The sequence below is a fragment of the Streptomyces sp. WZ-12 genome, assembly GCF_028898845.1.
Lineage (GTDB): Bacteria > Actinomycetota > Actinomycetes > Streptomycetales > Streptomycetaceae > Streptomyces.
In genome coordinates this window covers 630,056-741,765 of sequence record NZ_CP118574.1, presented here as the reverse complement: position 1 = coordinate 741,765, position 111,710 = coordinate 630,056, and the positions used below count along the sequence as shown (strand labels likewise).

Annotated in this window: 109 protein-coding genes and 7 pseudogenes (2 of these 116 running past the window's edge); 54 read left to right on the top strand and 62 right to left on the bottom strand. The window is 68.6% G+C overall.

Annotated elements, in window-relative coordinates; translation table 11 throughout:
* Both PV796_RS02800 and PV796_RS02795 read right to left on the bottom strand, forming a co-directional pair.
* Positions 1-1,371, bottom strand: the 5' portion of a protein-coding gene (locus PV796_RS02800; RefSeq protein ID WP_274911197.1) for an alkaline phosphatase family protein. It extends 135 nt beyond the left edge of the window; only the first 1,371 of its 1,506 coding nucleotides appear in the window; it begins with the start codon at positions 1,369-1,371; the stop codon falls past the left edge of the window.
* Between the two features lie 101 nt (positions 1,372-1,472).
* Positions 1,473-2,291 (bottom strand): alpha/beta fold hydrolase, encoded by an 819-nt coding sequence (locus PV796_RS02795; protein ID WP_274911196.1) that lies wholly within the window; start codon positions 2,289-2,291, stop codon positions 1,473-1,475.
* A gap of 961 nt (positions 2,292-3,252) precedes the next feature.
* On the opposite strand from PV796_RS02795, the gene PV796_RS02790 reads away from it, so the two are divergent.
* On the top strand, positions 3,253-3,993 hold the full coding sequence (locus PV796_RS02790) for a lytic transglycosylase domain-containing protein (protein ID WP_274911195.1): 741 nt from the start codon (positions 3,253-3,255) through the stop codon (positions 3,991-3,993).
* A gap of 353 nt (positions 3,994-4,346) precedes the next feature.
* On the opposite strand, the gene PV796_RS02785 is transcribed toward PV796_RS02790, so the two are convergent.
* Positions 4,347-5,276 carry an NADP-dependent oxidoreductase gene (locus PV796_RS02785; RefSeq protein WP_274911194.1) on the bottom strand — a complete coding sequence of 310 codons (930 nt, stop codon included), beginning with the start codon at positions 5,274-5,276 and terminating at the stop codon, positions 4,347-4,349.
* An 86-nt stretch (positions 5,277-5,362) separates the two neighbouring features.
* On the opposite strand from PV796_RS02785, the gene PV796_RS02780 reads away from it, so the two are divergent.
* Positions 5,363-5,743: a winged helix-turn-helix transcriptional regulator gene (locus PV796_RS02780; protein WP_274911193.1), complete on the top strand. Its 381-nt coding sequence runs from the start codon at positions 5,363-5,365 to the stop codon at positions 5,741-5,743.
* Positions 5,744-6,124: 381 nt separating this feature from the next.
* Positions 6,125-7,471, top strand: coding sequence for an erythromycin esterase family protein (locus tag PV796_RS02775; RefSeq protein WP_274911192.1), 1,347 nt, complete (start codon positions 6,125-6,127; stop codon positions 7,469-7,471).
* A gap of 455 nt (positions 7,472-7,926) precedes the next feature.
* On the opposite strand, the gene PV796_RS02770 is transcribed toward PV796_RS02775, so the two are convergent.
* On the bottom strand, positions 7,927-8,700 hold the full coding sequence (locus PV796_RS02770) for a response regulator transcription factor (protein ID WP_274911191.1): 774 nt from the start codon (positions 8,698-8,700) through the stop codon (positions 7,927-7,929).
* Positions 8,697-10,001, bottom strand: a complete 1,305-nt coding sequence (locus tag PV796_RS02765; protein ID WP_274911190.1) for a sensor histidine kinase — start codon at positions 9,999-10,001, stop codon at positions 8,697-8,699. The genes PV796_RS02770 and PV796_RS02765 overlap by 4 nt, the downstream gene beginning before the upstream one ends.
* Before the next feature lie 207 nt (positions 10,002-10,208).
* Here PV796_RS02765 and PV796_RS02760 point away from each other — a divergent pair, with 207 nt between their 5' ends.
* Together PV796_RS02760 and PV796_RS02755 are read left to right on the top strand one after the other, a co-directional pair.
* Positions 10,209-10,544 (top strand): DUF4190 domain-containing protein, encoded by a 336-nt coding sequence (locus tag PV796_RS02760; RefSeq protein WP_274911189.1) that lies wholly within the window; start codon positions 10,209-10,211, stop codon positions 10,542-10,544.
* 237 nt (positions 10,545-10,781) lie between these two features.
* Complete coding sequence (locus PV796_RS02755) at positions 10,782-12,125, top strand: alpha/beta hydrolase (protein ID WP_342456880.1); 1,344 nt, start codon at positions 10,782-10,784, stop codon at positions 12,123-12,125.
* Between the two features lie 126 nt (positions 12,126-12,251).
* On the opposite strand, the gene car is transcribed toward PV796_RS02755, so the two are convergent.
* The 4 genes from car to PV796_RS02735 form a co-directional block, all read right to left on the bottom strand.
* Positions 12,252-15,782: a carboxylic acid reductase gene (gene car, locus PV796_RS02750; RefSeq protein WP_274911187.1), complete on the bottom strand. Its 3,531-nt coding sequence runs from the start codon at positions 15,780-15,782 to the stop codon at positions 12,252-12,254.
* A 95-nt stretch (positions 15,783-15,877) separates the two neighbouring features.
* Positions 15,878-16,039, bottom strand: a complete 162-nt coding sequence (locus PV796_RS02745) for a hypothetical protein (protein ID WP_274911186.1) — start codon at positions 16,037-16,039, stop codon at positions 15,878-15,880.
* A complete protein-coding gene (locus PV796_RS02740) occupies positions 16,036-16,746 on the bottom strand; it encodes a FadR/GntR family transcriptional regulator (RefSeq protein WP_274911184.1) in 711 nt (236 codons plus the stop codon). The genes PV796_RS02745 and PV796_RS02740 overlap by 4 nt, the downstream gene beginning before the upstream one ends.
* Positions 16,747-16,989: 243 nt before the next feature.
* Positions 16,990-17,115, bottom strand: coding sequence for a hypothetical protein (locus tag PV796_RS02735; protein WP_274911182.1), 126 nt, complete (start codon positions 17,113-17,115; stop codon positions 16,990-16,992).
* A gap of 328 nt (positions 17,116-17,443) precedes the next feature.
* On the opposite strand from PV796_RS02735, the gene PV796_RS02730 reads away from it, so the two are divergent.
* From PV796_RS02730 to PV796_RS02700, 7 genes are all read left to right on the top strand, one after another.
* On the top strand, positions 17,444-17,686 hold the full coding sequence (locus tag PV796_RS02730) for a 1-deoxy-D-xylulose-5-phosphate synthase N-terminal domain-containing protein (RefSeq protein ID WP_342456950.1): 243 nt from the start codon (positions 17,444-17,446) through the stop codon (positions 17,684-17,686).
* Positions 17,683-19,122 carry a tryptophanase gene (locus PV796_RS02725; protein ID WP_274911180.1) on the top strand — a complete coding sequence of 480 codons (1,440 nt, stop codon included), beginning with the start codon at positions 17,683-17,685 and terminating at the stop codon, positions 19,120-19,122. The genes PV796_RS02730 and PV796_RS02725 overlap by 4 nt, the downstream gene beginning before the upstream one ends.
* A gap of 76 nt (positions 19,123-19,198) precedes the next feature.
* Positions 19,199-20,242, top strand: a complete 1,044-nt coding sequence (locus PV796_RS02720) for a methyltransferase (RefSeq protein WP_274911178.1) — start codon at positions 19,199-19,201, stop codon at positions 20,240-20,242.
* A gap of 77 nt (positions 20,243-20,319) precedes the next feature.
* Positions 20,320-23,421, top strand: coding sequence for an amino acid adenylation domain-containing protein (locus PV796_RS02715; protein ID WP_274911176.1), 3,102 nt, complete (start codon positions 20,320-20,322; stop codon positions 23,419-23,421).
* Positions 23,418-24,170, top strand: a complete 753-nt coding sequence (locus PV796_RS02710; protein ID WP_274911175.1) for an alpha/beta fold hydrolase — start codon at positions 23,418-23,420, stop codon at positions 24,168-24,170. The genes PV796_RS02715 and PV796_RS02710 overlap by 4 nt, the downstream gene beginning before the upstream one ends.
* A 70-nt stretch (positions 24,171-24,240) precedes the next feature.
* Positions 24,241-25,263: a methyltransferase gene (locus PV796_RS02705; RefSeq protein ID WP_274911174.1), complete on the top strand. Its 1,023-nt coding sequence runs from the start codon at positions 24,241-24,243 to the stop codon at positions 25,261-25,263.
* A 472-nt stretch (positions 25,264-25,735) separates the two neighbouring features.
* Positions 25,736-26,266, top strand: a complete 531-nt coding sequence (locus PV796_RS02700; protein ID WP_274911173.1) for a hypothetical protein — start codon at positions 25,736-25,738, stop codon at positions 26,264-26,266.
* Between the two features lie 483 nt (positions 26,267-26,749).
* On the opposite strand, the gene PV796_RS02695 is transcribed toward PV796_RS02700, so the two are convergent.
* A complete protein-coding gene (locus PV796_RS02695) occupies positions 26,750-27,130 on the bottom strand; it encodes a YybH family protein (RefSeq protein ID WP_274911172.1) in 381 nt (126 codons plus the stop codon).
* Positions 27,131-27,148: 18 nt separating this feature from the next.
* Positions 27,149-27,931: an alpha/beta fold hydrolase gene (locus tag PV796_RS02690; RefSeq protein ID WP_274911171.1), complete on the bottom strand. Its 783-nt coding sequence runs from the start codon at positions 27,929-27,931 to the stop codon at positions 27,149-27,151.
* Positions 27,932-28,049: 118 nt separating this feature from the next.
* Here PV796_RS02690 and PV796_RS02685 point away from each other — a divergent pair, with 118 nt between their 5' ends.
* Together PV796_RS02685 and PV796_RS02680 are read left to right on the top strand one after the other, a co-directional pair.
* A complete protein-coding gene (locus tag PV796_RS02685) occupies positions 28,050-29,006 on the top strand; it encodes an AraC-like ligand-binding domain-containing protein (RefSeq protein ID WP_274911170.1) in 957 nt (318 codons plus the stop codon).
* 163 nt (positions 29,007-29,169) lie between these two features.
* Positions 29,170-29,754: a nuclear transport factor 2 family protein gene (locus tag PV796_RS02680; protein ID WP_274911169.1), complete on the top strand. Its 585-nt coding sequence runs from the start codon at positions 29,170-29,172 to the stop codon at positions 29,752-29,754.
* A 276-nt stretch (positions 29,755-30,030) separates the two neighbouring features.
* On the opposite strand, the gene PV796_RS02675 is transcribed toward PV796_RS02680, so the two are convergent.
* Entirely contained in the window at positions 30,031-30,441 is a 411-nt protein-coding gene (locus tag PV796_RS02675) for a DUF6463 family protein (protein ID WP_274911168.1), read from the bottom strand.
* 182 nt (positions 30,442-30,623) lie between these two features.
* On the opposite strand from PV796_RS02675, the gene PV796_RS02670 reads away from it, so the two are divergent.
* Positions 30,624-31,211, top strand: coding sequence for a TetR/AcrR family transcriptional regulator (locus PV796_RS02670; protein ID WP_274911167.1), 588 nt, complete (start codon positions 30,624-30,626; stop codon positions 31,209-31,211).
* Between the two features lie 451 nt (positions 31,212-31,662).
* Here PV796_RS02670 and PV796_RS02665 read toward each other — a convergent pair whose 3' ends face one another.
* A complete protein-coding gene (locus PV796_RS02665; protein ID WP_274911166.1) occupies positions 31,663-33,144 on the bottom strand; it encodes an aldehyde dehydrogenase in 1,482 nt (493 codons plus the stop codon).
* A gap of 73 nt (positions 33,145-33,217) precedes the next feature.
* On the bottom strand, positions 33,218-33,802 hold the full coding sequence (locus PV796_RS02660) for a flavodoxin family protein (RefSeq protein ID WP_274911165.1): 585 nt from the start codon (positions 33,800-33,802) through the stop codon (positions 33,218-33,220).
* A gap of 278 nt (positions 33,803-34,080) precedes the next feature.
* Between PV796_RS02660 and PV796_RS02655 the strand changes: the two genes are divergently transcribed.
* Positions 34,081-34,785, top strand: a complete 705-nt coding sequence (locus PV796_RS02655; RefSeq protein WP_274911164.1) for a TetR/AcrR family transcriptional regulator — start codon at positions 34,081-34,083, stop codon at positions 34,783-34,785.
* A 219-nt stretch (positions 34,786-35,004) separates the two neighbouring features.
* On the opposite strand, the gene PV796_RS02650 is transcribed toward PV796_RS02655, so the two are convergent.
* From PV796_RS02650 to PV796_RS02640, 3 genes are all read right to left on the bottom strand, one after another.
* The gene (locus tag PV796_RS02650) at positions 35,005-35,484 is read right to left on the bottom strand and encodes a hypothetical protein (RefSeq protein WP_274911163.1); all 480 of its coding nucleotides are present in this window, start codon (positions 35,482-35,484) and stop codon (positions 35,005-35,007) included.
* Between the two features lie 77 nt (positions 35,485-35,561).
* Entirely contained in the window at positions 35,562-36,947 is a 1,386-nt protein-coding gene (locus PV796_RS02645; protein WP_274911162.1) for a Dyp-type peroxidase, read from the bottom strand.
* A 58-nt stretch (positions 36,948-37,005) separates the two neighbouring features.
* A complete protein-coding gene (locus PV796_RS02640; RefSeq protein WP_274911160.1) occupies positions 37,006-38,160 on the bottom strand; it encodes a catalase family protein in 1,155 nt (384 codons plus the stop codon).
* Between the two features lie 316 nt (positions 38,161-38,476).
* Between PV796_RS02640 and PV796_RS02635 the strand changes: the two genes are divergently transcribed.
* Positions 38,477-39,154 (top strand): GAP family protein, encoded by a 678-nt coding sequence (locus PV796_RS02635; RefSeq protein WP_274911158.1) that lies wholly within the window; start codon positions 38,477-38,479, stop codon positions 39,152-39,154.
* 290 nt (positions 39,155-39,444) lie between these two features.
* Here PV796_RS02635 and PV796_RS02630 read toward each other — a convergent pair whose 3' ends face one another.
* The 3 genes from PV796_RS02630 to PV796_RS02620 form a co-directional block, all read right to left on the bottom strand.
* Positions 39,445-40,071 carry a TetR/AcrR family transcriptional regulator gene (locus PV796_RS02630; RefSeq protein WP_274911156.1) on the bottom strand — a complete coding sequence of 209 codons (627 nt, stop codon included), beginning with the start codon at positions 40,069-40,071 and terminating at the stop codon, positions 39,445-39,447.
* A gap of 120 nt (positions 40,072-40,191) precedes the next feature.
* Positions 40,192-41,868 (bottom strand): carboxylesterase/lipase family protein, encoded by a 1,677-nt coding sequence (locus PV796_RS02625; RefSeq protein ID WP_274911155.1) that lies wholly within the window; start codon positions 41,866-41,868, stop codon positions 40,192-40,194.
* A gap of 58 nt (positions 41,869-41,926) precedes the next feature.
* Positions 41,927-42,892 (bottom strand): amidohydrolase family protein, encoded by a 966-nt coding sequence (locus PV796_RS02620; RefSeq protein WP_274911154.1) that lies wholly within the window; start codon positions 42,890-42,892, stop codon positions 41,927-41,929.
* A gap of 230 nt (positions 42,893-43,122) precedes the next feature.
* Here PV796_RS02620 and PV796_RS02615 point away from each other — a divergent pair, with 230 nt between their 5' ends.
* Positions 43,123-43,422, top strand: a complete 300-nt coding sequence (locus tag PV796_RS02615) for a hypothetical protein (protein WP_274911153.1) — start codon at positions 43,123-43,125, stop codon at positions 43,420-43,422.
* A gap of 13 nt (positions 43,423-43,435) precedes the next feature.
* On the opposite strand, the gene PV796_RS02610 is transcribed toward PV796_RS02615, so the two are convergent.
* Positions 43,436-44,845, bottom strand: a complete 1,410-nt coding sequence (locus PV796_RS02610; RefSeq protein ID WP_274911152.1) for a hypothetical protein — start codon at positions 44,843-44,845, stop codon at positions 43,436-43,438.
* Between the two features lie 526 nt (positions 44,846-45,371).
* On the opposite strand from PV796_RS02610, the gene PV796_RS02605 reads away from it, so the two are divergent.
* Positions 45,372-45,566, top strand: coding sequence for a LuxR C-terminal-related transcriptional regulator (locus PV796_RS02605; protein WP_376561835.1), 195 nt, complete (start codon positions 45,372-45,374; stop codon positions 45,564-45,566).
* 412 nt (positions 45,567-45,978) lie between these two features.
* Here the strand turns inward: PV796_RS02605 and PV796_RS02600 are convergent, their stop codons facing one another.
* A complete protein-coding gene (locus PV796_RS02600; protein WP_274911151.1) occupies positions 45,979-46,947 on the bottom strand; it encodes a LysR family transcriptional regulator in 969 nt (322 codons plus the stop codon).
* A 92-nt stretch (positions 46,948-47,039) separates the two neighbouring features.
* Between PV796_RS02600 and PV796_RS02595 the strand changes: the two genes are divergently transcribed.
* Together PV796_RS02595 and PV796_RS02590 are read left to right on the top strand one after the other, a co-directional pair.
* Positions 47,040-47,885 (top strand): alpha/beta hydrolase, encoded by an 846-nt coding sequence (locus PV796_RS02595; protein ID WP_274911150.1) that lies wholly within the window; start codon positions 47,040-47,042, stop codon positions 47,883-47,885.
* A 317-nt stretch (positions 47,886-48,202) separates the two neighbouring features.
* Positions 48,203-48,652: a hypothetical protein gene (locus tag PV796_RS02590; RefSeq protein ID WP_274911148.1), complete on the top strand. Its 450-nt coding sequence runs from the start codon at positions 48,203-48,205 to the stop codon at positions 48,650-48,652.
* 671 nt (positions 48,653-49,323) lie between these two features.
* Here PV796_RS02590 and PV796_RS02585 read toward each other — a convergent pair.
* The 3 genes from PV796_RS02585 to PV796_RS02580 form a co-directional block, all read right to left on the bottom strand.
* Positions 49,324-49,488, bottom strand: a complete 165-nt coding sequence (locus PV796_RS02585) for a hypothetical protein (RefSeq protein WP_274911147.1) — start codon at positions 49,486-49,488, stop codon at positions 49,324-49,326.
* A gap of 248 nt (positions 49,489-49,736) precedes the next feature.
* Entirely contained in the window at positions 49,737-50,213 is a 477-nt protein-coding gene (locus PV796_RS42240) for a hypothetical protein (RefSeq protein WP_446750668.1), read from the bottom strand.
* A 45-nt stretch (positions 50,214-50,258) separates the two neighbouring features.
* The gene (locus PV796_RS02580) at positions 50,259-50,642 is read right to left on the bottom strand and encodes a winged helix-turn-helix transcriptional regulator (protein WP_274918828.1); all 384 of its coding nucleotides are present in this window, start codon (positions 50,640-50,642) and stop codon (positions 50,259-50,261) included.
* A gap of 101 nt (positions 50,643-50,743) precedes the next feature.
* Here PV796_RS02580 and PV796_RS02575 point away from each other — a divergent pair, with 101 nt between their 5' ends.
* Together PV796_RS02575 and PV796_RS02570 are read left to right on the top strand one after the other, a co-directional pair.
* The gene (locus tag PV796_RS02575; protein ID WP_274911145.1) at positions 50,744-51,145 is read left to right on the top strand and encodes a RidA family protein; all 402 of its coding nucleotides are present in this window, start codon (positions 50,744-50,746) and stop codon (positions 51,143-51,145) included.
* A 509-nt stretch (positions 51,146-51,654) separates the two neighbouring features.
* A pseudogene (locus PV796_RS02570) lies at positions 51,655-51,825 on the top strand (transposase); the annotation flags it as partial.
* Positions 51,826-51,905: 80 nt separating this feature from the next.
* On the opposite strand, the gene PV796_RS02565 reads toward PV796_RS02570, so the two are convergent.
* The 3 genes and pseudogenes from PV796_RS02565 to PV796_RS42235 form a co-directional block, all read right to left on the bottom strand.
* Positions 51,906-52,055 carry a hypothetical protein gene (locus tag PV796_RS02565; protein ID WP_274911144.1) on the bottom strand — a complete coding sequence of 50 codons (150 nt, stop codon included), beginning with the start codon at positions 52,053-52,055 and terminating at the stop codon, positions 51,906-51,908.
* An 11-nt stretch (positions 52,056-52,066) separates the two neighbouring features.
* The gene (locus PV796_RS02560; protein ID WP_342456879.1) at positions 52,067-53,437 is read right to left on the bottom strand and encodes an FAD-dependent oxidoreductase; all 1,371 of its coding nucleotides are present in this window, start codon (positions 53,435-53,437) and stop codon (positions 52,067-52,069) included.
* A gap of 350 nt (positions 53,438-53,787) precedes the next feature.
* Positions 53,788-53,949: pseudogene (locus PV796_RS42235) on the bottom strand (IS256 family transposase); the annotation flags it as partial.
* A 476-nt stretch (positions 53,950-54,425) separates the two neighbouring features.
* Here PV796_RS42235 and PV796_RS02555 point away from each other — a divergent pair.
* On the top strand, positions 54,426-55,175 hold the full coding sequence (locus PV796_RS02555) for a transposase (RefSeq protein ID WP_274911141.1): 750 nt from the start codon (positions 54,426-54,428) through the stop codon (positions 55,173-55,175).
* Here PV796_RS02555 and PV796_RS02550 read toward each other — a convergent pair.
* Both PV796_RS02550 and PV796_RS02545 read right to left on the bottom strand, forming a co-directional pair.
* A complete protein-coding gene (locus PV796_RS02550; protein ID WP_274911140.1) occupies positions 55,153-55,389 on the bottom strand; it encodes a hypothetical protein in 237 nt (78 codons plus the stop codon). The genes PV796_RS02555 and PV796_RS02550 overlap by 23 nt on opposite strands.
* Positions 55,386-55,613 (bottom strand): hypothetical protein, encoded by a 228-nt coding sequence (locus PV796_RS02545; protein WP_274911139.1) that lies wholly within the window; start codon positions 55,611-55,613, stop codon positions 55,386-55,388. The genes PV796_RS02550 and PV796_RS02545 overlap by 4 nt, the downstream gene beginning before the upstream one ends.
* Before the next feature lie 5 nt (positions 55,614-55,618).
* Here PV796_RS02545 and PV796_RS02540 point away from each other — a divergent pair, with 5 nt between their 5' ends.
* Positions 55,619-56,107, top strand: a complete 489-nt coding sequence (locus PV796_RS02540; RefSeq protein ID WP_274911138.1) for a hypothetical protein — start codon at positions 55,619-55,621, stop codon at positions 56,105-56,107.
* A gap of 45 nt (positions 56,108-56,152) precedes the next feature.
* Positions 56,153-56,302 carry an AAA family ATPase gene (locus PV796_RS02535; RefSeq protein WP_274911137.1) on the top strand — a complete coding sequence of 50 codons (150 nt, stop codon included), beginning with the start codon at positions 56,153-56,155 and terminating at the stop codon, positions 56,300-56,302.
* A 618-nt stretch (positions 56,303-56,920) separates the two neighbouring features.
* On the opposite strand, the gene PV796_RS02530 is transcribed toward PV796_RS02535, so the two are convergent.
* Positions 56,921-57,574 carry a ScbR family autoregulator-binding transcription factor gene (locus tag PV796_RS02530; protein ID WP_274911136.1) on the bottom strand — a complete coding sequence of 218 codons (654 nt, stop codon included), beginning with the start codon at positions 57,572-57,574 and terminating at the stop codon, positions 56,921-56,923.
* Positions 57,575-58,063: 489 nt separating this feature from the next.
* Between PV796_RS02530 and PV796_RS02525 the strand changes: the two genes are divergently transcribed.
* A complete protein-coding gene (locus tag PV796_RS02525; protein WP_274911135.1) occupies positions 58,064-59,017 on the top strand; it encodes a ScbA/BarX family gamma-butyrolactone biosynthesis protein in 954 nt (317 codons plus the stop codon).
* Positions 59,018-59,148: 131 nt separating this feature from the next.
* Positions 59,149-59,913 (top strand): SDR family oxidoreductase, encoded by a 765-nt coding sequence (locus PV796_RS02520; protein ID WP_274911133.1) that lies wholly within the window; start codon positions 59,149-59,151, stop codon positions 59,911-59,913.
* 74 nt (positions 59,914-59,987) lie between these two features.
* On the opposite strand, the gene PV796_RS02515 is transcribed toward PV796_RS02520, so the two are convergent.
* Positions 59,988-60,839 (bottom strand): RCC1 domain-containing protein, encoded by an 852-nt coding sequence (locus PV796_RS02515; RefSeq protein ID WP_274911132.1) that lies wholly within the window; start codon positions 60,837-60,839, stop codon positions 59,988-59,990.
* 350 nt (positions 60,840-61,189) lie between these two features.
* Here PV796_RS02515 and istA point away from each other — a divergent pair, with 350 nt between their 5' ends.
* Positions 61,190-62,734: an IS21 family transposase gene (gene istA / locus PV796_RS02510; RefSeq protein WP_274919657.1), complete on the top strand. Its 1,545-nt coding sequence runs from the start codon at positions 61,190-61,192 to the stop codon at positions 62,732-62,734.
* Positions 62,735-62,809: 75 nt separating this feature from the next.
* On the top strand, positions 62,810-63,652 hold the full coding sequence (gene istB, locus PV796_RS02505; protein ID WP_274911130.1) for an IS21-like element helper ATPase IstB: 843 nt from the start codon (positions 62,810-62,812) through the stop codon (positions 63,650-63,652).
* Between the two features lie 22 nt (positions 63,653-63,674).
* Here the strand turns inward: istB and PV796_RS02500 are convergent, their stop codons facing one another.
* Both PV796_RS02500 and PV796_RS02495 read right to left on the bottom strand, forming a co-directional pair.
* A complete protein-coding gene (locus PV796_RS02500; RefSeq protein WP_274911129.1) occupies positions 63,675-64,514 on the bottom strand; it encodes an IS5 family transposase in 840 nt (279 codons plus the stop codon).
* A 75-nt stretch (positions 64,515-64,589) separates the two neighbouring features.
* Positions 64,590-65,531 (bottom strand): annotated as a pseudogene (locus PV796_RS02495) (TIGR01777 family oxidoreductase).
* 693 nt (positions 65,532-66,224) lie between these two features.
* Between PV796_RS02495 and PV796_RS02490 the strand changes: the two are divergent.
* Positions 66,225-67,634 carry a hypothetical protein gene (locus PV796_RS02490; RefSeq protein WP_274911128.1) on the top strand — a complete coding sequence of 470 codons (1,410 nt, stop codon included), beginning with the start codon at positions 66,225-66,227 and terminating at the stop codon, positions 67,632-67,634.
* Between the two features lie 241 nt (positions 67,635-67,875).
* Here PV796_RS02490 and PV796_RS02485 read toward each other — a convergent pair whose 3' ends face one another.
* The 4 genes from PV796_RS02485 to PV796_RS02470 all read right to left on the bottom strand — a co-directional run bounded on the left by PV796_RS02485 (position 67,876) and on the right by PV796_RS02470 (position 72,007).
* Positions 67,876-68,457, bottom strand: a complete 582-nt coding sequence (locus PV796_RS02485) for a TetR/AcrR family transcriptional regulator (RefSeq protein ID WP_274911126.1) — start codon at positions 68,455-68,457, stop codon at positions 67,876-67,878.
* Between the two features lie 65 nt (positions 68,458-68,522).
* Positions 68,523-69,413, bottom strand: coding sequence for an SDR family NAD(P)-dependent oxidoreductase (locus PV796_RS02480; RefSeq protein ID WP_274911125.1), 891 nt, complete (start codon positions 69,411-69,413; stop codon positions 68,523-68,525).
* Between the two features lie 289 nt (positions 69,414-69,702).
* Complete coding sequence (locus PV796_RS02475) at positions 69,703-70,854, bottom strand: serine hydrolase domain-containing protein (protein ID WP_274911124.1); 1,152 nt, start codon at positions 70,852-70,854, stop codon at positions 69,703-69,705.
* 304 nt (positions 70,855-71,158) lie between these two features.
* Complete coding sequence (locus PV796_RS02470) at positions 71,159-72,007, bottom strand: helix-turn-helix domain-containing protein (RefSeq protein ID WP_274911123.1); 849 nt, start codon at positions 72,005-72,007, stop codon at positions 71,159-71,161.
* Between the two features lie 146 nt (positions 72,008-72,153).
* Between PV796_RS02470 and PV796_RS02465 the strand changes: the two genes are divergently transcribed.
* Positions 72,154-72,897 (top strand): SDR family oxidoreductase, encoded by a 744-nt coding sequence (locus tag PV796_RS02465; protein ID WP_274911122.1) that lies wholly within the window; start codon positions 72,154-72,156, stop codon positions 72,895-72,897.
* An 11-nt stretch (positions 72,898-72,908) separates the two neighbouring features.
* Positions 72,909-73,289 carry a nuclear transport factor 2 family protein gene (locus tag PV796_RS02460; protein WP_274911120.1) on the top strand — a complete coding sequence of 127 codons (381 nt, stop codon included), beginning with the start codon at positions 72,909-72,911 and terminating at the stop codon, positions 73,287-73,289.
* 50 nt (positions 73,290-73,339) lie between these two features.
* On the opposite strand, the gene PV796_RS02455 is transcribed toward PV796_RS02460, so the two are convergent.
* Positions 73,340-74,770, bottom strand: a complete 1,431-nt coding sequence (locus tag PV796_RS02455) for a CoA transferase (RefSeq protein WP_274911119.1) — start codon at positions 74,768-74,770, stop codon at positions 73,340-73,342.
* 457 nt (positions 74,771-75,227) lie between these two features.
* Between PV796_RS02455 and PV796_RS02450 the strand changes: the two genes are divergently transcribed.
* Complete coding sequence (locus PV796_RS02450; protein WP_274911118.1) at positions 75,228-76,934, top strand: CocE/NonD family hydrolase; 1,707 nt, start codon at positions 75,228-75,230, stop codon at positions 76,932-76,934.
* A gap of 9 nt (positions 76,935-76,943) precedes the next feature.
* Here the strand turns inward: PV796_RS02450 and PV796_RS02445 are convergent, their stop codons facing one another.
* Together PV796_RS02445 and PV796_RS02440 are read right to left on the bottom strand one after the other, a co-directional pair.
* Positions 76,944-77,996 (bottom strand): helix-turn-helix domain-containing protein, encoded by a 1,053-nt coding sequence (locus PV796_RS02445; RefSeq protein WP_274911117.1) that lies wholly within the window; start codon positions 77,994-77,996, stop codon positions 76,944-76,946.
* 240 nt (positions 77,997-78,236) lie between these two features.
* The gene (locus tag PV796_RS02440) at positions 78,237-79,403 is read right to left on the bottom strand and encodes a hypothetical protein (RefSeq protein WP_274911116.1); all 1,167 of its coding nucleotides are present in this window, start codon (positions 79,401-79,403) and stop codon (positions 78,237-78,239) included.
* Positions 79,404-79,460: 57 nt separating this feature from the next.
* On the opposite strand from PV796_RS02440, the gene PV796_RS02435 reads away from it, so the two are divergent.
* Together PV796_RS02435 and PV796_RS02430 are read left to right on the top strand one after the other, a co-directional pair.
* On the top strand, positions 79,461-80,057 hold the full coding sequence (locus PV796_RS02435) for a TetR/AcrR family transcriptional regulator (protein WP_274911115.1): 597 nt from the start codon (positions 79,461-79,463) through the stop codon (positions 80,055-80,057).
* A 256-nt stretch (positions 80,058-80,313) separates the two neighbouring features.
* A complete protein-coding gene (locus PV796_RS02430) occupies positions 80,314-81,639 on the top strand; it encodes an aspartate aminotransferase family protein (RefSeq protein WP_274911114.1) in 1,326 nt (441 codons plus the stop codon).
* Between the two features lie 150 nt (positions 81,640-81,789).
* Here PV796_RS02430 and PV796_RS02425 read toward each other — a convergent pair whose 3' ends face one another.
* The 8 genes and pseudogenes from PV796_RS02425 to PV796_RS02390 all read right to left on the bottom strand — a co-directional run.
* Positions 81,790-82,680: an alpha/beta fold hydrolase gene (locus PV796_RS02425; RefSeq protein ID WP_274911113.1), complete on the bottom strand. Its 891-nt coding sequence runs from the start codon at positions 82,678-82,680 to the stop codon at positions 81,790-81,792.
* 133 nt (positions 82,681-82,813) lie between these two features.
* The gene (locus PV796_RS02420; protein ID WP_274911112.1) at positions 82,814-83,515 is read right to left on the bottom strand and encodes a GntR family transcriptional regulator; all 702 of its coding nucleotides are present in this window, start codon (positions 83,513-83,515) and stop codon (positions 82,814-82,816) included.
* A gap of 223 nt (positions 83,516-83,738) precedes the next feature.
* Positions 83,739-84,140 carry a nuclear transport factor 2 family protein gene (locus PV796_RS02415; protein ID WP_274911111.1) on the bottom strand — a complete coding sequence of 134 codons (402 nt, stop codon included), beginning with the start codon at positions 84,138-84,140 and terminating at the stop codon, positions 83,739-83,741.
* Between the two features lie 77 nt (positions 84,141-84,217).
* Positions 84,218-85,081: a fumarylacetoacetate hydrolase family protein gene (locus tag PV796_RS02410; protein WP_274911109.1), complete on the bottom strand. Its 864-nt coding sequence runs from the start codon at positions 85,079-85,081 to the stop codon at positions 84,218-84,220.
* A gap of 32 nt (positions 85,082-85,113) precedes the next feature.
* Entirely contained in the window at positions 85,114-86,046 is a 933-nt protein-coding gene (locus PV796_RS02405; protein ID WP_274911108.1) for a VOC family protein, read from the bottom strand.
* Positions 86,047-86,156: 110 nt separating this feature from the next.
* Entirely contained in the window at positions 86,157-86,546 is a 390-nt protein-coding gene (locus PV796_RS02400; RefSeq protein WP_274911107.1) for a lipocalin-like domain-containing protein, read from the bottom strand.
* Positions 86,547-86,602: 56 nt separating this feature from the next.
* Complete coding sequence (locus PV796_RS02395; protein WP_274911106.1) at positions 86,603-87,454, bottom strand: sugar phosphate isomerase/epimerase family protein; 852 nt, start codon at positions 87,452-87,454, stop codon at positions 86,603-86,605.
* Positions 87,455-87,636: 182 nt separating this feature from the next.
* A pseudogene (locus PV796_RS02390) lies at positions 87,637-87,780 on the bottom strand (IS5/IS1182 family transposase); the annotation flags it as partial.
* Positions 87,781-87,951: 171 nt separating this feature from the next.
* Here PV796_RS02390 and PV796_RS02385 point away from each other — a divergent pair.
* Together PV796_RS02385 and PV796_RS02380 are read left to right on the top strand one after the other, a co-directional pair.
* Positions 87,952-88,299 (top strand): PadR family transcriptional regulator, encoded by a 348-nt coding sequence (locus PV796_RS02385; RefSeq protein ID WP_274911105.1) that lies wholly within the window; start codon positions 87,952-87,954, stop codon positions 88,297-88,299.
* A 2-nt stretch (positions 88,300-88,301) separates the two neighbouring features.
* The gene (locus PV796_RS02380; protein WP_274911104.1) at positions 88,302-88,991 is read left to right on the top strand and encodes a hypothetical protein; all 690 of its coding nucleotides are present in this window, start codon (positions 88,302-88,304) and stop codon (positions 88,989-88,991) included.
* A 307-nt stretch (positions 88,992-89,298) separates the two neighbouring features.
* On the opposite strand, the gene PV796_RS02375 is transcribed toward PV796_RS02380, so the two are convergent.
* Both PV796_RS02375 and PV796_RS02370 read right to left on the bottom strand, forming a co-directional pair.
* A complete protein-coding gene (locus PV796_RS02375; RefSeq protein ID WP_274911103.1) occupies positions 89,299-90,081 on the bottom strand; it encodes an IS5 family transposase in 783 nt (260 codons plus the stop codon).
* A gap of 34 nt (positions 90,082-90,115) precedes the next feature.
* Positions 90,116-90,814 (bottom strand): alpha/beta hydrolase, encoded by a 699-nt coding sequence (locus tag PV796_RS02370; protein WP_274911101.1) that lies wholly within the window; start codon positions 90,812-90,814, stop codon positions 90,116-90,118.
* Positions 90,815-90,875: 61 nt separating this feature from the next.
* On the opposite strand from PV796_RS02370, the gene PV796_RS02365 reads away from it, so the two are divergent.
* Together PV796_RS02365 and PV796_RS42230 are read left to right on the top strand one after the other, a co-directional pair.
* Positions 90,876-91,271: a winged helix-turn-helix transcriptional regulator gene (locus PV796_RS02365; RefSeq protein WP_274918826.1), complete on the top strand. Its 396-nt coding sequence runs from the start codon at positions 90,876-90,878 to the stop codon at positions 91,269-91,271.
* A 766-nt stretch (positions 91,272-92,037) separates the two neighbouring features.
* A protein-coding gene (locus PV796_RS42230) for an IS630 family transposase (RefSeq protein ID WP_446750553.1) occupies positions 92,038-93,116 on the top strand; the annotation gives its coding sequence in 2 pieces (ribosomal slippage) (positions 92,038-92,539 and positions 92,539-93,116; 1,080 coding nt in all).
* Between the two features lie 242 nt (positions 93,117-93,358).
* Here PV796_RS42230 and PV796_RS02350 read toward each other — a convergent pair.
* From PV796_RS02350 to PV796_RS02340, 3 genes and pseudogenes are all read right to left on the bottom strand, one after another.
* Entirely contained in the window at positions 93,359-93,481 is a 123-nt protein-coding gene (locus tag PV796_RS02350; protein ID WP_274919400.1) for a hypothetical protein, read from the bottom strand.
* Positions 93,482-93,586: 105 nt separating this feature from the next.
* Positions 93,587-93,634, bottom strand: a pseudogene (locus PV796_RS42225) (hypothetical protein); the annotation flags it as partial.
* Positions 93,635-93,707: 73 nt separating this feature from the next.
* Positions 93,708-94,256 (bottom strand): annotated as a pseudogene (locus PV796_RS02340) (transposase); the annotation flags it as partial.
* 237 nt (positions 94,257-94,493) lie between these two features.
* Here PV796_RS02340 and PV796_RS02335 point away from each other — a divergent pair.
* Complete coding sequence (locus PV796_RS02335; protein WP_274911099.1) at positions 94,494-95,450, top strand: serine hydrolase domain-containing protein; 957 nt, start codon at positions 94,494-94,496, stop codon at positions 95,448-95,450.
* Between the two features lie 244 nt (positions 95,451-95,694).
* Here the strand turns inward: PV796_RS02335 and PV796_RS02330 are convergent, their stop codons facing one another.
* The 3 genes from PV796_RS02330 to PV796_RS02320 all read right to left on the bottom strand — a co-directional run bounded on the left by PV796_RS02330 (position 95,695) and on the right by PV796_RS02320 (position 98,506).
* On the bottom strand, positions 95,695-96,108 hold the full coding sequence (locus PV796_RS02330; protein ID WP_274911098.1) for a hypothetical protein: 414 nt from the start codon (positions 96,106-96,108) through the stop codon (positions 95,695-95,697).
* 381 nt (positions 96,109-96,489) lie between these two features.
* Entirely contained in the window at positions 96,490-97,383 is an 894-nt protein-coding gene (locus PV796_RS02325) for an LLM class flavin-dependent oxidoreductase (RefSeq protein WP_274911097.1), read from the bottom strand.
* Positions 97,384-97,561: 178 nt separating this feature from the next.
* Entirely contained in the window at positions 97,562-98,506 is a 945-nt protein-coding gene (locus PV796_RS02320) for an alpha/beta hydrolase family protein (protein ID WP_274911096.1), read from the bottom strand.
* A 278-nt stretch (positions 98,507-98,784) separates the two neighbouring features.
* Here PV796_RS02320 and PV796_RS02315 point away from each other — a divergent pair, with 278 nt between their 5' ends.
* Positions 98,785-99,375 (top strand): TetR/AcrR family transcriptional regulator, encoded by a 591-nt coding sequence (locus PV796_RS02315; protein ID WP_274911094.1) that lies wholly within the window; start codon positions 98,785-98,787, stop codon positions 99,373-99,375.
* Between the two features lie 97 nt (positions 99,376-99,472).
* Positions 99,473-100,381, top strand: coding sequence for a cyclase family protein (locus PV796_RS02310; RefSeq protein ID WP_274911093.1), 909 nt, complete (start codon positions 99,473-99,475; stop codon positions 100,379-100,381).
* A gap of 163 nt (positions 100,382-100,544) precedes the next feature.
* Here PV796_RS02310 and PV796_RS02305 read toward each other — a convergent pair whose 3' ends face one another.
* Both PV796_RS02305 and PV796_RS02300 read right to left on the bottom strand, forming a co-directional pair.
* The gene (locus PV796_RS02305) at positions 100,545-101,072 is read right to left on the bottom strand and encodes a nuclear transport factor 2 family protein (RefSeq protein ID WP_274911091.1); all 528 of its coding nucleotides are present in this window, start codon (positions 101,070-101,072) and stop codon (positions 100,545-100,547) included.
* 126 nt (positions 101,073-101,198) lie between these two features.
* Positions 101,199-101,603, bottom strand: coding sequence for a nuclear transport factor 2 family protein (locus PV796_RS02300; protein ID WP_274911089.1), 405 nt, complete (start codon positions 101,601-101,603; stop codon positions 101,199-101,201).
* 101 nt (positions 101,604-101,704) lie between these two features.
* Between PV796_RS02300 and PV796_RS02295 the strand changes: the two genes are divergently transcribed.
* From PV796_RS02295 to PV796_RS02280, 4 genes are all read left to right on the top strand, one after another.
* Positions 101,705-102,310 (top strand): TetR/AcrR family transcriptional regulator, encoded by a 606-nt coding sequence (locus PV796_RS02295; RefSeq protein ID WP_274911088.1) that lies wholly within the window; start codon positions 101,705-101,707, stop codon positions 102,308-102,310.
* Positions 102,311-102,779: 469 nt separating this feature from the next.
* Positions 102,780-103,103, top strand: coding sequence for a helix-turn-helix domain-containing protein (locus tag PV796_RS02290; RefSeq protein ID WP_274911087.1), 324 nt, complete (start codon positions 102,780-102,782; stop codon positions 103,101-103,103).
* Entirely contained in the window at positions 103,088-103,855 is a 768-nt protein-coding gene (locus PV796_RS02285; protein ID WP_274918823.1) for an IS630 family transposase, read from the top strand. The genes PV796_RS02290 and PV796_RS02285 overlap by 16 nt, the downstream gene beginning before the upstream one ends.
* On the top strand, positions 103,845-104,387 hold the full coding sequence (locus PV796_RS02280) for a plasmid pRiA4b ORF-3 family protein (protein WP_274911086.1): 543 nt from the start codon (positions 103,845-103,847) through the stop codon (positions 104,385-104,387). Before PV796_RS02285 ends, PV796_RS02280 begins: the two co-directional genes overlap by 11 nt.
* Before the next feature lie 101 nt (positions 104,388-104,488).
* Here PV796_RS02280 and PV796_RS02275 read toward each other — a convergent pair whose 3' ends face one another.
* Complete coding sequence (locus tag PV796_RS02275; protein ID WP_274911085.1) at positions 104,489-104,854, bottom strand: VOC family protein; 366 nt, start codon at positions 104,852-104,854, stop codon at positions 104,489-104,491.
* A 96-nt stretch (positions 104,855-104,950) separates the two neighbouring features.
* Between PV796_RS02275 and PV796_RS02270 the strand changes: the two genes are divergently transcribed.
* Positions 104,951-105,916, top strand: coding sequence for a helix-turn-helix transcriptional regulator (locus tag PV796_RS02270; protein WP_274911084.1), 966 nt, complete (start codon positions 104,951-104,953; stop codon positions 105,914-105,916).
* A gap of 133 nt (positions 105,917-106,049) precedes the next feature.
* On the top strand, positions 106,050-106,427 hold the full coding sequence (locus PV796_RS02265; protein ID WP_274911083.1) for a nuclear transport factor 2 family protein: 378 nt from the start codon (positions 106,050-106,052) through the stop codon (positions 106,425-106,427).
* Positions 106,428-106,874: 447 nt separating this feature from the next.
* Here the strand turns inward: PV796_RS02265 and PV796_RS02260 are convergent, their stop codons facing one another.
* On the bottom strand, positions 106,875-107,009 hold the full coding sequence (locus PV796_RS02260) for a hypothetical protein (RefSeq protein WP_274911082.1): 135 nt from the start codon (positions 107,007-107,009) through the stop codon (positions 106,875-106,877).
* An 82-nt stretch (positions 107,010-107,091) separates the two neighbouring features.
* Positions 107,092-107,559: a MarR family winged helix-turn-helix transcriptional regulator gene (locus PV796_RS02255; protein WP_274911081.1), complete on the bottom strand. Its 468-nt coding sequence runs from the start codon at positions 107,557-107,559 to the stop codon at positions 107,092-107,094.
* Between the two features lie 78 nt (positions 107,560-107,637).
* On the opposite strand from PV796_RS02255, the pseudogene PV796_RS02250 reads away from it, so the two are divergent.
* The 5 genes and pseudogenes from PV796_RS02250 to PV796_RS02230 all read left to right on the top strand — a co-directional run.
* Positions 107,638-107,844: pseudogene (locus PV796_RS02250) on the top strand (VOC family protein); the annotation flags it as partial.
* A 63-nt stretch (positions 107,845-107,907) separates the two neighbouring features.
* Positions 107,908-108,792, top strand: coding sequence for an IS982 family transposase (locus PV796_RS02245; protein WP_274910934.1), 885 nt, complete (start codon positions 107,908-107,910; stop codon positions 108,790-108,792).
* Positions 108,782-108,979, top strand: a complete 198-nt coding sequence (locus PV796_RS02240; RefSeq protein WP_274911080.1) for a VOC family protein — start codon at positions 108,782-108,784, stop codon at positions 108,977-108,979. Before PV796_RS02245 ends, PV796_RS02240 begins: the two co-directional genes overlap by 11 nt.
* 2 nt (positions 108,980-108,981) lie before the next feature.
* A complete protein-coding gene (locus tag PV796_RS02235) occupies positions 108,982-109,929 on the top strand; it encodes a DNA-3-methyladenine glycosylase family protein (RefSeq protein WP_274911078.1) in 948 nt (315 codons plus the stop codon).
* Between the two features lie 328 nt (positions 109,930-110,257).
* On the top strand, positions 110,258-111,710 hold the 5' portion of the coding sequence (locus tag PV796_RS02230) for a glycoside hydrolase family 15 protein (RefSeq protein ID WP_274911077.1). The gene runs 377 nt beyond the window's last position; the window shows 1,453 of its 1,830 coding nt (coding positions 1-1,453); the start codon lies at positions 110,258-110,260; its stop codon lies off the right edge, out of view.

Here is a 111,710-nt window from a genome sequence, read left to right as displayed (position 1 = left end):
GGGCAGTTCAGGGAAGGACGGATCGGGGTGGCCGAGGCGCAATGCCGACGTCATGTCTCCTACGGTTTCGCGGCGCCAGGTGCTGATGTTGGGTTCGTGCACGCCGAACCGCCGTTCCAGGAATTTCAGCATGGATGTGTGGTCGAAGACCTCGCTGCACACCCAACCGCCGCGGCTCCACGGCGAGATCACCAGGGCCGGGACGCGGAAGCCGAGTCCGATGGGGCCGGCGATGCCCGACGTGTTATCCGGAAGCGGGGAGACGGTGACCCACTCTCCGGGGGTCCGCTCAGGGGCGGTTGGTGGTGGCACGTGGTCGAAGCGGCCGTCGTTCTCGTCGTAAGTGATGATCAAGACGGTCTTGGCCCACACGTCCGGGCGTGAGCCCAGTGCGTCGAGGATGGTGTACATGTACGTGGCGCCAGCCGCGGGCAAGTTGGGGGGCTCTTCGGATGCCTCCGGCAGGCCGTAGACCGAGGGAAGGTACTGCGAGTCCAGCCAAGTGACCGACGGCAGCTCGTCGTTGCGGATGATGTCGGCCACCTGGGACGGCGAGCGGGGCACCATGGCGTTCTCGTACAGGGGATCCCCCGGCCGGGCGTGCTGGAACGCCGTGAACCAGCCGAGGTCGGTGTCCTGCGGGTTGGCGGTGTAGTAGCGCCAGCTGATTCCGGCGGCCTGTAGTCGCTCGGGGTAGGTGGTCCATCGGAATCCGGTGGAGTGGTTGTCCACCACCGGGCCGCCGTGCTTGCCGTCCGGGTCGATGGTGCCGCTGATCGCCATGACGCGGTTGGGGTGCGTCGGGCCGAGCACGGAGCAGAAGTAGTTGTCGCAGACTGTGAAGGCGTCGGCCAGCGCGTAGTGGAACGGCAGGTCATCGCGCGTGTAATAGCCCATGGTGAAGGGGCCGTTGGCCGGGCCGTCCGCGGCGCGGTGCGTGGGCACCCAGTTGTCCATCCGGCCGTGGTTCCAGGACAGGTGCTGGGACTGCCAGGTGTGGCTGGTGCTGTGGGCCCTCGCGGCGCTGGTGGTTCTGGTGTCGTGGTGGAACGGCAGGAGATAGCCGTCGGGGTGCTGCGGGTCCGGCTGGTGGAACACCGAGCGCCCCGTGGGCAGGGTGACGGCGTCCGGGTCCTCGAAGCCCCGGACACCCTGGAGCGTGCCGAAGTAGTGGTCGAACGACCGGTTCTCCTGCATCAGGAAGATCACGTGCTCGACCTGGTCCAGCGAGTGCAGGGCACGTTCGGGCTCCGTGAGCGCCCTGCGCATCGACACGGGCAGTGCTGACACCGCTGCCGCCCCGGTCATCGCCGAAGCCGAGCTTTTCAGGATGCCGCGCCGGGTAACGCCGTGGGCCGGGTCTTCGGGCATGGCCTCACTCCTTTCGAAGGAAGACAGCGCAGCTCCGCGTTGTCGGTCTTGTACGGATCGGCGAGGCAGTCGCCCCCTCGAACCGCCGGGCGCGATCACGATCACGGCGGTGGGGTCCCACTGTCGACCTCGTGCCAGAAGGCGTGGACCCGCGCGTTGAACCCGTCCGAGGACTCCTGGAGCGGTTGGTGGGCTTCCCCCGCCAGCACTTCGAAGCAGGAGCCCGGGATGGCACCGGCCACGAGCCTCCCGAGCCGTGGCGGTGTGGCGATGTCCTGTTCGCCGGCCAGTACGAGGGTCGGTGCGGTGATGCCGGGCAGCCGATCCAGCGCGTCATGCTGCTGGAACGATTCCAGTTGACGGCGGAAGGCCGCCGCGGACTGCGGGTACGGGAAGGCGAGCGACTCCTCGATGAGGCGCTGCACCGTGCCGTCGGCGTGGGCACGCGGCGAGTAGATCCACAAGAAGAACGCCTCCAGCATGGCGCGTTCGTCGGGTGCCTCCGTCACCAGCCAGTGCCAGGAGCGGGTCATGGCGGTGAAGTAGGCGTCCGCCCGTGCCCAGGTCCCCATGAGAACGAGGCTGCGGACGGCTGCCGGGTGACGTAGCGCCAGCTCCTGCGCAATCGCGCTACCGCCCGAGAACCCGGCGACATGTGCGCTGTCGACCCGGAACCCTCGGAGCAGCTCCGCAGCGTCGTCGGCCATCGTGGCCACGGACATGGGCCCGTCCGGCAGCGGTGTCCGCCCCGCTCCTCTGTTGTCGAAGGCGATGACCCGATACCGGTCCGACAGCCCGTCGAGCTGCGCCTGCCACGCCTCTGCGGGATCGCCCAACCCCGCGATCAGCAACACCGCGGGCCCTTCGCCGCGACTCTCGGTCCAGATCGTGGTTCCGTTGGCTTCGACGTACTCGCCCATGGAATGCATCTCCCGACCCGCCGCCTGCTGCGCCGGTCCGCGAGACACTACCCACGGCGCCCGCCACTCCGAACCTCTCAGGGTCACCCACGGCCCCCATCAACGGTGGCGGGCCGGTGCCGCCCCGCTCCACCACGCCGAACTGCGCCGCCTGGGGCGGCTGGTGAAGCACGAACGCGCGACCCGGGGCGCGACCCGGGGCAAGCACCGTTCGCTGCCCCGGCTCGACAATCAGGCCGATCGGCCTCCGACCTGACCGGCCACGACGGCCACGTCGACGCGGCCGGCACGAAGTCCTCACCGTCGAGGAGCGAGGAGGGCCCGCACGGACAACGCCTGTCCGTGACGTGGACGGCCGCAGCCCGGTTCGGCGGGCCGGTCAGTGGATCCTCGGGCGCGATCGGTGCTGGGTGCCGGCCTATGCGCGACTGCTCGGATCGGGTTGCCGAGGCCACCCGCGCCCGGATCCGGGCGGTCGCCGACCTTGCCGAAGACGCTGTCGCAGTACTGCCAGAACTTCGCGTGCCATTCGCGGCCCAGCAGCGGGCACCAGTCCCTGAAGCTGTGGGGGTGGCATTCGAGCCACTGCCCCCTTCTTTCTGGCCTGCGGCGAGCTGGGCGTGGGCACGCAGCGCGGTGGGATGGGTCTGGGTCCGGGCCTGGGCGGGTGCGGTGAACGGGCCCACCGTGAAGATCGCGGTGAGGAGGGTCGCGGTCACACGTTGTATGGTCATGGGCCTTCCCTGGTGGTGTTGACGGAACCGCTCCCCGGCGCTGCCCCTCAGGGCGCCGTTTCGACGGGGAGCGGTGCAACGTCGAGCCGACGGGCTGGTGCGCTGGCGGCTGTATCGCGGCGGTCGGCCGCCGGTTCCTCGTGTGACGATCCCCATAGCGGCTCGTTTGATTGCGTGATCTTGCAACTACCCTGGAGCTCAATGCGTCCCAATCGGCGGGGCACCGGATGAATCGACCGGACGGACTGGGCAACGTGCAAGAACAACAAGCCGGAGCGACGGACAGCGGCCGGGCGTGGCGATCGGGGCAGCAGCCTGCCCGTCCCTCCTGGGGAGGTTCGTCGCCCGCCACGACATACCGCGCTTCTCCGACAGGGGGAGGAACCAGGCGCTCCAGGCGCCGAGGGTGTCTGGGGAGCCTGGTCCTCGGAGTCACGCTCATAGTCGCCGCCGTCCTCGGCGTCGTCTGGTGGCTGACCAGGCCGCCGGCACTGCCCACCATTCCCCAGCAGTACCTGGCGACCGTTGAGTCGGCCGCCAAGACCTGCCCGGAGCTGAGCGTCCCGATGCTGGCCGCACAACTCGACACGGAGAGCCGCTGGAACCCGCAGGCGGACTCCGGCCAAGCCCAGGGCATCGCGCAGTTCCACCCGTCGACCTGGGCGGAGTGGGGCAAGGACCACACCGGCGACGGCAAGGCCGACGTGTGGAACCCGACCGACGCCATCCCGACCCAGGGCGCCTACATGTGCCACCTGTTCAGGGTGGTCAAGGACGTCCCCGGCGACCCCACCAAGCTCGCGCTCGCCGCGTACAACGCGGGCCCCGGCGCGGTGCTCAAGGCCCGGGGCATCCCGCGGATCCCCGAGACGCAGAACTACGTCAACCGGATCGAAGGGTTGATCCCGAAGTACACCCAGACCTATACCAAGCAGATCAGCGCGTCGCCCAGCCCTCCGGGCAGCTAACGACCACACGGTTAGTTAGTGCCAAGCGAAGCAGCGGGATTGGTCATGATGCCGAGCGAGGTGAACCAGGCGTCGCCCACGCCTTCCGGGGACAGGCCAAGGGATAGCCGTTCGAGCAGCGTAACCAGGACGGTACCGAGCGTTGCCGTGTCCTCGGCGGTGCGCGGGAGGCGGCGTACGAAGCGGATCCCGAGCGCCGTCCGGCTTCATCCGGGGCGGCGGTCGCCCGCTCCACGCCGCTTCCTGCGGTGCACCGGCTCGGTTCGTTGAGGCGAAAGGCGGGAGCCGGCTCGTGGGGGCGTAAGGGGACGTCTCGGTGGGGCCTCCCGCTCGCGTGAGGCCCCACGACGGGATCAGACGGTGAGGACGAGCTTGCCCTGGAGGTGACCGCGGTCGAGCAGCCGGTGCGCGTCGGCGACCTGCTCGAACGGGAACGTCTCCTGCACGTGGACCCGGAGCTTGCCCTGTTCGACGAGTGCGACGAGACCTCGCAGGGCGACCGGATCGGGATCGACCGCGATGCCACTGAAACGCTTGCCGGCCGACTCGTAGGTGGCGGCGAGCTCCGCATCCTGCATGGCGACCGCCGTCACCAAGTGACCGCCTGGGCGGAGCACTTCGAGGGAGCGCTCGGCGGTGTCGCCGCCGAGCGTGTCGAGCACGACGTCGATGTCGCGGACCGTCTCGGTGAAGTCGACCGCCGTGTAGTCGATCACCTCGTCGGCACCGAACCCCTCGACGAACCTCCGCTTGCGCCCGCTGGCGGTCGCGATCACGTGCGCGCCGAGCGCCTTCGCGATCTGGATCGCGACGTGGCCGACCCCGCCACCACCGCCGTGGACCAGGACGCGGTCGCCCTCGGTCACGCCGCCGAGGTCGACGAGGCCCTGCCACGCCGTCAGCCCGACAATCGGCAGCGCCGACGCCTCGACGTGCGAGAGCGAGGCCGGCTTGCGTGCCAGGTGCAGCGCCGGCGCCGACACGACCTCGGCGTACGCGTGCGCCGCCCGCGGGAACAGCGGCATCCCGAACACCTCGTCGCCGGGCCTGAACCGCCATGTCTGCGGCCCCTGTTCGACCACGCCGCTGATGTCCCAGCCGAGGACGAACGGCGGCCGACCGACCAGCGGGAACTCGCCGGCGCGCAGGCGCGCCTCCAGCGGGTTCAGCCCGATCGCCTTGACGCGGACGAGAACCTCGGTCGGAAGGGGCTGGGGTTCGGGCGCGTCCACGATGGTGAGCACCTCGGGACCGCCGAGCGTGTGCTGGGTGATGACTCGCATGACTCTCCTGCTGAGGAAGGGGAAAACCCAGGCTATGAACCTGATAGGAACCAGCAAGTGCCATAGGCGCAGGTAACTTTGGCGCCATGAGCGGTTTCGTTCCCGGTGATCTCTTCCTCTCCGACTGTCCGGCGCGTCTGGCGGTCGAGCTGATCGCCGACAAGTGGACGGTGGTCGTGCTCTACGGCCTCAGCAAGGGCCCGGTGCGCCATGGCGAGTTGATCGAGCTGATCGGCGGCATCTCCCGCAAGATGCTCACCCAGACGCTTCGGCGGCTCCAGGCGCACGGACTCATCAGCCGCCACGCCTACGCCGAGGTGCCGCCCCGCGTCGAGTACGAACTCACCCCGCTCGGGGCGACGCTGATCGAACCGATCCACATGCTGACCGAGTGGGCAAGGGCCAACGGCGACGCCGTGCTTGATGCGCTCGACGCCGATCCCGAGCCGGTTGCCCATAGCGACTGAGGCCCCCGCCAAGGACAGCCCCTCCTGATCCACTCCTTCCGGTACCGCCACCCAGCACCCCCAGTGCGATCACCCGCACGACCAGGTTCACCGAGACTGAAGGCCAAACGACTGGCTTCGCTGAGTAGTCGCCTCGATTGGACGAGAGCGGCCAACTGTGAACAGCGGCTGCCGATCTCTCAGCTTCGGGATGTTCACGAGTTCCCACAGCGTTGGCGCTGCCCCGTCTGCTTGCTCGGGTCCGGAGTGCCGGACCCCGAAGCTCGGCAGTGGGGTTATCCCCATGGGAAGTGTCAGGTCGGCCCCAGAGCGCCCAAGCCGCCTTGGGCGTGATCATCTTCTCAACCGCGCTGGACATCACGTGAGTTGAGGAGAGATCACATGATTGAAAATCGGAAGCTGCTGGTGGCTGGGGCTCTCGCCCTGGCCGCGACGCTGGCCCCCGCAGGAGCCGCGTACGCGGCAGCGCCGGTGGTGACCACATCGGCCGAAGCGCCGTCCCCGGTCCGCGCGCTGGACCGGATCGCCCATCCGCTGCGATCGACGGATCCGGGCACCGGCACGGCCGACCTGCGCTCACTCGGGGCGATGGTCGGCGACGCCAAGGTGGTCGGCGTGGGCGAGGCCACCCACGGCTCGCACGAGTTCTTCGCCCTGAAGGACCGGCTCTTCCGCTACCTCGTCGAACAGAAGGGATTCACCACCTTCACTCTGGAGATGAGCTGGTCGGCGGGTCTGCGGATCGACGACTACCTCCAGCACGGCGACGGTAACCGCGACGCGCGGCAGGTCGTGCACGAGGCGATGGCCGACTCCCCCTGGGACCGCGAGGAGTTCGTGGCCCTCGTCCACTGGATGCGCCACTACAACCTCCAACATCCGTACCAGCCGGTCCACTTCACTGGCGACGACGTCAGCGCACCCAGGCTCGACGCCCGCGTCCTCGACACGGTCACCGACTACGTCCGACGGACCCACCCGGAGTCGCTGCCGCGTCTGACCGAGCTCTTCAGCGGCCTGGGCTCGCTCGACGACGCCATCACTTACCTGAACCGGCCGCTCGCGGAACGCCAGCGGAACGCGGCCAAGGCGCGACAAGCGCTGGAGCTGGTGGAGCAACAGGGGTCGGCGGGTGGCAAGGACGCGGAGTTCGCCGTACAGAACGCCCGCAACATCGCCCAGACCTACACCTTCCTGACCCTCAATCCCAACGACCAGGAATCGTTGACCGCCATGCAGCGCTACCGTGACCAGCTGATGGCCGAGAACACGGCATGGTGGGAGCGGTACACCGGCGGCAAGGTCCTGCTGTCGGCCCACGACGACCACGTCGGCTACGTGGCGTCAGATCCCACGACCTACCCGAAGACCCAGGGTTCGTTCCTCCACGACACCCTGGGTGCGGACTACCTCGCCATCGGCAGCACCTTCGACCGGGGCTCCTTCCTCTCCAAGGACCAGCCGCTCGGAGGCGATTGGAAGAAGTTCACGGTCGACCCGGCCGGCCCCGGCACGAACGAGTACACACTCGACCAGGTGCGGTACCCCGACTACTACGCCGACCTGCGCAAGGCCCCAGCTGAGGCCCGCAACTGGCTGGACACCTCGCGCCCGACGTACAACGTCGGCACGCAGTTCCCGAACGACAAGACACCCGAGATCGCCGTCGGCAAAGCCTACGACGTCCTGATCCACCTCCACGCCGTCCGAGAGGCGAGGAAGCTGTAGCACCCAGAAGCCAGTCAGTCAGCCGGCCAGCCGGCCAGTCAGCCGGCTCGGCCGTCGGCTCCAGCCGCCTGGCTGCCCCGCCGCGCAGTCCCTCGCCGCGGTCGGATGTACTGCTCGCCCTTCGGTATCGGGTGCAGACCTTGAAAGGGGGCCCTGTTGGGGCGTTCCGCCGGGTTTATCGCGTGGTGGTGCAAGGGTGTGCGTGGAGTTGGGGTTTGGGGCCGAGGCCCGTCATGTGAAGGGGGATCGGCCGCCATGCGCACGGATTCCCAAGGGACTTGCCATGGGACCTGCCGTGATCTTCGGCAACTGCCCGTCGCTGCTTCCCAGGCAAGACCAAGCGCAGGCCGCGTCAGCCGGGCAGCCCAGGCACCACCAGGCCGAACGAACTCCCACTCGGCACAGCAACGTCGCCCTGATGCGTCGAGATCAGTATCGCCGATGGGGAGGTTGCGTCAGCCGGTGAACCCCGGTACCACCAGGCCGGATTCGTACGCGATCACTACCGCGTGGGTCCGGTTCTGCGCGCCGAGCTTGGTCAGCACGTTCCCGACGTGTGTCTTGACCGTTTCCAGGCTCACCCTGAAGGACTCCGCGATCTCCGGGTTGGACAGGCCGGTGGCCATGAGGCGCAGCACCTCCTCCTCCCGCCCTGTGAGCGCCGCCCGCGGCAGCGCCTCGGCGGAGCCGAGCGGGCGGGCGGTGACCATCTGGCGCAGGGCCGCCGGGAAGAGGATGGCCTCGCCCGCCGCGACCACGCGCACCGCCTCCGCGATCTTGGGGACCGGGAGTCGCTTGAGTACGAAGCCGCTGGCCCCGGCGCTGAGCGCGGCGGTGACGTAGCCGTCGTTCTCGAAGGTGGTGATCACCACGACCTTCGGCGGGGTGGTCGATCCGGCGAGGAGCTGCCGGGTGGCCTCGATGCCGTTGAGGCGCGGCATCCGCACATCCATCAGGACCACGTCCGGTCGCAACCGCCGTGCCTGCTCGACCGCTTCGACGCCGTCGGCGGCCTCCCCGACCACCGTGATCCCCGGCCGGGCCGCGAGGAGCATGTGCAGACCGCTGCGGGTCACCTCGTCGTCATCCGCGATCAGGAGCGTGACCGGGGTGCCGGGGGTGCCGGGGGTGCCGGGGGTGCCGGGGGTGCTGGCGGTGGCGCCGGTCGTGACGGCCGCGGCCGCGTCGGGGCTGGTCGTGACCGTTGCGCTCACGTCTGGGCCGATCATGGCGACAAGCGTACTGGCAGCCGGACCGCGAGCCGCCAGTGCTCCGGCCCGTCCGGCCCGGCCTCGATCTCGCCGTGCAACAGCCGCACGCGCTCGGCGAGTCCGGGCAGGCCGTGCCCGGACGTCGGGAAGGCAGCCGGGCCGACACCGTTGTCCGCACCCGCCCCGGACCCGGCGCCGGTCCGGTTGACCACGCTGAGCTCCAGGCCGTCGGGTGCGGCCGCCACGCGGACCTGGATCGGGCCGCCCGCCCCGTGCCGCAACGCGTTCGTCAGTCCCTCCTGCACGATCCGGTACGCCGCCCGGGAGAGCGTCCCGTGCACCCGCCCCCACTCGCCCGAGAACTCCGGCTCCACCACCGAGCCCGCGCGCCGCAATCGGTCGAGCAACTCGGGCAGGTCGGCCAGGGTCCGCGTCGGCGCCGCCTGCGCCTTCTCCTCGCGCAGCACGCCAAGGACGTAGTCCAGGTCCTCAAGGGCGGTCCGGGCCGACTCCTCGATGCCGCGCAGAGCGGCCCGTGCCGCCGCCGGGTCGGCGGTCAGCACCTCGCCGGCCACCGCCGCCTGGATCGTGGCCGCCGTCAGGGTGTGCCCGATCGAGTCGTGCAACTCGTGGGCGAGCCGGTTGCGTTCGGCCAGCTGTCGCTCCCGCTCGGCCGCCAGCGCGAGCCGCTCCGCCGGTGACGGACCGAGCAGTCTGGGCGCAAGCCACCGCAGGGCCTTCGTCATCAGTGCGCACAGCACCGCCGCAAGCAGCGCACAGCCGAGCGCCACCGCCCAGCGAGACCAGCCGTCCGCCACCCGCACCGTCCAGCCGGACAGACTCACCGCCGCCTCGGCGCCGAGCGGGATGGTCAGGGCCGCGAGGAGCAGCAGACCGCCGATCAGCGCCCCCGTCCACCCCAGCGCCATGTGCAGCAGCAGCCAGACCGGAGTGCGCCAACGGTCCACTGTGGACGGCGCATTGGGGGGCCAGGAGTCAGAAGTCGGTGCGGTGTCCGTTGCGTTCGCACGCCGAGGGCGACCGGACGCCGGGTCCGGCAGCGGCACCCCCAGCAGGCGTCGCGCGGACGCGATCAGCATCCGCCGCGTGGCGCGGACCAGTCCGACCGCACCGATCAGCACCGTCCATCCGAGCAGGGTCAGAACGACCCGCACCCCGTAGGGACCGGACGGCCATGCCAGTACCGGCAGCGCCGCGCACAGCAGCAGTGGAAGGCTCGCCACCGCGCCGCACAAGGCGAACAGCGCACCCGAATACGTGGAGCCGCGCAGCAGCGGCCGAATTATTCCCCTGATCATGATCGGGCCATTATCACCGGACGATTCACCGGCGGCCTCCCCCGATCGAGGGAGCGCGATCTCCCGCCTTACCGCGATGTGCACCCAAGGCTCTGCAAACCATGATCGTGGCCTGCCCAATTGAGGGAAGGACGGCGGATGAACACGCAAGCAACGGGGATGACATCGCATCCTGCGGCACCGGTTGGGACCGCGCGGAACGGGCCGGTGTCGGCGCCGGCACCGACCGCCAAGAACGGCCTGGCCGTGGCAGCCGTGGTTGTGGGCAGCACCGGCCTGCTCACGTCGGTGGTCGTCATCGGCGGCCCGCTCGGGGTGATCGGCCTGATCCTGGGCATCGCCGCCCTGATGACGGCCAGGCGAACCGGCGCCGGCCGGGGCAAGGCCGTCACCGCCGTGGTGGCGTCATCGCTCGCGCTCGTGATGTCCGGCCTGGCCGCCGTCTTCTTCATCTGGTACGCGAACAAGACGCAGGAGTGCTACCGGCCCGACAGCCTCCAGCAGTACACGCAGTGCGTTCACCGGCACCTCTCCGGAAAGTGACCAACTGCCCCTCCCCGTAAGGACGAACACTTCATCGTGCGCAACAGAAAAACAGCACCCCATTTCGCGGTCGGGCTCGCGGCGGCATCTCTCCTGACGCTGACGCCCGCGATTTCCTCCGCCGCATCCGATGCTCCTGTCGCCAAGGACCCTCTGCGGCAATACACGCAGCAGAAACTCCGGTGGCAGCGGTGCAATACGGCGAACCCAGCAACTTTTCAGTGCGCGACAGTCAAAGTGCCGCTGGACTACAGCGACCTCGACGGCAAGAAGCTCGACCTCGCGATATCCCGGCTGAAGGCGAGCAGCACGAAGCAACGCCGTGGCGTTCTGCTGCTCAACCCGGGCGGCCCTGGCGGGCCGGGCCTGGACCTGCCCGTCGCCCCGGAGCTCCGCCTCCCCGGGGACGTGAAGAGCCGGTACGACCTCATCGGGTTCGACCCGAGGGGCATCGGGCAGAGCTCTCCCCTGAGCTGCGGCCTGACCGAGGACGAGCAGAACTTTGAACACCCTTACAAGGCCGGGACGTTCGCGAAGGACGTGACGTGGGCGCGCACGGTCGCCGACAAGTGCCGGGCCCGAAACGGTGACGCGCTGCCGCACTTCACCACCCGCAACACCGCCCGCGACATGGACGTCATCCGGGCCGCGCTCGGCGAGAGGAAGATCTCCTACCTGGGTTACTCCTACGGCACCTATCTCGGCGCCGTCTACACGCAGATGTTCCCCCGGCGAACCGACCGGTTCGTGCTGGACAGCGCGGCCGACCCCACGCGTTTCGGGCGCGGCACCTTCCAGGCGATGGCGGAGGGGGCCGAGGCCGCCTTCACGCGGTGGAGCGAGTGGACCGCTCAGCGGCACACGGCGTACCGCCTGGGCAACACCCCGGCCGAGGTCCGCAGGACCTTCTGGGACCTGGTCGCCCGGGCCAACCGCAAGCCCCTCACCGACTCCGACGGCAGGCTCCTCACCGGCGACGCCCTCCGTGTCGAGGAACGCCCCACGTTCTTCCACGTCCGGAAAGCCGCCGAAAGGATCGCCGAGCTGAAGAAGGCGGCCGAGGGCGGAAGATCGGCCGCGTCCGGCACGCCGGGACGGCGCCGGGACGCCGTGCCGCCGGCCTCCGTCCGTGGTGTTCCCTCGGACAACGAAGCCGCGGGCATGTGGGCGGTCATGTGTACCAACGCCCTTGCGTGGCCGCGTGACCCGGGGCAGTACCGCCGCGACGCGATCCGCGACGGAGCCCGGTATCCGCTGTACGGCGACGTCGCCTCCACCATCATGCCGTGTGCCTTCTGGACGGCCGGCAGCGAGCCCGAAACGAGGGTGAACAACGGCGTCAGCCTGCTGATCCTGCAGAACGCATGGGACCCGCAGACACCCCTGCCCTCCGGCCAGGCCATGCACCGGGCCCTGCACGGCTCCCGGATGGTCACGGCCGCCGGAAGCGAGGGACACGGTGTCTACGGCATCGACGGCACCAGCACCTGCGCGAAGAAGAACGCCACGGCCTACCTCACCACCGGCAAACTCCCGCCCAAGGACCTGACCTGCCCGGCGTCGACGGAGCAGAAGACGTAATCCCGTCCCGTCGAGAACGCGCCCGCCCTGTCGGTCGCCTTCGACGGGTCTTCCGGGTGGTCTGACCGACTCTCCCGGCCGTCGCGGAGCCGGTGGTGGTGGGCCCCGCGGCGGTCACGGGTTGTGTCATATCAGGCGGTGCGCCCGGAGATCGGCCACGTACTTGGTGATCAGGTCCGGTGACAGACGGGGGATGTCGTTCTCGTCGTCGAGGGCTGCGGCCCGTACCGCCGCGCGGAACCGGTCCGCCGGTAGGGCGGATCCGGCGAGTGGCTGTTCCGGCTCGGCGAAGGCGTGCAGCAGCGGGAGCAGCGAATGGTGCTTCTGCCGGTCGGGGAGGCCGCGCAGGGCGGTCTCGAAGCGGTCGATCCACTCGGCGTGGTCCTGGACGCGCGTCAGGGGATGTCCGGCTGTCATCAGCCAGTCGACGAACGTGTCGAGTGAGATGCCGTCGTCGTGCGGGTTGACCACGTTGTAGGTCCGGTAGCCCTCTCGTGCGTCGTCACCGAGCGCGGTGATGGCCCGCGCGGTGAAGTCCACCGGGAGTGCGTCGAAGTGTCCGCGGCCGTTGCCGGTGCCCCGGGCGTAGAAGCTGCCCGGTGCGATGCCCGTCGTCAGCAGGCTCAGCACGAGGCGGGTGAAGACGTCCGGGAGGTTGAACTGACCGCGGTAGCGCGGGTGGGCGAGGATCATGTTCGAGCGGAAGACGGTGACCGGCAGACCGAACGTGTCGTGCGCCTCGCGCAGCAGCACCTCGCCGGCCCATTTGCTGGCCGCGTAACCGTCGGCGTAATCACCGTCGAGGTCGCGTGCCCCGCAGGCGGTGCGGATGTCCGCCGACTCGTCGGCCGCTGCCGCGTTCCCGAAGACGACGGCGACCGTCGACAGGTAGGTGAACTGCTTGATCCGGGAGGTGGCCGCGAGCCTGATCAGTTCGGCCGTGCCCAGCACGTTGGGGCCGAACAACTGGCCGTAGGGCAGGACATGGTTGACCAGTGCCGCCGGGTGGACGATCAGGTCCACGGTGTCGGCCAGCCGTTGCCAGGTCTCCTCGTCGAGCCCGAGGCGGGGTTCCCCGATGTCGCCGGCGACCACCTGGAGATGCTGGGCGGCGGACGTGCGGTAGCGCTCCGTGAGTTCGGGGTCGCCGCTGTCGAAGGCCGCGTCGAGCCGTGCCCGGGCTGACTCGGCGGAGGAGCCGCGGACCACGCACACCAGTGTGCCGCCGCGCTCCGCCGCGCGCTCCAACCACTCCAGGCACAGGAAGCGGCCCAGGTAGCCGTTGGCGCCGGTCAGCAGGATGGTCCGGGCCTCGGGCAGCGGACCGGCCGGCCTTTCGGCCTGCTCGATGGTCCGCGCGTCGAGGAACGCGTCCAGCCGCAGCTCGGCCGCGTCGAGTCGCGTCGCGTCCGGGCCGTGGACGCTGTCGGCGGTGGGACGGCGGTGTTCCGACGCGAGCGCCCGCTCGATGTGATCGGCCACCTGTTGCAGCGAGTTGACCGGGTTGGTGATCACGTCGACGGGGATGTCGACGTGGAAAATCCCCTTCAGCAGCTGGGAGAACGACAGTGCCGTGAGGCTGTCGCCGCCGAGTTCGAGGAAGCGTGCGCCAGGCTCCACGACGCCCGCTTCCTGCCCGAGAAGCGCCTGCGCGGCCCGCAGCACGGTCGCCGGTACCGGCTGGTCGCCGCCGAACTGACGCAGCGTCCGAAGTTCTTCGGCCGCACGGTCGGTCAACTCGGTGTACAGCGCTTCGAGACGCTCGCCGTAGCGCTTCGTCAGGGCCGGCCGCAACGGCTTGCGCACCCCGGAGAGCAGCCCGTTCTCCTGAGTGAACGGCTCGGTCTCGACGAGGAGTTCCCGCGGAATCTCGTAGGAGTTCAGCCCCGCCTCGGCGGCGAGCTTCCGCAGGGACTCCCGCAGGATCGGCCTGAGACGCCGGGCATCCCCGTCGACGCGGTCGAGGGCGTCCTGCGTCGGCACGACGACCGCGAGCAGGTAGGCGCGGGCGCTGCTGCCGTACAGGAAGATCTGCCGGATGACCGGACTGCCGGTGAAGAGCGCCTCCAGGCGGGAGACGGCGACGAATTCGCCCTGTGACAGCTTGAGGACGTTGGAGCGGCGGTCGACGTACCTCAGTTCGTCGGGGCCGACGCGGGCCATGATGTCGCCCGTGCGGTAGAAGCCGTCCTCGTCGAAGACCTCGGAGGTGGCGTTCGGACGCCGGAAGTACCCGGGCACGAGCCGGTCGGACCTGATCAGCAGTTCGCCTCTCGGGTACGGCGAGTCGGTTCCGAAGTATCCCAACTCGGGTACGTCGGCCAGCTTGTGGTCGGTCACCGGCGGGCGCAGCACCCGGCCGTCGAGGGAGACGATCCCGCCTTCCGTCGACCCGTAGCCGTCGAGCAGCCTGACGTGGAAGCAGTCCTCGATGAACGCCGTCGTCTCGGCGCTCGGCGGAGCCGAGGCGCTGACGGCCGACAGGAGGCGGCCGCCCATGACCTTCTCCCGCAGCTCCTCCCTCACCTGCTCCGCCAACTCGGCCGCATCGCCGCCCGTCCCGGTCCGGCGGGACAACTCCGCCCGGTAGTGCTGGAAGAGCATGTCGGAGATGCGGGGAACCATGACGAACTCGGTGGGACGGACCAGGGAGAGGTCCTCGAAGAGCGTCGACAGGTCGCTGGACGCCGCGAAACAGGCGAGGCCCCCCTTGGCGAGCGTCCCGAACAGCACGCCCCTGCCCATCATGTGACTCAACGGCAGGTAGTTGAGCACGATGGAGGGCCGCACCACCTGGCCGGGCACGAAGTCGACCCAGAACTGTCTGACCAGACGCTCGGTGTAGATGGCCCCCTTGGGGGTGCCGGTACTTCCCGAGGTGTAGATCAGCGCACTGAGCGCGTCGGCCGCCGACCCGTCGGGAACCCGGGGGAGCGGCGGCAGCGCCCTTCCCCGGTCGACGACCGACGCCAGCGTGTCCAGGGCCACTCCCCGGCCCTGCGCCGCGAGTTGGGCACGCGCGGACTCCAACTCCTCCTGGTGGGCGGTGGCCTCGGGCCGGTGGCCGATGACGACGATCCTGCCCAGCGAGGGGGCGTTCGCCGCAACCTCGATCGCGACGTCCAGGTGATCGACGTCCACCACGAGCAGGCGCGGTCCGGTCTGCTCGACGATGGGGGCAAGGTGTGCCGCCGAAGCCCCCGACTGCAGGGGAACGGACACCACGCCGGAGCGGACACAGGCCAGATCCGCCACGGTGTATTCGGCGCTCGTGGGACCGAGGACGGCGACGAAGTCGCCGGGGCCCACCGCATGTTCGGGGTGGTGCCGCCATTCGGAGGCCACCGCGCCCACCCGCTCCCAGAGTTCGCCGTAGGTGAGCGTGTCGAACCGTTGCAGAAGGCGCAGCGTGGTGCGGCCCGTCTCAGGGTCGGTGACCGGCTCCGTGGCACGCTCGCCCAGGGCGGGGCGGTCCGCGTACGCCTCCATCACGGTGGCCAACAGATCGGCGAGCGGTAATCCGGGGCGCCCGATCGCCTCGGTGACGGCGTCCAGGGGCGCAGTGTCACGGAACTGGGCGTCGGTCGCGTACAGGCGGGCGCTTCGTCGGTCGGTACGTGCGTCGAGCTCGTCGATGGGGAGGGGGGAGCGAGACACGAGTGATCTCCTTACGTTGTTGGTGGGTTGATCCTTTGCGGCGGTGAAAGCCCGTTCAGGCAGGCGGCGTTGGCGTTCGGGCGGGGGCGATCGGATCAGTGGGAGGGCTGACGTAGGCGGCGATCCCGGCCCGCGCCGTGGCGGGCGAGCGCCGCGGCGATGACGAGTCCGGCGGACCCGGCGGGCCGGGCGCCGTCGGCGGCCGGCGACCCGGCGGCGGAGCACCGGCGGGACACCGGGGTCGGCTGCGGGCTCACTGGTCCTCCGCCGCGCGTGCGTCGGCGGTTTCGTGGTCGTGGGTGAGCCGGACGATCGCCGCCGCGGCGTCGCGGGCGCCGCCCGCGTCCCGGGCCTCGATCGCCTCGACGAGCCGCCGGTGCAGGCCGGCGTGCTCCTCGGCGTGGGCGGCGTCCCAGGGCAGGCCCCCCAGGTGCGAGGTGAGCGCCGTGCCGAGGTAGTCGTACACCTCGATCAGCAGGTCGTTCCCGCTCGCCCGGACGACGGACCGGTGGAAGAGCGCGTCGACGCCGGTGGCCGCGGACGCGTCCTCGCCGGCGACGGCTGCTTCGGCGTCGGTCAGCAACTCCCGCAGCTGCCGCACCTGCTCCTCGCTGCGCCGAAGGGCCGCGGCGCCCGAGGCGTACTCCTCCAGAACGGTCCGCAGCTCCAGCACGTCGTCCCGCTTCGCGGAGCCTGCCCGCCGCACCATGACCGACTGGAGCTCGCTGGAGGAGCGGACGTAGGTGCCGTCACCGGCTCTGGGCTCCAGCAGACCGAGGTGCACCAGCGCACCGATCGCCTCCCGCAGCGTGCTGCGTCCGACCCCGAGCTCCTCGATGAGGACCTGCTCCGGCGGAATCCGCGTCCCGACCGGCCAACCCCCTGTCTCGATGTGCGAGCGGAGGTTCTCCACGAGCTGGGCGGACAGGCTGGCCGTCCGCCGCGGTGCGCTGATGCGTTTCATGGAAGCATCCTAGACAAACATCAGACGTTTGAACATCGTCTCTTTTGGAGCGCGCCCCGCCTGTCCCCTCTGTCACTCTCGACTCCCAAGGGCGGCCGCTGTGTTCGGACACCTACGCCGGAACACCGTCGGGAGAGAACGACACCGCGGGTTGGCTCAGGGTCCGCCCGCTGATCCGGACGCAACGCCAGAAGTTCGACGGGTGGATCAACGCCTCACGACACCCGCAAGCCACTTCGCCCACTACGTGTCCACCGCCTTGAGCGACACCTGGAACACCGCCGCGACCTCCTTGCGATCCCGCCCCGCGACCAACGTGACCAACGCGACGAGCGCCCGCATCCGCAGGGCCTCCTGCGTCGACGGCAACAACTGTCGTGTATCCCCCACCAGTTCACTCACACAAGGGTCAACGACCCAGAACACCTATCAATTCGGGCCAATAGTGGGAAGCGGTTACGGGGAGAGTAGAGGGCGCTGCGGGCCGGCGGTGGGTGACTCGGGTCAGTCCTTTCGGCTCGTAATACGGCAACGCGGCCGGATTTCGCATGCTCGCAAGCAATTCAACACGTTCAACATGCTGATCTTGGCGAGGGGTTCCTCTGGCCGCGGCCGAGGTGTGCAGTGGAGGCTAACCCGGTCCGGATCGGCTGCATATGGCATGTGCCTCCATCCGTAACCGTCTCGGAAGTGTGAACTGCTGTCAGGACGTGCCTGTTATGACCAGCACCGCCTTTTCCGCACCGCCCGGCATACCCCCCTGAAGGAACTCTGTTCCCTGGGGTCGAAGGGGTTGGCCGCCCTTGCCGGGAGTATCTGCGCTTTCCTCGGCGAGAAGGTCACGGCAGCCGGTGGGCACTTGGGCGCGAATTTAGGGGTGGCGGAGCTGGTCACCAGCGACGAGAAAGGTATTCGGCTAGTGAAGGGACAGCTCTCATGAGCGAGTCAGGTAACGCAGAGTCCACGGGTGCCACGGCAGGGGCCCGGCATCCGGCGGAGCCCTGGCGGGTGAAGAGCATCGAGTTCATTCGACTCACAAGTGTCGAGGAGCGCAGGGCAGCTCTCTCGGCAGCCGGCTACAACGTGGGCCTGCTACCGGCGGAGTTGGTGTACATCGACCTTTACACCGACTCGGGGACCAGTGCGATGTCGGACCGGCAGTGGGCTGCCGTGATGCTTGGTGACGAGTCATATGCGGGCTCGCGGAGCTATTACCGCTTCGAGGCGGCGGTGCGTGACTACTACGGCTATGAGCACGTGATACCTGCCCACCAGGGGCGGGCAGCGGAGAACTTGCTTTCGCGCTGCCTTATTCGACCGGGTCATCACATTCCGGGAAACATGTACTTCACCACCACGCGCCAGCACCAGGAGCTCAACGGCGGGACCTTCCACGACATCATCATCGACGAGGCCCACGACCCGGGCGCGGACTTGCCGTTCAAGGGGAATGTCGATCTCGCCAAACTGGAGCGGCTCATCGACAAGGTGGGGGCCGAGCAGGTCCCGTACGTTTCCTTGGCCGCGACGGTGAACATGGCCGGAGGCCAGCCCATCAGTATGGCCAACCTTTCGGAGGTCCGTGAACTCACCCGTCGCTACCGGATTCCGGTCATGCTCGACGCGGCGAGGGCAGTGGAGAACGCCTGGTTCATCAAGCAGCGTGAGCCGGGCTGGAGCGGGCGCTCGGTGGCCGACATCCTGCGGGAGATGTGCGCGCTGACCGACGGCGCCACGATGTCGGCGAAGAAAGACAGCTTCGCCAATATCGGCGGCTGGCTTGCTGTGCGCGATCCCGCACTCGCGGAGCAGGCCCGCAACCTGGTCGTTGTCTACGAGGGACTGCACACCTACGGCGGGATGGCCGGCCGTGACCTGGAAGCGACGGCGCAAGGCATTGAGGAGTCCGTACAGGAGGACAGCATCCGCACCCGCGTCCAGCAGGTGGCCTACCTAGCGGACCGGATCGCTGCGGCGGGCGTGCCGATCGTACGCCCGGTGGGCGGGCACGCCGTGTTCCTCGACGCATCCGCTTTCCTGCCGGGCGTTCCCCACGAGCAGTTTCCCGCACAGACGTTGACGTGTGCGCTCTACCTCGATGCCGGGATCAGGTCCACTGAGCGGGGAGCGGTGTCGGCCGGGCGCGACCCGGTGACGGGCGAGAACCGGTATCCGCGCCTCGAACTGGTCCGGCTCACCATCCCGCGTCGCGCCTACACGCAGAGCCACATGGATGTGGTGGCCGACAGCGTCATCCGGCTGTACAGGCAGCGAGCGGAGCTGCGTTCGGGCGTGGAGTTCGCCTACGAACCTGAAACGCTGCGCTTCTTCCAATCCCGGTTCCGGCCGCTATCGAGCGAACCGCTCTTCGGCTAAGTCGCGAAGTACCCCGCAGAACCGATCAGGGACGAGTGAGGAAACTCGCCCCTCCACGTCTCACCAGGAGCTTGCCATGAAGCAACCGCACAAAGACGCCACACCACTGCTGCCCACCCCTCTCATGCAGCTCGCCACGGGATTCTGGAGCTTCAAAACCTATGCGGGCGCCATTGATGTCGGCCTGTTCAATCTGCTGGCCGGAGGGCGCGAGATGACCATGGAAGAGGTGTCGGGCGAGCTGGGGATAGCTGACCGCCCTGCCGACCTGCTCCTGGCCGGCTGCGCATCGTTGGGCCTGCTGAACAAGTCCGGTTCCCGGTACCGGAATTCGGAACTCTCGGAGGAGTACCTGGTCGAGGGGCGGCCTTACTACTTCGGCGGGTTCGTCCGCTACCTGGATCGCCGGGAGTACCCGGCCTGGCAGTCCATCGTCCAGGCTCTCCGGACAAACCGTCCCCTCACCTGGACCCCGGGCACGCAGGAGTCGCTCTTTGACACCGAAGACTCAGAGACGCTGCAGCTGTTCTGGGACTGCATGTATTCCATCTCCACCTTCACGGCGCGTGCGCTCGCCACGGCCTATGACTTCACCCGGCACACTCGACTGTTGGACGTGGGTGGCGGCGCCGGCGCCTTCCCCATCGAACTGTGCCGTCACTTCGGCAACTTGAGCGCGACGGTCTTCGAATTGCCACACGTGTGTGACCTGGCGCGCCAGAAGATCACCGACGCCAAAATGAACGAAACCGTCGATACGGTCGCCGGCGACTTCATCCGTGACCCCGAACTGCCCCGCGGCTACGACACCATCATCCTGAGCATGATTCTTCACGACTGGGATGAAGAGAACGGCCGGGCGCTGCTGCGCAAGTGCCGGACCGCTCTCCCCCCAGACGGCGCCGTGCTGATCTGCGAGCTCCTGCTCAACGACGAGCGTACCGGCCCACCGGCTGCGGCCTTGATGGGGATGAACATGCTGGTGGAGACCGAGGGCGGCAAGAACTACTCGGCTGCGGAATACCACAACTGGCTGCTGGAGGCAGGCTTCGCCCGCGTGGAGGTCCTGCCCCTCAAGGCCGCGGGCGCCAACGGCGTGGTCGTCGGCCACGTCAGCTGACCACGCCTGCGTGCCCGAAGTGTTTCCCGAAGCGGCAGCGTCCCCAAGCCACGAACCAACTCACCTGAGAGGATCCCATGCGCCTGCGTGAGCGCCCTGCCGGATACGACCGTGCCAGGCATGGAGTTCACCTGCTCAGAACTCCCGAAGTCATCGCCGATCCGTCCGTCTACATCGACGCCATTGCCGAGCTCGGTCCGCTGTTTTTCGACGAGGTCGGGGGCATGTGGGTGTGCTCCGGCTACGCCGAGGCGGTTGAGATCCTGCGCGACCACCGGACATTCTCCTCCGTGCGCGAGCACGACCAGGATGCGTTTCAGGAGCTGGGCCTGCACGCCTCCGCCAGCCTGAGCACCATGGTGCACGAGCAGATGCTCTTCATGGATCCGCCACAGCACAAGGCCATCCGGTCAGCCTTGGCCGAACAGTTCACCGGCACTCGCGTGAGGAGCCGCGAGAACGACCTGCGGCACATCGCCGCCCGCGCCCTTGAGGAGCTGCCTCGCACGGGTGTCCTCGATCTGGTGGCGGACTTCGCAGCGAAGCTCCCCAGTGCGCTGGTGGCCCAGTTACTGGGCATGCCGGGAAGGGAAGCAGAACTCACCCGGTGGGCCGAAGCCTACGAGCGGCTGCTGGGCAGCCTGTCTGCGCTACCGGCTGCCCCGGACCGCGAGGTGGACGCGGTCCTGACCGATGCCCTCTCAGTGCTGCAGAACGAAGCGAGAAGCCGACTGCACGCGCCCGGCGACGACGTGATCAGCTCACTGACCGCCCTGCTGGCCGACCGCTCGCCAACTGGCAAAGAACTGTTCGCTGTTGCGGCGAACTGCATCGTCCTTGTGGGCGGCGGCTACCAGACCCTGACCCACCTTGTCACCTCGGCTCTGCTGGCCCTGCATGACGACCCGATCCTGGAGAAGCGGCTGCGCGAGTTGCCCGAGCTCATCCCGCCAGCCGTCGCAGAGTTCATGCGGATCAACGGGTCAAGCCAGTACGTCGCGCGCAAGGCCACGACCGACGTGAGAATCCAGGGAACGCTGATCACAGGAGGCGAGAGTGTCCTGGTCCACCTGGCCGCTGCCAACCTCGACCCCCGGACCTTCAGCGCGCCCCGTGCCCTGGACCTGACCCGGCACGGCCCCAAGCACCTCGGCTTCGGCAGCGGACGCCACGCCTGCCCCGGCGCAGGCTATGCCGAACGCCTCGCCGGATTCGCAGTTGAAGGCTTTCTGGCCAAATACCCCTCCTACGCACCGGAATCGGAGCCGCAAGCGTTCTCCTGGGGCCTGCATGGGAACACTCGCTGCCTTGAACGCGCACGCGTCCGAGTCGATGCCGGAGCCACACCGGAAGCCACCGTCGACATACCAGCGGCCGAAACCCACGACAGCACCGGCGGCAACGGCCTCGGTCTGCCTCCGACCACCACCACAGCGGCAGCCTGCTGGCACGAGGTGTTCGAACGGCAAGCCCTACTGACACCCGATGCACCAGCGGTACAGGGGCCGGATGACCTGATCAGCTACCGCGAACTCGACCACTGGGCCAACGCCCTGGCCCATCGGCTGCGACACCAAGGGGCCCAGCCGGGCACGTTGGTCGGCATCGTCATGGAACGCTCCGTGGAGTTCGTCCTCACTGTGCTGGCGGTCGCAAAGACTGGCGCCGCGTTCCTGCTCGCGGACATCTCTTGCCCCCGTGAGCGCCTGCGGACCATGCTCGTCGAGGCCGAGGCGCGCCTTGTTGTGACCGACGGCAGTCTCCCTTCCTCAGCGTTCCCCGTCCGGGTGGTCGGCGTAGGTGCGCAAGGCTTCCGCCCGGACGCCCCGCTCACCGGAGTCTCGCCCGGCGATACCGCCTACGTCGTCTTCACCAGCGGCAGTACCGGTGCCCCGAAGGCCATCGCGATCAGCCACGAGGCCACGGTCAATCTCCACCTGGCGCAGCGCCAGATCTTCGACCTCGAACCCCGCGACCGGGTCCTGCAGTTCCTGTCACCGAACTTCGACGGCTGTATCGCCGACCTCACCCTTGCCCTCCTGTCAGGCGCCGCCTTGGTTGTCGCGCCGTCCCACCAGCTCACCGTCGGCCCCCCACTGGTCCGGCTGCTCGCATCGCAGCGGGTCACCACCGCAATCCTCACCCCGTCCGTCTGGATGACCCTTCCGGACCAGCCCCTGCCCGAACTGCGCATCGCCGCTGCCGCGGGCGAGCGGCTGCCGGCAGCATGGGCCCGCCGGTGGGCCGCACCGGGGCGACGCCTTCTCAACCTTTACGGTCCAGCCGAGACCGCCGTCCTGGCAACCTGGCATGAATGCTCCCCGAGCGAGGACCCCCCGCCCATCGGCCGACCGGTAGCCAACAAACGCGCCTATCTCCTGGACCACCACCTACGCGACGTCCCGCCTGGGCAGAAGGGGGAACTCTGGCTCGGAGGTATCGGTGTCGGAAGGTACCTGAACCAACCGGACCTCATGGAAGAGCGCTTCATCCGCAACCCCCACACCACAACCGATCCGGCAAGCCTGCTCTACCGCACCGGTGACATCTGCCGTCAGCGCCCGGACGGCACACTCGAATACGTCGGCCGTCGCGACCGCCAAGTCAAGATCCGCGGTCAACGCGTCGAACTCGACGAGGTCGAGCGTGTCCTGGAGTCCGCCCCCGGCGTCACCGCGTGCGCCGTATACGAGCAAGACGGCCGCATCGAAGCGCTGGCCGTCCCCGTCGGTGCCCAACTCGACGAGACGGCAATCCGCACTTACCTGGCCTCCCGCCTGCACAGCGCCATGCTGCCCTCCGTGTTCACCGCCGTCACCGAGCTCCCGCGCACCGTGAACGGCAAAGCCGACCACCGACACGAGCCCCCCAGCGAGCTCACTGTCCAGTCCTCTCGCCCCGCTGGGCCCGCACTCCTACCCGACGACCATGAAAGGTCTCTCTCCCGCATCACCTGGGAGGTCGCCCAGAACTTCGCCCAGGTCCTCAACGTCCCGTTACGCCAAGTCCAAGCAGACTCCGACTTCTTCACCGCAGGTGGCGACTCCATCACCATGGCAGCCTTCCTCGCCCGTCTGGAATCACTGGCAGGCGCACCCGTGGACACTGCCGCTCTGATCACCGCCCCCACACCGGAGCAGATCACCACCCTTCTCCTCAACGCCGGGGCACCGAAATGATCCGTCCAGTACTCCGCACGAGAAAAGGAACACGACCCGAGACGGCTCTGTTCGTCCACGGGACGATGGACCACAGCGCGACCTTCCAGCGAGTCGCAGCGCACCTGCCCCGATGGACCGTCGCCGGGTACGACCGGCGCGGATGGGGCACCTCCCGCGCCCTCGCAGACCCGCAAACCAAACTGGCCGACCATGTCACCGATCTCATCTCCGCGGCCTCCAGACTGCCGAGGCCCGTCGTGGCAGGACACAGCTACGGCGCACTCGTGGCACTCACCGCAGCAGCCCAACAACCCCGATTCGCAAGGGCGGTTGTGCTCTTCGAGCCGCCCGTCTGCTGGCTGCCCTGGTGGCCCGACACCGCCCCGTGGGAGCAACTGGTCGAAGACGCATCAGCTCAGGGCCCAGCCGCCGCAGCCCGAGCCCTCCAAGAGGCCGTCGTCGGCCGCCCCACCTCAGGACAGACGGACGAGGAACTGGAAGCGGCCGGCACAGCCCTGATCCAGGAGATGACCGACCCCACGCTCAACATCCCCACCTTCGACCCGACGACGGTAACGACACCTGTGATCACGGCGTCGGGAAGCCGGTCGCTGACACATCACCGACAGACCGCGCGTCATCTTGCGAACCTGATCCCCGCCGGCCACCACGCGTCCATCGACGGTGCTGGTCACATCGCGCACGTCACCCATCCACAGGACCTCGCCGCGCTCGTAGAGCAGGCAGCAGCCCTGAACGGGGGCTGACACGTGTCCAGGCCATCGGCGACACGGACTGCGGCAGGCCAGACACATCACAACGACAGGGAGGACCGCCATGTTGCCAGGCAACTTGGAGAAGGTCATGTTCGGCGCAATCTCAACGCCGGTCCTGTACTTGGCCGACCGCTACCAGGTTTTCACCCACCTGGTAGCGAACGGACCTGCAGTAGCAGACGACATCGCGAAGGACCTCCGCATCGACCCGGAAACCACGGAACGGATGCTGCTGGTCCTGACCGCATTCGAGATCATCCAACGCACCCCCGGGGGCCAGTACAGCCTTCCGGACGACATCCGGCCCTTCGTTGATCCGGACAGCGACCGCTACATCGGAGGGTTCATTGCCCACCTCGTCCAAGAAACAGCGGGCAGGATGGCCCTCCTGGACTCCTACCTCCAGCACGGCAAGCGCACGGTGGACGGATCCGACCCCCGGCCGTTCACCTCCCTGTACCGAGATGACCACGCCACTGGCCGTTTCCTGAAGGCCATGTGGGACCTCAGCTTTGCCCCGTCCAAAGAACTCGCTGCCCTCGCCGGACTGGCCACCACCGCCCACTTGATCGACGTGGGGGGCGCCAACGGGCCGTTCGCAGTCGCCGCGCTCCAGCACTCGCCCAGGCTCCGGGCAACCGTGTTCGACCTTCCTGAAGTCGAACCGCATCTCAAGGAGACCCGCGCCGCCCATGGGCTAGGTGACCGACTCACCTTCCTCCCAGGCGACTTCTTCACCGACGAACTGCCCGAAGGCGACTGCATCGCCTTCGGGTACATCCTCTCGGACTGGCCCGATGACGCTTGTGTCCAACTCCTGAGCAAGGCACACCGGGCGTGCCGCGACCACGGGCGGGTGCTCGTCATGGACCGGCTCTTCGACGAATCCAGGCAGGGCCCCCTCGCAACCTCGGCAATGAACCTGACCATGCATCTGGAGACTCAAGGGCGTCACCGCACGGCAGACGAATACATCGCACTCCTCACGGCGGCAGGATTCAGGCACTGTGAGACACACAGGTCTCACAGCGACAAGCATCTGGTCATCGGCCACAAGGCCGAGCCGGAACACTGTCATCCCTGACGCAGGGACAGGACTTCCCGCTCCTCCGGTGCCAATCCCCTTGCCCGTGGGGGAGTGTTACCTAATCAACGGCCCTCTCTCACTTTCGGTGGCGACGGAGAGTCGTGAGGGTCGTTGACATCGGTCCGCTGGATGCCAACGAGCTTGTGCGGACGGTGTTTTGGCCTGTCTCCGCTGGCCATCGAGGGCGTGGTCGACGAGGGCGAGCGGTTGGGGCCTGCTGCCCGAGGAAGCACCACCGCCGACCACCGCGCCATTTCCGGGCGGCACGGACACCTCTGCCGATGAGCGGGACGGCTGAGCCGATCTTCCGAACCCCAGCGGACTCCCGCGGAAGCCATGTCGCTCGGGAATACCGAAGGACCCCGTTCGGAATACCGAAGGACACCGTTCACAAACGACATGGCACCCCGGCAGGTCAGCAGCTTGCTCTCTGCCAGAGGCACTGCGACAGGACAGTAGGCTAGGCGTGATGGACAACGACGCGCAGGTCCTGGCACTGCTCCACGCTCTGGACCAGTTGCCTGGCCCCGACCACCTGGAGTTTCCCGACGGGTTCAACTATCCGTTGGCGAAGTCGCAAGCGCTCCGGCTCAAAGAGCGGCTGTCCAAAGACTTCGGCTGTGCTTGTGAACTCGACGACCAGGTCCAGGACGCCAGTTACTGCTTCCGAGCCGCCCTGCCAGTGGGGGCGACCGAGGCGGGCGTGCTCCTCAGTGTGCGGCTGAGCAACTTCGGCAACCTGGCGGTGGTGACCGCTCCGTGGCCCGATAGCCACGATGACCTGGACCATGCCGTCCGGGAGGGTGCACTGAGCACAGCGGACCGTAGCCGGATCGAGGCTGCCCTACGCGATCTCGGCTACACGGTGGTTCCCCCACGACTGCTGCACCAGCCCTACGACGGCACGACGTGGCTCGCCGGCGAAGGGTTCTGCTGCATCAGCTATGGCCCGCATCAGGGCCGAGCGACGTGGTGGACCCGCTTCTTCGAGCACCTGTAACACGGCCAGTTGAGGAGGCCACGGCGGCGCGGTTTGCCTGGAGATTCCGGCCCGTACAGGGCGAGCAGCACGGCCTCGGTGCGGTCCGGCGACTTCATGCCGCGCGCGTTCACGGCCTTCTTCGACTCGATCTGCGTGTAGCTGCTCGTCGTTGACAGGACGAGAGGTGTGGGGGTATTCGGTCGATCCGGGCCGGCTACCGATCAATCACGACCTCCGCGACTGCCTGAGCAGGCTGATAGTTCGCTACGACACGTCGTTGAACTGGGACTACCCACCGGACCCGGGGCCGTGCCGTGAAGTGGATTGCCGCAACTTCAACGAGGCGGTACACCAAGCGCTCGGACGCCTTCGCACTGAACTCGGTGCGAGCTGGACGATGTCGTTGGGGAGGGTTCGCCGTCTCCGCGGAACTGTTACGTCTCAGCACACGGCGAAGTCCCTTGTACGACGGTCGACTTGACCCCGCTCGTGCGGACCCGTTCACGAGGCGGTGCCGGTCGGGTTGAGCACGGCGAACCGCCAGGTGCCGTCGAGTCCGCGGCTCGCCACGTTGGCTGTGGTGCCCGACGCCCTGACGCGCTCGCCGTCCGGCGCATTCAGCTCCATCGCCCAGTCGACGATCACCAGGGCGGTGTCGTCGGTGGCGATGATGTGGCGGGTGGTGTTGCTGATGTGCGGGGCGGCGGCGATGGTCTGCTCGACCTCCTCGCGCAGCGCGGCGTAGCCGCTGATCACCTTGCCGGTGACGGTGCGCATCGTCGCGTTTTGCGAGTAGAGCGCGAGGACCCGATCGACGTCGCGGGCGTTCAGCGCGTCCTGGAAGGCGGAGGGGAGCGCGGTCGGGTCGGTGGGCGCAGTCATGTCGGAGTTCCTCTCTGCTCAGGCGTGGTGCCGCAGGAAAGTGGTGAGCGGGCCGTTGGCCGCTTCGGGGTGCGTGAGGTTCGGGGTATGGCCGGCGCCGGGAACCACGATCATGCCCCGGGCCCGGGGCAGTTGGTCGCGGAGCATCTGCCCGAGCGCAAGGGGGACCGGCTGGTCACGTTCGCCGTGCACGATCAGCGCCGGCGCGGTGATCTCGCCGAGGCGCCCCGAGATGTCGTCCACGTTCATGAGCACGGCAACCGCGTCCGCCAGCCGCGCGCGGGGCTGCTCGCGCCACGCGCGCAGCCACTCCTCGTGGATGCCGGGCCTGCCGAGTAGCAGGTCGAGCAGCACCAGGGCCACCGCGTCGGGGCCGCCGGCCCGGAAACCCTCGCTGACCCCGCTCATCTGCGCCAGCGCCTCCGGCGGCCAGGCCACGGCCGCGGTGTCCACCAGAACCAGGGCCCTGACCCGCTCGGGCGCCAGCAGCGCCGCACGCAGCGACAGGAACCCGCCCTGCGAGTGCCCGACCAGCGTCGCCCGCGAGACCCCGAGGTGGTCGAGCAGACCGAGCAGATCGTCGGCGGATTCCCAGTACGTGTACAGCTCGCCGTCGTCCTTGGACAGGCCGTGCAGCCGCTCGTCCCACACCACACACCGGAACTCGCCGCGCAGCGCCTCGACTTGCGGCGCCCACATCCGCCGGTCCATCAGGTTGCCGTGGCTGAAGACGACCACCGGGCCGTCGCCGCCGCTGTCTTCGAAGTAGAGCTGCTGACCATTCACGGCTGCGTAGGGCATGCGCGTTCTCCCATCGGGTTAACTTGGTGCTCTCACGATGCCGGGGGAGCAGGCGGTCGGATTGCCGTCACGCGCACACCCCGTTGTCGGTACGCGCACGGAAGCGGGAGAACGAGCCATGCCGGTGGTGCTGCGGACCCAAGACCACGCGATCGCCGACCGGCGCGCGTTCTGGCAGGACGTGGTCTGCGACAGCTTCGTGCCGGTCCACGTCAAGCCGTTGACCGACGAGCCGTTCCACGGCCGGATCCAGGCTGACCGCCTCGGCGCCGTCCAGATCGCCGAGGTGGTGGCCGATCCGAGCCGGGTGGACCGCACGCCCCGACTGATCGCCCGCTCCGACGCCGAGTTCCTGCTCGTCGGCGTGATCCAGGGCGGCAGTGCGCTGATCCAACAGGACGGTCGGGAAGCCGAGCTACACCCCGGCGACATCGCCTGCTACGACACCGCGCGCCCCTACACGCTCCTGTGCCGCGAGAGCTTCTCCATGCTGGAGTTCATGCTCCCGCACCGCCTGGCACACCTGGACAGTGGTCAGACCGACGAGGTGACGGCGACTTGCTTCTCCGCGGCCGAAGGCGTCGGCGCCCTGGTCTCCCCGTTCCTGACCCGACTGGCCAAGAACCTCCGCGACTACATGGACAGCGCGGAAAGCCTCGCCCAGACCACCGGCGACCTGCTCGCCACCATGCTCGCCGAGCGGTGCACCCGCCCGAGCCGCGACGACGCACATGCCACGCGTCGCCGCACGCTCCTGCGCATCCGCGCCTATATCGACCAGAACCTCGGCGACCCCGACCTGTCGCCGGAGCGGATAGCCAAGGCACACCACATCTCCCTGCGCCACGCGCAAAAGCTCTTCGCCGAGGAGCAGACCACCATCACCGCCTGGATCAGACAGCGCCGCCTGGAAGGCTGCCGCCGGGACCTCACCGGCTCGTTCGCGGCCGGCCGCACCGTGGCCTCGACCGCAGCCCGCTGGGGCTTTCTCGACCCGGCCCACTTCAGCCGCGTCTTCAAGTCCGCCTACGGCCTCAGCCCCGGCGACTATCGCGCCGCGCACAGCGAGAAGTGACCCATCGGCAACGCCGCATAGGCAATGCAGCATCGGCAACGCTCTCACCGCGCCGCTCCGTTCGGTTGAGGCCGAGACGCCGCCGGCCTCGGCCCGCCGGCGAGAACGAGCCCCCGGGTCCCGCCTATTGGACCGATCGATCGCGGGGGTGGAGGCTGGTGCCATGACAGCAATGCTTCAGGACCGTCAGGACATCGCCGACCTCATGACCGGCTGGATCCATCGCGACCTCGGCGAATGGGACCGGCTCCGGGACCTGTTCCATCCGGAGGCGCGGATCGAGATCACCTGGTTCGAGGGCCCGGCCCACGAATTCGTCGACGCCTCCGCCAAGATGGGCGCCTCCGACCTGCGGTCCAAGCACCTGATCACCGCTCCGGTGGTGACCTTCTCCGCGGACGGGACGCGCGCGGTCAGCGAGACCAACGCGCTCATCGTCGGCGAGAACATCCGGATCGGCCTGGGCTGCCAGAGCCACAACCGGTTCATCGACCAACTGGAGCGCCGGGACGGGGTGTGGCGCATCCTCGACCGCAAGAGCGTCTACGACTTCGCCTCCTTCACCTTCCCCGCAGGCGTCGTGGAGATCGACCGCGAAGCCGTCGCCGCGTACCCGCGCGAGTACGCGGCGCTGGCCTACCTCCTCCAGGAGAGCGGCTTCCCGGTACGCCGCGTCTTCGCCACCAAGGGCAGCGAACTGGAGCGGGAGATCAAGCAGTCCGCCCTGACCTGGCTGCGGGAGTCCTGACGCCCGAGCCCGCGTTCGACCGTCGGCTGGCTTCGCCGCCGTGCTGGCGGGCTGATGGCCGATCGGGCCTGAGGCACTCCCGGCGGCCGGCGCCAGCGTGCTGGACCCGCCGACCGCAGATCGTGGCTACGTGTAGTCGTCGACGCGCTCACGGCCCAGCCCGTGCCGTGCCTGTCGGCGCGAGGGCATGATGCGGTCCCGGCGTTGTCGGTTCGGTGTGCTTGCTGTTGGGGAGCCTCATACCCGCATGTCGCCTGTCACTGGCGTGACTTGTTTTCACGCTCGTGGAAGCCCGGCCTTGGGTACGGGGTTGTCGCGGTGGGCACGGCGGGCTCCGATCAGCAGTAGGGCGCACGCAAGCGCGATGAGCGGCCAGGGCGTGAACGGGAGGACTACGGCGTCGACGACGGTCCAGGCCCCCAACGCCCAGGCGATGAACGCCGGCGGGGTGATGTCGCGGCGGTCCAGCCACAGCACCGTCAGGCCGACCAGGACGAGCGGTGGGCCGAAGCTTTCCAGGCTCAGCCAGTACGCGCTGCCCGCCGGGCTCATGTTGGCAAGGTCCTCGCTCCACAGCCCGCCGCTGAACCATGTCCCGGCATGGCGCGCGGCCCTTTCCACCGTCAGGGCAAGGAGCGTGTGTGCGGTTCCGAATAACGTGACGATCCAGCCAGCCCACTTGATCATCCGAGTTCTCCGTTCTTGTCGCGAAGCCGCGTGGTGCGACTTCACCGCGGTTGCCGCTGCGTAGCAGGGTCCGGGGACCTCTGAAGTCGCGGTTCCGATACCGCAGTTCCGAAACCCTGGTTCCGTATAGTGCAGGCATGACGGCGAGAAGGCAACGGGGTGGACGCCCCAGAGATGGCCGCGTGGATGACAAGATCCTCCAGGCCACGCGCGAGTTGATCGACGAGGTCGGTTACCCGGCACTGACCGTCGATCAGGTCGCGGCGCGCGCCGGGGTGGGCAAGGCGGCGATCTACCGCCGCTACGCGTCCAAGGCCGAGATGGCATTCGCTGCCACCATGTACGAGCAGCAGTTGCCGCCGCTGGCCGGCACCGGCTCGTTGCACGGGGACCTGCTGGCGCTGGTCCGCGCGTTCCACCTCCGCATGGCCACCCCGGCGGCCCGACAGCTCGCACCGGCCCTGATCGGCGAGATCGCCGTCAATCCCGGACTGGACGCGCGGTTCCAGGACACCTTCCTCGCTGCCGAACAGGCCATCTTCGCCGAAATCATCGAAAAGGCCGTGGCCCGTGGAGAGTTGGCCGGGGCGGTCGATCCCGCGATGGCCCACTTGGTGCTGCTCGGCTCCCTGGCGTCCGCTCTGTACATCCTCAATCTGCCCGTCGACGACGCGATGGTCACCGACCTCGCCACCGCGGCCACGGCGGGAATCACCGCTCTGGCCGACCGGCACCACGGCGACCCTGGCGGAGTCGCCGAGCCGCACTGACAAGGCCGATTCGCCTGGTTGAGGGGCCGTTCAAGACGCCATGAACCTCACCGGGCGGATCTCGCCGTTCGGCTTCGGCGATGGCGATCTTCACGGTGGCAAGGGCATCCGCGCCGGTGCGGGTCGGGGGAGCGTGCCAACCCTGCTCGATCTTGGTGAAGTAGTCGGCGATCCCGGCCAGTTGCCCGGTCCCGTCACTGGTTGTCGCGTACTCGGAGAAGGCCACTGCCGCACCTCGTTCGGACTCGCCGGCGGATCGGCGGAGGCGGCCTTGCGGGTCATGGGCCGCAGCGACCATCCCAACTCGGCCTTCTGGCTGGCCTGTTGTCCCGCCGGCTCGGTGATCAGGCCCGGGTCTGGGCTCGGCGACGAAGGTGGTGATGTCGGCGTTGCGAGCGCACCGGATCAGGGGCGGGTGCCGTTGGGGACTGTCGCGCCGGGAGGGGCGCGCTCATTCGGTGATGGGGTAGCGCGGGGCTTGTGGGCCTTCGATGGTGATCCACTGGAGTTCGGTGAACTCCTCCAGTCCGGACCGTCCGCCCGACTTGCCGTAGCCGCTGTTCTTCACGCCGCCGAAGGGGATCTGCGGTTCGTCGTCGAGGGAGGCGCCGTTGATGTGGCACATGCCGGCGTTGATGCGCCGGGCCAGGTTCAGGGCGAGGGGGATGTCGCGGGTGAAGATCGCCGAAGTGAGGCCGTAGTCATTGTCGTTGGCCACGCGCAGGGCCTCTTCGTGGCCGTCGACGGCGACAACGGTGACGATGGGGCCGAAGGACTCCTCGCGGTAGGCGCGCATGTCGGGCGTGACGTCGGCCAGCACGGTCGGGGCGAAGCACGGGCCGTCGGGGCTGCCGCCCGCCAGTAGGCGCGCGCCCGCCTCGATGGCGTCTTGGACCAGGCCCGCCAGGCGGGCGACGGCGGCCGGGCCGACGACGGGACCGAGCACGGTCTGCGGGTCGCGGGGGTCGCCGTAGGCGATGGTGTCGGCGAGCGCGGCCAGGCGCCGGCAGAACTCGTCAGCGACTGTGCGGTCGACGACGACGCGTTCGGTGGACAGGCAGCCCTGCCCTGAGTTGGCGAACGCGCCGAAGGCCGCCGCGCTGACCGCCTGGTCGAGGTCGGCGTCGGCGAGGACGATGACCGGTGCCTTGCCGCCGAGTTCGAGGATCGCCTGCTTCATGTGCCCGGCGGCCTTCTCGCCGATGATGCGGCCCACCCGGGTGGAGCCGGTGAAGTGGACGCGCCGCACGGCCGGGTGGGCGATGAGCGCGTCCACCACCTCAGGGGCGTCCTCGGGCGCGTTGGTGACCAGGTTGAACACCCCGTCGGGCAGCCCGGCCGCGGTGAAGCACTCGGCGACCAGACCGTGGGTGCGCGGGGTCTGCTCCGACGCCTTCATCACCACGGTGTTGCCGGTGATCAGCGCCGCCGGGACCGAGTTGCCGACCAGAAGCGCCGGGGCGTTCCAGGGGATGACGCAGGCGACCACGCCGACGGGGCGACGGATCGCGAGCGAGGTCCGCCCCGTCATCTCGGAGGGGATGACCTGGCCGGTCAGACCCTCGTGGGCGGCGCTCGCCGCGTAGCGGATCTTCTCGGTGAGCACCTTGACGTTGTACGCACCCCAGGCGGCGGGGCCGCCCATCTCGGCGGTGATCGCCGCGGTCAGCTCCGCCTCCCGCTCCTGTACCTTGTCGGCCGCCGTCCACAGGATGCGTCGGCGCTCGCCCGGAGCCAGTGCCGCCCAGGCACCGCATGCCTGCTCGGCCGCTTCGGCTGCGCGCACGACGTCCGCGGCGCAACCGGCGGCGGCGCGGGAGGCCACGTCACCGGTGAACGGATCGTGTGCCGCGTAGACCCGGCCGTCCGTCGCCTGCTGCCAGGCACCGCCGATCAGCAGCCGTTGTATGGGGGTCTCGGTGATGGGGGTCATGTTCCCTCCTGTCCCGCTTGCCCCGCCAACGGCGGGCGGGGCAAGCGGAGTTGATGGTGTGTTGGCGTCCGGGTTACCGCTGGGCGGCCAGGCCGGCGCGGTGGATGCGGGTCTGCTCGGCCACGCGGCGGCCGAGGTGGCGCGCGGTGCTCAGGTCGGCGTCGTGCACGGCGGCGGTGTCGTTGAAGCTCTGTGCGCCGGCGCCGAGGTAGAAGCCGAGCCGGTTGTCGTCCTCGGGGTGGGAGGTCGTGGTGTTCCAGCCCGGCAGCAGGCCCAGGCTCACCCAGAGCATCCCGTGCTGGGCGGCCAGGAGCGCGAAGTACTGCAGGGTGTGCATCTTGTCCCCGCTCATGGAGCCGGAGTTGGTGAACCCGGCGGCGAGCTTGTCGCTCCAGGCGCGGGTCGCCCAGCGCTTGCTGGTGGCTTCGGCGAAGGCGTGGAAGGTTCCGGAGGCGGTGCCCATGTAGGTGGGGGAGCCGAAGACGATGGCGTCGGCGGCGTCCAGTACCTCCCAGTCCGCGTCGCCGAGGGAGGCGACGTCCACGCGGTGGACCTGCGTCCCGGAGACGGAGTGCGCGCCGTCGGCCACGGCCGCGGCGAGCTGTGCCGTGTGGCCGTAGCCGGAGTAGGAGGCGATGGCGATCGAGATGTCGGACATGGTGGTTCCCCTCATGGCGCCGGCGGGTGCTGGCGCAGCGTCGTTGAGTGCCGACGAGGTGGACTGACAGTCCGCCCGTGCGGCGGAAGGGTTGCGGGACGGGCTCGTACGGCACGCGTGGCGGAATGCGGTACGCGGCCGGAACGAGAGGTCCATGACCCCCTGTGTTGGTGCGGGCCTGTGTAGCCCCTTGATCGATGAGCGCTTTTAATCAGCGATCCGGTGCAGAGCGTAGCACTGATAATTCAGTGATACGCAATATGGCGTATCGTTGTTCCATGGATGAGGGAAGGCACGCCGCCAGGTACCGGGTTCTTCAGGTCGCAGCCGAGCTGCTGGAGGAGGGGGGCAGCGAGGCGGTTTCCACGCGGGCCGTCGCCACCGCGGCAGGGATCACAGCGCCGACGCTGTACCGGATGTTCGGGGACAAGGACGGCCTGCTCGCCGAGCTGGCCGCCTACGGATTCGAGCTGTACCTGGCCGAGAAGCACGAGGCACTGTCCCGATCCGAGGACCCGGTGGCCGATCTCCACAAGGGCTGGGACCTGCACGTCGACTTCGGCCTGCGGCACCCCGAGTTCTACGTGCTCATGTACGGAACGGCCCGCCCCGGCCGCAAGCCCCCGGCCGCCGACGAGGCGCACGCCCTGCTGGTGAGCCTGCTGGACCGGGCCGCCGTCGACGGGCGCCTTCGGGTGCCGGTGGATGAGGCAACCCGCGTGGTCCACGCCGCAACGACCGGCGCCACCCTGGCGCTGATCGGCGAAGAGGCGCCGCGGCGGGAACTGTCGACCTCGACACGACTGCGCGACACCATCATCGGGTCCCTCACCACCGACCCACCCGTCGCCACCGGCGTGGACCTGGCGTCCCGAGCGCTCGCACTCGATGCCGCGCTCACCGTCGAAGCCGGCGCCGCGTCCCCCTTGCGTGATACCGAGAGGGCGCTGCTGCGCGACTGGCTGCGTCGTCTCGCCGAGTAGACCACCTCAACGGCGTCCAGAGCCGGCCCGGTCTGAAAGCGAGCGACGTCGGTCGGCGCGGCCGCCGCACGGATCGGGGCCCAACGCCCTCTCCGTGACCAACGGCGGTCTCGCCGGCGCAGGGGATGCGGATTCCCGCAGGCCGTCGAGAGCGGTGCGCAACGTCTCCAGAAGGTGCTGGCAGGGCGAACCCCTCCAGGTTGATCTCTGCCCGGCGGGTCAGCTCGCGGCGTCGAGTAGTTTCTGGAATGCCTCGTTGACGGCCACTGCCTTTTGGAGGTCTTTGACGGTGGCTTCGGGAATGGTGCGGAAGTACGAGCATGCGGTGGCCTGGTGGGCCACGATGAGGTCTTTGATGTGGGGGTCCGAGATGCCGGGGTAGTCCTCGGTGTGCTGCAGGATGGCGTCGAAGACATCGGGGATGTACTTGGCGAAGTCGTCGATGTAGGCGTCCCAGTCACCGTCGAAGTTCGTGGCGAACATCAGCCGTGTGTCGTCGTCGAAGAGGACCCAACGGGCGTCGTGGAGCGTGCCGATGCGGGCGCTCATCTCCTTGCGGCGGTCCTCGAATCCCGGCTGCTGGAAGATCTCGCGGATCTGTTGCCCGTGGCCGGGCTTTACGGTGAAGAAGAGAGTGAACTCGTTGGTCCTGCCGTGCCGGAGCCCGGGGCGGGTCCGCTTCTCAGCGTGGGTGGTCATGTCAGACGGTCCTTCTCAGGGTGGTGCTGCGCAGGTGCCGAGCCCGGGAACCTCGCCTGCGGTAGCCGGCCGGCTGCTCAAGTCTCAAGTTCTGCTAGCCAGTTCAGGGCGCGGATGCCGGGCATGAAGAGGTATTCGCCTCCTTTGGTGAGGGCGAAGCGGGGCAGTTGCTGGAGGCGGCGGCGGACGGGGTGCCGGGGGATGGTGAAGGTGCCGGTGCCGTCGTTGTCGCCGATGAGGGGGTCCTTCTCGGTGCCCAGGCCGACGAAGTCTCCGTCGTTTGCCCACTGGGCCGTGAGGAACTCGAACTGCCGGACCAAATCGGCGCCCATGAAGATGAAGACGATGCCGCGCTCGACGCCGTCGTCCTCCAGCTCTCCTTCGGGGAGCAGGGGCCCGTAGGTGGTGCCGCGGCGCAGCGCACGGTGGAGGCGGACGTCCACCAGGGTGTCGGAGAGGGCGTCGCGGGGGTTCATGCGGCGGATGTGGGCGCCCATGGGGCACCGCAGGCCGGCGGGGTCGTCCTGGGCATAGGCGAAATCGTTTGCGCGGGTGGGGTCGGCGGCGAGGTCTGGGTCGTCGTGCTCGGGGGCGAGGACCAAGGGTGCGCCGCTGCGCCACCGGCCGACCATCTTGGCGGCCAGCAGCTCTTCCTCGTCGGGGGAGGAGGCGTTGTCCCTGAGGTAGCGGCGGAAGTCGGCGACCTTGAGGTGGAGTTTGCGGAAGGCCACGTAGGTGCCGTTGCGGGCCAGCGTCTCAGGTTGGGGCATGGGGGCGAGCCGGCCGAGCTGGTTCTCGTAACCGAGGAGGAATTCGCCGGCCTTGATGGTCGGACCGAAACCAGGCAGGTAGCCGTAGGGGTCCTGGCCCGCCTGAAGGACGCTGGCCACGCCGGCGCCCTCGATGTCCGGTTCGCCGATGCCGTCGACGAAGCCCAGATGGGTGCGTTTGGTCGGCAGCTGAGACGCCTCCAGGCGGTAGATCAGCCGCACTCCCGACAGGTCGCGCAGGGCGTCGCGGCCCGTCTGCAGCAGCGACTCCAGTGCCGCGTCATCCGGGGCGAAGGCGGACACGGCCAGATGCACGTCGGGGCTGCCCAGCGGCGCGTCCCAGTGTGCGGGGGCGCTCTCGCCGGTGTCCCCGAGCCGGTCGGCGCGAGCCGCCATGCCCTCGCGAAAGGCGTCAGGGAAGCTGTCCAGGGACGCCTGTGGCACCCCCAGCGCCCGCAAGCCGGCGTGGCTGACCGCCACGCTCAGCCAGGCCCGGCTCGGCGGGTCCCACCAGCGGGCCGCCGAGGCCAGATGCGGCACCAGACGCTTGAGAAACAGGCGGCCGTCGGTGGCCTCGTCGACGCGGAGCAGGAAGTAGGCGCCGGTGTACGGGGAGGGGCGTTGCCGCAGCAGGGTCCCCTGGATGTCGTCCAACTCCAGTTCCTGCGCTCGGCGTGTGGTGCTGTCTGCCATCGCGTGATCTCTCCGTGGTTTCGGGGGACGGGCCCTGACTGTGTGCGGCTGTCCGCAGTCAGTGATGGATGAGCGGTGCCTTCAGCGGCAACGCCTCGTCCGCGGTGCGCGGTTCGCGCCGTTCCTGCTGGTTGAGGCGGTGACGAAGGAGGGAGGAACGGCGGTAGACCTCCTTGCGGGCGCGCATCATGCGGCCCAGCGGCCGGTGCGCGGCCGTCACCCGCCACGGCGTGAACGACAGGGCGTCCATCCGCCGGAGGTTCTCCTCACCGGAGATGTCCTGCTGGGGCAGGCGGAGCTTGGCCACGGTGACGTACGGGGACAGTTCCTCGGGCCATTCGACGGTCAGGTCCTCCACCGGCATGCGCTCCAGATCGACGCAGAGCTGGACCTGGATGTCGAAGGTGTACGGCCGCTTGCTGAGCTCGGCCGCCAGAGCCGGGCGGAAGACCTCCGCCGCGGACGTGACGTCCATGCGCCGCTCCGCCACGATCGCCGCGCACGCCGGATCCGGGGCGATGCGCACCTTGGCGATGTAGTCGCCGTGCCGCACCGCGCCCATCGTGGTGTAGGTCGACAGCAGCAGGTTCACCAACGGGCGCTGCGACACCCGCAGGAAGGTCAAGAACTCCTCCCAGGCCCAGTCGTCCTCGTCTAGCGTGCCCTTCCCCGTCACGTAGTCGCGGTAGAAGCGGTGCCGGCCACGCACGCCCTCGGCCATGTAGGCGTTCGCGTTGAGGAACAGCTCCTGGATGAACAGGTAGTGCCGCAGGGTGTTGCAGAAGAACACCGGGGCATTGATCGTGTTGTAGTCGAACGTTCCGGTATCGGGTTCGTCGTCCAGCAAGGTTGGCCCTTCGACGTCGAACATCTTCAGCCCCAGCCCAGTCGCGCGCCCCAGGCGCGCATCCGCCCCGGCGTGCGGAGAACCGTTGGAGAACCGCAGGAGCGCGTCGTGCCGGCCGGGTGCGGCATAGATGCCCTGGGCGTACTCCTCGGGCAGCCCATCCAGGATCTGCACCTCGCCCCGGACCAGCCCGTACCCCTTGGCGTGCGCGTCCCGCACGGCCTGACCGGTGCCTTCCGCGGCCACCGAGCCGGTGATGTAGTGCTCCATGCGCGCGATGATCGTCTGGAGATTCGCGTCGAATCCCGGCTCCTCGGCCTCTACGTCCGGCGTGTAAGGGATGAACCGCGGCGACATCTCGATCATCTTCTTCCGCACCCGTCACCGGTGGCAGACGACCCCTCGCCGACCTCAGTCCGGGAACGGCCAACAGAACCGTCTCCCCTCACGTCCACCGTAGGCGCGCCCGCTTCCCGACCGCGCGCCGAAGCGCCCACGATGCCGAGACCCGCGCCGGCTCCTCACCCGTTCGACATCCGGCGACGCGCCTTGTCCCTTGCCCGCCACCGACGATGGACAAGGACTACGCGCTGAGCAGCCTGCTGAGCCGTGCATGATCTGCCGAAGTCGGCGGCCACAGCTCCGGCTTCGGCCGCCCGTACCCATCTGCCAGGAGGGCATCGTGGGACACGCCGTGGGCGACGTACTCGGCCTGGCCGCCGGCGTCGCGGTCAGCCCGCTGCCCATCGTGGCGATCATCCTCATCCTGGCCACCCCCCGTGGACGTCTCAACGGCGTTCTCTTCGCCCTCGGCTGGCTCCTGGGACTGGCGGTACTGGGAGCGATCATGCTGGCCGTGGGCGGCTCCGGCGGCGCCTCCAGCCACAAGCAGCCCACCACCTGGGTAGGAGCCCTCAAACTCGCCCTCGGCCTGCTACTGACCCTCCTCGGCGCCCGACAATGGCGCCACCGCCCCACCGACCCCTCCCAGGCACAACTCCCGAAATGGCTGGCCGCGATCGACCGCTTCACCCCGCCCAAGATCCTCGGACTCGGCGTGGCACTGTCGGCGGCCAACGCCAAGAACGCCCCCCTCACCCTCGCCGCCGGCGCATCGATCAGCTCGACCGGACTCCCCGTGCCCCAACAGGCCGCGACACTCGCCCTCTTCGTGCTCATCGCCTCCCTCGGCGTCCTGGCACCCCTGGCCGTCTACCTCTTCACGGGACAACGGGCCCAACGCCTCCTCGGCAACTGGCGAACCTGGGCCGCACAGCACAACGCCGCCGTCATGGCCGTCCTCTTCTTCGTCCTCGGCCTCAAACTGCTCGGCGACGGCATCGGCATCCTCGCCTCCTGAGCGCCGACGAGCAGCCCTTGCGCGGGGCGTGGCGGAGGGCGGCAGAGATCGTCCCTCCTCGCGGACACCCGCCACCGCTATGCACATGCTCGCAACCCCGACGAACAGGTCGCCACAGCGGCGAGCGCGCGATCACCCGCCACTTTGCGGCTGGTGTCTGAGCTAGGACTCCGAGACCGGCTGGCCCACCCGACACCCCCACCGGATCGGGTCGCCGGGACCGTTCTGAGTCTGGAACCCGTGCGCGCCGCCCTCACCGCGCCGACGGGAACCCGGTCGGCCGGGCCGGATCAGGCGTACCGCAGGGCGGCGGTGAGGTAGGAGCGTAGGAGAGCGTGCTTCTGTTCGTAGCCGGGCTCGTTGGCGAGGTTGCGCACGCGGGTGTCGAACGCGCTCTGGGTGAGGGCTCCCACCGAGTACAGGTACGCCCAGTGGTGGAACCCGGCGGGCTTGTCCGGCAGCGCGACCTTGAGCGCCTCGACGAACTCGCGGGCCAGCGGGTCGAACTGGTCCCGGATGACCGGGCGTTCCTGGCTGGACGGGTCGGCGGCCTCGCGCAGTACGAGACGGGCGAACCAGATGCCGTCCGGGTCGTCGTGCAGCGCGAGCACCGGATCGGTGAAGGCGCTGACGATCTGCTCGACGGCGTTGTCCGCGCGCAGGTCGGGGATCGCCTTCAGACGAGCCAACCGCTCGTCGTTGACGTACCGGCGCTCCTCGAAGATCGCCGAGTACAGTCCGAGCTTCGAGGTGAAGTGGTAGACGACGAGGGACAGTTGGACGCCGGCCTCTTCGGCGATCTGGCGCATCGTCGCGCCGTGGTAGCCCTCCTGGGCGAAGAGGCGTTCGGCGGCCCGTATGATCGCCCGCCGTCGGCCGCCGCTCGTCTCGCTCCGACCGGCCGTCGCGTTGCCCACCTGGCCATCCCTCATTTCTGCGTGCTTCGGCTTGAGTATGGCACCGGCGGCGCCGCGTGACGCCGTCCGAGCCGCTCATGACTCCCGTGCGATACGGGGAGCGGATGCTCCGTCCGCCGGCTAGGCGGTCGACCTGTTCGCCAGCGCGGCCCGTACGTTGTCGACGAGTGCGTTCTCCACCGACCGCACGGTGCCGAAGCCGCGTTCCTGGAAGATGTCCCACTCCCGCTTCAGCAGGCCGGGCCACGGCTCGACGGATCGGCCGAACCACAGGACGTTCCCGTCCGCCGCGTCGAAGCGCGGCCAGCCGGCTCCCGGACGGCCGCTGCGGATGAAGGACGCGTACAGCTCGCCCATCCGCGCGCTGACCTCTCGTACCTCCGCCCGGTCCGCCCCGTCGAACGCCGGCCACCAGGCGAGGTCGCGTTCGGAGTGGTTGCGGAACAGGAACGGGATGTCCCCGGTGTGCACGGCGCGGAGCCGGCCGTCGAGCCCGGGCAGGTCGTAGGAGAACTGGAAGAGGTGCACGGGAATCCGCTGCGCGCCGAGGTTCCGCGCGATCGCCAGCGACGACAGCTTGAAGAACTCGAAGGACATGACGTCCGACAGCAACAGGCCGGGCGCATGGTCCGGTTGGAGTTCGTGGAATCGCCGGTAGACCTCCTCGGCACCGTCCGCACCGAAGACCTGTTCCAGGACGCCCAGCACGTCCCGCCGGGACCCGCGGCTGACCGTCTCCGAGTGTCCGCGGAAGAACTGCCACTCGTCCTTGGCGAATCCGATGGCCACTTCGAGGCCGGGCTTGGCGACGGTGTTCTCCGACAAGTGCAGCGCCGGGGCCTGCGGGACCCAGCTCCCGTCGACGACCGCACCCAGCGGGCGCCAGGCGAGATGGCGGTCCGGGGGGAAGTAGCGGGTCAGCACGCTCTGCACGGCCAACAGCCGGTTCGGGTCGATGTCCTGGAGTCGCGCCGGGTCGTCGAGGCCGAGGAGGTCCAGGTACATCCGCGCGACGGTGACGGCCTCCGGCCGCTGCTGCGTGCACCAGAGGTTGAACGGGGACAACGACTGCAACACCGCGCGCCGGAAGTAGGGGTGCGCGCTCGGGTTGGTCAGCAGGTGCGAGACCGCGGTGGCTCCGGCGGACTCCCCGCCGATCGTGATGTTCTCCGGGTCGCCGCCGAACGCCGCGACGTTCTCGTGCACCCACTTCAGCGCTGCCAACTGGTCCTGCACGCCGAGGTTCACCGCCTCCGGCAGGTCACCGCCCAGCAGTCCGAAGTGGACCCAACCGAGGGCGCCCATACGGTAGTTCGGCCGGATCACGATCATGTTGGCCTCGCGGGCCAGGTTCGCGCCCCGCTCCAGCGCGAACGAACCGGAGCTGACCGCGTTCGCGCCGCCGTGGTAGTAGACGTAGACGGGCAGGCCGCCGCGTGGCGCCGACTCCGGTACCCAGATGTCGAGGTAGAGGCAGTCCTCCGCCGCGTGGTTGTGGCGGTAGGTCGCGTTCGTGTAGCCGGGCCAGGCCATGATGCCGGGCACGCCGGGGTCGATGTCCCGGACGATGCGCTCGACGTCGCCCTGGTTGGCGGAGTTGAACTGGTACGAGGCCGGGCCCGGGCGGCTCGCGTCCCTGAGGCCCGACCACCGCTCCGGCGGCAGTGGTGAGCGGAACCGCAGCGGTCCGACCGGCGGTTGGGCGAAGGGCACGCCGCGGTAGACGACGACGCCCTCCTCCGGGGTTCCGTGGAGCAGTCCGGTCGCCACCCGCACGATCCCCTGAGCATCCGTCATGTGCATGGTTTCTTCCCCCTCTTGGGTGCGGATCGAGCCTCCCTTGACGCACGCGCCGTCAGGCTGCCGCGACCTGCCGACCGAGCCGGGCCGCAGCCTTCGGAAACAGACACAGGGCGTTGTGGCCGATGGCTTCGAGTTGTTCGCGGGGCAGTCCGGTGAAGTCCGCCAGGGCATGCCGGTTGGCTTCCAGCGTCGTCTCCGTGCTGCACGGCACGCCGCTGTCCGAGCCGTAGACGAGGTGGTCGGGGGTGGTCATGGCCAGGGCCGGTGCGAGGGTGTGCGCGGTGCCGGTGGCGGCGGTGTCCAGGTACAGCCGGGCGAGTTGGTCCCGGATCTCGCCCTGGTCGAGTTCGGCGGGGTTTGGTACCCAGGCTTGCGTGCCCAGCAGATGCAGGCGCCCCGCCAGGGCGGGAAGCGCGCCGCCGCAGTGCGCGACGATCACCCGCATGTTCGGGAATCTGCGGAAGACGCCTGCGTACAGCATGTCGACGAGGGTGCGGGCGGTCTCGAAGGCGACCTCCAGCAGCGGGCTGGGGCGACCCATGGACGCGGGAGCGTAAGCGTCCGGGTGGACGAACACCGTCGCGCCGCGGCGGTCGAGTTCGGCCCACACCGGCTCCAGGCTCACGTCGCCGAGGGAGATTCCGTTGTACGCGCACGTCACCGCGAACCCGTCCGCCCGCAAGTCGCCGCCGGCGCGCTCGATTTCGGTGAGCGCGGCGGCCGGGTCGTCGGTGGGCAGAGCGGCGAGCAGGCCGAACCTTGAGGGATGTTGCGACACGAGGGAGGCGCCGTAGTCGTTGGACGCGCGGAGGGCGTCGAGGGTCTTGGGGACGTTGCTCAGCAACTGCATCGCGACGCCGGCGCGGTCCATGTAGTCCAGCGTCGCCTCGACCGTCCAGTGGTGGGGAGCCGGTGCAAGGAACTGCTCCGCTCGCATGGCATGCCATCGCGCGTCCCGTTCTTCGGGAGTGGTGGGCGGGGTGAAATGCGCGTGCACATCGATCAGGTCGGACATCATGTCGCGGAACCTTTCTCTGGGGTCTGCCGCCGCCTTGCCCGCACCCTAACCCCTGACTGTACGTACGTACAGTCAGGGGCGGGCTGGGCTTCCACCCGCTCTAGGACGGCAGTTACGACATGTGGCTGCACATGGCGCAACGACTGCTGTGTCGCGTGAAATTGGCCTTGAGATTCCCTGCGCGCGGCGTAACTACCGTGCGCCGTAGGGGTATTGACCGGGAGGATTCCGTGAACGGAAAGCTCGCGAGAACCACGCTCGCCGCGGTCGCGGCGACCCTGCTGGCCGGGGTGGCGCTGGCCGCCCAGGCGTCGGCCGCCACCGCCGCGCCAGGCCGGGGAGTGGTGACGGCGGACTCGGCCACCTACTACGTCTACGTCACCGGGGTCAGCAGCTCGCTGGGCGGTGCCCGGGCGAACGCGGACAGCAAGCTCCCGCACGGCTGTTACTCCACGGTGGTGGCCAGTGGCACCACCCCCGACAACAACATCTGGGTGACCGTCCAGGGCACCTGCTCCGGGACGCAGTGACGTCGTGGTGGCGTCAGCTGGGGATGCCCAGTTCTCGGCGCAGGAGCAGTGCTGCCTGGTGGCCGAGCGCGGGTGCATGGCGGTCGATGAGTGCGGCCAGTTCCCGGTCGCCGAGCACGGTGGTCGGCGACGGCGTCCAACGACGTACAGCTTGTTCAGCGCGGAAACGCAGCTTCACGTTCGGGTCGGTCAACAGCAGTAGTGCGGCCCGTAGTTCGACCGCTCCGCCCTGGGCGCACAGGAGTCGAAAAGCCGCGCTACGGGTGTGTGCGGGCCGCTCCGGGGCCAGTCTCGACTCCAGCCAATGCACGGGCAGCCGGTCGGCGTCCGGAATCAGGGCGCCCGTCACCTCGCGGGCCACGGCCGGCGCGGGGTCGTCGACCAGCGGACGTAGCCGCGCCGCATCAGCCAGGCCCAGGACCCGCAGGCCCGCGACGGCACGGGTACGCACCGCGGCGACGGGGTGGCCGATCAGCGGCCACAACAGCTCCGCGTCCGCGCGGGTGCCGCACTCGGCCAAACCCAACGCCGCACCGGGCGGGAGGTTGTCGTCGGTCGGATCCGCGCACAGGGCGCGGTAGAGCGGCAGCGGATCGATGCCGTTCTGCCTCAAGACCCAGCGTGCGCAGGCCCGTACGACGCCCGAGCGGTCGGGAAGGAAGGGCTCTGCCTGTGCGAAGCGCCCCGTCCGTCGCAGCGCGGTCACGCCTGCGGCGCGGACCTGCGGCTGCCGCGATCCGAGCAGGGGTTCCAGCACCTCGTCGTGTGCGCCCTCCCGCACCGCCGCCAACGCGGCCTCGGCACACAGGTTCTGGACGACCACATCGTCATCGGACGCGGCGATCCGGGCCAACTGGAGGGGGGAGAGCAACTGCCTTTCGACGGCGATGCGATGGCCGAACCGACGCGCGGCGCGGTCGCCGCCGGTGAGCAGCGCGGTGATGGCCTCGGGTGGCCCTTCCACGAAGCTCTGCTTCAACAGCGCCTGCGTGAAGTCGCCGTGCTGACGACGGGCCATGCGCAACACGAGAGCGGTGAACGGCACCACCGCCTGGCGTGCCACGCCGGGTAGCAGATCCGCCAGCAGCTCTCGTGCCTCCTCACGCACCGGGGCCACCCAGTCCGTGGACCGGATGACCACCAGGGGCAGAAGCGCCGGGACGGCCGGAGCCCACTCCAGAGCGGCCTCGCGGACCCGGCCGTCGGGATGGCACAGGGCGACGGCCAGTTGCGACTCGCTGAGCGTCCCACGAGCGTGATCGCGCAGCCCGGTCAGTGAGCGCAGTGCCTCCCGTTGCACATACGGCAGTGACCGCACCGCTAGATCAAAATCCATCCATGCCTGGGGATCCGCCGTGTCCAGCGACTTCCGGAGCGGTTCACCACTCAGCAGGCGGCAGACGGATTCGTGCGACGTACTCATCGTTCCTCAGACATCGGTGCCGATCGCGCTGTGGTGCCGATCGTGCGCATGATCGATCGTAGGCGTTGCCTTCGGGCGGCGGCAAAGGACTTTCGACGACGGCATCGGATCACGGGCCCGTCCGACGAGACCAACGCCGGTAATGCGGGCCGCAGTTCGGCGTCAAGGTCCGCGACCCGTTTGCGTCCTCCGTCCGGCCACCGCCGCGGCCCCGGAGCAGACGGAGTTCGAGGACGCCGACGACGACCAGGAGCTGGGAACTGGCCCTCGCGGACCTGCCCCGCGAGCAGCGGCCAGCGATCCACCCCCGCCCGCCCGGCACTTCGCCTCGTCACTGACGACTCCGAGCTCTTCGCCTCGCCCCCGGCTTCGGCCTTGACTGGTCCTCGGCCATGAGCACTGCTTGACGGTCCGGCAACCGGCTTACGGGACGGCGTGTTGTGCGGGGCAGTACCCAGAAGGCGCACGGCCGGATGTTGGCCGCCAACGCGCCGTACATCGGGAAGCGGAAGCACCGTCCGGCGACGTGAGCCCACTGACCGGCCGCGAGGCGGACGTGCCGCGCGCCGCCGCCGAGGGCGGCACCGTGGCCGACATCGCCAGGGCGCTCCGGCTGTCCCAGGGCACCGTACGCAACCACCTGTCGTCGGCGATCGGCAAGACCCGGGCCCGCACCCGCGCCGAGGCGGCCCGCCTCGCGGAGGCCAACGGCTGGCTGTGACCGCCGCACCGCCCAACAGGCCCTGGCCCGACCGGACATACTCCCAACGAAGAGGTTGCCGGCGTCCCATCGCGCCGTGCGCATGGGTCTCGCTGACCGCGCTCTCGACGACGGTCGGACCTTGCTCCTGGATCACTTCGTGTGGTTCGCGTACGCAGGGTGACTGTCTTCTTTGGTGCCGGTTGAGTTCAACGGAGTACCGGAACCGCATGCCAGAGCGGCCCCAGCGCGCGGCTGCCGCGCGGGGTGCCCAGCCGAAACGGCGGTGGCCGATCAGCAGGCCGGCCGGATGCCCACCCTGTGGCGGGGAACGTCGCGCGTGGCAGCACGAGTCGTGCCAACGGTGCGGCGGAGCTCGGTGCCGAAGCACAGGAACGGGGTGAACTTCTCCCACTCGTCCGGCGAGGCGAAGTCAGGTAGGGGCCGAGTCGCGGCCGCCTTCTTCTTGTGGTCCGAGTGGGCCGAGCCGGTGGTCGAGCGCGGCACCGACCTCGGGGCAGTTCTTGCGGATGACGTCGAGGAAGGCGTTCAGTGCCGGGGAACGGTCCCGGGCGCTGAAGGACAGGACCAGATCGGGCAGCGGCGTGCGCGGGGTCACCTCGCAGAACCACGTGCCCCGCCGTGGGGCCGTCAGCATGCGAGAGGGGCCCAGACCGACGCCCACCCCGCAGGCGGCGAGGCCGATGATGGTGTGGATGTCCCTCGCGACGGTCGCGCCGGAGAGCGCCGGGGAGTCCTTGCCCAGGAGGGTCCGCAGCCCGGTGACGACGGCGGGCTCGTCCTCCTCCTGCGCAATGATCAGCGGCTGTCGCCGCAGCCGGTCCACGTCCACCGACGACTGACCCGCGTACGGGTGCGTGCTGCTCACGACCGCGACCAGGTGGTCGTGTCCGATCGGGACCGATACCAGCTGCTCGGCCCCGACGCCCCCTGGCCGGCCGAGGCCGATCGCCACGTCCAGTTCGCCGGCGACGAGCGCGGCCGTGCTGCGCCTGGTCGCCATCTCGTGCAGTTCCAGCCGCACTTCGGGACGTTCGCGGCCGAACCGGCCGAGGACGTCCGGCAGGGGTTCGAGCAGCGCCGAGGCGATGAAACCCAGGCGCAGCCGTCCCGTCTCGCCGCGTGCTGCCCTGGCCGCGTCGACCGCGGCCGCCGCGATCTCGTCGAGCGCCCTGCGCGCCCGGGAGAGGAAGGCCGTGCCCGCGGCCGTCGGAAACACCCCCTGGCGAGTGCGATCGAACAAGCGGGTGCCCACCTCCCGTTCCAGGTCGGCGATCTGCTTGGACAGCGGAGGCTGCGCGATGCCCAGCGCACCGGCCGCCCGGCCGAAGTGTGCGTGCTCGGCGAGGGTCAGTGCGTACCGCAGGTGCCGCGCCTCCATGTCAGCCTCCCAGCCATATCTCACATGTATCGTCGGCCAGCTTGTCAGATCTTTCGCTGGATAATCGGGGCCGGGTTGCATGGAATGCGGTCATGACTGGTTTTTCCCTCACAGACACCGTCTTCGTCTTCGTGCACGGGGCCTGGCACGGCTCCGGGCAGTGGGCGGCGACGCAGCGCGCACTCGCCGCACTCGGTGCCGCGAGCATGGCCATCGACCTGCCGGGGCACGGCTTCGACGCGCCACTGCCCACCGGATACCTCCAGCCGGGCCAGCCGGGCCTGTTGACCGAGAAGTCCGCGCTCGCCACCGTGACGATGGACGACAGCGCCGAGGCCGTGCTGGACACGCTGCGCCAGGCCCGCCACCACCGTCGTGTCGTGCTCGTCGCACACAGCGCGGGCGGCGGCCCCGCGTCACTGGCTACCGAGCGCGCACCCGAACTCGTCAACGAGATCGTCTACGTCTCCGCCTTCGTGCCCGCCGGACGGCCCCGGTTCTTCGACTACCTCGGCTCACCCGAGAACGCCACGGCACGGGGCCAGAGCCTCAACCTCGGCGACCCCGGGGAACTGGGCGCCGTGCGGATCAACCCGCTCTCACAGGACCCCGCCTACGTCGAGGAACTGCGGCAGACCCACTACCACGACACCCCCGCGGACCGCTTCGACCGCTGGCGCTCGGCACTGAGCCCCGATCTGCCGCTGGCGATGCCCGCCACCCCGGTCATCGTGACTCCACAACGGTGGGGGCGCGTCCCGCGGACCTTCCTGCGCTGCGCGGACGATCGGGCGCTGCCGACGGCCGTGCAGGATCTGATGATCGCGGAAGCCGACCGGGCCATGCCCGGCAACCCGTTCACCGTGCGCACCCTCCCGGGCAGCCACAGCCCGTTCGCCGCCCGACCCCGTGAGCTCGCCGCGGCTCTGCTGCCGTGAGCGGCGGACGCCTCGCGCTGCCGATGGTGCTCAGCGCCACCTTCGCGCAACTGCTCAACATCACTGTCGCCCAGGCGGCTGCGCCGGCGATACAGGCCGGCCTGGGCGCCGGTCCGGCGCCGTGCAACTGGTCCTCGGTGTTCCCCACGCGCGTGGGGGTGTTTCGAGTTGGCCGGATGTCTCGCCGGGCAGCAGGCGGTGCTGTCCCGTTGGGAGATCAGCCGGGAGGCTATTCGCGTGGGTGCCGCCGAAGTTCGGTCGCAGGCGCGGCGGTACGGTCGCTCTCGCGAGATGACGCAGGGAAGGAATCTCGATTGATGATGGATCCGCTGATCACCCGGATTGGCCAGGCTGTGCAGCTCAGCCACAGCGGCGAGCGGGAGGCCGCTCGCCGCCAGTTCGCAGAGATCTGGGACGAGATCGGCGGCGAGCAGGGGGATCCTCTGCAGCGCTGCGTGCTGGCGCACGCGATGGCCGATGTGCAGGACGACGCGCACGAGGAGCTGATCTGGGACCAGCGAGCGCTGGCGGCCGCCGGCCTGGTCACCGATGCGCGAGTCGCGCAAGCCGGGGTGCCGGTTCCGGTGGCAGGGCTATACCCGTCGCTGCACCTGAACTTGAGTGAGTGTCATCGCAAGCTGGGCGATCTCGATCGGGCTCGTGAACACCTCCAGCGCGCGCGGGAAACGATCGGCGCGCTTGGCGATGACGAGTACGGGCGGCTGATCAGGAAGGGCCTGGAACAGGCGACTGAACGGCTGCGCTGACGTGGCCTTGGTGAGGCCCTCGACCACCCGGTCGCCGATCGACACCCCGCCGCGGCGGCCGCTCACTGGGAGTACGACCTGCTGCGAGACCAACTCCCCTGGGACGCATGGGAGAACGCAGACACGCTGCGCACCGAACTCGCAGCATGGCTGGTCCGTCACGCCCCTACGCGCCTCCACGCCCCGGATGTGCCGGAGGATCTGCTTCACCGCATACGGCTGATCGGAGTCACCGGTCCCGCACGATGGGAGGATCCGCACTGGCCCAACCATCACTTTGGAGCCTGAAACATGACTGACCCGATGCAGGACCCCGGCTTCCTCCAGGACCCCTACCCCACCTATGCGGCCATGCGATCCAGGTGCCCGGATTTCCAGCTCCGGCGGCCCGCTCCGAACAGTCGGCGGGCCCGGGGTCCTGCTTGCCACCATCGGACGTGGGGCACGCCGACGCGGTGACGATGACTGTCTCCACGATGAGAGCTCCGCCGATCCGTCTGCCCGTGCGCGAGGCAGGACTCCGCGGAAAGCCCGGGCTGCTGAAGGGGTTTGGCGGGCCCGGCCGGTGCGTGTCGGTGTGCTCGCCCTTGTTGGTGTTCCCGCGCGTAGCTGTCCGGCTGATCGCGGGGTGTGCAGGGGCGGCTGTTCCGGGCCCACCGGGTGGCCCCGGGTCAACTGGAGGCGACGTAGGCGCCGATCATGAGGGCCATGTAGAGAAAGAGGATGCCTCCCGCCACGGCCGCGACGAGCAGAATGGTCTTCATCGCCTTCTCTGCTGACTGGCGGTCACGGGCGGGGTGTTGAGGGGCCTGGGGATCGGGTTCGTGTGTGGTCACGGAACCATCTTGATCATTACGGTGCCGGGGGACATCGGTACGGGTACTCATCTTGTCGATCAACCCAAGTAGGGTCTGGGACCGCTTGGATCTCGGCGTCTCCAAGTTCTCTGATGGTGTAGCAGTGGGAAGTTGCGCGTCACGCCCAGTTCGTACCGCGCCTCGGCGACGGGCAGTATCAGTGTCGGCCGGACGTCGCCCGCGCCGCCGAGGCGGCCGTTTGCACGTCACGGCCGTGGCCCCAATCGTCAATGGGTGTGGCCCTCGCTGAGGGATGGCGTCGCAGAGTGCCGAGGCGACGGCAACCTCCGTCCTTGCGAGGCCAACTGAGCAAAAGAGCGATGCCTGGTTTGAGCTGGTCCGGATGGGAGCGCCGTACCGGCGAGGAGCGCGCCGAGCTCCACCATCCGATCAGGATCAACGAGGTGTGGCTCGGGGCAACTGGCCGCCTGGGAACGGGAATCCGTGAGGACAAGGTGCGCCTGATCCGCCAGCACGCGGGGTACTTCGTGATGAGCCAGCGTCTTGGGGCCCAACGTCGTCACGTGTGTGCCCGCGCCGATCCACTCGGCATCCAGCACCGGCTCGGTGCTGTTGGTCGCAACGATCACCACCTCACGCCCGCTGAGCGCGCCTCGGACCTGGGGCGCCACGCGGGCGGCGACCCCCAGTTCCTCGAAGGCCCGCCGGGTGAAGTCCTCGGCGTGCTGCGGGTTGCGGGAGATCGGTCAAGGAATCGCGCAACGCGCGAGGGTGTCGCTGCGTGCCCGTCAGGCGTCGAAACGGCCGTGTGCACTCTCGATGTGACCCAGGTGCTGGTGGGTCCAGCCGCATATGGCGTCGACCGCGGTGCGCAGGTCCCGGCCCGGCGCGGTGAGGGTGTACTCGACACGCGGCGGCACGGTGGGGTGCACCTGGCAGTCGACCAGGCCATTGCGCTCCAGCATGCGCAGGTTCTGGGTGAGCATCTTGTGGCTGATGCCCTCGACCTCGTTCCGCAGCTCGCTGAAGCGCAGGGTGCGCTCGCCGAGCGCCTCGATGATCAGGAGCGCCCACTTGTCGGCGACGTCCGAGAAGATCTCCCGCGCCAGGGAGTCCGCGCGCCGCAGGTCAGCGTCCTCGGGCAGACCTTTGAGCAGTTGCTTGGTCACCATCAGGTTCCCCAGCCACCGAAAAGTGCGTTCTTCCAGGTCGGCGGTCACTCTCCTACCGTTTCCGAGTAACTACAAGAGAGCGGACCGGAAGGGCGAACACCGTGGCCACCATTGATGTCTTCAGCTACGACGTGCCGGCTGAAAGCGACTTCGGCTACTCACAGGCGATCAAGTCCGGCGAGCTGGTTCACGTCTCCGGACAGCTCTCGTTCGATGCGGCAGGCGAGATCCTGCACGCGGGCGACTTCGCCGCCCAGCTCAAGCAGACCCACGCCAACATGGACAAGGTCCTGGAACACTACGGCGCCGCCCGGAACCAGGTCGTCTCACAGACCCTGTACATGGTGAACCTGCGGCAGAATGCCGCGGCGACGGCGGAGGGCAACCTGGGGTACTTCGGCGACCACCGCCCGGCCAGCACGGTCGTGGGCATCACCGAACTGACCTTGCCCGGCCAGGTCATCGAAATCAGCTTCGTCATCGACACGGAACTGCCCGCTTGAGGTCACCTCCTCGCACGTCCCACAGCCCTCTGGGGCCTCCGTTCGCGAAACCTTGAGGTTGCCGCAGCCCACCTGCCCCCGAACGGCATCGAGTTGGTCTTCCTGCCGCCCTACGGCTCCTGGCTGACCTGGATCGAGGCCGCGTCCACGGCCCTGCGCTACTTCGCGCTGAGCGGCACCGACCACCGTAGCCACGACGGGCAGAACGCCACCATCGGAGCCTACGTCCGCCGGCGCACCACTCACGCGAAACCGAAGACGAACCTCGCCCCAGACCCAACGATCCGAACACGGACTCATCACCTCGCCAAACCAACGTGACCAGCCACTGGACCCCCGACCGCCCACGTACCGATCACCGAACAGCCGGTGGAGCAGCCAGCGTTGTGGCCTGTCTGTAAGTGGGCGGTTCGCGAGACTTTGAGTCGTTCTGTGGTCGCCTGATGGTGTGGGGCGGGGCGGGGTGGAATCCGCGGGTTCACGCCGTGGGGTCTGCTGAGGTTGGCGAGGTGAGCGAACGGAAGCCGTATCCCAGCGACTTATCGGCCGAGCAGTGGTCGTTGATCGAGCCGGTGATCGCCGCGTGGAAGGACCGGCATCGCTCGGTCAGCGGTCATCAGGGCGCCTACGACATGCGGGAGATCGTGAACGCGATCCTCTACCAGGGGCGGACCGGCTGCCCCAAGCATCACTTCGAACGGACATCAACTCACGAACCGTCCACTGAGAAGAACCTCAGCCGGATCGGTCCGGCGGGCCTTTAGTCGTCGCCGCCGTCACCCCCTTGGGGGCGCGACCGCTTGGGCACCAACCACGCGATCAGCGCGATGGTGTCCCGCAGCTGCTTGGGCGCGACCTGCGCCGTCGCGTCCCGGCCGGCTTGGTCCTGCCCGCGCCGGCGACTGAGCACCGGCCCTGTCCTCACGGTTTGCGCCGGTGATGAGGCTGGATAGCGCGTCGTGTGACGCTGCCCAGGACGGCGGGGTGCAGAAGCGCCACGGGGGATCTGACCATCTGCGCCACCTGATACACGCTCTGGTAGATGCGGGGGCTGTGGGGAATGAGGGCGATGAGATGGTCCCCGTACCAGCGGGTGAGGCGGGCCGTGGGCGAGGACCTTCCCGGGGCCCAGCCGAGGTCGGTGCTGGTTGCCACGGCCCAGGGGACGGCAAGGGCGCGGGCAAGACGACGCTGGAACCGCGGAGCGATCCCGCTCAGGTCGCGGACGTAGTCCGCCCGCCCCAGCATCCGGCCGAGCAGCTGGGCCTCGAGAGCCGCCATCGTCATGCCCTGGCCGTACACCGGATTGAAGGAGCAGACCGCGTCTCCGAGGACCAGCAGGCGCTCCGGCCAGCACGGCATGCGGTGGTACAGGACCCAGCGGTTGTCCAGCCGCAGGGCACGGTAGATGGGTCCGACAGGAGTACTGGTGGTGATGATTTCGGCGATGTCAGGATGGGGCAGCGAGCGGGCGTAGGCGAGGAAGCCCGGTTCGTCCCCGGGTGGGACCTCGCCCCCGGCACCGAGCAGCGTGACAATGACCGCCCCGCCTTCCACGGCCTGCACGCCGCCCGCTCGGCGCACGTCCGGGGCATGGGGGGTCCCGCCCAGAATGTGGTAGCCGTTCATGGTGCCGGGTGGGGCCTTGAACAGCCGGGACGCGTAGGTCGTGCTGGACCGGATGGTACGGGAGGCCGGTGCGGGGTACCCGGCTTGATGCAGCCACTCCGCCAGGCGGGAGTTGCGGCCCGCGGCGTGCACGACCAGGTCCGCTGCGATCGGCTGGAGCCCGGCCCCCGCGGCCTGTCGCGGCCCCAGGGCGGCCGGGTGCTGCAGGACCTCGCCCGTCGAAGCGGCCACAACCCCCGTGACGCGGCGGTGAGTTGCATCCCAGCAAAGATCCTGAACCCGCCATCCTGATCGGATCGACACCGGTTCGAGCGCCAGAACTCTTCGCCGCAGACAGCCCTCCAGCGCGGGTCGGGTGGCGTTCTGGACAAGAACGCCGATGTGCGTCCGGGGGGCCCAGCCGGAGGGGAACAGGACACGAGCCGATGCGCCCAGGTCGAAGACGGACGCGCCCTGCGCGGCCAGTTCTTCACGAAGGCCAGGGAAGAGCTGTTCCAGGATGTGAGCGCCCCGGGCCAGCAACGCATGTGTATGGCGCGCCTGTGGCACGCCCGTACGGTAGCCGGTGTCTGCCGTGACGGTGTCCTGTTCCAGGACGGTCACCCGCTCGAAGTGGCCGGCCAGGACCCGGGCGGCGATCAGACCGCTGATTCCTCCGCCCACGACGACGGCGTGTCCGTGACGGTCGCATGTTGTCGCAGAGACATGCCCCACAGTCGCCCCTCAGTTCCATACCTGGATCGCTCGTTGTTCGTCGGGCCTTCCGGCCGCCTGCGGGCACCTTTCCCCTGAACGACAACTCAGCCCCTCCGGCGCCGTTGTGTCGCGTGGAGGGGAAGCTGCCGGTCGGCCACGTGCGTGACGGGGCCTGGGAGTGGGAGGCATCAGGGTTGTTGCGGTCGGAGAAACACTGGACGATGTTGAGGTGATGTCAACTCGCCTGTGTGTGATCGGTGTTGTGCCTGATGGTCCCGGTTCCTGCCTTGGGTTACCGTCTGTTGATGTTGGTCAGAGAGTGGGAGCCGGTCGCCTAACCGGATCTTGAACTGGTTCATGGTGCGGGTCCAGCCGAGGGTCCCGCTGCCGCGGACGCGCCCGGCGGGGACTTTGGTTCCGTGGCCGTCGACGTGTCGGCCCTCGATGCTGCGGATGCCGAGGCAGAGAGTCTTCAACGCGGTGTACCGATCCTCCGAACATTCAGCATGGTGAACCCTTGCCTTTCCACGGTCAATGGAGACCTGCCCATCAGCATGACGACGCACGCTGACTTCCTGGTCGCCGTGCGGTCGCCGGACAGTCGCGCGGCCGGTCGTTGTGCGATGAGGGCGTTGTTGAGGCTGGACAGCGGCCTGCCTTCGTCGTGCCGGTGCCCGATCCCCGCTCTCGGGGTGCTGGGGAGGAAGCGGTCACCAGTCGCAGTCCGGCATCTCGTGAACGCCCGAAGCCGGGGCATGGGCACGGACACCGCAAGCGTCACACCGCAGACTTGTGGAAACGCGGTGATCATCCCCTCTGTGTCCTGTTGTCTTTCTGACTGAGCTTCTTCAGCCCGGCCACTGATCGGGTGACGAAGCGAAACCCGTAACAGGCGAGGCCCTCGGACTGTTGAGCGAGATGTCTCACGTCTCAACTCGTCAGTCAGAGGGCCTCGTTGGTTACCTATCCTTGCGTACTGGACCTACTGCACGCACTCGTGGAGTGGGTCACCATGCTCATCGTCACCCAGGAGGGTGACCGCCACTGCAAGCTTCGTCCGTCGGGACGGGCCCTGGTGGCGCTGGTCTACCTGCGCGAGCACACCACTCTCGCCAAGATCGCCGCAGGCTTCCAGATCAGCGAAGCCACCGCCCACTCCTACGTACACAGTGTGACGGAGCTCCTCGCCACCAAGGCTCCGTCCCTGACCCGAGCGCTTCGCAAAGCCAAGCCCGAGTACGTCCTGGTGGACGGCACCATCGCCGAATGCGACCGCGTCGGAGATAGCCGAGCAGACTACTCCGGCAAGGCCAGACGTCACGGAGTGAACACCCAAGCCGTCACCGATCCAACCGGCGAGGTGCTCTGGTACTCGCCCGCACTGCCCGGCCGAACAGTGGACATCACCGCGGCGCGGACCCACCACATCATGACAGTGTGTCAGCGATTGAAGATCCCGACCTTGGCGGACACGGCATACGTAGGAGCCGGCGGAACCGTATGCACACCGTTCAAACGGCACAGCGGCCGCGAGTTGACAGTGCAACAGAAGAACGTCAACCGAGCGCATTCCCGTCTCCGCAGCCCTGTTGAGCGAGCCTTCGCCCGACTCAAGTCCTGGCGCATCTTCCGTCGAGCCCGCTGCAGCCCCAACCGACTCACGTCAATGACCAAGGCCATCCTCACTCTGGAGCAGCACCGCTGAAGAAGCTCTGTAGGGCGGCGATACCCATCCCCTTGGCGAAAGGGTGGACTTGACCGATTCGCTCCATTGCGGCGAACAACTCGTCCACGACGTGTTCGGCAACGTCGCGTTCGGTTGGCAGGTCGAAGGCGCGGGCCGTTTCGGCGAGGATGCCGGCGCCGCGCTGGACGACCCCGAGGTCTCGCATCTGCTGACTGGGCCGCACGTCGATCACCTGAACTCCCCTTGGCCCGTGTCGGGTTCGGGCTGCGCCCGGAACCGCCATTCCAGACGGTACCGAGCGTGCAGGGCGGGTGGGGTCGTGATCCACGCGAATTGCCGTAGGCCGCCGTCGTCGCTGCGGACAGGTGGAGTGCGTAGCGGGGTGGCTTCGGCGGTCATGGAGGTCTCGGTGCCCCACACCGCCGGGTCGAGGTCGGCGGGGAAGGCGAGCTGCACTTCGAATGCTCGACCGCGCGGCCGCGGGCGGACATCTGGCCGGTTGGGACCCCGAAGACGGACTCGACCTGGCCTATCCTCTCGGTGGCCACCTCACCCAACGGCTCCTGCACGGCGCCCTCCGAAAGATCGTCCTCGCCCGCCACGATGTCACCGTGGCCTCCGGCAACCACCGGGCACCCAGTCACCGGCCGGACGCCGACCGCATCTGCGCGGTTCACCACTTCAAGTGGCGCTCGGGCATCCTGGACGGCCTCCGACGGCGGGTCCGGCACTTCGCCTCCGGCACCTGGCAGGAACAGACCCCGGCCGTCAGAGACGGAGCCAGCCGCCTGCTCGCCCACATAGGCCAGCACCGCGGCGTGATCAACACCAGCGATCCGCGGTTCGCCTTCCGCCGGGTCAGCCTGGACCGGATGCCCTCCAGCTGGCTCGCCAAGGCCCGCAGCATCTTCACCATCTGGCGGCCGTACGCGCACACCGGCCAGGATTAGAGACAGTGCCCAGGCTCGCGGATACGTCACGGAAGGGATGACCACGTGCCCCTCGCCGTTCTTCTGGTCGGCCTGACCGGCTCCGGGAAGACCACCGTCGCCAAGGCCCTGGCAGACCACGGCTACATCCGGCTGTCCGTGGACGAGGAAGTGCACCGCCCCGCTTCGACCCACCGGCCGAAGACGAAGAAGTGATCGTCTGCACCGGAGATCTGGCCGAGCTCGTGACCGTGCTGTCCTCGGCCAGGTCGAGCTGAAGAAGCAGGCCGTGTTCGTCATCGACGTCGGCGGCGATCCGCGAGCTGTTCGCCCATCGCCGCGGGTGCGGCTGTGGCGTGGGCGTGGTGCGCGCGGTAGGTGCAGTGCGGCGGGTGCTGCTGGTGCGGGCGGCCTGTGCGCGCCTGTTCGGCTGGGCGGTGACGCCCCAGTTGAGGACGTCTTCCCCACGCGAGTGGGGGTGTTCTGTTCATGGGCGGCCCCATGGAGAGCGTGGAGTTGCTCTGCGACGGCCAGGCGGACGGTGCTCCTGCTCGGCGGCGCGGCTCGTCACCACTTACCTGAACTGCACGAATGAGCGGGACTGCGGGCCCTCATCGCACTTACCGCCAGCCTCGGCATTCCCCGACGCGAACTGCCTCCTGCTGCAACCGGGTTGCTGCGACAACCCGGCGGTGGAGGTCTCTCACCTCACTCGACTCCATAGGGCCTCGTGGCGTACTCATCCGGTACGACAAGTTCGCGGCCCGCTACGAGCCGACCGTGCTGGTCGCGGCCATCGACGTGTGGCTGTGACCGGCACATTCGATACACGAGTTAGACCTGCAGCAGAGTTTTTTCCTGGAGTGCTGCGTCCAGCTTTTCCCCGCGCTCCGGGTCGAGTTTGAGCCTGGCGAGTATGGCGGGCGGTGCGATGCTGGGGAGGGTGTGTTCGAAGAACACGGTCAGTCGGTGGCAGAGATCGGCGCGGTCGGTCAGCGCGTGCGACAGGATCTGCACCCCGGCGAACGCGCCGACGAACAGTTCCGCGGTAGCGCGTACGTCGACGCTTTCCAGGACTTCACCGCGGTCGCGTGCCTCGTTGAGCAGGGCCTCGACGAACTGGGTCCACGTGAGCATCGACTGCTTGCGATGAAGATGCTTGGATCCTTGTTCGACGAGCAGTCGGGCTGCTCCCCGCTGGATGGGGTCGCTACGCAGCCGGTGCGCCAGTATCTGTCCCGCGTCGACGAACTCCTGCAGTTTGACCGGCTGTGGTTCCACGATGATGTCCAGCACGTGCTCGTCCAGGACCGCGAGTGCGAGCTGTTCCTTGGAGGCGAAGTGGAAATACAGGGCGCCCTTCGTCACGCCGGCGCGCTCAAGGACTTCGGCGATGGTGGCACGGTCGTATCCCCGGTCGTCGAAGATCGCCGCCGCTGCTTCCAAGATCACTCGCCGGGTCCGGATCGCGCGGTCCTGTTGTGCCACGGAACGCCTCCTGTCTCTCAAAATCGTCAAGTTCCGCAATCGCGTACCAATGGTCAAGTCACCACCTGATCAGCATATTTCCTCTTTCCGGAAGTACTGATTCCGGTAGTCAACGCTAGCGCGCACTGCTGGCGTCGCTAGTCCGCGGGGGCTTGATGCCTGCTCGCGCACCCGCCCGCGGCTCGCCGCCTCCATCCGCCGCAGAGGACCCTGTTCGCATCGCCGTCAACGGCAGAATGTACCCTCTCATGCAGATATGTGATGATCATCACTTGTGCTTGCCTCGCGATTTCCGCGCCCCAGGCAGGGCGCGGCGAGCCCTCTAGGCATGCTCCTCGCTCATGCCGCCCCAGGTGAACGCCACATCGAAGCATGCCTGGCAACTGTCGAACTCAGGCTAGCCCGGCATTGGATATAAAACCGGACGGTAGGTAAGTTATCGGCGCTAGACACTCACTCCGTTACAGATACAGACGCCTGGGGGCGGTCATGAGCGACACGATGCACGTCAGAGGCGCGGTTACGTCCACGTCCCCACATCGGTTGTGCCGGCCAGCTGCCCAGGAGCCCCACTCCGGCGCTCGTGTTGCGCGCGAATTCGTGCACCGTCTCAGCGTCGACGACATTTTGATCACCTCCTGGCAACGGGTGGATGATCGCCACTTCTCGGTCAGCGCCCGGTGGCCGCACGACCATGGGTACTTCACCCCCCGCCCGCTCATCCTCACCGCCGAGACCATCCGTCAGGCCGGGCTGCTGCTCTCGCATGCCGAACTGGGCGTCCCGGTGGGCCACCACTTCATACTCGAAGATCTCGCTTTCACCATGCATCCCGAGCGGCTCGACACCGACACCGGTCCGACACTGCTGAGGATCGACGTCGTATGCGGCAACCTCCGAATGCGGGCCGGCATGTTGGCCAGCGGCCGCTTCGGCATGACCGCGCATACACCGGGCGGGATTGTCGCGACCGGGCACTCCCACGTCACCGTCGCGTCCCCCGCTGCCTACCGTCGGATCCGTGGCGAGCGGCTGACCGCCCGGCACACCCCCGGACTTCTCCCCATCCCCATTCCACCCCAGCTGACGGGCAGCGACACCGAGCACGAGGTCCTGCTCTCGCCCGCAGGGGGACCCAACCGTTGGCTACTGCGCATAGCCCCCGGCCATGCCGCGGTCGTGAAGCCGACGAGCGATCACGTCCCGGGCATGGTGCTGGTTGATGCTGCGCTGCAGGCCGCGTACGCCCTGACTGCACCCGACCGCTTCGTCCCGCACACCCTCGGCACCGAGTTCCACCGCTACGCCGAGCATGGCACCCCCTGCGTCCTTGAGGCCCGCCGCGTGCCGCTGCCCGGCACCACCACGGTGCAGGTCACCGGCGTTCAAGATGGCGAGACAGTGTTCGTGTCCACCTTCACAGCGCCAGATGGACGCGGCTGACACCCCGCGATCACCGCACACCTCCTCCTTCAGGACACATGGCTCGAGCCTGCGCGCCGTGATCCTTCCTCAGCACCGGATCGACCGGCGGCAGTTCGCCCGCCGCACGCACTGGAAAGTCGACGCGCATTATGAGTGACCTCAACGGAAAGACCGCGCTGGTGACGGGAGCCAGCCGAGGCATCGGCCGAGGCATCGCCCAGCGCCTCGCACACGACGGTGCGCTGGTCGCCGTCCACTACCACCGCAACGACGCCGCGGCGAAGGAAACGCTCGCCAGCATCGAGGAGGCCGGCGGACGGGCGTTCGCCATCAAGGCGGAACTGGGAGTGCCCGGTGATGCTCAGGCTCTTTTGGCTGCCTTCGACGCCGAACTCGCCGCGCACGGTGCCGAGCCAGGTCTCGACATACTCGTGAACAACGCAGCAACCAGGTTCTCCGGCCGCATACACGAGGCTACGGAGGAGGAGTTCGACCAGACCGTCGCGATCAACATCAAGGCGCCGTTCTTCATCATTCAGCATGGCCTGCGCCGGATGCGGGACGGCGGACGCATCATCAACGTCTCGTCGGCGGTGACGCGTACGGCGCACCCATCATCCGTCGCCTACGGCGTCTCCAAAGGCGGCTTGGACACCCTCACGCTCACCCTTGCCAAGGAACTCGGCGGGCGCGGGATCACGGTGAACACCATCGCCCCTGGCTGGATCGAGACCCATGTGACCGAAGCACGGTGCGCGACGCCCGAGGGGCGGGCGGCACTGGCGGCCTATTCGGTTTTCAACCGTGTCGGTCGGCCCTCCGACATCGCCGACGTCGCCGCCTTCCTCGCCTCCGACGACTCCCGCTGGATCACCGGCCAGCGCATCGACACCACCGGCGGCTCCACGCTCTAAGGACTGGAATCAGAATGAGGTCTCTGGGCTTGGGGGTGACGGCATGTCAGTTCGGGCTGGTGCGGCCCGAAGGCTTATGGAAGGTGGACTCCGGACCAGTCATCGACTTCGCGCTGTCCGTCGGCATTGTTCCCTACGGTCACGACCGTGCCGTTGGCACGCAGGCCGAGAGTGTGCGTAGAACCGGCCGCCACGGCGACAATGTCGCGCCAGCCGCCGACTTCGCACTGTCCGTAGCTGTTGTCTCCCGCTGCGAGGACCCGTCCGGACGCAGTGACCCCGACGGTGTGGTAGCTGCCTGCGCCGAGCGCCACCACGTCTTCCCACTCGTCGACCTCACACGCCCCGGTTGCCTGGTCTCCGGTCGCTACTGCCCGCCCGTCAGCTCTGAGGCCGACGGTATGGAGATACCCGGCCGAAATGGCGGCCAGGTCATGCCACCCTTCAACGGCACACTGCCCTCGTCGGTTGTTCCCCGCGGCCAGTGCAGAACCGTCCGACCGGATGCCGACCGAGTGCCAGTCACCACACGAGAGGGCGATCATCTCGCGCCAGGACTGCACGTCGCATTGCCCTTCTGAACTCCGGCCAACTGCCAGCACGCGGCCATTGGCGAGTAGCCCGAGTGTGCGGCGCCAGCCTGCGGCCACGGCCGTGACGCCTCGCCATCCGGCGAGATCACATTGCCCATCGCCATTCCACCCCGTTGCCAGCACCGTGCCGTCCGACCGGAGTCCCACCGTATGAGACCTGCCCGTGTTCGTCGCGGCATGGACGTTGCCAGCTGCCACCGCGACGACGTCTTCCCAGCCCTCGACACGACATTCAGCGGCTGCGGTATTGCCCACGGCGAGAACGGTTCCATCCCAGCGCCGTCCGACCGAATGACGCCTTCCGGCCGCCAGCGCCGACGAGCTAGCGAGCATTCCGCCTCCTTGCGCTCGGCGCGAGTTCGCGACACGGGATGCCACCTTACTTTGGCCTGGAATCAGAGCGTGGTCCTCAGCCGCCGCCAGCAGATGACGGCACAGCCGAGTGTGATAGACGCCTGGTGAACGTCGTCGCGGATTGACAGCGGACAGCGCAAGATCCAGGTAGACGGTCATTCCGGGTCTTGGCTGGCGGACAGCTCATCTCCCTGGTGATTGGGCTATTCGAGGCAGTCCGAACATCCATTCCGAACAGATGAATCCCTCCGGGGGTTTGCTCGTGATTGCCCGATCACATATGAGCGACTCCTCCCGGAGGGATCGTGAAGAAGAATGCCAGGGAAGTGATGGAGATCTTCGAGGCGTTGGATGCCACCGAGTGCGTGTACTCGGCGGCTCAGCTGGCGGGGGTTGATCCCAAGACCGTGCGCCGGTACGCACGGATGAGGGACAGGGGGATGCCCGTCGACGGACCGATCGTCCGCCCGAAGCTGATCGACCCGTTCATGCCGAAGATCGAGGAGTGGGTCGAACGTTCGCAGGGCAAGGTCCGTGCCGACAAGCTCCACGAACGCCTGCAACTACTGGGTTTCACCGGTGATGAGCGCACGACCCGCCGGGCGGTGGCGAAGGCGAAGGAACGGTGGAAGGCCGGCCACCGCAGAACGTATCGCCCATGGATCGCTGAACCTGCGCTCTGGTGCCAATTCGACTGGGGTTGGGGACCGAAAGTGCCTGGCCCAGGCGGTGGCGAGCCCCGCCAAACGCTGTTGTTCTGCGCGTGGTTGGCGTGGTCCCGTTACCGGGTGGTGGTCCCGGCCTGGGACCGGTCGCTGGGCACGCTGATCTCGTGCATCGACTCCATGCTGCGGCAGTTCGGTGGGGTCCCGACCTATGCGCTGACCGACAACGAGAAGACCGTCACCATCGACCGCGTCGCCGGTGTCGCCGTCCGCCACCCTCAGGTGGTGGGCACGGGCCGCCACTACGGCGTGCAAGTGCACACATGCGTCCCCTTCGATCCGGAATCCAAGGGCGGTTCGGAGGCCACGGTCCGCATCGCGAAGGCCGACCTGGTGCCCACTGATGCCAATCTGCTGGGCGAGTACGACAGTTTCACCGAACTCCGCGGGGCCTGCGCGGTGTTCTGCCAGCAGGTCAACCAGCGCATCCACCGCGAGACCGGCAAGACGCCGGCGGCCATGCTCGACATCGAAAAGAAGCGGCTTCATCCGTTGCCCGAGGCCCCCCACACCCTCGCGTTGGGCGAGTCGAGGCAGGTCCTCAAGGACCAGACGGTCCGCTTCGGATCGGTCCGCTACTCGACCCCGCCGGGCCTGGTCGGTTCCGAAGCCTGGGTTCGTGCCGACGGCGACGAGTTGGTCATCGTCGTCGACCTGTCCCGCCTTGCCCACCGGCCCGAGTGGATGCACGGCCCCGCCGGCTTGGTGGAAGTCGCCCGGCACCAACTCTCCCTGCCCGGACGGCCGGTGATCGACCTGACCCACTACCCCAACCACCCCCAGGACATGGACGGTGGTCCCCGCCAGCCCAAACCCAAGCCCAGCACGGACGCGGAGAAAGCATTCCTCGACCTCGGCCCGGGGGCCAAGTCGTGGCTGATCGAAGCCGCCGCGGCCGGCACCAGCAGGATGCGGGTCAAGATGGCCGCCGCCGTCGAACTGGCCGCTCTGGTCGGTGTCGGCGAGGTCGACATCGCCCTCGGGCTCGCGGCGACCGCCGGACGGTTCGCCGAAGAGGACCTCATGTCCATCGTCCAACACCGCCGCCACGGTTCCCGCCCCGCCGACCTGGTCGTCGCCGATGAGGCCCACTCCGTCCAACCCGGCACCTCCGCCTGGGCCGACTTCGGCCGCGTCAAACCCGCCTGATCTTCCGTTCCCGGGCCGCTTTGCGGCCCGGGAACGGGGACCCTCCCAACCCGGCACCATGGAAAGGAAGTTGACATGACAGCCCCCGTGATGGATCCCGTCGAGGTCGTCACCCAGACGCCCCCGACACCGCTTCCCCCGCCGCCGACGGCCCCGCCGATCCCGCCCGAGCTGGAGTCCGTCCTTCGGCGCATGCGTTTTCCCTACCTCCGCAGGGCCGCCCCCGAAGTCCTCGCGACCGCGAGATCACAACGGTGGGACCCCGCTGAAGTGGTCCGCATCCTGCTGGAGGAAGAGATCAAGGGCCGCGACGCGGCCACCAGACGCAACCACCGCAAGCAGGCTCAACTCCCCTCGGGCAAGACCTTCGAGTCGTGGAAGGAGGACATCTCCTCCATCCCCGTCCCAACCCAGCACGCGTTGATGACGCTGGAGTGGATCGGCCGGGCGGAGAACTTGGCGGCCGCCGGCCCCAGCGGCACGGGCAAAAGCCACCTGGCCGAAGCACTCGCCAACAAGGCCATCGACGAAGGGATGAAAGTCGCCTGGTTCACCCTCGAATCCCTCACCGCCCACCTCGGCCGGGCCGTCGTCGACAACACCGTCTCCAAGGCCGTCGCGAAGATCACCCGATGTGATCTGATCGTCGTGGATGACATTGGCATGCTGCCCTGCGGCCAGGCCGCCGCCGAAGCCTTCTACCGCGTCATCGACGCCGCCTACGAACGCCGTTCGGTCATCGTGACCTCGAACCTTCATCCCTCAGGATTCGATTCGATCATGCCCAAGACACTGGCCACCGCCGCTGTCGATCGCCTCCTGCACCACGCTCACATCGTGCTGACCGAAGGCTCCTCACTCCGCCTCACCCAGGCCACCACCGGCCAGGGAGTCCAACCTCTCATCACCGCCAACTGACCGCCAACCGAGGGACGAAAAGTCATACCGCGACGGGAGATGAGCTGTCCGCCCAGCAAGACCCGAACTGACCGCTCACCCAGACGGGCCGATGTCCGTGGACACGGATCTCCCAGCGGATGCGTAGGCGGCGGAACCAGTGCAGTAGTGCGATGGCGCCTTCCACGACCCAGCGATGGACGCCGAGTCCGGAGCCGTGTTCGGTGCCGCGTCGGGCGATGTGCGGGGTGATTTCGAACCGTCGGACCTGGTCTCGGTAGCTCTCGTGGTCGTAGCCGCGGTCGGCGTAGAGGTGCTTCGGGCGGCGCAGCGGTTGGCCGCGTTTGCCTCGGATCGGCGGGACGGCTCGGACCAGTGGGATCAGCTGGGTCACGTCGTTGCGGTTGCCGCCAGTCAGAGTGACGGCCAGCGAGATACCGTGAGCCTCGACGATCACGTGGTGCTTGCTGCCGGTCTCGCCCCGGTCCACCGGAAACGGGCCGGTCGCCGCACCATCTTTCATCGCCCGCAGATGGCTCGAGTCGACCGGCGCCCGGGACAGATCCAATCTGCCGGCCGCCCGCAGTTCAGCCAGCAGCAACTCATGCAGGCGCTGCCAGACCCCGGCCTCGTTCCACTCCCGCAGTCGCCTCCAGCAGGTCATCCCGGAGCCGAAGCCGAGTTCCTGCGGGAGGTAGCGGCAGGGGATGCCGGTGTAGAGCACGAACAGGATGCCGCACAGAACCCGCCGGCCATCGAGCCGACGACGCCCCGGGTACCGGAAGCGCCACTCAATCACCGGTAACAGCCGCTCGATGCGCTCCCACAGCCCATCGTCTACCTCCCACGGCTTGCGCCCACCACGGGTCTCGGTCGCAACCACCCCCTCCAGGCCGTATCAACGAAAACTGACACGCCGTCATTCCCGAGTCCCAGAGACCTCATTCTGATTCCAGCCCTAACGCCGCCGGACCCGGCGTACGAGGTCGGGGGCGGCGTGCTGCCAATGTGCGTAGTCGAAGACGAAGCCGGACTCCAGCAGGCGTCCCGGCACCACCCGGCGGCTCTTGAGCAGGAGTTCGGTATCGGTGCGCAGGGCGAAGGCGCCGAGCTCAGCCATTCACTTGGTGGCCGGCAGTCCCACCGGCATGCCCCAGGCGCTGCGCAGGGTACGCATGAACGCCCGCTGGGGCAGGGGGCCGGGGGCGGCGAGGTTGACCGCTCCCGTGATCTCCTCCCGGTCGATCAGCAACTCGACCGCACGGACGAAGTCACGGTCGTGGATCCAGGAGACGTACTGGGCACCGCCTGCCACCGGCCCACCCAGGCCGAGCCTGGCGAGCCACAGCAGGACGTCGAAGACGCCACCGCGGTCCGGGCTCATCACCATCGCGGAACGCAGCGCGACCTTCCGAGTGTGCGGCGTCGCGGCGTCCTGTTGTGCCTGCTCCCAGCGCCGGGCGATATCGACACTGAAGGCCCAGTAGCCCGGTACGCCGGACTCCTGGCCGCCGATGACGCCGGTGCGCTCGTCGTGGGGAGTGTCATAGCGGTGGGCGTAAATGGTGGCGGTGCTCATCTGGAGCCAGACGCGCGGCGGGCGGCGGGCGGCCGTGATGGCCTCACCGACGACGCGGGCCGAGTCCACCCGGGAGTTCATCATCTCCCGGAGATTCTCCTCCGTGTAGCGGCAACTGACGCTGCGGCCGGCCAAGTTGATCACGACGTCGCTGCCGTCGACCTCCTCCACCCAGGGGCCTGGATTCCGGCCGTCCCAGCGGACGTCGCCGGTGCGCGCCGGGCGCCGGGTGAGGACCACTACCTCATGGCCCGCAGCGTCCAAGGCGCGACGCAGGATCGCACCCACCTGGCCCGTGCCACCCGCTATCACGATCTTCATCCAGTGCCTCCAAGGCCGCTCCACGGGCGGGGTTGGGCGCGAGCCCGAACACCATCCGATCACATCCGCCCGGCGCTCGGTCTGGCGGGTATTCAAGGCCGGCTCTTGGGCCCCGGAACCGCGACTGCTCGGATACGCCGCCGCGCTCCTTTTGGTGAACGTCTGGGCGGTGCGCTCGTGAAGCCGTAAGGACGAAGCGGATGCCGTGGTCAGCGACTTCACGAACACCGGCCAGCCCCGCGCCCTGTACGAGCGCCTGGACCGCCTCGACAACGAACTTGACCGGTGTCTGTCCCAGGCAGCCAGCTAGTGACCGACGCCAGCAGCCAGTTGGCCGTTCGGCCGTCGTGAACGAGCTCCGCCGGTTGGCGTCCTCCGAGCAGGCCCGCTGATCGTGCCTGTGCGCTGGGAAACTCCAAGATCCCGGCAGAGACAGGTTGAGGGGGCCCGGACTTGGGGACGGGCGCCGGAACTGGCCGTCCTGGAATGCCTCGTGAGCGTCCGTCAGTTCTGCGAGAGCGACTTGTCTGGCGAGCGGTGGGCGTTCAAGTGGCCATCTATGACCATTCCCTTACGTCCAACTCGCGAGCCCTGTTGGGAATAGCTCCGAATTCTAGTATCGGGCCCGACCAGTCGCCTCCCCTTCAGCATCCTCGAAACCCGAAGAACCGCCACAGACTGGAGAGCCTTCGTATGCGTATCAACATCAAGAGAGCCATCGCCGTCGCCGCCGGACTGGCCATGGCGCTGATCGTTGCGCCCGCGCCCGCCCCGGCACTGGGGTCGGCCGCGGTGCCGACCACCGTCACCATCGATACCAAGGGACCGGCACTCGGTACCCTCGCCGACGGCTATCTGGGCTTCTCGTTCGAGAGCAATACCTATGGTGTCAACAGTGGTGACTTCGACACCGTCGGGAATCTGCCCCGGCTGTTGACGAACCTCGGCCGAGGTGTGATCAGGTTCGGTGGCAACACCGTGGACGAGGGCTACCGAGCCGCCACTCCGGCCGGGCTGGCTGGACTGGACCGGCTAACGAGGGCAGTCAAGTGGAAGGTCCTCTACAGCGAGAACCTCGGGCACTTCGACCGCACCACAGTCACCCAGGACGCCCGGTCGGTGTCCACCGTGCTCGGTGACCGGCTGACCGCTATCGCCTGCGGAAACGAGCCGGACTACTACTTCCGCCAACTGCGGCCACCGACATACTCGTTGCACGACTACGTGCCCGAGGCCAACCAATGCCTCTCCGCCGTACGAGCCGGAGCCCCGGCGGCGCAGCAGGCCGGCCCGGACACCGCGGGCGGTGCCTGGCTACCCGACTACGCTGCGGCCGAACGCGGAAAGGTGGGACTGCTGACCCGCCACTACTATCCCCTGTCACGCTGCAGCGACAAGAACGCAACGGCCGCCGAACTCCTCTCCAGGGGCGTTGCCCAAAAAGAAGCGGCCACCATCGCCAGCGCCGCCCAGTCCGCCGGCAAGGCCGGGGTCCCACTCCGAATCAGCGAGACGAACTCCGCGTCATGCAGCGGGATTCCCGGCGTGTCCAACAGCTACGCGTCGGCGCTGTGGGCCGCGGACTACGCCCTGATCGCGGCGGAGCACGGTGCCCAGGGAGTGAACCTGCACGGCCAGCTCGGACGCAACTGCGCGGGATACACGCCGTTCTGTTCGGTCGGACCGCACGCGTACCGGGCCATGCCCGTCTACTACGGGCTTTACTTCGCTCATCAGCTCGGCACCGGCCACCTGCTGCCGACCACCGTCAAAACCAGCGACAACATCGCCGCGCACGCCGTGCGCGGTACGGACGGCACCGTTCGAGTCCTGGTGGAGAATCTGGCGCCGAAACCAGCGGCTGTCGCCGTCCGTGGTGCCGACGCCATCACCGCGGCAGTGCTCCACCTGACCGGGCCGTCGCTGTCCGCAACCGACGGAGTGCGGGTCCAGGGCGCTGTGGTGGCCGCCGACGGCACCATTCGGCCCGGCGCTGCCGACCACGTGAAATGCGATCAGGGAGGCTGCGCTCTTCCGCTCGCCGCGTACAGCGCCGCGGTGTTGACGCTGGCGACCGGCGGCGCGGCCGACCATCGACGGTGAGCTTTCCCCAAGATAGGAAGCGAGTTGGAAGAGGGGCAGAGGAGGCTCATGCGAGGACCCGTGACGATGGCTGCCGCCAGCTCTGTTGGGACACTCAGCGGGTCAGGCGGCTATCCCTCGGCTGTCCCCGGGCCCTACGAAGCGAACTGTGAGGTGATGGGGGAGGGGGAGGGGGAGGGGATGCGAAGGTCCAGGGCAGCGGAGGCTGTTGGAGTCGCCCCGTGGGGTGACACGGGAGGCGTCATGCCTGTGGGGGTGCCGCTCGGAGGCCCTCAAGCAGGGTGGCCAGGTAGCGATGTGCGGTGTCGATCCGGTCGACGGGCGTGCCGCCGTGCACATGGACGGCGTGCGCGATGCCGCACATGAGCGGGACGAGGTCGGCGGCGGTCACGTCGGGGCGCATCACCCCGGCGCTCCGGGCTCGGTCGAGCAGTGTGGCGCCGGCCGAGCGAAGCGCCGATTTGAGTTCCGTGGTGCGCGGCAGGGCGTCCGTGGTTGCGGCGGCGACCGGGGCCAGGGAGGCGTCGGTGACCTGTGCCTCGACGGTGCGGAGCAGGAAGCCTTCCAGCGCGCGCCAGGGGTCGTTGTCGGTGAGTGCCTGTTCGGCGTGGGCGACCAGGGATTCCAGGCAGCGGGTGGCGACGGTCTCCAGCAGCGCCTCGGGCGTGGCGAAGTGCCGGTAGACGGTGCCGACTCCGAGTTCGGCGCGGCGGGCGACGTCGTTGAGCTGCAACGCCGTGCCCTGGTCGACCAGGGCACGGGCGACGGTGACGATCCGGTCCCAGTTGCGGGCGGCATCCTTGCGTAGGGGCGTCGTCGTCATGGGGACATGCTAATCGGATGGCTCATCCGGACTTGTCGTCGCGGGTGCCGGCACGGGTACGAAGGTCAGGTGACCGTGAGCGGTGCGTGCCGTTGGCTGAGCCGACGCACGGCCTCGGCGATGCGAGGGTCGGTCGCCGCGCGGGACGGCGCTACCGGGTGTGCCTGGGCGCCGATGACGATGCCGGTCCGACCGGTCAGGGCGTCGTCGGTGGCGGCGGTGATCGAGGGTCTGGCGGCCACGGATGCCGGGCCCGAGGTGGAGCGTTCGAACTTGCGGCGCACCAGCGGCCACAGCAGCCGGAGCGCGGGCGAGACGATCCTCGGATCGGTCAGCGTGCCGTTGGTCATCTCGGTCGCGGCGCCTCCGGGGTCGGCGGCGAAGACCGAGACGCCCGTGCCGTCCAGCCGCGCGGCCAGATCGAGTGTGTAGGTGAGGTTGGCGAGCTTCGCGCGGCCGTACCAGTGGAAGCCGTAGTAGCCGCCCGGAGGCTCGACGGCGTCGAACACGGACTTGGCGAGACTGACAGCGCCCGAGGTCACATTCACGACCCTGCTCGGCGCTCCAGCCGTCAGCGTGGGCAGCAGCAGTTCGGTCAGCAAGTACGGCGAGAGATGGTTGACGACGAACGATGCCTCGGCGCCCGCCAGGGTTCGCCGCTCGGCGAACATCGCCCCGACGTTGTTGACCAGCACGGTCAGTGGTTCGCCCGAGGCGGCATGGTCGGAGGCGATCCGGTCGGCGAGCGTGCGCACTTCGTCGAGCGAGGCGAGGTCGGCGGACAGGAATCGACCCAGGTGCGCCGGGTTCGTCGCGTTGATCCGCTCGACCGCCCGGGCGCCCCGGTCGGCGTCGCGTCCCACCACGGTGACCGAGAACCCTTGGGTGGCCAGCCCCAGTGCCGTCTCCAAGCCGATCCCGGCAGTTCCGGCCGTGACCACCGCTGTCTTCCTCATGTGCCCTCCGCTCCCGTAGGCATCCGGATAGTTCATCCGGTTAGCGGGACGGTAGCACGCATTCGGATTACCTATCCGGTTACTGTTCGGGGCGCGGCGGGCCGAATCCGAATCTCGGCCGGGCCGGGAGGGCGAAGTCGCCTGCCGCGGGCGCAGACTGCGCCTCCGGTGCCGCGGCAGACGCGACTTCCGCGACCCCTGTACAGCAGCTCCTCACGGGGGAGTTGATGGGTGTTCAAACGCCCGTGGGCGCGAGCGGGTTGGCCACCCCACTCGCCCGCCGCGTGCGTCACCGCGCGGGGCGGGCCTCGTACAGGGCGCGGATGAGGCGGTCGTTCTCCGGGCCTGCGGCGGCGGGGAAGGGGGTGCGCCGGCGGGTGTAGCCGTAGGCGATGCCGTTGCGCGGGTCGGCGAAGGCTTGTTGGCCGCCCGCGCCGCTGTGGCCGAACGCGCCCTGACCGAGCTGCGGGTAGTACGCGCAGGTGGCATGGAAGCCGATGGTGAATGCCTTCTGTTCGCCGAGGACCACATCGCGTCCGGTGGACTGGATCTGGCCGACCGTCGCGAGGGTCTCCGGTTCGAGCAGCGGGGCCGTGCCGTCCACGGGACCGATCGCAGCCGCGTACATCCGGGCCAGACCGCGCGCCGAGGCCACTCCGCCGAACGAGGCCGTTCCCAAGGTGCGGACGATCTGGAAGTTCGGCAGCTCCCACACCTGCGGGTTCTGCGGGTGATGGCGGTTGAAGGCGATGCCGGACAGGCTGTTCGGGCCGCTCGCGGACGCTGCCAGCAGGGCCAGTCGCTCGGGAGTCGCCGCCATCGGTTGGGCGCTGAGGAACCGGGGTTCTTGTTCCTGCGGCAGCCCGAGGTGGAAGTCAACCCCGTACGGCTCGCGGATCCGCTCGGCGAACAGCTCCTGGACGCTACGCCCGGTGGCGCGGCGCACCACCTCGCCACTCAGTGCCCCCATCACCAGCGCGTGGTAGCCGAACGCGGCACCGGGCCGCCAGTACGGGCGCTGCGCACCGAGGCGCTCGGCGACGTGCTGGTCATCGGCGAGTTCCTCGACCGTGAACCCTGCCTCTGCCCCGACGAGGCCGGCCCGGTGCGCCAGCAACTCCCGCAGAACCAGGTCTCCTTTGCCCTTCACCGCGAACTGCGGCCAGTAGTGGCTGACCTTCTGCTCCAGGTCCAACACGCCTTCTTGGACGAGTGAGGCGACGACCAGGTGCGTGGCGCCCTTGGACGCGGAGTACGCGCCGAACAGTGAATCCCCGGTGATCCCCGGCCCCGTCCACAGGTCGACGACCCGTTCCCCGTGCCGGTAGGCCACGAGCTGCGCGGCGTAGTCGCCGTCCTCCCCGGCCACGACCGCGGCGAACTCCTCACGCACCGACTCGAAGCCGTCGGCCACCACACCCCGCACCACGTTGTCGTCCATCACCGCTTCCTTCCGGATCCACGCACGCCGCCCCCTTTGCCTCCACCGCTGTGCGGATCTTCACGTATCTCGCCCTTCAAGTTCCGTGTCTCGACGCCGAGTTCGCTTCACGCTGGCCGCGAATGCGGGGCGGCTTCGATGCGGCTCCGCTCCCGGCGTCATGGTGGGGTAGACGCCCAGGCCCGGGGTGCCGCGCAGGGGCGTGCTGGAGGGGAGCAGGGTCACCGACCCTCCTCGGGAGATCGACGACGGCTGACGTGACGGCCACTGCGCGAGAGGTTTCGACGAGCGGCGGGAACTTCCGTTACCGCCGGCCGACGGTGACGCTCTCGTCCGCTTCGGCGCGGTGGGAGCCAAGCAGGGCCAGGCGGCGGGCGTCCGGGCTTCCCGGCTCTGCGGTGCCGACCAGGAGGCACTGGCCGGGCGCGTCCTGAACCTCGAACGTCTGGTATGCGAGCGTCAGTTGACCCGCCTGCGGATGGCGGAAGGTCTTGGTCTTGCTGCCCAGGCGACCGACGTCCTGATGGTTCCACAGTGCGGCGAACTCCTCGCTCTGCGCGAGCAGGCCCTCGATCAGGGCGGACATGCGGGGGTCGTGCCGGTCGTGGCCGTGGGCCAGTCGTAGCGCGGCGACGGTGTCGCGGGCCACGGCGTGCCAGTCGACGAACAGGTCCCGGGCCGCGGGGTCGCAGAACAGTGAACGGACCATGCCGCGCGGGTCCGTGAGCGGGGAGAGCAGGGCGTCGGCGAGTGCGTTCGAGGCGAGGACGTCCAGGCGCCGGTTGACCACGTAGGCCACTGCCGTCGGGAAGGCGTCCATCAGCCGCAGCAGTTCGGGGGCGACGCGCTCCTCGTCCGAGACGGGGCCCTGGGCGCTGGGAACGAGCCCGGCCAGGCGGTAGGCGTGCCAGCAGGCGTCGGAATCCAGGTGCAGGGCCCGCGCGAGGGCGTCGACGACCTGGCCGGAGGGATGCCGCTCACGGCCCTGTTCCAACCGGGCGTAGTAGTCCGCGCTGACACCCGCCAGGACGGCCACCTCCTCGCGCCGCAGTCCGCTGACGCGGCGGCCTCGTGAGCGCGGAAGTCCGGCGTCGGCCGGGCTGACCCGGGAGCGCCGGGCCAGCAGGAATTCCCCCAGTTCATTGCCACTCATGCCGGGATCGTACGCCGCGGTTCCTAGGAGCGGCGCACCCAGGAAGACCCGTCCTGCCGCCCGCGCGCGATCGGGCACATCCTGGTGACACCGGCCGGCCGACGCACCACGCGGCCGTCGACGCCTCGTACCTCGAAGGGAATCCCATGTCCAACCCGTCCACCACGGTCGCCTCGAAGGTGGTCCTGATCACCGGGGCCAGCAGCGGTATCGGCGAGGCCACCGCCAGACGGCTCGCCGCCGCGGGCCACCACGTGGTTCTCGGGGCGCGGCGCACCGACCGCCTGGCCGCCCTCGCCAAGGACATCGAGGCCCGCGGCGGCAGCACGCTCCCGCATGAGTTGGACGTGACCGACCAGGCCAGCGTGCGGTCCTTCGTCGCGGCCGCGCACGACCGATACGGGCGCGTCGACGTCCTGGTCAACAACGCCGGCATCATGCCGTTGTCGCGCCTGGACGCGCTGAGGGTCGATGAATGGAACCGCATGATCGACGTGAACCTGCGCGGGGTCCTGCACGGCATCGCCGCCGTCCTGCCGCTCATGCAAGCCCAGCGCAGCGGGCACATCGTGAACCTCTCCTCCGTCTCAGGGCTGCGGGTCGACCCGACCGCGGCCGTCTACAGCGCCACCAAACACGCCGTCCGCGCCCTGTCGGAGGGACTGCGCCAGGAGAGCCGGGAGCTGCGGGTCACCGTGATCAGCCCGGGCCTGACCCACAGCGAGCTGACCTGGTCGATCGGCGACAGCGTGGTCAAGGACGCGGTGCGGGAGCAGATGGGCATCGCGATCCCCGCCGCGGCGATCGGCGAAGCGATCCTCTACGCCCTCAGTCAGCCCGCCGACGTGGACGTCAACGAACTCGTCGTCCGGCCCACGGCCCAAGGCTGAGGACCCGGTACATGCGTCACGGAAAGGCAGCACCGATGGTGACCGAACAGCAGGTGCGCGACTGGGTCGGAGGGTACGTGCGGGCCTGGACCACCAACAGTAGGAAGGACATCGCCGCACTGTTCACCGCGCGGGCCGAATACCACGAATGGCCATACGAGACCGACTGGTTCGGCCGCGAGGCGATCATCGACGGCTGGCTCGGTCGCGCACCGTGGCAGGAGGGCGGCTGGGAGTTCGAGTGGTCCCTCCTCACCCTCAACGGCGACACCGCCGCGATCGAGGGCATCGGCCGCTACACGGAACTGGGCACCTTCGCCAACCTCTGGACCGTGACCTTCGACAAGAACGCCAAGTGCACGATGTTCCGGATGTGGAACAACCAGGTCTGAATCACGAGGAGGATCGGCGAGTCGGTGACGGTGCTCCGTCGTCGGTGCCGTCAGCCGGTTCGGGGTTTCCAGAGCGCCGGGTCGGCGCCGTAGGGGACGAGTCGTTCGGCGCGCGGCAGCGGCAGGTTGGAGAAGGCCAACGGCGGGGCGAGGTTGGTGACGGCGCCGTAGGCGGTGTCGAAGGTGACCGTCCGCGCTGGGTGGGTGTCCTTCTCGGACACACCCGCGAGGAGTTGTTCGTCGATGAGGCCGAGTTCCTGTACCCACATCGCGCTGCGGGTGAGGGAGAGCCGCACGTGGTAGGAACCGCCCTCCACGGACCGGCGCAGCAGGGCGGCCATCATGCCCGCGGCGGCCAGGTATCCGGTGATCAGGTCGGCCAGGTAGAAGACGGGGGAGAAGCGGGGCCTCCCCGGCGCCCCCTCGCGCGCGGCGAAGCCGGAAGCGACCTGCCCGTTCTGGTCGAATCCTGGCCGGCGGGCCCAAGGGCCCTGGTGGCCGTAGGCGTTGGCGCTCATGTACACGATGCCGTGCGTACTTCCGGCCGCGAGTTGGGCGGGGGTGAGGCCGAACCGGTCATTGACGTCCGGGCGCCAAGTAGTGGTGAACACGTCTGCTTCGGCGGCCAGTTCCCGCATGCGGCTGAGCTGGGCGGGCTCGCGCAGGTCGAGGTACGCGCAGTGCTTGCCGACGTCGACGCCAAGGTGCTGGGCCATGGTGTCCGGGTACTGCGGGGCGCTGATGTGGAGCACCTCGGCGCCGTATTCGGCGAGGGTCCGTGCGCTGCGCGGACCGGCGAGGACGTGGGTGAAGTCCAGAACGCGCAGCCCGTCGAGGGGGGAGGCGGCCGTCGGCGTCCACGGCACGGGGGCGGTGTCGGCGATCTTCACAATCTCCACGACGGGAGTGCGCTGGAGCAGCCGGCCCTGCGGATGCTCCAGCCACTGCTCCCTGGTGAAGGCTCGGCAGCAGGGCAGGCCCGCCGCAGTGAGGGCCTCCTCCAGGTCTTCGGAGTGCCAGCGGGCGACTTCGCGGGCGAGGGCCGCGCGGTTGTTGCCGCAGTCGAAGAAGTTCAGGTAGCCGTCCAGCAGCTTGGCGTAGGGGGGTCCCGCCTCCAGCATCACGTAGCGGTCATCGGCGCACGCGAACAGGCCGTTGGCCGCGACGCGTTCGGCACCCACGTCGATGGCGTGGCCGGACTGGCGGACGAAGTGCGTGGGGTGCAGGTAGTGCAGGGCGTGCTCGATGTCGATCTCCACGTCGCCGATCTGGCCGGTGCGCCGCTCCCAGATCGCGGACACCGCGGCACCGATGGCGAGTTGGGCTGTGGCGGAGGCCTCGCCGAGGCGGTGCGGGGAGCGGATGACGGGGTCGGTCCCGTGTAGCGTCGCGTCGCCGTGGAAGGCGTCGCCGAGTCCCATCTGGGCCAGCAACGCGGCCAGCGGACTCAGTTCGTTGTCGTTGAGCCGTAGTTCGATCACAGGTCACCTTCAATCCCGGGCGAGCCGGGTGCCCCCGGCCTGCCCGACCGATCGCTTTTGCCGCTCGCCGGGTGCGCGGCTTGGCCCGGGCACCGTGCTTCCGGGAACCGGCGGTGCCGGCACGTACGCCGAGGATCTCCACGGCCTTCTGGTCGGAACGGCCGGCGGCCGGAGAGGTAGGTGTGCTGCCAAGGGCGCGTGGTCCGGTGCTCACGCAGGCAGCCGACCAGTGGGGCGCGCCTCGCGCAAGGAACTGTAGCTTCGCCTGCGGGGCTCGCCTCTCGCCAAGTGGCGGGAGATTCCCACCACTTGGCAGGGGAGTTCTCGCCTAGCCTGCCTGCTCCAAGGGGCCGATTACTTGAGACAGCGTGTACTTGAGAACAGCGTGTACTTGAGACGGTGTGAGACAGGCAGGTGAACGATGCGGTTCGATGTGGCTTTTGACGTTCCGGTACGGATGACGGACGGTACCGAGCTGGCGACCAATGTCTGGCGGCCGGTGACGCCGGAGCCGGTGCCGGTACTGCTGGTGCGTACGCCCTACGGCAAGGAGACGATCGGGCAGTTGGGGGGCACCTCCCCGAACCTGTTCGCGATGATGCGCGCCGGGTATGCCGTGGTCTTCCAGGACTGTCGGGGAACCTTCGGCTCGGACGGGATCTTCGTTCCCCACGTCCACGACGCGGCGGACGGCGCCGAGGCGGTTTCGTGGCTGGCGGGCCAGGAATGGTGCAACGGCAACGTGGGCATGTGGGGACCGTCCTACCTCGGGTTCGTGCAGTGGCAGGCCGCCGCGACCGGCGTGCCGGCGCTCAAGGCGATCGCTCCCGCGGTGACCTCCGCCGACCTCTACCGGGCGCCGTGGCACTCCCGCGGTGGCGCCCTGTCGCTGGACACGACGCTTGCCTGGGCGACGATGATGTCCCTCAACGAGGCCCGGCGCGCCGTTGTCGAGGGACGCGAAGCGGGTTTGGACATCCCGCAGTTGGCCGCCTCCTTGGCGGACCGCACGCTGCTGACCGAGCACACCCCGGTTGCCGAGCACCCGCTGATCGCCAAGTACCTGCCGTGGATCGCCGACACCGCGATCGGGCACGCCAGCCGTGATGAAGCCTGGGCGCAGGTCGCCGCGCTGGACGCGGTCGAGTCGATCACGACGCCGGCGCTGCACATCGGCGGCTGGTACGACGTGTTCATCGGTGAGACCCTGCGGGCCTACACCGAGATGAAGGCGCGCGCCGGATCGGCGCAGGCGCGCGCAGGCCAACGGCTGATCATCGGCCCGTGGAGCCACAACCCCAGTGGGTTCCTCGGCTACTTCCCCGACCGCGGCTTCGGGATCACGGCGAGCACGGATGCCGCGCTGCTGACCGGGCCGCAGATCGCGTTCTTCGACCGGTGGTTGAAGGGGCGGGCGGACGCGTTGGACGGCGGGGAACCGGTGCGCCTGTTCGTCATGGGCACCGATCAGTGGCGCGACGAGCCGGACTGGCCGTTGCCGGACACCGAGTACACGGCCTATTACCTGTGCGGTGCCGGGCCGGCCAACAGCTCGGCCGGCGCGGGCGCGCTCGCACCGGCCGAGCCGACGGAGGAGTTCGTCGACACCTATCTCTACGACCCTCGCCGGCCCGTGCCCTCTCTGGGCGGCACGATGATGAACATGGGGGGCTACGACGGCCCGGCAGATCAGCGGCCGCTGCACGATCGCGACGATGTGCTCGTGTTCGTCTCCGACGTGTTGGACGAGCCACTGGAGGTCACGGGACCCGTCACGGCCACGCTGTTCGTCAGCTCCTCGGCGCCCGACACGGATGTCACGGCGAAGCTCGTCGACGTGCATCCGGACGGCCGCGCGATCATCTTGTGCGAGGGCATTCAGCGGATGCGCTACCGGAACTCGCTCGCGGAGCCCGAGCCCATCACCCCGGACACGGTGTATGAGATCGGGGTCGATCTGATCGCCACGGCCAACGTCTTCCTGCCGGGCCACCGGATCATGGTGGAGGTCTCCAGCAGTAACTTCCCGCGCTACGACCGCAATTCCAACACCGGCAAGGTCATCGCGCAGGAGTACCTCTCTGAGATGGCCGTCGCGGTCAACCGGATCCACCGCGGCGCGGAGTACCCCAGCCGAGTCATCCTGCCGGTCATCCGCCGTTAGCCCGCCCCGTCAACTCGTCGGTGGTGTCGGGCAGTTGGGCGGGTGCAGCAGCAGGCGCCGCACGGCGAGTGCGGTCTGTACCCGCAGCCGGCCCTGGGGGTCGCGGACGGGGAAGCCGAGGTCGTGTTCAATGGCCGCGATCCGGTCGGTGAGCGTGGAGTGGTGCAGGTAGAGCGCTGCCGCCGCGAGTCGGAGGCTGGCGTGCGAGGTGAACTCCACCAGGGTGCGCAGCACGCCGGGACCGGATCGGGCGGCCCGCTCCAGCGCGCGGACGTCAGCCGGCGGCGAAGCCGGGTCGAGCCCGCCCGCCAGCAGCATCACGGCGCCGAGCTCCTCGGCATAGACCGTGCTCGGTCCCGGGTCGTGGTCCGTGCCCTCCGCCGCGAAACGCAGGGCCGTGCGCGCCTGATCCCACGAGTGCGGCAGGTCCAGCAAGGGCACGATCGGGCCGAAGCCGACCCGTCCGGTGCCCTTCCACCTACGCGCCGCGCCGTCGTTGGCGACCTTGTCGGCAGTGACGATCGTGGCGGCTCCGTCAGCGGGAGCGACCGCCCGCGCCCTCGCGTCGTCCGGCAGATCCAGCAGCCCTGCCGCGTGCCGCCGATCGTCCTCGCGCGCACCGCTGTCGAGCAGTACCTCGATGGCGGCGGGGTCGTCGGGGAAGGTCTCCGGGGCCATACGGGACACGCCGCGGGTGCGGCGCAGCACCTCGCGGGCGGCGAAGGCGGCCCGGTCAAGGACCATTCCCGCCAACAAGGAGGGCGGGCCGAGGTGTTCGAGCCACAGGGCCGGTGCGCCAGCGGGCTCCAGCGGCGCTGCCGGCCAACGAGGCTCGACCGGGCCACGGGCCCGCGTGACGCGCCCGTCCACGTCTGCACGTAGGGCGACGCGGAGGCGCGCGTCGATCAGACGCGCAGGCGAGCCGGTCAGACCCGCCACCGCGGCGAGGATCGGCTCCAGCCCCGCGCGTCCCGCGACGAGTTCGTCGAACCGCCCGATGACGCGCATCGCCGCGCCCGCTTCCGGGTCGAGCGCGTCGAGCCTGGCCACAACGTGATGCATAGCGGCATCGTGCCTTCCTGGGTTCGGGGTGCCCGTCAACTCGGACGTCTGGGATCCGGCCCACGGCCGCGCGGGTGAGGACGCCGAACACGAACGCCACGTAGGCCCAGCCGGTCCAGGCCGAGTTCCCGCACGACGCGGTCAGCGGCGCGGAACGAGACCCGCTGCCCCTGCCGATGTGGGAGAGCGGGTCACCCTCAAGCGTCGGCAGTCCGCCGAACCGGAGCCGGTGCCTCCTCGTCATCGGAGGGGTGCGGAACGAGCGGTCCGGTCGCCCTCGTCGTGGTTGACCTGTTCCAGCAAGCGGCGGTTGGTCTCTGCGACTTGTTCGGTGAGATCCCGGTAGGGCTCGTCCCAGGGGTCCTTGAGTCCGAAGCCGCGTTGCGGGTTCTCCAGCCAGCCGCACCAGTGCCAACCCAGGCACCATGGGTGCGCCGCGAACGCCTCCGCGGAAGCGGTGTAACCGGCACCGCGTTCACGTTGGTCGCGCGCGGACCCCGTGCGTCCGGGGCTCATCGTCGTGGGGCACCAGTTGCCGGTGTCGGCGATCAGGACGGGGCGCTTCGTCCGCTCGTGCCAGCGGCCGATCTGATCCAGGGCGGCGTCCAGGCTCGCGGGGTCCAGCCCGGGAAAGGTCTGCACTGACAGCACGTCGACGCGGGGAGCCATCGCGTCGAGCACGGCTTCGGGCACGCCGGCCCGGGTGCCGTAACGGTCTCCCAGGATCAGGTGGTTCGGGTCGTGCCGTCGGATCGCCTCGGTGCTGATGCGGTAGTACGCCTCGGCGATCGCCGGGAGTTCGGAGGCCGGATACCCGGCGCCGGCAGGATGGCGGTTCCAGCAGGGTGCATCGACGAGGAAGTAGCCAAGGAGGTTCGGGTCGTCCGGGCGGCACACCGTCCTGGCAAGGTGATCGCACCACTGCGCGAAGGTGGGGTCACGGGGGTCGCGGTAGGCGGGGAAGCCGTTCCAGTACTCGATCTCGACCGCGCGCAGCGAGAGCGTGTAGGGGATACCGGCGCCGGCCAGTTCTTCAGGCGGCAGGCCCTCGGAGTGGCCCAGGTCGACGACAGCGCCCTCTGAGGCGAGCCCCGCGCCGCTGATGTACTCCGACGTCCAGCCCAGGGTGTTGAATCCCCAGTCCTTCAGGTCGGGAACGAGCCCTTCTCGCAGCCACCGCCGTCGCGAACTCCCGTACCGGGACTGGTAGATGGCGAGATTGTGCGGATAGCGCAGGTTGGTGTCGTCGGCATGGACGACGCCCACCGACAGGAACGGGTCGCCGTCCGGCGTGCGCAGTCGCCAGCGGTGTCGGCGGTCGACGGTGAAGGCGGGGCGGGTGGGGCGCGTTATCGGGTGCCATCCCCTCGGGTGGACAGAAGCTTGCGCTCGGCCCGAGCTAAGCACCTGGATTCCGCGATGGCAAGACGAGATGCCTCGTCTCGCTTCCTGTATGGTAGAGCCATGCCTGCCGAACCCGATCCCGCACGACGCAGCCACGAGTCCTGGCGCGCCATCCTCGACGCCACCTTCGAGCTACTGGAGCAGGGCGGCTACGAATCGGTCACCATGGGCGCGATCGCGGCCCGGGCGGGCGTCGGCCGGCAGACGCTCTACCGCTGGTGGCCCTCGAAGGCGGCAGTGGTCTTCGAGGTCTTCCTCGACAGGACGAACATCGGCCCGTTCCCGGACGGGGGCGAGGACTTCCCCGCGCAACTACGCGCCTTCGCCCATGGGTTCCGGGCCCTGTACGTGGAAGGGTCCGCGGGAACACGTCTCCGGGAGCTGATCGGAGCGGCGCAGACCGATCCGGAGCTGGCCCGCGCCATGGTCGAGCAGTGGTTTGAACCGCGCCGCGCACCAGTCCGGCAGGCGCTGCATGAGGCCCAGGAAGCGGGTGTCATCCGGACCGACGTGGCAGCGGACACCGCACTCGATCTCGTCTTCGCGCCGCTGCATTACCGCCTGCTGGTCTCGGGTCAACCCGTGGACGCCGAGTACGTGAATGCCGTCGTGGACCTCGCCCTTGCCGCCTTGGCGCCTGGAGCTCCCGCGGCGTAGGAGCGGAAGGCGCTTCCGGCCACGTCGGCGACAGCCCCCGCTTCACTCCCGCAGCTCCGGCCGGCGCGTCAACTCCCCTCCGCACCAACGACTTTCTTCGGTCGGCGACAGATGGCAACCGCTCGGCGTCCGCTAAGCAAGACGGCGACGCGGCCCGCCGGCGCGGGCGTGATCGCATTCGTCGGCGACCAGTTCACGGCACGGAACCACCCTTCCGGCAGCATGCGCCGCCGGGGCCCAGGAGGAGGCAGGAACGATGACGACATCTGCCCGGAGCGCCGCCGCGCCGCGCGGTGAGGCACTGGCCGAGGCGTTGCAGGAGGCTCGGGCCGCCTACACGCGAGCGAACCCGGAGAGCCAGCGACAGTTCGACGCCGCCTGTGCGCACATGCCAGGAGGCAACACCCGGACGGTGCTCTTCCACAGCCCCTTTCCGCTGCGCATCGCCCGGGGCCAGGACTGCCGTCTGTGGGATGCGGACGGGCACGAATACGTGAACTTCCTCGGCGACTTCACGGCCGGACTGTTCGGGCACACCAACCCGGCCATCGCCTCCGCCGTCAGCGCCGCTCTGGCGAACGGCATCTCGCTGTCCGGGCACAACGAACTTGAGGCACGATTCGCGGCTCGGATCTGCGAGCGCTTTCCCACCATCGACCGTGTCCGCTTCACCAACTCCGGGACCGAGGCCAACCTGCTCGCCCTGGCGGCAGCCACCGCGACGACCGGCCGGAGCAAGATCCTGGTCTTCGACGGCGCCTACCACGGCAGCGTGATCGCCTTCACCGGTGGATCGAAGCCGACCAACGTCCCCCACGAGTGGGTGATCGGCACCTACAACGACATCGACGGCACCAAGGCTCTCCTCGACGCGCATCGCCAGTCCCTCGCCGCCGTCCTGGTGGAGCCGATGCTCGGCTCCGGAGGTTGTGTGCCGGCCGAGCCGGAATTCCTGCGGCTCCTGCGCGAGCACACCAGGGAATCCGGGGCGCTGCTCATCCTCGACGAGGTCATGACCTCACGTCTCGCGGTCGGGGGCCGTCAGGGCATGCTGGGTATCGAGGCCGACCTCACCACACTCGGCAAGTACCTCGGCGGCGGCCTGTCCTTCGGGGCCTTCGGAGGCCGCTCGGAGATCATGGCGGCGTACGATCCGCGGACACCCGAATTCCTGTCACACGCCGGCACCTTCAACAACAACGTCGTCACCATGAGCGCGGGACTCGCGGCACTCGACGAATTCCCCCCGAACGCTGCCGACCAACTCACCGTGCGCGGAGACCAGTTGCGTACGGAACTGAACCAACTGTGCGCGCAGTCCGGGGCGCCCATGGTCTTCACGGGACTGGGCTCGCTGATGACCGTCCACTTCACCGAGCGGACGGTCCGGTGCGGAGCCGACGTGGTAGCCGGCGACCAGGAGCTGAAGGAGTTGTTCTTCTTCGACATGCTTTCTGCCGGCATCTACCTGGCCAGGCGCGGGATGATTGCCCTTTCCCTTCCCATTGGGCCCTCGGAATGTCGGGAACTCGTCGAGGCTGTGGCTTCCTTCATCGAACACCGACGGCGCTTTTGGGCGTGACCGATCAACGGCCCTGTTCCGTAGGGATAGTGACGTTGCGTCATTGTCAGTTGAGCAGGGCGCGGTAGTGGAGGAGTGCGACGTCGGCGCGGCGGTGCATCTGGCGCGTGGTCCCCGTGCGCTGGGCGGCGAGGAACGGCCGTTCCTTCGTTACCGGTCGCGGAGAAATGCCTGGAGCAGCCCTGCGGTCGCCTCGGGTGCTTCTTCGGGAACGTAGTGGTCGCAGGGAAGTGCCTGGCCGCGTACGTCGGTGGCGTACGCGCGCCAGACGTCGAGTACGTCGTAGTGGCGGCCGACGAAGCTGTGTTCGCCCCACAGGGCCAGCAGCGGGCAGGTGACGCGGCGGCCCGCGGTCGCATCCGCCTCGTCGTGGACAAGGTCGATGCTCGCGGCTGCGCGGTAGTCCTCGCATGAGGCGTGGATGGCTGCGGGGTCGGAGAAGCAGCGCACGTATGCGTCCTGTGCCACGGAGTTGAAGGGGGTCCCGCCATGGTGGCGGGCGCCCATGCGGGTGCGGACCCAGAATCCCGGGTCGGCGCCGATGAGGTGCTCGGGGATGTTGTTGCCGGCGGCGAGGAAGTACCAGTGGTAGTACCCGAGTCCGAAGTCGGCGCCGGCGTGTTGGAAGGCGTGGCGGGTCGGCACGATGTCCAAGACCGCGAGCGCGGTGACGGCGTGCGGATGGTCCAGGGCCAGTCGATGTCCGACCCTGCCGCCGCGGTCGTGGCCGACCACGGCGAAGCGGTCGAAGCCCAGTTCACGCATCACCAGTAGTTGGTCGAGCGCCATCGAGCGCTTGGCGTAGGTGGCGTGGTCCGGGCCGGAGAGGGGCTTGTCGCTGTCGCCGTAGCCGCGTAGGTCGGTCAGAACCACGGTGTGCCCGGCGGCCAGATGAGGGGCGACCTGGTGCCAGATGAGATGTGTCTGCGGATAGCCGTGCAGCAGCAGGACCGGTGGGCCCTCACCCGCGATCCGTACGTTGATGCGCACACCCTCGGCGTCGACGGTGCGATGGGAGAACTCAGGGAGGAGGTCGGTCATGCCTCGATCACACCAGCCGGGAAGTGCGCAGGTCCAAGACCGAGGGCCAACCACCCTTATAGGGCGAGCCTATTAAGGCTTTCTGAGCCGGTAGGCGCGGCGAGGGACGTCGGGCAGCTCAAGTGCCCCTTGGTCAGGCCCCAGTTGGCCCGTGCGTGGGGTCTTCCAGGTCGTGTTCGCGGGCGTAGGCGATGAGCTTGCGAGGCGCCCGACCGATGTGTTCGGCCAGGGCGGCCACGGCGGCGTCGGCGTCCCGGGCCAGGGCGAGATCCCGCAGTTGACGGTGCTCGGTAACCAGGTCGCGTACCTGGTCTTCGGTCAAGGCCCAGTACCAGCGCCGGTAGAGCTCGGCGTTGTCGCGCAGGGCGTTGACGACCCCCTCCAAGCGCGGGCTCCGCGCACCCGACAGCAGTGCCTGATGGAAGGTCTTGTGGGCGGCGGGCCAGTCTTCGTTGAGCCTGCCGTCGGCACCGTCGACCGTGGTGCGCTCAAGCGTGTGGTGCGCCGCCACGACTGCGGACTCCCATTCCAGACCGCCCAGGGCGATCGCCTGCCGCAACGCCAGCGACTCCAACTGCACCCGCGTCCGCGTCAGGTCGTGCAGGTCGTCGACCGACAGCGGCATCACGCTGAACCCGCGCTGCGGGTTCGACACGACGAGCCCCTGTTCGGCGAGCCGGGTGAGTGCCTCACGGACTACCGACATGCTCACGCCGAACCGCTCCGCGAGGGCGATCAGCTTGAGCCGCTGCCCCGGAGCGAGTTCCCCGTTGAGCAGGTCGCTCCGGATCCCCTCGAAGACCTCTTCGGTACGCGTTGCATTCCCCTTGGCCACCGGAACACCCTAGCGATTTAACGCAATAATTTGCAATTAACGATATTTGGGACTCCGTGGCACACCCAAGGCCGGTGCCGTAGCCCGGCGTTCGGCGGAGCGCCGGCTCCGGCCCTGGGCGCCGATCAGAGAGGGGGCTTCCTGAAGCGGGTCAGGTGCAGCGTCCGTCCGTACCAGTGCGCCGAACAGGGGCTTCGTCGATGCCGTGCGACGCCCACCTTGCTCACGGACGCACCGCCTGGGCGACGCCCCAGGAATCTTCGAACATGTAGTAGCGACTGATGCGGCCCTCGGGGTTCACGACGATGTCCACCGCGAACGGCGTGTCGATCGTCTTGCCCGTCGAGCGCACCACGACCCGTGCCCGTCCGATCAGCACCGCGTTGGGGCCGTCGACGACGACGCGCTCGACGTCGAAGAGCTCGCGGTCGGTGAGTTCGCCCATCGTCCGGAAGAAGTCCGGGATGCCGGCGACCGTGCGGCGGCCCACCCAGGGGACGATCTCCGGGTCCCCGGGGATCTCCCAGTCGGCGTCGTCCGCGAACAGCTCCACCACGGCCGGGACATCGCCTTCTCCGATGCGCTTGAGGAGCTCGTTCACCACGTCGCGTGTCCGGTTGCCCATACCTGTCTCACTCTCCGCCGAACGAACTCGGCTTGTCGAACTGGCTCTCGTGTCGTTGCTGGGGGGCTGAAGCCCGGTCAGGCGGCGTCCCGCGCGCCCGAATCCGCCACCAGCCGGTTGGCCAGTGAACCGATGCCCTCGACGGTGCTGACCAGGGTGCCGCCCGGCACCAGGTAGCGCTGCGGGTCCCGCCCCATGCCCACCCCGGACGGGGTACCGGTGAAGATGAGGTCGCCGGGAAGGAGCGGGACGACCGCGGACAACCGTGCGACGAGCTCGGGGACGGAGAAGATCAGATCCCTGGTCCTGCCGTCCTGGAGCACCTCGCCGTCCAGGGCGCAGGACAGCGCCAGGTCGTCGGGGTCGGCGAACTCCTCGACGCTGACCAACGAGGGACCGATCGGGCTGAATCCCGGGTAGGACTTGCCGAGGGAGAACTGCGGTACCGGGCCGGCCAGTTGTACCGTCCGTTCGGACAGGTCCTGGCCCACGGTCAGGGCCGCCACGTGGCTCCATCCGTCCTTCTCCGGCACCCGGTGTCCTGGGCGTCCGATGACCGCGACCAGTTCGACCTCCCAGTCGACCCGGTCGCTGGGGAGCGTCACCGTGTCGTACGGGCCGGCGATGCTGGAGACGAACTTCGTGAACACCGCGGGCGAGGTGATCTCCGACTGCAGGCCCGACTCGGCGACGTGCGCCCGGTAGTTGAGGCCGATCCCGAAGACCTGGGCCGGCCGGAGGACCGGGGGACCCACCTGCGAGGGTGCGAAGGGAACGGCGTCGTCCAGCGAGTGGCCCTCGGCCCACCGCGTGAATTCGTCCCACCGCTCGAAGACGCGGTCGGGCTCGGCTGCGAACCTGCCGTCGCTCGCCTTCTCGACATCCAGTGCCCGGTCGTCCTGCAGCAGCGCGAGCCTGCCGCCGATCCTGCCAATGCGCATGACTGCTCCTGTGTGGTGGTGAGCTGTGGAATTCAGCGGCTGCTGTGTGTGCCGGTCATCAGGGCGGCGAGGTCCTCCGGTGTGATGAAGGACGGCGGGGGCGGCGGGCCCCAGTTGTAGAGGCCGCGGGCTCCGTCGACGACCGAGGGCTTCCACATCTGGTCGTCGACGATGCAGTCGAGGTCGCTGTAGTACTCGGTGAAGTTGCCGGCCGGGTCCTTGAGGTACCAGAAGAAGTTCGACCCGATGTGGTGCCGACCCAGCCCCCACACGTGCCGCTCGGGATGCTCCTCCAACATGGCGGTGGCGCCGCGGCCGACCTCGTCCACGTCGTCCACCTCCCAGGCGGTGTGGTGGAGGAAGTCCACCGGAGCCTTCTGGACGAGGAGGTTGTGGTGGTCGGTGGAGCAGCGCAGGAAGCTGGCCAGGCCGGGCACGTGGTCGGTGGCCTGGAAGCCCAGGCCCTCGGTGAAGAAGCGCTGGCTCGCGTCCTGGTCGCGCGAGCCGATCACCACGTGGCCCAGTTTGCGCGGCCGCACCCGGTTCGTCCGCTCCGCCCCGGGGGCACGGACGTTGGGGCGCGAGGGACGCCCGGGACCGTTGTACGGCACTTGCTCGGTCGGGGTCTGCTCCAGGTGCGGGGCGATCTCCAGGATCACCGTCAGGTGGGAGTTCGGGTCGGTGACTCGCAGGGAGGTGGCGTCCCGTTGAGCCGGCACGTCCAGCCTCGACAGACCGGCGGCCACGCGGTCCAGGTCGTCCTGGTCGTCCACGCCGACTCCGAGTTCGGTGAGCCGACGGCGCGCGCTGTGGGCGAGCTTCAACTGCTCGCCGCCCTCCTGGGTGGCGAAGCGGCGGACCGTCCCGTCGCCCACCGGTGTGAGACCGAATTCCTCGTAGTAGCCGGCCGCGGCCTCAACGTCCGGGACACCGAGGGTGATCGACGTCAGGCGGTGCAGGGCCATCACGTTCTCCTTCTCTTGAGGGGCACGTCCGCGGGTTGTCGACGGTTGCCCAAGTACCAACTGCCACATGGGTCGTTGATCGGGAGGGGCGGTCCGGAGCGGGCCGTGGCTCAGGCGCGCGTCCACCGCAACTCGATGCGGCGCCGCCCCTCGTGGTCGGTGGACAGGGTCAGGGAGTCGCCGTCGAGCCGTGCCCACCGGACCTGGTCCTCGGTGAAGGGCGGCAATCCGACGCGGACGACGTGCCGCAGGACGCCATCGGGATCGGCTTGGTAATCGCCGATGTACGCCACTGCGGGTGCGTCCGCATGGCCGGGGACTACCACGGCAACCTGGTGCGCCGGTCCGTAGTGCAGCCTCCCCGACGGCTGTTGACCGTACGGCTCGGCCAGGAGGGTGCCGTCGGCGTTCAACTCGCGGATGCTGCGCAGGGACCACGTCCCGAGCAGGCCCGAGTCCCATGCCGCCTGGGGTGGGGACGCCCTCTGCGTCGTGCTCATGTCGCTCCTTTCCGTGTCATCGGGCGGTGGGCACCCGCACACCGCGCGCTGGAGAGTCAGGGGGCGAGGGCGGCGTCCAGAGCGGCCCGCGTCCTCACGCCGACCTCCTCGGCTGACATGGCGTCGAAGGCGGGGGAGAACACCTCAAGGCCAACGCTGTTCAGTCCGCCGATGGCGCGCAGGACGTCGACGATCTCCGAGACCGGGAAGTCGCCTTCGCCCGGCGCCTTGCGGTTGTTGAGGCCGTCGTAGGCGAGGGACATCCCCTCCGGGACCTCCGCGTCGGCGTCGCACAGTTGGACTCCGGTGATGCGCTCACCGGGAATCGTCTCCAGCAGGGCGTCGTCGCGCCCGCCCCTCATGTAGTGCCACAGATCGAAGACGATGCCGCTGTTGGCCGCGTCCGCACCCCGGACGACGTCCCAAGCGCTGCGCAGGTCGGGGATGCCGAACACCGGAATGAACTCCAGGTCACAGCGCAGCCCCTCCACCGCGGCCCGGCGGCAGAGACCTCCGAAGGCGTCGACGAGCTGCTCACGGCTGTACCTGCCGGGCGGGAAACCCGCCCAAGCCGTGAACGACTCGACGCCGAGCGCGGCGGCCATGCGGAAGAAGTCGTCTTCGTCGAAGGCGACGGTCTCGACGGGGAACTCCTCGCCGCCCGGCAGATGCGGTTCCCAGGCAGCTACCCAGCGGACGAGAGGATCGAGATGGCTGAGACCGACCCCGGCATCGGCCGCCATGCCGCGCATCTCGCGCGTGCTGATGCCCGATCCGAGCCACCTGTTGTAGTCGGACGGGGTGATCGCGAGGGCTTCACAGCCGGCGGTCTGCGCTGCCAGCAACTGGTCAGCCAGCGACAGCGACCGAACGGTCCCGTTCCACATCACCCGGCGCGGATCACTCATCCTGCACACTCCCGTTCCTCGGCCGACGTCGCTCCGCACCACCGACGGCGCAGGGCGACGACTTCGTCCCAGCGGCAACGGCCTCACGGACCGTGCTCCGCCAGCCTAGCCATTTATCGATAGAACGCAAGATTATCGAAATTTTCCAGAGGCCGTAAGAGGTCGCGCAGATAGGCGGTCGGTCATGGTCGGCGGCGGCGATGTGTATCTCGGCTGTGGGTGGTCCAGGCTCGGCGAATGAGGCTACGGACTGTGATGATCGTGTAGGCGAGGTCGAAGAAGGCTTCGATGACGTTGGTCCGCTGTTCGTAGCAGCGTGTGCACCGGCCAGGATGTGGTCGATGCCCTGCTTGCCCCGGTCGGCTGGCGAGCGTTCGAATCTCCACCGTCGGGGTGATGACTCCGGCCACAGCATCCCCGGACAGAACAGCTGGGGCCGACTATCTTGCACAGCACTAGCTTGCTGTGCAAGATTCATGCTGTGTAAGGTACTGGCCATGGAGGAGACATCCGCTCTACATGCCCAGTGGCTTCGGGGCGTGCTGGACATGTGCTTGCTCGCCTTGATGGCGGAGGCCCCCGTCTACGGCTACGAGATGACCGTCCGGCTCGGCAAAGCCGGACTGGACGTCGCGGACGGCTCGATCTACCCGGCCTTGGCGCGCCTGCGTAAGCGTCAACTGGTCGAGGTCGAACGCCGCACAGGAGAGGGCGGCCCCGCCCGCACCTACTACAAGCCCAGCGAAGCGGGCCTGCAGTTGCTCCGGTCGATGCGCCGCGACTGGAGCGAGTTCGCCCTGAACGTCACCACCATGATCACCAAGACGGGGCAGAAAGGGTTGTGACGATGACCGTCGAGAATGCGATATCCCAGGCCATGAAGACGTGGCACCGCCTGGGGGTGGACGAGGAAGCGGCCCAGGAGATGGCCGAAGAACTGGCCGCCGACCTGACCGCCGCAGTCGCCGACGGCCGCTCCGTCAGCGCCTACGTCGGCGGTGACGTGGACGCGCTGGTCACCTCGTGGGCGGTCGAACATGGTCTGCTGCCGGTGCAGCACCGGCGCCTGAAGGAGACCGGCGCCGCGGCGGCCAAGGGCGCCGCCGTCCCCGCCCTTGCCGCTGTGTTCTTCTGCTTGGTGTCCATGTCCCACCTCCTCGATCCCTGCGCGCTCGACTGCCGCACCACCACCGACGCCCCGTGGATGTGGGTGGGTTGGGTGCTGTGTGCGGCCGTCGGCTACTGGCTGGTCCTGCGCGCCGTCTCGCGCCGCCTTGAGCGCCACCAGGCAGCCGGACGTGAAGCCACCCGTCGGGCCCTCACCAGGACACTGCCGGTCATCGTGATGGCAGCAGCACTGATAGGCGGAGGTATCGGGCTCCTCTTCTCCGTCATCCTCGGGTACTTCCAAATCTTCGCCCTGCTTCCGGCGCTCGCGAGCATGCCCGCCGCCGTGGCAGTCGGCGCCGCCTGGGTGCGGCACTGCACCTGCCCACCCGTGAACACGATGCGCCGACCCTCGGCCCGGACCGCCTGACCCATCCACGACGGCCAACAGATACCCGCTAAAAGGATGGCGACGCTGAAGGCGGTAGGCAGCGTCGCCGCCATCCTTCCGGCAGAACCCCGATGTCCCCGAGCTTGCCCAGCATGCGTTGAGAGACCGCACTGGCAGGCGGCGGTGGGAGCCAGGCGGCAGACGGGACAGGCACAAGCTCCGTGATCATGGGAGACCTGTGCCTGCGCTGCCATCATGGCTGACCGAACCGCCAAGTGGCCGCGTAAATTGGTGATCATCACGGGCGACGTGCCGGGCGGCTGTCCCACCGGTACAGGGTCCAGGCTTAGCGGATCAGGCTACGCACGGTGAGGATCGCGTCGGCGAGGTCGAAGAAGGCGTCGATGACGACCTCGCGGCGTGCACAGCAGCGTTGGAGCCGGTTGAAGGCGTTGTGCCAGGCGTTCGTGCGTTCCACATGCCAGCGCTGACTTGCCTGGATCGGTGCTTTCTCGCCCTTGTGGGCGATCTGGCCGTGCAGGTGTCGTCCGGCGAGCTCGGTGCGGGTCTTGCCGGAGTCCAGGTGCACGGTGATGTCGGCGGGCAGCGGGCCGAGATCATCGAGTTTGTCCAGGGTGGGAGCCAACAGTGGCGAGTCGTGCCGGTTGGCGCCGGCCAGCACGCGACCCAGCGGGATGCCGTGGCCCTCGACCATCAACGACCGTTTCATGCCCTGCTTGCGCCGGTCGACCGGGGACGGACCAGCGCACTGGCCACCGCCGGGGGCCTTGGTGATACAGCCGTCCACGGCGATCTGGTCCAGTATCAGGCCGACGATGCGGTCGTAGGCGGCCAGCGCGATCCGCTTGAGCGCGGCGAACAGCCCGGCCTTGATCCACTCGTCGCGGCGGTTGCGGATCGTGGACGCCGAGCACGTGGTGTCGGCGATCGCCTCGTAGGAGCAGCCGAACCGCAACACCTGGATGAGCTTGTCGAACACGGTCCGATCACTGATCCGCCGCCGATGACACCCCAGTGGGTGCGCGGGGTCGACCACTGGTCGGGCGGGGATCAGCGCGGCGAACTGGTCCCACAGCGGGGTGGTCAGCCGTGATGGCAACGCGGGCACAGGTACTCCTGATGATCACCCCTGTGTGCGGCCTCTAGGCCGTCTCGAGCAGCAGCGCGGTGAGCTCGACGGGCATGGTGATCATGCAGTCGTGGCCGGTCGGCAGCTCGCGTATTCGTTCGCCTGCCGGGACGGGACGTCGGGTGATGTCTGCCGGCTGGCCCTCGCGGCAGTGGATGTGTGTGCGCGGGATTGTGCGCGCGGCCGGGTCGTCCAGCAGGACTGGCTCCCGCAGGCACCGCACCGGCTGGTCCGACAGCATCGAGCGCAACCAGGCGAGGTCGTCGGGATCGGTGACGCCGAACAAGCCAAGCGGCGGCGGCTGCTCGGGCATCGGCGGAACTCGCCAGCCGTCCACGGCGAGGTCGATGAGCTGCTTGGTGACAGGGAGGACGTCGACAGCGGTGTCGCCGTCTTCGGGGACCATCGCGTCGAGGAACACCAGATGTGCGATCCGCTTCGGGACCCGGTTGGCGACTCCCGAGATGACCATCCCGGCGTAGCTGTGCCCGACGAGCACGACGTCGTCGAGGTGCTCGTCTTCGATCAGGCCGGTGACGTCGTCGATGTGGGTTCCGAGCCCGATCTTGGGGCTCAGCAGGTGTGCCTTGTCGCCGTAGCCGGTCAGCGACGGCGCGAGCACCCGGTGCCCGGCCGACTCCAGCAGCGGGACCACCCGGTCCCAGCTTCGCCCGTTGTGCCAGGCGCCGTGTACCAGTAGAAATGTGGCCATGGTCGTGTGGTTCCTCCTCGTGCCTCGGTACTCTTTGGTAACCGCGAACATCGTGATCCCCATGACGCCCCCCGGGCAATACGGCACTTTTCGGTGCCCCGGTTCTCAGGAGGTAACCGTGCAGGACCCGTGCAAGACCCGTGAAGTCCTCGGGATCGTCGGGGACAAGTGGGCGCTGCTGATCGTGCGCATGCTCAAGGACGAGCCGTTGCGCTTCACCGAGCTCAAGCGGGCCATCGACGGCATCAGCCAGCGCATGCTCACCGTGACGCTGCGCGACCTCGAACGCGACGGGATCCTGACGCGCACGGTCCGAAACGTCATGCCGCCGCACGTCAGCTACGAACTGACCGCGATGGGCCGGAGCCTGCGCGAGGCCACCGCGCCGCTGCTCGAATGGAGCATCACGCACCTGCCACACATCGACGCCGCTCGCACGGCCTACGACAACCGCTAAACGAGTAAGAGGCCGCGCGCATGGGTGGTCATCAGGGCGGCGCGTGGGTCGGGTGTCCCACCGGTAGAGGGCCCAGGCTTTGCGGATCAGGCTACGGACGGGAATCAACGCGGCGAATTGGTCCCACAGCGGGGGTAGTCAGCCATGATGGCAACGTAGGCACGGACACCTCTGGCGATCACGAAGCGTAGACACCTCATGATCATCAATGCCTGTGCCCGCCCGACCACCAGGGCCATACCTCACCACTCTATTTGCGCGACCTCTAAGTCGATCTAGTGGGCGCCGCCGAGGGCGCCAACCGGCGCTGGAGGGACGCTTCAGGGGCCGCATTTCCGTGAGGGCTGGTTCCTGCGGTGATGGCGTCTCCGCACGCGCTGAGCACTGCTCGCGGGTGGGGATCATGAGCAGAACGGTTGATTGGGATGCCATCGGTGGTCGCTCTGCGAAACGTCTGATCTGGGCAGGCCGCCGTCGGGCGTGAGGGTGCCGCCAGGAGCGTATGGGGGGCCGCTTGGGTGCGAGGGCGTCCTTCCGCGGACTGCGCGTGCGGCGATGGAAGGGCAATGATCCGGAGGATCCCCGGTTTCGCTCACCGGGGGATCCGGTGCTGAAGGTGGCAATGCGTGCGCAGGAACGGCCCAGCAGCAATGCGCTCCGGCTGACCGACCGTTCCTACCGAACTCCCTTACTGACTTCGGCTCGTCAGGGTGATCTTTGGCGAAGTCGCTGGTGAGGCGGGCGCGTTGTCTGTATCTCGTGGTGTGTGAGATATGCAGATGGGGGCGGGCTTACCGCTGCGGGACGTCAGCGTCGCGAGGCTGTACGGATGCAGGCGGTCGAGCTGTTCGAGCAGAAGATCAAGCCGCCGGAGGTCGCACGGCGGCTGCGGGTGAGCGTGAAGTCGGCCTATCAGTGGCAGCAGCTGTGGCGTCAGGGCGGCGCCGATGCGCTTGGTTCACGAGGGCCCGGTGGCGGCCGGTGCCGGCTGTCGCCACGCTGCCTGGCGAAACTCGCCGTGTATCTCGACCAGGGTCCGGCCGCGCACGGGTGGGTGGAGGACCAGGTGTGGACCGCGGCGCGAGTGGTCACGCTGATCGGCAGGAAGTTCCACGTCTCCTACAGCGTCTCGGGTGCCACCCGGTTGATGCACCGGCTCGGCTTCTCCCCGCAGGTTCCCGCGCGGCGGGTGGCCGAGCGCGACGAGCAGGCCGTGAAGGTGTGGAAGGAGGCGACCTGGGCGGAGGTAAAAGAGCCCGGGCGGCCTGCGGGGGCTACCTCTGCTTCGAGGACGAAGCCGGGTTCACCCGCAAGCCGCCCAGGGGACGCACCTGGGGCCGGCGCGGTGTGACGCCGGTTGTGACGGTCAGCGGACGACGATCGGGACGCCTGTCGGTGGCCGGGCTGGTCGCCATGCGGCCCGGCTCGCGGACCCGCCTGTGCCACCGGCTGATCGCCCACCCGGCGGGCAAGGGTAAGCGCCGCAGCATGAGCGAGCGCGACTTCATCGCGCTGATCGACGGCGCCCATCAGCTCGTCAAGGCACCGATCGTCCTGGTGTGGGACCGGCTGAACACGCATGTCTCCCGCAGGATGCGGAAGTTGATCGACGAACGGGAATGGCTGACGGTATTCCTGCTGCCGGCCTACTCACCCGATCTGAACCCGGTCGAGTGGGTGTGGGCACACGTCAAACGCAGCCTGGCCAACCTCGCCGTCGTGGCCCTGGACCGCCTCGAGGCACTCGTCCGCAACCGGCTCAAGCGCCTCCAGTACCGGCCCGACACCCTCGACGGCTTCATCGCCGGAACCGGCCTCACCCTCGATGACCCAACATCACCCTGACGAGCCGAGGTCAGTATTTCGTCGCAGAGTTAAGCGTGACGAGGGTGATCGCCCTCATGCCCTGCGCTGGAGTTCTCTCGGCGCTCGATCTACGGGCGTCTTCGATCTACGGGCGTCTTCGACGGTCTGCGCCCAGGTCCTGACCGGTGTGTCGGCCGGGTGGGCGAGGTGGGTCCTGATGGCGGTCCCGCCGGGGGTCTGTGTGCCGAGATCCCCTGGGTGCTGCCGCGCCATTCGATGGGTCAGGGTAGTTCGGATTCGAGGCGGCGCTGCAGCTCACCGAGGGTCTCGCGTGCGAGGTCGAGCCTTTCCGGGTCGAGACCTTCGGTGGTGCGCAGAGCAAGCTGGGTGTAGGCCGCCTGCATCCTGTGCAGTGCGGCGCGGCCGGTCGGGGTGACCTTGAGCAGCTTGGCCCGCTGGTGCGCGGGATTGGGCCGGTAGCAGGCGAGTTCGTCCTCGACGAGCAGGTCCGCGACGCGCTGGACTGCCTGGCGCGTGTGGCCGAGTCGGCAGGCGATGGCCCCGACTGGGGCGGCTTCGTGTTCGACCTCGGCGAGGACCTGCCAGCGCGCCAGGCTCTGGCCGGTCGGCGGTGTCCCGGTAGCCGCCGTCCGCGATCACCGTGGTCTTGCCGACGGCATGCTTGGCACCGGACAGCTCCCACGCCTTGCAGTCGTTGCGGTTGCCGGGCAGTGGCCGGCCGACGGCGACGACGAGCCGGGTGTCGGTGTCGATGACGACCTGGTGGTTGGTCGAGTACCTGTAGTTCTTCGACTGCTCGGCGACCCGGTGGTCGCGGATGGGGATCAGGGTGCCGTCCACGATCAGCACGGCGTCCTTGCCGAACCGCTTGCGTTGTCAGAGGGCAAGCGACGGCCCGAGGTAGCCGATGATGCGGGCGACCGCGTACTTGGACACCCCGTACAGCGGCGCCAGTTGGCGCAGGGTCAGATTGGTCCGCCAGTAGTCGGCGGCCAGCAGCACTCGGTCCTCCAGCGGCAGGCTCCACGGCCGGCCCTTGCACACCGGATCCGCGCCCTCGCGCCGCAGCGCATTGACCACCTCGCTCAACTGGCGCGGGCTCAGCCCGGTGAACGGAGTTATCCAAGACGGCTCCGACGCCGTGATCACACCAGCCACCTCAAGATCATCCCAGGACGATCCGCCAGGTCAGTGCGCCGGTGACAGTCGGGGGCTCGTGGGGTAGGAGCATCAGGACGTTCCGCAGACGCGTAGAGGGCGGGGTTGATGGAAAACGTAGGGCAGTGTCTGGACAGGGGCGGGGATGCCGGCGAACCGTGGTCGGGGGTGGATGCCGCCCGGCTGGCACGTGCCGCCAAGGAACAGGCTGAGTGCGCGATACCGGGTATCCAGAGCATGGGGTCCTACCTGGCCGCCCAGGTCGGCGATGTCTCACATCGGGAGGTGCTGGGCCCTCTGCTCGACGGGCGCGGGGCGAGCGGTGTCGTCGTGCGGCGCGGCGTGGTACTCGCTTCCTGGGGAGATCCGGAGCGGACGGAGATGGCCTTCAGCGCCACAAAAAGCGTCCTGTCCCTGGTGGCCGGGCTGGCCTTCGATGACGGACTGCTCCGGCTGGACGAGCCCGTGTGCCGTTCGGTCGACCTGCCGCAGTTCGGCGGCGCGCACGCGCGGAAGATCACCTGGCGGCATCTGCTGGACCAGTCCAGCCAGTGGGAGGGCGAGTTGTGGTCCAAGCCGACCTGGGCCGACGCCCAGAGCACCCGTGAGGGAACGGAGTCGGCCGGCGGGCCGCCCGGAGCGGGTTGGGCCTACAACGATGTCCGAGTGAACCTGACCGCCCTCGCCCTCACCGTCCTGCTCCGTCGGCTCCTGCCGGAGGCGCTGCGCGAGCGGATCATGGAGCCGATCGGGGCCTCGTCCGGGTGGTCCTGGCACGGTTACGCCGACTCCACGGTTGAGATCGACGGCCGCCGCATCGCCGTAGTGTCCGGCGGTGCACACTGGGGCGGCGGACTGTGGATCAATGCTCTCGACCTGGCCCGGATCGGGCAACTCTGCCTTCGGAATGGGCAATGGGGCGGGCGCCGGCTGCTGTCCGCCGCATGGATCGAGGAGATGTGGCGGCCCTGCCCGGTCAAGCCCAACTACGGGCTCTCCTGGTGGTTGAACGACCACCGCACGGTGTGGCCCAAGGCCCCGTCCACCGGACGCTGCGCCCGAGGAAATGGCGGCGGCCACCTGCTATGGGTCGACCCGGCACGGGACCTGGTGGTGAGCTCGCGTTGGGGAGCGGGGGTCGAGTCGCTTCTCGCTGAAGTATCCGCCGCGATCGAGCCAATGCCGCCAGACTGAACACGCCCCTGGCGGCCCCGCCATACATCTCACCCCCTTCGTAGATCATTTACGGGACAGGACTTAGAGACGCGATCGGCATTCGACGATGCCAAGATTTCCCCTCTTCGGTTGCCGCGCGCTCGCCGCGGCGGTCATCGCTTTCCCTGACGGTGAGTTCTGGTGGCAACCGCCTTCGGCAGGGAGCGCCGGTTCGGGAATCAGAAATCCGACCGGCGCTCCCTACTTGGCTCAGCCGGGATGGCTACAAGGTGTACTTGGCGAAGCCGTCGTAGATGAAGTAGTCACTTCCCTGACTCACCGGAACGTATACGTGGATGCTTTTGCGTGCGACGAGTCCGGACCCGCTACTGATTTGGACGTAGCCCTTGAACCAGTAGTTCGGGTAGACCCGCGGAGCGGAGCCGGCCCGGAACCAAGGCGTGCAGGTGTAAACGTTGTTCTGGTTGTTCCCGCAAACGCGGGCGTTAGGGTAGTACCTGGTCGACACGCCGACCATCTGGCCGTTGCTGCCCGCGTACGCCGGACCCGCGCCCACGAACGACACCGAGGCGAGTGCGACGACGGATGCCCCTACCGCGAGCGCCCTCCCGAGCTTTTTGCCGCGAGACGCCCGACTGCCCTCTTTCGAGATTGTCGTCCCCTTGTCGCGAAACACGTGACCATCCCCTTTGGGTTTGGCCGCCCTTCAGCGGCACCGGTTGACTCTCGGTGGTCGACCCATTCGGCCACCCGGAACGCCTCCCGGTAACCACGATTCAATTGGGCGGGCGTGAATGCGGCAAGCAGATTTTCCGCGCTGTAAGAATGCCGTAATTAATCCGGCTGATGAGTCTTGATCAGGTGCCGCTGATCTCGTTTTGGTCAGAGGCTATGTCAATTGGTAAGCATTCCGTAAGGCCAGGAAAGTGAACCCTGATCAAAGTTGATGTGCGGGGTGGGGGTGATGCCACTTGGTGGCCCCTGCTCAACGTCGGCGGTGAGGTCGGGGCGCATCACTAACGTTGCTATTCCGTTCTGGGGCGTGGCGTTTTCACGTTCACGCCGAGCGGTGTTCCCGGAGCGAACTGGTGATGAGTTCGTCGGCGATCCATCGTGCGACGCCCGCGGGGTAGGGCGCCGGCAGGCCGAGGATGATGTGCTGGAACCCGGCGCTGGTGGCCTCGCCGATCGCGTTCCGGGTCGCGTCGGGGTGAGTGTAGGAGACCGGCAGCACGGTGGAGCGGGTGATGGCGGCGGGGTCGCGGCCGATCTCGGCACAGTAGCGGTCCAGCAGCGCGCTGCGCCGTACCGCGTCGTCGATGTCACCGCCAGGGATGTTCCACACGTCGGCGTGCTGGGCCACGACCCGCAGGGTCGAGGCGGCGCGTCCGCCGATGAGGAGGGGCGGGTGGGGGCGTTGAACGGGCTTGGGGGTGCCGAAGGCGCCGGTCAGTTGGATGTGGGTGCCGTGGAAGTCGAAGGGTTCGGCCTCGGTCCACAGTCGCCGGATCACGGTGCAGGCTTCGGAGAGGTGGGCCACGGCGCGGTCGGTGTCGTGGAAGGGCAGGCCATGGGCCTCGTACTCGCGTCGGGCGGCGGGGTGGCTGGGACGAGATCCGACGCCGATGCCGAAGTCGAGGCGTCCGCCGGAGACGACGTCGACGGTCGCGGCGATCTTGGCCAGTAGTGCGGGCGGGCGGAAGCGGTTGCTCGTCACGAGTACGCCCAGGCGCAGTCGCCGGGTGTGGGCCGCGAGGGCGGAGAGGAGTGTCCAGCCTTCGTAGGTAACCCCGTTGGGGTCGCCGCCGATCGGCATGAGGTGGTCGAACAGCCAGGCGTGTTCGATCTCCGGGATGGCGTCGGCCTCGTGCCAGACCCGCAGGATGTCGTGGTAGTCGACCTGCGAGGGGGCCGTCATGATCCCGAAGCGCGGAGGGAGGGGCTGCGTCATGGGCGTTGGGTCCTTGTTCGTTCGGATGACGTGCGATGCGGACTGCTTGGTGGCGTCGACCATCTCTGCCAGGTGCCGGTCGGGGGTGGGCGGCACTTCACGGCTCGGGGCGGGGGTGCCCGGGTGTTCGCTCCTCGTGCCACGTACCGGCACCGCGCCGTGGCCCTGGTGCATGCGTCTACTTGCTCCACAGCCTCCCCAGCGCGGCGGGGTCGCCCTCCAGTGCGGTGGCCGCCGCCTTCCAGTCGGCGTCCTCGCCGTGCAGGGCGCTGCGAAGGAAGGCCGTGGTGAGGCGCTGGACAAGGGCGACGCGCTCGGGACTCTCGTCCGTCGTCTCGGCGACCTGGCGGCCGGGGATGCCGCCGAGCGAGTGCTCCGCTCCGAACACGGTGAGCAGGCTCTTGTTCGCCGGGCTGTGGGTATAGGGGTCGGTGAACCAGTCCGGTCCGCGGGCGGACAGGTGGGACTGGTCGTGGTCGCCGGCGACGATGAGGGCCGGTGTGGTCATGGTGGCGAAGGACGGCCTCATGAAGGGGAAGTGCTCGGCGGCGAACGGGGTCAGGTCATCGCCGAGGCCGGTCAGGGCGAGGAGCACACCGGCCGTGACGCGGGGGTCGGACATGTCCTCGCCGGGCGTGCCCTCGGAGTTGAGGACGCGGGCGCCCAGCAGCGTGCTCGCTGTCTGGGCTCCCCAGGAGTGGCCGGCCACGGCGATGCGGTCGCTGTCGAGTCGTCCGGCGAGGCCGGGCACGGAGGCTTGCAGAACGTCGAGTCCGTCGAGCGCGCGGGTCAGGTCTTCGACGCGGAAGCGCCAGATCCGCGGCGTGCGGGGGTCCTCGGCGGGGATGCCGAGCGTGCGGGAGTCGAGGTGGGTGGGCTGGATGACCACGAAGCCGTGTGCGGCCCAGTGGTCCGCCAGCGGGGCGTAGCCGTCCATCGACCAACCGAAGCCGTGGGAGAAGAGGATGACGGGCAGGTTGCTGCCGGTCGCGGGGGCGGAGACGCGGACTTGGAGGTCCTCGCCGCGGCCCGGGGCGGACAGGACGACCGGCCTCGCGGATACCACCGTCGTGGCGGGTGTGTCCGCGATCTGCTGGGCGTTCGCGGTCTTCGAGTTGGACATGGAGGTGCCTTTCGTTCAGTGTCTTCGTGCTGTTTGGCTCGCTGGCGGCGTCGCGGGGCTGGCTCGGGTGGGGAAGTGAGGAGTGCTGCTCGTGTGATGCCGTATCGGCGTCGGTCGCCGGCGGGCCGTGCTCTTCTGCCCGGGTGGAGCGTGATGGCGGCAGCAGCGGCCTCGGTGGCTCGCTCGCCGGTACCATCGGATGGAAACGGAACGTTGCTCCGCTAACGATACGGAACGTCGTTCCGGTTTGCAATGCACCTCACGGAAGGAGTGCCGCGGTGAGCGACAGCGGCCAGGGTTCGGGCAGTTCGTCCCAGTCCAAGCGCAAGGACGCCCGGCGCAACCAGCAGACCCTGCTGGAGGCTGCCGCCGCGGTCTTCGTCGCCTCGGGAGTGGAAGCGCCGGTCCGCGACATTGCGGCCCAGGCCGGCGTCGGCCTGGGCACGATCTACCGGCACTTTCCGACCCGGGCGGACCTCGTCATCGCCGTCTACCGGCACCAGATCGACGCCTGCGCCGAGGCCGGCCCAGCGCTACTGGCGGCAGGCCCGACACCCCATGCCGCCCTGGGGGAGTGGATCGACCTCTTCGTCGACTTCCTGGTCACCAAACACGGCCTAGCCGCCGCCATGCAGGGCGACGGCGCCGGCTTCGAGACGCTGCACACCTACTTCCTCGAACGTCTGCTGCCGGTGTGCGCCCAACTCCTCGACGCTGCCGCCGACTCCGGTGAGATCCATTCCGGGATCGATGCCTACCAGCTCATGCGCGGCATCGGAAACCTCTGCATCGGCGCCGAGAGCGACCCCCGATACGACGCACGACGACTGGTCTCGCTCCTCGTCGCGGGGCTGGGTCACCCGCGATGACACCGCTGCCCGACTCCCGCCCCCGGCGGCCGTAGACCACGAGGCCGCGGCACACCCACCGGAAGGGCGGCCGACGCTTTCCCATAGGTTCATCGCCATGAGTACGGAACCGGAGAACGACGCCACCAAAACGGCCAACGAGCAGGATTTCCCCAGCAATTGGGGCCGATGGGGTCCGGGCGACGAGCTGGGCACGCTCAACCTGATCACCGAGGAAGCCCGGGCCAGGGGCGCCGCGGAGGCCCGTACCGGACGAGCGGTCTCACTGGCCCAGCCGATCCGGCCGGCACCGCTCGTCAGCGGGCCCTTCGCGCCCACGACCCAGGACGTCTCGCCGGTCCAGCAGTTGATGCAGTACACCGGAGGCGCACCCGCGACGGCGGACGTGATGCTGGTGACCAACCATCACGTCCGCTCGACCCACCTCGACGCCCTGAGCCACCAGACCCTGGACGGCCAGGTCTACCCGGGGCGCCCCCTCGCCGAGAGCGTGACACCGGCCGGCGTGCGGCACGGTTCCACGGCAGCGTTCGCCGCCGGGATCGCCACCCGGGGCGTCTTGCTCGACCTGGCCTTCGACGGCCCGCTGCCCGCTGGGCACCCCATCACCTCAGAGGACTTCGAGGCGGCCGAGACGCGCCAGAGCGTACGGCTGGAGTCCGGGGACGCCTTGGTGGTGCGCTGTGGGTGGGTCCACACCATCGACCCCGACAGGCCGATGCCGGGCATCAGCCTGGACGCGGTGCGGTGGATGCACCGGCGCGGCGTGTCCCTGTACGCCGGCGACCTCGGCGACGCCCACCCGCCGGTGGATCCCGCCGTCCCCGGCCCCCTGCACCGCGTCGCTCTGCCGCTGCTGGGCATGCCCCTGATCGACGTCGCGGAACTGGAAGAACTGGCCGCCGTCTGCGCGGAGTTCAACCGCTACGCCTTCCTGCTCACGGTGGCACCTCCGCGCATCCACGGCCTGACCGGCATCCCGGTCAATCCACTGGCGATCTTCTGACGGATCCAGCTCTGGTGCCGCCTGCGGCCAGGTGACCCCGTTGTGTTGGCGCGTCGGGGCACTCGCCTTGAAGATCTCCTACGAGCGGTGGAGCGACTGGCAGGTGCGGCGGTCATGAAGTCCGCCCGCAGCCTGGTGGACGTCGTTGTACGTGGGGGATCGTTCAGCGGTCGGCGTAGTAGGTGGCGGCCTGGCGGACCATCTCCAGTGCGGGGCCGCTGCCGTCCATGGGCAGGACGGTCCGCGCCGCGATCGACCACCGGCCGTCTTCGCGGACGAGGGACCATCGGTTGGCGACGAGGCGATGGATGCGGAACCCGGTCGATGTTCCGTGGTTCGCCAGTTCGCGCTCTTGCCCCTTCCCGTCTGGCGTGATGAGGGCGATGTATGACGTGGCGACGGCGGTGTCGCCGTGCAGTTCGACGAGCGGCAGGTTGCCGAAGTGCGCGAGCCCGCCGGCGATCGCGGTGTGGTGTGCTGCGCTTTCGACGAGGTCGACCATCGCGTCGCGGCCGTGTGCGCCAGACAGTCCGGCGCCGCGGTCGAACACGACGGTCTCCGTGTAGATGGATTCGATGAAGTCCGGCTCGCCGGTGTCCGCACTGAGCGGGTGCGAAGCAAGCAGGTTGTAGATCGCCAGGCGGTCTTCGATGACGCGGAGCCGGTCGTCCAGGGACTTGCTGTCGTTCATCGGCAGCCCTTTCTCGCGTGGGAATCCGGTGGATGGGCCAAAGGCCGGTTCAGGTCGGCTACTTGGCTGCCACCGCGGTCGTGTCACGAGCAGCGAGCCGACGCCGAGTCTCGACGTGAACAGTCCTCAGGCGAACAAATCGATCATCTTCTTCGTGTCGTAGAAACCGGTGATCTCGACGATCCGGTCGTCGACGACCCGGATCAACCAGCAGTACTGCATGCTGAAATCGGCCCCGTTGTGCCCGTGGACACCCGCGCTACGGAAGCGCACCATCGCCCACTCCCCGTCCACGAGCATCTGCTCGACCGTCGGGCGGATCGGGGTGGCCAATCGTTCGTGCAGCCGAGCGAGGACCTTTTCGCTGTACTCGGCCTTGCTGGTGTAGCGCCCGGCCAGCGGCGAGGTCCCGGCGGCGGTGAACACGAGGTCGTCGGCGAGCCGGTCGAGAAATCTCTCACCGAATCCGGTTTCCGAGACCGTGCGGAAGACGTCCTGCAACGTTGCTCTGGTTGTTGATCCATCGCCCATCGATGCTCCACTGCGGACGAAATATGCAACTGGTGAGTTGGATTTTAACGTGCTGTCCGAACGAGTACAACTGGCGAGTTGGAGATTGGTACCATGACGTCATGGCCTGGGACACCGAGCGAACCAGGCAGCGGCTGTTGGACGCCGCCGTCTTCGAGTACAGCGAACACGGCCCGCTGGGCGCGCGGGTGGATCGCCTTGCCGCCCGTGCCGGGGTCAACAAGGAGCGGATCTACCAGTACTTCGGCAGCAAGCAGAAACTGTTCAGTGCGGTGCTGGAACAGGAGATGAGTAAGCTCGCCGTCGCCGTCCCGCTGGCCGAGCAACAGGCCGCGGACCTCGGGGAGTTCGCCGGCCGGGTATGGGATTACCACCGGGCCTACCCGCACTACCTGCGGTTGCTGTTGTGGGAGGGGCTGGACCCGGATCCGCTACAGTCCGGCCGCGCGTCGCTCGCCGCGGCCCGGGAACGGTCCGAGCACTACGCGGACAATGTCCGCGCGGTCGCCAAGGCTCAGGCCGACGGGTTCCTGCGCACCGACGTCGCTCCGGCGTACCTGCTCTATTCCGCCCGCGCGCTGGCGGCGTGGTGGCTGGCCGTGCCCTCGGCGGTCACGCTCATGCTGGGGGAGGCCGCGAACGAAAGCCCCCAGGAGCGGCGGCGGGTCTTGGTGAAACTCGTCAACGACGCCACCAGGAACCGGTGACTTGGGCGCTCGTTGCTCCGGTCTCGCCGGACCCGCCCAGTCCGGGGAGCCGACGAGGGTGCGCATGTACGCGTCACCGTGTGCGAAGCGGCTCGGCCGAGGCCGAGAAGGTGTGGGTTGAGCGATACGGCCGCCTCACGGATCGGAACTCGGTCGGTCGCCGGCCGATGTCGTCACCGATGGATGGTGGATGGGCCCACGCCCAACAACGTGATGCGACAGGCTCATACCTACGGCCTTCGTGCCGAGTGTCTGCGTGCCTTGGGCGGAGCATATGACCAGCCGAAGACTGCCTTCACATCCGCTGAACCGAGGTGAGAGGCGCAGACGACCGTCACGTCGATACCAGTCGGCGAAGTCCTTGTCGTTCGACGGCCCGTGGAGGCGGTCACGAACCCATATCGCCATCGAGCAGCCTGGTGCTGCGCCGCGGAAGTTCCGCCGATGGCCATCGGCTCGTTGATCGGGCATGGTGCTTGATCCTGATGATCGTTGCGTGCTGTTGGAGCGGGTGCGTGCGCATACCGCTCCACAGCGTGTGGTCCGCCGGGCTCGTATAGTCCTGCTGGCTGCTGGTGGGTGCTCGGCCTGGCGGATAGCGGAGATCGTGCGGGTGGATGTCTCCACGGTGGTGCGGTGGCGCGACCGATATGCCCAAGAGGGGCTGGCCGGGCTGGAGGACCGGCCCCGTTCGGGCCGGCCGCCCGTGTACGGGCCGGAGGTCCGGCTGCGGATCGTCGCGACGGCCACCAGTACGCCGCCGCGCCCTTATGGTGGCTGGTCGACCGGCTGATCGCCGCTCACCTGGCGGACACCGGTAACTCCGCCTCCCAGGCCGGGCGCATCCTCGCCGCGCTCCAGGTCAAGCCGCACCGGGTCCGCGGCTGGCTGACCCGGCCCGCCGACCCACAGTTCTTCAGCAAGGCGGCCGAGGTCTGCGACCTTTACCGCACCTGCCCGCCGCGCTCGGTGGTGCTCTCGGTGGACGAGAAGACCGCGATGGCCGCCCGCTCCCGCAAGCACCCCGACCGGCCGCCCGGCCCCGGGCGGGTGCGCTGGCGGGAGTTCGAGTACGTCCGCCACGGCACCGTCTCGGTCACCGCCGCGCTGGACGTGCACACAGGACAGGCCGTCGTGGAGGAGTTGCCGCGCAACGACTCCGCGCACTTCATCCGGTTCCTGGCCCGGCTGGAGCGATGCATTCCCACAGATCTGACGATCCATCTGGTGCTGGACAACGGCTCCTCGCACACCTCCAAGGCCACCCGGGCCTGGCTGGCGAAACACCCCCGCATCGTGGCGCACTACACCCCCAAACACGCCTCCTGGCTGAACCAGGTGGAGATCTTCTTCTCGCTCCTGGCCCGCGCCGTCCTGCGGCACGGGGACTTCTCCTCCCGCGCCGACCTGCTGGAGAAGGTCACCGACTTCGCCATCGCCCACAACGAGACTGCCCGCCCGTTCAGTTGGAACTACAAGGGGCGGCCCCGCCAGACTGAGGACGAGAGCGCCGTCGCTGCGAAGGAACCGTGCCATGCCCGCTGACTCCGTCCTGCAGATCAAGGTCACCCTGACCGACATCCGCCCGCCGGTCTGGCGGCGGCTGCAGGTTCCGGCCGACCTCACGCTCGATCGCCTGCACCTGGTGATCCAGCAGGCGATGGGCTGGGAGAACTACCACATGCACCTCTTCGAGACCCCGGCCGGTGACTACGGCCGCCGCGACAGCGAGCTCGGCCACCGCGACGAACGCAAGGTCCCGCTCCATGCCGTCGCGCCAGCCGCCGGGGACAAGATCAGCTACACCTACGACTTCGGTGACGACTGGGTGCACCGCATCGAGGTGGAGAAGGCCCTGCCCCGGGACCCCGAAACGGCCTATCCCCGCTGCCTGACCGGTCGCCGGGCCTGTCCGCCCGAGGACTGCGGCGGCCCGTGGGGCTACGCGAACTTCCTCGAAGCCATCACCGACCCCGAACACGAGGAACACGACGAACTCCTCGAATGGGTCGGCGGCGCCTTCGACCCCAGCCAGTTCGACGTCGAGGACATCAACAAACGCCTGACCGCTCAATAATCACCGGCGGAACTTTCGCGGCGCACCACGAGACAGGCTGAAAGGCCGGCCATGGTGGCCGGCCCTTCAGCTTGGAGATATGCGGGGAGGGATAGTGCAGGTCAGTCGACCGGGGAGACTCGGATGAGGTTGCCGTCAGGGTCCGTAATCACGAACGTGCGGCCGAAGACAGCATCATGCGGCTCCTGCACAACGTGGACCCCCTTCGAGGCCCACCTCGTGAAGATCTCGTCAATCGCCTGCGATGGCCCCGGCACCATGAGTCCGATCTCTGTCGTACGAGGGAGGCTCGGGACCGCGTGCTCGCTGTAGCCCGTCCACAGTGCGAACAGGACACCGGGGGCAGCTTCGAAGGCTACGTAGTGGGGACTGGTGAAGGTCGGTTCGATCTCGAACAGGTCGCCGTAGAAGGCGGTGGCGGCCTCGGCGTCGCGGACGCCGATCAGGAACAGGTTCGGTGCGGGCATGGAGTGCTCCTCAACTCGTTGATTTCTCGGTCCAGCACCCAGTGGATCACTCAATCGCGACGGAACCTGTCACCTTTTCTGAGAACATGGGTAAGCATGAAGGCTTCAAGGCTCCTGCATCTCCTGCTGCTCCTGCAGACCCGTCAGCGGCTCACTACCACGGAGCTCGCCGCGCGTCTTGAGGTGTCCCGGCGGACTGTGCTGCGGGACGTCGAGGCGCTATCGACAGCGGGCGTGCCCGTCTATGCCGAACGTGGGCGGAACGGCGGGATCGTCCTGCTCCCCAGTGCACGGCTCAGCGCATCCCATCTGGAACCACCAGAACTGGAGGCCCTGTCCGTGGCCGGCTTGGACAGCGCACTACGTGAGCGAATGGGCCTAACTGCGGCGTGGGAGTCGGCCGAGCGCAAGATCGCCGCCCGCCAGGCTGCAGCACCTGAGTCGCCGAGCCCGCTGCGGCTGGCTGACCTTGTGCTTGTCGACAGCACCGCGTGGTTTGCTGCCCCCGAGGCAGCGGTCGAAGTATCGGATCTGGCCTCGACCCTGCGACACCGGCGACGCCTTCGAATCCTGTACCGGCGCAGCGCCGAGAGCCAGGCCTCGACACGGGTGGTCGACCCGTACGGGATCGTGGCGAAATCAGGTCGCTGGTATCTCGTCGCCGATGACCAGGGCGACAGCCGGCTGCTCGCTCTGGAACGACTGTCAGCCTTCGAACAGCTAGACGCACCAGCCGTGCTCCAACCAGGCGAAACCCTCCGCACCAGATGGGCCGTGTTGAAGAAACGCACTGAGGAGCAAGATCGCGTGAGCGTGACCATCCGCCTGCCGGAAAAGGGTCTCGACCTGGCGCGGCGCATCCTCGGCACCCGCATCCATCATGTCTCCGACGCGGAAAAAGGCTCGTGCGTCGTCGTCGTGCGCTACCCCGACATCGAGTCGGTGCGTCAGCTTCTTCAGTTCGGCGACCACATCGAGGTGCTCGCCCCTGAGACGGCCCGCGCACGCATCAGTCAGCTCGCCAGGGACCTGGCTGACAGACACTCAACCCCCGCATCGTGATTGCCGATCAGGTCCCCTGTTCTCAATCAACGTGCCCGGTCAGTACAGCTAGTGCTGTGACCGGGACGGTCCACCGTGATCGGAAAGCGGCTCGCGGGACGAGCGCACGCGCAACGGCTGGTATTACTGGGGCATGCAGGAAGAGACGGCACGCTCAGCGATCGACACGTTCATCTCCGCGTTTAACGCCTCGGACGACAGCTATGTGACTGCCCTGCTCTCCCAGGCCCTGACCTCAGACGTGGTCTTCTGGGGGCCGTTGGGTCGCAGCGAAGGAATCGCGGCGGTCGAGCGGTTCGTGCTGGACATCCGGCGCCACCCGGCGGGGACCGGCACGATGGTGCGCTGCTCAGCGGTGGACATGCCTGACGAGTGGGCCCGGTACCGGTGGGTCTTCACCACGCCGGATGGAGGCCCCCGCCTGGCGGGAACGGACGTCGTCCATCTGCGGCGGAGCCTCATCGACCAAGTCATCGTCTTTGCGGGGGAGATCGAGCCGTCCGCCTCCTGAGTCGTCCTTCTGTCGCTGTCCTTCTCGTGAACTTGTCCCTTTCGGCACTCCGGGGCTGCGGTTCGCGGTCGGTCAGGCTGCGGCGTTGAGGGGGCGTCCGCCCCAGCGGATGCCCTTCTCGCTGCGGATTGGGACCGCCTCGACAACGCCGCGCCCGCCAGGGCCCTTTGAACCCCGCGCATCCTGGTGCGACCACCGATCCCCGGATGCGCGGTGCCGCACAACACCACGTCCGGCCTGCCGGCATCGGGACTCGTGCCCTGCGGGCGCGGCCAGGAGGAGCCTGCGCGGCGTGTGGGTGCCAAGGACCCAGCCGACGCCGATCTGACGGAGGGTTGGGTCGTCCGGCCGTTTTGCTTTTCGGGGAGGTGGATCGCCCCTCACAGGATTGTGCGGGGCGATCCATGTTTTTGCTGGTCATGCAGGGTGTGTGGGGTGGGACGGGGCTCAGGAGTCGGTGGTGGACAGTGGCTGGGTGCTGGTGAGCCGGTGCCGGAGGACGTTCTTGCGGACCTTGCCGAGCTCGTTGTGAGGGAAGGGCAGCACGGTCTCGACGCCCGTGGCCAAGTACCGGTCGGTCATGCCGCGTTCGGCCAGCCAGTTGTGCAGTTCGGTCAGATCGGGGACGAGGCGAGTTGGGCAACTGCGGTCGCCGACGCTGCCGTCACTCGGTGAGTGCGCGCGCTATCCGGTCGAGGTCTTCGAGAAGTCCGGTCAGGCGTTCGCCGGGTACCGTTTCGATCATGCGTGCCTCGATCGCGTAGACGGCTCCTTGTGCTGCGCTCAGGCGGCGTCGGCCTTCGCCGGTGAGGGTGGTGGGGCGGGCCCGGCCGGTTTCTACGGAAGCGGGCCGGTCGATCAGCTCCGCTTCCTGGAGCCCGCGCAGGACCACGTTCATGGACTGGCGGGTGACGAAGGTGGCGCGGGCGAGCTCCGCGTTCGACAGGCCGGGGCGAGCGGCGAGGACTTCGAGGCAGGCGTAGTGCGGAACGGTCAGGTCGTGCTCGCGCAGCGCCTGGTCCATGGCGCGGCGCAGGGCGGCATGGGCGCGTTTGAGGCGGTATCCCACGTGGTCGAGCGCGTCCTTGGCGGGGTGAGGCGGCGGGACCTGCACAGGCGGACTGTCCTTCATGTCCATATTTTGACACCTCTGGGGGTGGGGCCTAGTGTCACGTATGTCAAAATCCTGACATTAAACAGGGAGAGAGACATGCCCGTCAGTATCGATGGCCCCGACTTCATCGCCCTCCAGGTCCGCGACCTTGAGGCGGCCGCGGGGTTCTGCGAGAAGAACCTCGGCCTGACCTGTACCCCCGCCTCGCCTCCCGGCGCGGTCGTCTTCGACACCAAGCCGGTCCCGCTCGCCGTCCGCGACCCGCTGCCCGGCACCGACCTGGACGCCGGCCGCCCCGGCCTAGATGAATGAGTCCGATGTTTGTGCTGGCCGCGACCATGGCGAAGGGCGCCCGTTGGCTCGTGTGTGACGACAAACCTGGACGCCCTTCTGGCTGCACTGTACGTGTTCATCGATGACCATGTGGCCCCTCGTCGCCGGATCGGGCGACCCCCGAAACTGACAGACGCCGAACTGCTGTGCCTGGCCGTCGCCCAGGTCCTACTGGGCTTTCCCTCGGCCCGGCAATGGATCCGCTTCGTACACGCCCGACTGGGACACCTCTTTCGCTACCTGCCCCAGCAATCCGCCTACAACAAGCGCCTGAACGCCGCCGGCCCACTGATCTCGGCCGTGATCCAGGCACTGGCCAGGCAGGTGCCCACCTGGCACGACAACCTGCGGCTGATCGACTCCACACCACTGCCGTGCGCCGCCTCCCGCGAGACAGTCAAACGCTCCGACCTGGCAGGGCACGCCGGATACGGCTACTGCGCGAGCCATTCTCGCTTCTTCTGGGGATTGCGGCTCTACCTGCTGACCACAGCCGAGGGCATGCCGGTGTCCTGGTGCCTGGCCAACCCCAAACTCGGCGAACGCCAGGTGATGACCGCGCTGCTGGAACGCGACCACCACCTCATGCGCTCCGGTCAAGTGATTCTTGCGGACAAGGGCTTCGCCGGGCGGGAGTTCGAGGCGTTCCTCGAAGAGCGCCTGGGCGTCCATCTGGTGCGGCCGGACCTGAAGAACGAGCCTGTCCGGCATGGACGCCTGGCCCACGTCCGCCAGTGGATCGAGGCGGTATTCGACACCCTCAAAGGCCAGCTCAGCCTCGAACAACACGGAGGCCGGACACCCGCTGGTGTCTTCGCCCGCACCGGCCAACGACTCCTCGCCCTGGCCACGGCGATCTGGCACAACTGGAACACCAACGCCCCAGCCAAGCGATCACTGATCGCCTATGACCACTGAAGACATCGGACTCATTCATCTAGGCGTGGCCCTGTGGTTCTCCACCCCCGACACCCAGGCCTTCCACGACCAGCTCACCGCCAACGGCGTCAAGATCCTCACGCCGATCTCGGACAGCCCCTTCGGCCCGATGTTCTCCTTCGTCGGACCCGAGGGCTACGTCCTGACCGTTCACGAGGCGCGCTGACCATGCCCGCCCTCTCCTTCACACCCAAGGGACCGTTCTCGCTGGCCGCCTCCACCCGGTTCCTGGAGGGCTTCACCCCTGCCTCCTACGATCACGCCCCCGATGGGGTACTGCGGATGGCCTTTCCCGCCGACGACGGCCGGTCCGTCATCGGATGCGCCCTGCGACAGAAGGAGGCGGCAGGCGGCGCCGCCGGGACCGTCCACGCCGACTACACCCTCTACAAGGACGGCAAGGTCACCGAACCCACAGTGGGCACCCCCGCCGCCAAGGCGGTACGAGCCCAGATCGCCCGCGTCCTCTCCCTCGACACCGACGCCACCGGCTTCCCCGCCCTCACGGACGCAGACCCGGTCGTCGCCGGGCTGCAAGCGCAGTTCCCGGGGTTGCGGCCGGTGCTCTTCTACTCCCCGTACGAGGCCGCCGCCTGGACGATCATCGGCAATCGCATCCGCATGACCCAGGCCGCCCACATCAAAGCGCGCCTCGCCGAGGAACACGGGCAGCCCGTCGACGTCGCGGGCCGGCGACTTCACGCATTCCCCACCCCGGGCACGCTGCGGCGCATCAGTGACATCCCCGGTCTGACCCGCATCAAGGTCGAGCGCCTGCACGCGCTGGCCGAAGCGGCCCTCGACGGACGCCTCGACGCCGCCCAACTCCTTTCCGAGCCAGCCGAGTTCGCTCTCACCGACCTCAAGGAACTGCCCGGCATCGGCCCGTTCTCCGCCGAACTGATCCTCATCCGTGGCGCCGGACACCCCGACGTCTTCCCCGCGGCCGAGCCCCGTGTCCACAAAGCCATGGCCGCCGTGTACGGCCTCGACGCCACCACGGCTGACGACACCGCCCGTCTGGCCGCGATCGCCGACGCCTGGCGGCCCTACCGCAGCTGGATCGCCCTCCTCCTCCGCGCCCACGCACAGAACCAGCCCACCGCTCAGAGGTAGACGCTTCCTCGTCCTCGGCCGCCGAGATTCGGCCTCGGGACCTCGCTGATGAAGCGGGGCCGCCTCGCCACGCGGCAGCGGGGAGACACGACGTACGCCGACCGGCCGGCGAGCGCGGCAGCAGGCCATGCCACCCGGTCGGGGCAACTGTCGGCAACCGGCACGTGCGATGCGCCGATCGTGCTGATTGCCTGGAGGTGAATCAGCTCTTCAGGGAGGCTGGGATCCACCACACTCGTCAGGCACCTGGGGAGACCTGCGGCCCAGGCAACTGCTCACGTCGTCCCGGCCTGGACTCGTCCGGCCCACGGTGGACGGGCTGCCACGCATGAGTGCGCGGCCGATCGGCGACCACGCCCTGCTGTCCGACTGCCGCTCGGCCGCGCTGGTGACCTCCGACGGCTCGGTGGACTGGCTGTGCCTGCCCCGGTTCGACAGCCCGGCGCTCTTCGCCCGGCTCCTCGACGAGGACGCCGGCCACTGGTCCATCCGCCCTACCGGCCCGGTCGACATCAGCCGCCGGTACGTCGAGGACACCCTCGTTCTGGAGACGGTCTTCCGCACCCCCGGGGGCACGGCGGTCCTGCGGGACGCCCTTGCTCTGGGACGGCGCGAACGTGGTCACGCGCTCGGCACCGCGTCCCCCGGAACGCTCCTGCGGCAGATCACCTGCACCGAAGGGCGGGTGGACATCGAGATCGCCTACGCGCCGCGCCCGGAGTTCGGACTCGTCCACCCCCTCCTGTCAGCCGTGCGGGGCGGGCTCGCGGCGTACGGGGGCGCCCATGTTCTTCTGCTGTCGAGCCCCGTCGACCTGCGGGTGAGCGGCTCCACAGCGCACGGCCGAATCCCGCTCTCGGCGGGGCACCGCCTCGGATTCGCCCTACATGTCGTGCCGGCGTGGGAAAGGGAGTCGGTGGGCTGGCGGCCGGGGCAGATCCGGCACCGCATGGCCGACACCGTCGAAGGCTGGCGTTCCTGGTCGAAGCTCCACCGCGGCTACGTCGGCCCCTGGCAGGACGAGGTGGGCCACAGCGGACGCGTGCTGCGAGCCCTGACCTTCGCTCCCACTGGGGCCATCGTCGCCGCGGCCACCACCTCCCTGCCCGAGAAGGCGGGCGGGATGCGCAACTGGGACTACCGCTACACCTGGGTCCGCGACGCGAGCTTCACCCTGCAAGCGCTCGCCACGGCCGCCTGTGAGAAGGAGAAGAACCGGTTCTTCGACTTTCTTGCCCGGGCGGCGGCAACCCAACTCGACCGCGGCGTCGACCTGCAGATCATGTACGGCATCGGCGGCGAACGTGATCTGAGCGAGCGGCTCCTGCCGCACCTGACCGGCTGGCGGAACAGCGGCCCCGTACGGATCGGCAACGACGCCTGGCGCCAACGTCAACTCGACGTCTACGGCGAACTCCTCGACGCCGCCCACGAGTGCCTCCCACCCGGGGAGCGTCTGGACCCGCCCACCCGCGCCTTCCTGGTCCAGGCAGCCGACGCGGCCGCCCGTCGCTGGACCGAGCCCGACCAGGGCATCTGGGAGGGACGCGGACCGAGCAGACACTTCCTGCACTCGAAACTGATGTGCTGGGTCGCCCTGGACCGCGCCATCTCCATGGCCCCCGCCCTCCAGGCCCACGAACGCGTACCCCATTGGCGCCACGAGCGAGACAACGTCCGCCAAGCCATCGAAGAGCGCGGCTGGAGCCCCCGTTCGGGCGCCTTCACCCAGGCGTTCGGCAGTGATGAACTGGACGCCTCGGCGCTGATGCTGCCCATCG

What these genes read in the sequence shown, in the direction of transcription:
- PV796_RS02485 (WP_274911126.1), bottom strand. Translation starts at nt 68,457, where the DNA reads ATGACGACGACGCCCCTACGCAAGGATGCCGCCCGCAACTGGGACCGG.
- PV796_RS02540 (WP_274911138.1), top strand. Translation starts at nt 55,619, where the DNA reads ATGCTCGACCGCGCGGCCGCGGGCGGACATCTGGCCGGTTGGGACCCC.
- PV796_RS02470 (WP_274911123.1), bottom strand. Translation starts at nt 72,007, where the DNA reads ATGAGTGGCAATGAACTGGGGGAATTCCTGCTGGCCCGGCGCTCCCGG.
- istB (WP_274911130.1), top strand. Translation starts at nt 62,810, where the DNA reads ATGACAGCCCCCGTGATGGATCCCGTCGAGGTCGTCACCCAGACGCCC.
- PV796_RS02720 (WP_274911178.1), top strand. Translation starts at nt 19,199, where the DNA reads ATGAAGCAACCGCACAAAGACGCCACACCACTGCTGCCCACCCCTCTC.
- PV796_RS02265 (WP_274911083.1), top strand. Translation starts at nt 106,050, where the DNA reads ATGCAGGAAGAGACGGCACGCTCAGCGATCGACACGTTCATCTCCGCG.
- PV796_RS02595 (WP_274911150.1), top strand. Translation starts at nt 47,040, where the DNA reads ATGACTGGTTTTTCCCTCACAGACACCGTCTTCGTCTTCGTGCACGGG.
- PV796_RS02255 (WP_274911081.1), bottom strand. Translation starts at nt 107,559, where the DNA reads ATGAAGGACAGTCCGCCTGTGCAGGTCCCGCCGCCTCACCCCGCCAAG.
- PV796_RS02370 (WP_274911101.1), bottom strand. Translation starts at nt 90,814, where the DNA reads ATGGCCACATTTCTACTGGTACACGGCGCCTGGCACAACGGGCGAAGC.
- PV796_RS02240 (WP_274911080.1), top strand. Translation starts at nt 108,782, where the DNA reads ATGACCACTGAAGACATCGGACTCATTCATCTAGGCGTGGCCCTGTGG.
- PV796_RS02690 (WP_274911171.1), bottom strand. Translation starts at nt 27,931, where the DNA reads ATGCCCTACGCAGCCGTGAATGGTCAGCAGCTCTACTTCGAAGACAGC.
- PV796_RS02640 (WP_274911160.1), bottom strand. Translation starts at nt 38,160, where the DNA reads ATGATCGAGATGTCGCCGCGGTTCATCCCTTACACGCCGGACGTAGAG.
- PV796_RS02260 (WP_274911082.1), bottom strand. Translation starts at nt 107,009, where the DNA reads ATGACCGACCGGTACTTGGCCACGGGCGTCGAGACCGTGCTGCCCTTC.
- PV796_RS02325 (WP_274911097.1), bottom strand. Translation starts at nt 97,383, where the DNA reads ATGACGCAGCCCCTCCCTCCGCGCTTCGGGATCATGACGGCCCCCTCG.
- PV796_RS02295 (WP_274911088.1), top strand. Translation starts at nt 101,705, where the DNA reads ATGGCCTGGGACACCGAGCGAACCAGGCAGCGGCTGTTGGACGCCGCC.
- PV796_RS02770 (WP_274911191.1), bottom strand. Translation starts at nt 8,700, where the DNA reads ATGATCGGCCCAGACGTGAGCGCAACGGTCACGACCAGCCCCGACGCG.
- PV796_RS02460 (WP_274911120.1), top strand. Translation starts at nt 72,909, where the DNA reads ATGCGTCACGGAAAGGCAGCACCGATGGTGACCGAACAGCAGGTGCGC.
- PV796_RS02380 (WP_274911104.1), top strand. Translation starts at nt 88,302, where the DNA reads ATGACCGTCGAGAATGCGATATCCCAGGCCATGAAGACGTGGCACCGC.
- PV796_RS02695 (WP_274911172.1), bottom strand. Translation starts at nt 27,130, where the DNA reads ATGACTGCGCCCACCGACCCGACCGCGCTCCCCTCCGCCTTCCAGGAC.
- PV796_RS02280 (WP_274911086.1), top strand. Translation starts at nt 103,845, where the DNA reads ATGCCCGCTGACTCCGTCCTGCAGATCAAGGTCACCCTGACCGACATC.
- PV796_RS02445 (WP_274911117.1), bottom strand. Translation starts at nt 77,996, where the DNA reads ATGCATCACGTTGTGGCCAGGCTCGACGCGCTCGACCCGGAAGCGGGC.
- PV796_RS02715 (WP_274911176.1), top strand. Translation starts at nt 20,320, where the DNA reads ATGCGCCTGCGTGAGCGCCCTGCCGGATACGACCGTGCCAGGCATGGA.
- PV796_RS02675 (WP_274911168.1), bottom strand. Translation starts at nt 30,441, where the DNA reads ATGATCAAGTGGGCTGGCTGGATCGTCACGTTATTCGGAACCGCACAC.
- PV796_RS02405 (WP_274911108.1), bottom strand. Translation starts at nt 86,046, where the DNA reads ATGGCCCTGCACCGCCTGACGTCGATCACCCTCGGTGTCCCGGACGTT.
- PV796_RS02335 (WP_274911099.1), top strand. Translation starts at nt 94,494, where the DNA reads ATGGGGTCCTACCTGGCCGCCCAGGTCGGCGATGTCTCACATCGGGAG.
- PV796_RS02425 (WP_274911113.1), bottom strand. Translation starts at nt 82,680, where the DNA reads ATGACCGACCTCCTCCCTGAGTTCTCCCATCGCACCGTCGACGCCGAG.
- PV796_RS02655 (WP_274911164.1), top strand. Translation starts at nt 34,081, where the DNA reads ATGGATGAGGGAAGGCACGCCGCCAGGTACCGGGTTCTTCAGGTCGCA.
- PV796_RS02235 (WP_274911078.1), top strand. Translation starts at nt 108,982, where the DNA reads ATGCCCGCCCTCTCCTTCACACCCAAGGGACCGTTCTCGCTGGCCGCC.
- PV796_RS02320 (WP_274911096.1), bottom strand. Translation starts at nt 98,506, where the DNA reads ATGTCCAACTCGAAGACCGCGAACGCCCAGCAGATCGCGGACACACCC.
- PV796_RS02385 (WP_274911105.1), top strand. Translation starts at nt 87,952, where the DNA reads ATGGAGGAGACATCCGCTCTACATGCCCAGTGGCTTCGGGGCGTGCTG.
- PV796_RS02775 (WP_274911192.1), top strand. Translation starts at nt 6,125, where the DNA reads ATGATTGAAAATCGGAAGCTGCTGGTGGCTGGGGCTCTCGCCCTGGCC.
- PV796_RS02310 (WP_274911093.1), top strand. Translation starts at nt 99,473, where the DNA reads ATGAGTACGGAACCGGAGAACGACGCCACCAAAACGGCCAACGAGCAG.
- PV796_RS02515 (WP_274911132.1), bottom strand. Translation starts at nt 60,839, where the DNA reads ATGCTCGCTAGCTCGTCGGCGCTGGCGGCCGGAAGGCGTCATTCGGTC.
- PV796_RS02765 (WP_274911190.1), bottom strand. Translation starts at nt 10,001, where the DNA reads ATGATCAGGGGAATAATTCGGCCGCTGCTGCGCGGCTCCACGTATTCG.
- PV796_RS02700 (WP_274911173.1), top strand. Translation starts at nt 25,736, where the DNA reads ATGGACAACGACGCGCAGGTCCTGGCACTGCTCCACGCTCTGGACCAG.
- PV796_RS02660 (WP_274911165.1), bottom strand. Translation starts at nt 33,802, where the DNA reads ATGTCCGACATCTCGATCGCCATCGCCTCCTACTCCGGCTACGGCCAC.
- PV796_RS02795 (WP_274911196.1), bottom strand. Translation starts at nt 2,291, where the DNA reads ATGGGCGAGTACGTCGAAGCCAACGGAACCACGATCTGGACCGAGAGT.
- PV796_RS02525 (WP_274911135.1), top strand. Translation starts at nt 58,064, where the DNA reads ATGAGCGACACGATGCACGTCAGAGGCGCGGTTACGTCCACGTCCCCA.
- PV796_RS02665 (WP_274911166.1), bottom strand. Translation starts at nt 33,144, where the DNA reads ATGACCCCCATCACCGAGACCCCCATACAACGGCTGCTGATCGGCGGT.
- PV796_RS02415 (WP_274911111.1), bottom strand. Translation starts at nt 84,140, where the DNA reads ATGGGCAACCGGACACGCGACGTGGTGAACGAGCTCCTCAAGCGCATC.
- PV796_RS02270 (WP_274911084.1), top strand. Translation starts at nt 104,951, where the DNA reads ATGAAGGCTTCAAGGCTCCTGCATCTCCTGCTGCTCCTGCAGACCCGT.
- PV796_RS02725 (WP_274911180.1), top strand. Translation starts at nt 17,683, where the DNA reads ATGAGCGAGTCAGGTAACGCAGAGTCCACGGGTGCCACGGCAGGGGCC.
- PV796_RS02450 (WP_274911118.1), top strand. Translation starts at nt 75,228, where the DNA reads ATGACGGACGGTACCGAGCTGGCGACCAATGTCTGGCGGCCGGTGACG.
- PV796_RS02475 (WP_274911124.1), bottom strand. Translation starts at nt 70,854, where the DNA reads ATGGACGACAACGTGGTGCGGGGTGTGGTGGCCGACGGCTTCGAGTCG.
- istA (WP_274919657.1), top strand. Translation starts at nt 61,190, where the DNA reads ATGGAGATCTTCGAGGCGTTGGATGCCACCGAGTGCGTGTACTCGGCG.
- PV796_RS02465 (WP_274911122.1), top strand. Translation starts at nt 72,154, where the DNA reads ATGTCCAACCCGTCCACCACGGTCGCCTCGAAGGTGGTCCTGATCACC.
- PV796_RS02395 (WP_274911106.1), bottom strand. Translation starts at nt 87,454, where the DNA reads ATGAGTGATCCGCGCCGGGTGATGTGGAACGGGACCGTTCGGTCGCTG.
- PV796_RS02300 (WP_274911089.1), bottom strand. Translation starts at nt 101,603, where the DNA reads ATGGGCGATGGATCAACAACCAGAGCAACGTTGCAGGACGTCTTCCGC.
- PV796_RS02610 (WP_274911152.1), bottom strand. Translation starts at nt 44,845, where the DNA reads ATGAGTACGTCGCACGAATCCGTCTGCCGCCTGCTGAGTGGTGAACCG.
- PV796_RS02645 (WP_274911162.1), bottom strand. Translation starts at nt 36,947, where the DNA reads ATGGCAGACAGCACCACACGCCGAGCGCAGGAACTGGAGTTGGACGAC.
- PV796_RS02790 (WP_274911195.1), top strand. Translation starts at nt 3,253, where the DNA reads ATGAATCGACCGGACGGACTGGGCAACGTGCAAGAACAACAAGCCGGA.
- PV796_RS02400 (WP_274911107.1), bottom strand. Translation starts at nt 86,546, where the DNA reads ATGAGCACGACGCAGAGGGCGTCCCCACCCCAGGCGGCATGGGACTCG.
- PV796_RS02600 (WP_274911151.1), bottom strand. Translation starts at nt 46,947, where the DNA reads ATGGAGGCGCGGCACCTGCGGTACGCACTGACCCTCGCCGAGCACGCA.
- PV796_RS02710 (WP_274911175.1), top strand. Translation starts at nt 23,418, where the DNA reads ATGATCCGTCCAGTACTCCGCACGAGAAAAGGAACACGACCCGAGACG.
- PV796_RS02590 (WP_274911148.1), top strand. Translation starts at nt 48,203, where the DNA reads ATGATGGATCCGCTGATCACCCGGATTGGCCAGGCTGTGCAGCTCAGC.
- PV796_RS02435 (WP_274911115.1), top strand. Translation starts at nt 79,461, where the DNA reads ATGCCTGCCGAACCCGATCCCGCACGACGCAGCCACGAGTCCTGGCGC.
- PV796_RS02785 (WP_274911194.1), bottom strand. Translation starts at nt 5,276, where the DNA reads ATGCGAGTCATCACCCAGCACACGCTCGGCGGTCCCGAGGTGCTCACC.
- PV796_RS02625 (WP_274911155.1), bottom strand. Translation starts at nt 41,868, where the DNA reads ATGACGGATGCTCAGGGGATCGTGCGGGTGGCGACCGGACTGCTCCAC.
- PV796_RS02365 (WP_274918826.1), top strand. Translation starts at nt 90,876, where the DNA reads ATGACGCCCCCCGGGCAATACGGCACTTTTCGGTGCCCCGGTTCTCAG.
- PV796_RS02290 (WP_274911087.1), top strand. Translation starts at nt 102,780, where the DNA reads ATGGTGCTTGATCCTGATGATCGTTGCGTGCTGTTGGAGCGGGTGCGT.
- PV796_RS02705 (WP_274911174.1), top strand. Translation starts at nt 24,241, where the DNA reads ATGTTGCCAGGCAACTTGGAGAAGGTCATGTTCGGCGCAATCTCAACG.
- PV796_RS02685 (WP_274911170.1), top strand. Translation starts at nt 28,050, where the DNA reads ATGCCGGTGGTGCTGCGGACCCAAGACCACGCGATCGCCGACCGGCGC.
- PV796_RS02275 (WP_274911085.1), bottom strand. Translation starts at nt 104,854, where the DNA reads ATGCCCGCACCGAACCTGTTCCTGATCGGCGTCCGCGACGCCGAGGCC.
- PV796_RS02410 (WP_274911109.1), bottom strand. Translation starts at nt 85,081, where the DNA reads ATGCGCATTGGCAGGATCGGCGGCAGGCTCGCGCTGCTGCAGGACGAC.
- PV796_RS02350 (WP_274919400.1), bottom strand. Translation starts at nt 93,481, where the DNA reads ATGCAGGCGGCCTACACCCAGCTTGCTCTGCGCACCACCGAAGGTCTC.
- PV796_RS02580 (WP_274918828.1), bottom strand. Translation starts at nt 50,642, where the DNA reads ATGGTGACCAAGCAACTGCTCAAAGGTCTGCCCGAGGACGCTGACCTG.
- PV796_RS02430 (WP_274911114.1), top strand. Translation starts at nt 80,314, where the DNA reads ATGACGACATCTGCCCGGAGCGCCGCCGCGCCGCGCGGTGAGGCACTG.
- PV796_RS02740 (WP_274911184.1), bottom strand. Translation starts at nt 16,746, where the DNA reads ATGAAACGCATCAGCGCACCGCGGCGGACGGCCAGCCTGTCCGCCCAG.
- PV796_RS02480 (WP_274911125.1), bottom strand. Translation starts at nt 69,413, where the DNA reads ATGAGGAAGACAGCGGTGGTCACGGCCGGAACTGCCGGGATCGGCTTG.
- PV796_RS02650 (WP_274911163.1), bottom strand. Translation starts at nt 35,484, where the DNA reads ATGACCACCCACGCTGAGAAGCGGACCCGCCCCGGGCTCCGGCACGGC.
- PV796_RS02780 (WP_274911193.1), top strand. Translation starts at nt 5,363, where the DNA reads ATGAGCGGTTTCGTTCCCGGTGATCTCTTCCTCTCCGACTGTCCGGCG.
- PV796_RS02490 (WP_274911128.1), top strand. Translation starts at nt 66,225, where the DNA reads ATGCGTATCAACATCAAGAGAGCCATCGCCGTCGCCGCCGGACTGGCC.
- PV796_RS02620 (WP_274911154.1), bottom strand. Translation starts at nt 42,892, where the DNA reads ATGATGTCCGACCTGATCGATGTGCACGCGCATTTCACCCCGCCCACC.
- PV796_RS02680 (WP_274911169.1), top strand. Translation starts at nt 29,170, where the DNA reads ATGACAGCAATGCTTCAGGACCGTCAGGACATCGCCGACCTCATGACC.
- PV796_RS02305 (WP_274911091.1), bottom strand. Translation starts at nt 101,072, where the DNA reads ATGAACGACAGCAAGTCCCTGGACGACCGGCTCCGCGTCATCGAAGAC.
- PV796_RS02520 (WP_274911133.1), top strand. Translation starts at nt 59,149, where the DNA reads ATGAGTGACCTCAACGGAAAGACCGCGCTGGTGACGGGAGCCAGCCGA.